The organism is Megasphaera paucivorans (assembly GCF_900103535.1).
GTDB classification, from domain to species: domain Bacteria; phylum Bacillota; class Negativicutes; order Veillonellales; family Megasphaeraceae; genus Megasphaera_A; species Megasphaera_A paucivorans.
Window position 1 is genome coordinate 1 of the sequence record NZ_FNHQ01000001.1, and the last position, 115343, is coordinate 115343.

Consider the following 115343-nt stretch of genomic DNA (forward strand, 5'->3'; position numbering starts at 1 on the left):
CCGTATTCAATTTGAATGAGCAACGCGCCTAATGCCATTCTGGCAGGCTTTGCTACCTGGCCTTTAAATCCTTTGAACAGTTTTTTATATTTCTTTTCTACCAGATTCCACGGGATGAATTCTGCTTTCTTGATCCAACGGTTGTTCGGATCCATTTGTAATCCCAAGGGTTGATTAAAATCTTCGAATGAAAGTTGTTTAGAAGGAGTTTTATACATTTTACGTCACCTGTGTGCAAGAGTTTTGAGCTGTTTTCCACCATACTCATGCACTTATTATACTACGAAACGCTGATGAATACTGCAGTGATGCATATTATTGGTTTGTGCAGTTTATATTACGTAAAAACAGCAGTCCTCTGATATAAAGGACTGCTGCAAAAAATCATATCACAAACGCATGTAAATAATCAGTATTTTTATTTACATTTATTTCTTTTCATTACAATCTTTATAGCAAATCCAATTAATAAAAGAACAAAAATGCCAATAACCATATATGCAACACCATTAGTTATATGGTGTAACGTGGTATTAATCACATCGCCATTTTCAGAGGTTAAAAAATGGCGTAATAAAAATAAAATCACAAAAAAGAAAAAAGTTGTCGATATAAGCTTTACAACGGGCCTATGCTTATCAATGAATGTCGGATGGTAATACACTCTGCTGCTAACCATAGAAAAGGTATTATTAAAATAAGCTGACACGCGATTCCCATATGTTAAAATATCCAACGTTCCATTACTAAGCGCACTATGTTCTTGAATATGCTTCATAAAAATATTTTTCAACGCATCAAAATAGGACATAATATTCGTCGGATCAGATGCCTTCGGAATTGCATCATATTCTTTAAATCGAATTTCATACACTTCTCTAAACACCGTTTTTACATGTTCGGGAATATTTTCATCTTGAACAAATCTCTTATCTAATTTTCCTAATACTGTTTCAAATATTTTCTTAAGTTCCTTGTCCGTATGGATGTACTTTTTTAAAAACACATAATAATCAGAATGAACAGGAGCTTTTTTGTTATTTATAAGCTCTGAATGGACAGATGTATATAATACCCAGTACTTATAAAAACTATATTCTATCAAATTAGTTAATATATAGTCTGCTGGTTCTCCTTGTAAGTCTTTAGCAATATATTCACAAATACCATCTGTTCTATCATAAACGATATCTGTCAAAACTGTTATAAATTCCGCATATGTAAGATCCTTCATTGTTGTAATCAATCCTTTTTTGTCAGATATAATACTAATAGTATATCACACAATAATAAACAATGGTAAAAATGCTTTTTATCTATAGTAATAACAAATACTATAAATTTTTATCTTATATAGTATGACGTATTAAAAATCTAACACCGCTGCAATTTCCTTAAAAAACGGATTTTTAGTATCCTTATCAGATAATATGGGATCATCTATCCCCCAATCCACACCAATATCCGGATCATTCCAGCGAATACCGCCATCTGCCTGCGGAGCATAATAATTGTCTGCTTTATACATAAATTCCACATCATCCGTTAACGTCACAAATCCATGTCCAAACCCGCGGGGAATAAGCAGCTGCTGTTTGTTTGTCTCGCTCAGTTCTACTCCTACCCATTGTGTGTATGTCGGACTGTTCTTGCGGAGATCTACCGCCACATCCAAAACAGCTCCCCGCGTGCAGCGCACTAGTTTCGCCTGACTCCATTCACCCTGTTGAAAATGAATTCCCCGCAGCGTTCCTTTTATGGTAGAAGAAGAATGATTATCCTGTACAAAATCATACTGCAGCCCTGCTTCCTCCATTTTTCGTTTAGACCAGCTTTCCATAAAAAAACCGCGATGGTCACCAAATACTTCCGGCGTAAGGATAACCACACCCGCCAATTTTGTTTCTGTCACTTTCATCTATCCTGTCCTCCTTAGGGATACTAAGTAGTAGTCAGCATTTGATAGTTACAACCGTCTTTGCCACAACCATCTTTATCTTTACTACAACTGCCTTTTAATCTATTCCCTCTTCTATCAAAAACCGTCGTACAGCATCCTGCCAATCCGGCAAGGCATGAAACCCATTCTCCACCAGTTTTTCTTTACTCATGCGACTGTTCAACGGCCGTTTGGCCGGAGTCGGATACGCACTGGTCGGGATAGGCTTTACCCGGCATGTAATTCCTGCCTGGCGGAAAATTTCCTCTGCAAATTCCGCAAACGAACAGATTCCTTCATTCGTCGCATGATATGTCCCATAGGCTTCACTCTTCACCATATCACATAAAAGCGGTGCCAGATCCGCCATATACGTAGGCGATCCGATCTGATCGTCTACCACGCTTACTTCCTCATGTTCCTTCCCCAACCGCAGCATCGTCTTAATAAAATTACTGCCATTCTTGCCAAAAGCCCAGGAAATGCGTACGATAAAATGCTTCGCTGCATATTTCCGCACTGCTTCTTCCCCTTCCCATTTTGTCTGCCCATAGAAATTCAATGGCGCTGCCGGATCCTCCGGCGTGTGAAACGTGGTTCCCATTCCGTCAAATACATAATCCGTACTGATATACACCATCTTGGCATTCATTTCTCTGCATACTTTAGCTATGTTTTCCGTACCCAGCACATTGACCTTATAGCATATATCCCGATTACTTTCTGCTTTATCTACTGCTGTATACGCACTGCAGTGGATTACCGCATCGGCACCGTACTCCGTAAGGAAACGATGGGCTGCCGCAAAATCCGTAATATCAAAGTCAGCCAGATCTGCCCCCACACAGTCGATTCCACGCCGCCTCAGTTCCCGTACCACTTCGTACCCCAGCTGCCCGCCTACTCCTGTCACTGCTACTTTCATCATAGTTCACCCTGCATCTTTCTATCATAATTTTTATATTCCCCGCTTAGGATATGTTCCCACCAAGGTTTATGATTCAAATACCACGCAATGGTTTTCTGAATTCCTTCTGTAAACCGGGTTGTCGGTTCCCAGCCAAGTTCTTTCCGTATTTTCGTCGGGTCAATCGCATAGCGCCGATCATGCCCGGGACGATCGGCTACAAACTGGATCAAGTCTTCACTCTTTCCCAATGCCTGTACAATCGTCTGGACAACACTCAGATTCGTCTGTTCATTATGCCCGCCAATATTGTATATTTCTCCCACTCTGCCGCTTCGGATAATCAAATCAATGGCGCTGCAATGATCCTCCACATACAGCCAATCCCGTACATTGGCCCCTTTTCCGTATACAGGCAGCGGTTTATCCTGCAGTGCACGGGTAATCATCAAGGGAATCAATTTCTCCGGAAAATGATAGGGTCCATAATTATTCGAACACCGGGAAATGGTAACCGGCAAGCCATATGTTCGATAATATGCCTGTACCAGCAAATCCGCCCCTGCCTTTGATGCCGAGTACGGGCTGGAGGTATGGAGCGGTGTTTCCTCCGTAAAGAACTGGTCCGGCTTATCCAGCGGCAAGTCACCATATACTTCATCCGTAGATACCTGATGATACCGGGTAATGCCGTATATCCGGCAGGCATCCAGCAATACCGACGTTCCCATGATATTAGTACGCAGAAATATTTCCGGATCGATAATGGAACGGTCCACATGGCTTTCTGCCGCAAAATTCACAAGGACATCCGGTTTTTCCACCTCAAATAGATGGTATACGAATGCCCTGTCAGCAATATCTCCCTTTATAAATGCAAAATGGGAGTTATCCATCACAGGCGCCAAGGTTTCCCTATTCCCGGCATAGGTCAGCGCATCCAGGCAAATAACCGTATCCTCGGTATGCTGCCGCAGTATCCTATGAACAAAATTTCCTCCAATAAATCCGGCTCCGCCGGTGATTAATAGTTTCATGTGTAGCTCCCACACCTTTCCATAAAATTTGTTGGATTGGGTTGTAATAAATTGGGTTATGATAGAATCAGTTGTAATAAAAGCGGTTGCAAGAAAAGCAGTTGTAGGAAAAGCAGTTGTAGGAAAAGCAGTTGTAGGAAAGGCAGTTGTAGGAAAAGCAGTTGTACGTTTTTTAAATGGACATTAATTGCAATTTTCTTTTAATGTTTTAATCAATGTGTTCAAAAGTTTACTCACATGGTGACATAATCCCATGGCCTTGTCTATTTCAGCGCTTGTAACATACTCCAAATGCATACAAATTTGAAGCTGCGTTTCTAGTTCTGCAATAGATCCTCGAGAAATATACAAAAATCTGATAAAATCCTTATTCGAATATCGTGCCTGTCCTTCTGCTATATTCGAAGGAATAGAAACAGCTGCTCGTCGCATTTGATCTGATAAACCATACAATTCTTCTTTTGGCAAATATTTAATTAGACTATATATCTCTTTCACCAATTCCATACTACGTTGCCAAACAACCAAATCCTGATAATATCGTAAAGCCAATTCACCAACTCCTATATACGACTCATACTATTTTATCATATTCTTTAAATCACAACTCACAACCGCATTTTTTTCTACAACCGTACAATCTTTTATCCACAACCGCTTGCAATTACTTTAAAATCTTCCCATCTACCACTTTTTGCAAATATTGTCCATAGGGAGACTTTCCATATTTTTCAGCACTCTTTGCCAATGTCTCTTTATCTATCCAGCCCTGTTCATAGGCTATTTCTTCTAATGCCGAAATTTGCACGCCAGCCCGTTGTTCCACAGCTTTTACAAACTCCGACGCTTCATTCAGACTATCTATCGTTCCCGTATCCAGCCAGGCATAGCCGCGGCCCAAGGTAATCACATCCAGCATGCCCGCATCCAGATACATTTTATTTAAATCCGTTATTTCCAATTCCCCGCGCGCAGACGGGCGTACTTGTTCCGCATACTCACATACTTTGCTGTCATAAAAATACAGCCCTGTAACCGCATAATTTGATTTCGGCACTTTGGGTTTTTCTTCAATAGAAACCGCTTTTCCGGCAGTGTCAAATTCGATAACCCCAAACCGCTCCGGATCCTCCACATAATATCCAAAAACAGTAGCTCCTTGTTTCTGGACTGCTGCCTCTTCCAGATGTCTTCGAAGTCCGGCACCATAAAAAATATTATCTCCCAGTATCATCGCACACGGCTCGCCACCAATAAAATCCGCTCCTAAAAGAAACGCCTGTGCCAAGCCTTCTGGCTTGGGCTGAACTTTATATGATAAATGCAAACCGTATCGTGATCCATCTTCCAATAATCGTTCAAAGTTCGGCAAATCTGCCGGTGTAGAAATAATTAAAACATCTCGAATTCCTGCCATCATCAATGTGGACAACGGATAATAAATCATCGGCTTATCATATACCGGCAATAACTGTTTCGATGTTACCATCGTCAGCGGATATAAACGTGTACCACTGCCTCCTGCTAATACTATTCCCTTCATATTATTCCCCTTATCTGTATTTATAAGTAAGTTCTATAAAATAGTATCATATATTTTTTATATAAACAAATTCACATAATCGTTTATGTAAATTATAAAACTCCTGTATAGTTACTATAGGCTAAAACATTTTACGCTGTCATCTACCCCTCAAATATCAGTTGGTCAAAACAAATACGAATCATATCTTTTAAAAATGAACCTATGCCTATATAATAAGAGAATACAATATAGAAAGCAAGTTTCCTCTATTATTTATGAAACATCAATATTTAGAAATATCTCTATAAATAGGTTTATCTTTCGTAAAATAATTTTTATATCCGGGAAGTGTTTTTATGAAAATCTCATTATATGATTTATACCACAATTATCAAAAACATAAATTACTTACAGCAAGCATTTTTTCCCTTGTTTTTATATCTGCAATTTTGTATTCTGTTTTTTTTATACCCAGATTTTATAAAGCGAGCATCGGAATTAAACTACCAGCAGGTATAAAAATCAATGAGGCAAATATGTCTGTCAATATTTTAAAAAATGCCGTTTTTGTTAACCCCATAAAAAATCCTGATAAAATTCAGTATGAAGTGATTTTAACACCTAGCGCTGACACCATACGAATTAGCTTTTATGGAAAGAACCCCCACACACTCGAATTGTTTAGAGATACATACATGAATAAAGCAGTTCATGCATTATCTACATATTTTTTTGATGTAGCGGGTGCGGAAAAATCACACCAACTTGCTATTATCAATATTGATCATATAGATTCAATGGAAATAAAAAAGATTAACACTATCAACATATGGGCGTCTCTCTTACTTGCTATAGTATCTACCTTATCATTCTTATTCGTACATATCATAGTATGGAGCAATACAAATGAATAAAATTTTTAACGTAAAAACTTCACTCTGTTCAGCAGGGGTTAATATTGTGTTTTTAACCAGTGTTTTTTATGACATAATTCGTTACATACTGCCCATCGAAAAATATATAAGTTTCGCCTTATTTACATGGGTACATCTTTTACTATTATTTATGATTTATCATGAAAGATCAAATTCCCTTTCTTCCTTTCGATATATTCTATTTTTTTTGTTTTCTTTTTCTTTAGGAATGACAACGCTTCAGCAAGAATACATTCTAATGCGTTCATGGTTATTTTTTATGCCTCTTATGATATTTATCTGGTTTGTCGCCTTACCTTCAGTAGTAATGGAATGGAAGGATATCCTTTATACATTAAAATGCATAACATTATTGGGAATATTATATTGTACCGCGAATTTAATTATCAATTATAATATCTTATTTCATTTTTGGACGACAACAAATTTTTATAATAATGACTGTCAAGGAGTATATTTCAATAAAAACTCCTGGGGACAATTATTAATACCAATTATTTTTGCTAATGTATTATTACTATGCAAAGAAAATAAATATATTTGGAAAATAACCTTGCTAATATTGATTTATAATTTAATCGCATCTTTATCTCGAGGTGCAATCCTTGGAATTGCTATATTCTTCATAACATATTTATGTATATTATCTATAAATAATGGCCTTATTAATAAAAAAAGTGCAATTTTTATTTTTGCACTAATTTCCATACTTTTCTTTATACCACAATTGCATAATGTATTATATAATTACTTTTTTAGACAACATGATATATTGACTTTTCGCGGAGAACTCTGGCGTATGTCTGAATACTATATAATTAAATTACCTTTTTGGGGATATGGATTTGGCAATCAATTAAGTTTAATAGAAAACATGGGAGTTCAAATCAGTAATTTTCATAATACGTATATTGATTGGCTTATACAAGGTGGATTTCCACATATATTAGTAAATTTATTAATTTTGGGAAGCACCGCTGTAACTAGCTTTAGAGTTTACAGAATAAACAATAAATTGGGTTCATATTTATTGGCAAGTTTATTGTCTTTCACACTTTACATTAATATTGAATATGTGGATTTATATACATTTACAACTCCTAATATACTATTTTGCTTCATGCTTTTTACAATTCCTTATTGGATTCTTGATGTTTTGCAATTTCATCGTAGTAATAATTTATAATATTTTATTTACCAGCGACAACACCTGTTCAATAACTTCATCCATATCATAGTATGTATATTCTGCCAGCCGTCCACCAAATAGGACGTTACGTTCTTTTTCAGCTAATGTTCTATATCTCGCATATAATTGAGAATTTTTCATGTCATTGACAGGATAATATGCTTCTTCTCCAGGAACCCATTCTGTAGAGTACTCTTTGGTCACATACGTAACTGGCTGTTTACCAAATTCAAAATGTTTATGTTCAATACTTCTCGTATATGGAACATCCCAAGCTGTATAATTCATAACCGCTACGCCTTGATGATTGACCTCTTCAAAGCGTTCTGTTTTAAACGCAAGACTTCTATATTCCAAATTTCCTAATTGATAATTATAATACGAATCAATAGGTCCTGTATATATAATCATTGGAGCCATATTTTTGTATTCATTGCGGTATATATTATAATCCACCCCAGTATGTACCTCAATTCCATCTAAAAGAGCATAAATTAATTTATTGTACCCTCCTACAGGGATTCCCTGATACCGATCATTAAAATAGTTATTGTCAAAAGTATACCGCACAGGCAGACGCTTAATAATAAATGCCGGCAGTTCTTTACAACTTCTTCCCCATTGTTTTTCTGTATATTCCTTAATTAATTTCATGTAAATATCTGTTCCCACAAGACTAATTGCCTGCTCTTCCAAATTTTTCGGTTCACCATGTATCACGGTGCGCTGTGCATTAATTTTTTTTTCTGCTTCTTTAGGTGTGACATTCCCCCATAATTTATAAAAAGTATTCATATTAAATGGCAAATTATATAGTTCTCCTTTATAGTTTGCTACTGGTGAATTAATATAATTATTAAATTCTACAAATTGATTAACATAATTCCAAACTATTTTATTAGATGTATGAAAAATATGGGCACCATATTTATGAATATGAATTCCTTCCTTTTCTTCACAATACAAATTTCCTCCCACATGATTGCGCCGTTCTATGATTAAACAAGATTTTCCATGCTTTTTTATTTCATGAGCAAGTACACAACCGAATAGACCACTGCCTACTATTAAATAATCATACATATCAATATCTCCTGATTAACTCATTAATAAATAAAAAAAACCAATCAATACTATTACATTTTCAGTCTCTTAACAAGATTTTCTTTTTCCATAAAATTCTTCCCATGATAACAGCAATAGCGGATTCCGTAACTACTGTAGTGATTGCTGTTCCCTCAGAATTAAACCATATGGTAAGAGGAAATATCAATAAGGTATTGATCAATGCCCCTAAACATAAACTAAAACTATATTCTTTTTCCATACCAAGGGGCAACATTGTTTCACCACCAAAAATAGTACTGACTGCTACAATACAAGGAACAAAAGCCATAATTTGAAAAATACGAATAGACGCCTCATACTGTTCACCTAATAAAGCAATCACAATCCATCTTGAACCAATGGTTAAGATAATTCCTACTATTCCGCCACAAATACTATAAATGTATAGTTGTTTTTTTAAAAAAAGCATTCCTTGTGTTCTAGATTTTTTTAATACTTGCGTAATATAAGGATAAATCGCTGTATTAACTGCATCTATTCCCCTCCTAACGCAATTAATCAACTTATCGGCTCCGCTATAATAACCAACTACAGTATTATTAGTTAAGATTCCTAAAATAACTACATTACTAGTGGTATATAAGTTAACGGCTATCATAGATACAAAAATTTTCCAACCTTCTCTATAAACAGTCACACAATTTTTTATAGAAGGTTTTACTACTAAATTCGGATAATTTCTACAAATGAGCATAATAGATAGTATACCTGCCAATAAAGGTACTATAGATTGCAATAGTCCGGCAAGTACATAATCCGCAGGCCCTGTAACAAATAAAAAAATACATATCATACTCAAAACTCTGCCAACAAAATTAAAAAAAGTAATATATCTCATCTGCTGTATGCCCTGGAAAAACCAAACAGGAAAAATCGCATTTCCAATCACAGAACAATAAAGAGCCATAAATAGATTTATATCCCAAGAAACACTAAAATACAATTTTGAAAATGTATAAATAACACAAATAATTAAACTAATGCCTATCCACAGAAATATTTTTCCCCAAAAGTATGAAGAAAAAACAATTCCCAAAGATTTTTTATCAGAGTTTACAATCGCCTTTGGCGCCGTTAATGTAAATCCATAATCAATGATTATATTAATGTAAGCTACTATTCCCTGCATAAATACAACTGCACCATATTGAGTCGGTCCCAATATTCTCAATAGGTAAGGCACTAAAATAAATGCCAGAATATATTCCATCCCTCTTAAAGTTAACATAGAAAATATATTCTCCATTAATCGATTTTTTTTCATTTTTAATATCCTCAACATGATTATTTATCTTTTAATATCCATGTTTTTTAGTAACCATATTGTTTTATATAAAAAGGGCATATATTTAAACATTACAAATTTAAATCGATCTTTTTTAGTTATTTTTAATCCATTTTGAATTAATATATTTGCCCGTTCCATACATATATTTAAAATAGCTGTATTTTTACTTTTTTCAATACTAGTAAGACAGCAAATCTCCTGCAAGACAAACAAGCAAGCATTAAACACTAACATATATCCCATATTCATAATATCTAATGTATCCAATTTATATCGCTGCAATTGTTTTATCTGTTCTTGTCTTGCCAACACCCAATCATAATGTACTTTATTGGACGTATTTAATATACTCCCATCTCTCTTCACGTAATTATAAAGACATAAATCTATAAATCTTACTTGCGTCGATTTATAAAATAATTCTATTATTACGTAAACATCTTCAAAAATTTTATTTTTAGGATACCGAACTCCTTTAAATAGCGAATAATGATATAACTTATTCCAGGCGTAGGATCCAATACAAATATCCGCTCCCCTGGTTCCTCTTATTTCATCTCGCAAATAGCAAGTAATTGCTTTTTCTCCCGTAACGCTGCAATTCGCATAATAAATGGGTATTTTTCGCAATTTCTTTACTACATAAAATCCACATACAGTTATCCCTTTAGATTGTTTATTATAATAAAGTTGCCTATACATATCTGCTTCGATAAAATCATCCCCATCAACAAAACCTATATATTCACCCTGCGCTATATCTAACCCTGCATTTCTTGCCTCAGAAATCCCTCCATTATTTTTATGTATAACTTGAATACGACTATCCTTTGCCTCCCATTGATCACAAATTTTTCCTGATGCATCAGTAGATCCATCATCTACAAGAATAATCTCTAATTTTTTATAGGATTGTTCTACAATAGATTCAATACATTGATTTATATAAGATTCTACATTGTATACAGCAACAATAATAGAGATTATAGATTTTCCCATTTTAAACTCCTAATGAATCTTGTCATATTACCTACTAGTTTTTAAATATAACTGCTCTATTTTTTTTACCTCATTCTCTATGTCATATCCAGCAGAAACAACCGCCGACTTCATATTTATTCTTTGAATAATTGTATATTTCAGAATAAGTTCAATCCACTTTTGAACATCAGATAAATTGCAAAAATGTACTAAATTGGTAATGGCAACTTCTTTTATTATATTTTCCGAAAAGAAACAAGGCAATCCCGCCGTTTGAGCTTCAATACCCACGATTGCAAATCCTTCAAAATATGATGGGAAAACAAAACAATCCATGGCTTGCATCAATTCATTTACATCATTTCTCATACCTAAAAAATATACATAATCATTTAATTCTAATTTATCAACCATTTTTTTGATGTTAAGAAAATAATAATCATTTTCTGCCGCTCCACCAACTAAAAGTAAACAAGCATTATTTTTCTTTTTTCGCAATTCATAAAACACACGAATCAAAAATTCGTGATTTTTTTGATAGCTAAACCGCCCTACATGCCCTATAACAAACTTATTATCTAACCCTAGTTCTCTCCTCTTTTTTTTTCGAATCGCTTCATTAAAAGCAAAGGAATCTGTACATATAGCATTATGTATAATTATGAATTCTTTATTTTTAAACATCCATTTTCCTGCGACTTTCGAACACGCCCAAAAATCAGTGGCTGAATAAAACATAATCTTTCTGTTAATCCATACTAAAAAATTACGCATTATTCCCATTGAAACTTCATCACCATTGTTGTGTGAATGAATAATTCTTCTGTGTATACCCATAATTTTACCTATAAACAAAGGAAAAACATAGTATAAATGACATACATTCAAAACAATTGCTGTATAATTTTTTCGTTCTTTTTTTAACAATTTCCACCATTGGTAATAATGTTTAAGTGGGTTTTTACTGCGACGGCATATATTAAATATAAAATTCCCATTATGCCTTATTTCTTTTTCAAAAACAATAGATTGATCTGCCGTTATATTAACAAAATCATATGTAATTTTTGAATGATCTAAATGCCGATATTGTTCCATCAAATATGTTTCCATTCCCCCTATGTTGTCAGTCATTCCTACTTGTAAAATTCTAATTTTGTCCATTTATTTTTTCACCTTTGAAAATAAAACACGAAATTTTTTTTTCACATAATTAATCGTCTTGCATTCCCATAATATTAAAAAAATGTATTCATGTTGTAATACATATGTCAATATTTTTACTTTAATAGATCTGTTAACAAATTTAATTTTTCTAAATTTACTAAATAATTCAGATTGAAAAATCTCTTTTAATTTACAGTTTGCTTCCTTAGACGATTCATAAAGTAATCTTTGACTAATTGCCGAATAAATATACCTTGTATATAGCCAATATATATCCTGTGAAATTTCACTGGTTAAAAGTTCCCATTCTTCATATTTTTTTAGCAGAGAGTTTATTTTAATAACATGTAAGTCATAATATTTTACATTTCTTTTTGTAGACAAACTATTTTCTACTCTCTTCGCATAATGATACCCACATACTGACAAACAAGTTAAAGAAGTTGCTTTATCAAATGCATCCAAATTAAACATAAAATCTTCATTTACTTTAAAATTTATGTCAAACAAAAATTTATATTTCCGCAATAACGTCATATTATAAAATGTATTCCAAAGATATCCAAATAATGGCAACTTTTCCATCTCAATAATATATTTCCTTATTTCAGCTTGATTCATAAATACATGATCAGGTATCCCAACTTTTTTAGAACCTATATATCTCTCCTTTCTGTCATAATATTCTTCTATACATCCATATTTTATTATATCAGTTTGACATTGCTGTATACTTTGATGCACCGTCTTAAAAATATTACAATCTATTACGTCATCCGCATCAACAAAAGTTAAATATTTTCCTTTAACCCACTTTAAGCCTTCATTACGAGCATTGGCAACACCTAAATTTTTATCAGTTTGTTTTAAAATAATTCTCGAATCTATTTTTTTATACTTTTCGCAAATTTTTTTACTTAAATCATCAGAACAATCATCTATAATAATTAACTCAAAATTTTCAAATTTTTGGTTTAAAATACTTTCAATTGCTTTTCCTATATACTTTTCAGTATTGTAAACAGGCATAATTACACTAAAAAACGGATAAATTAAACTCATTGTATTCACCTATTGCACACTATGAACTCTAAAAAGGTACTTAAAAAATTATCTACCTATATCAATTTGCTTTCCTATCCATTTTCTCAATAAAAAATCGCTGCCTTTCTTTAACCAATTCTGCTTTTCCATGAAAGATACATTTTGTTCTCTATAATCAATTTGATTTTTCTCTAACCAAACATCCAATAATAGTTCGCTTACGAATCCATAGACTCTAGCTTCATAAGAATTATAACTAGAAATATCTATTCTTTTTTCTAATTCAAATAAAATATTAAAAAGCCACTGGCAATATTTATCACATAAATCATGCCGCATTACAAACATATTAAACATGTGCGCCCATGTACGATTCATAACTTTTTTAAAAGCAGGTATATAATCCGGACATATTTCCGCAATCACTTGTTCCGTCATACTTAATCCCTCTTGACAGTGTGCATGATTATAATGAGAGCGATTAGTCTCAATATAGTATTTTCGTCTGTCCGCTACAATAACCGGGTAATTTTGTAATAACTTTTTCCAATCAGATGCTCTCATTATTTGCTTTTTCTTTTTTTCTATATTCCGTACTTCTTTCCGTGTAAAATATCTTCTATAATGAACCAGCCCTATATAATCTCCCCCCTCGTTTTTCCAAACCCAATATAACCCTGTCAATTCACAAAAATTAGGATTTTTCAAAGAGATACTATGTCCTGTATTATCTTTAATATATCCTAAGTTTTCCTTTCCTTCTGCGCCTACATGCAATGGAATGTATATTGAATCGTCAGGCATCCAATATTGTTTATGAGTCATTATAAAAATTTTTATATCCACATTAGTATGCCCCTTTTCCTCCAATTACGACTTTAATCGTCCGCCAAATTAATACTACGTCAAACCATACATTCCAATTTCGCACATACCATGTATCCATTTGAACGCGTTCATTATAGTCAATATCACTTCGTCCACTAGTCTGCCACATTCCTGTTATGCTTGGCCGAACCATATAATAATCCTCTATATATTTGCCATAGCGCAAAACCTCTTTTTGAACAATAGGTCTCGGTCCAACTAGGCTCATTTCTCCTTTTAGCACATTAAACAGTTGTGGCAGTTCATCTAAACTGGTTTTTCGGAGAAAAATACCTATTCGTGTAATTCGTGGATCATTCTTTAATTTAAAATTCCTTTCCCATTCAACACGAGCTGTGGGGTTATTTTTTAATACTTGCTGCAACTTTTCATCAGCATTTACACACATACTACGAAATTTATAACAAGAAAACAGCTTTCCATTTTTTCCTATTCTCTTATGCTTAAAAATCACAGGCCCCGGTGAATCTATATAAATAAAAAAGGCTATAAACATAAGAAGCGGTGATAAACAAATCATATTTACAATTGTACAAACAATATCAAAAATACGCTTAATCCAGCGATTATACCAATGAGCCAAATTGTTCCGCACGCTGAAAGCAACAATATGCCCATCAATAAAACTTTCCATATCTAATACAGCCAATGGCATATTCCCCATATCCGGCACAAAAGAAATAGATTTTACCAACGGCTGCAACCGATATACAATTTCCTGCACCGCATTCGTATTAAGCCCAGGGGCAATTACGATTACATGGCGCACACCGGTTTCTTTAATAACACGTTCTGCATCCTGAAATTTTCCCAACTGCGGCATCATGGACGCAACTTTAGGATTTGGCACGTGATCCTCCAGATACCCGATAAGATGATGTCCCATTCCCGTATCATGTTGAAAATATTCTAATATCAAGGCTGCCGTTTTCCCTGCTCCCATAACTAGTACCGGAATTTGCAATATACAAAACTTTTCTAGCATCTTTTTTACAATAAACCGAAATAATATAATAATAAAAAATGAAAATACCCATAAAAACAACAAGAACAATCGTGACGTAGTACCGGCTATTTGTGCCGCATACATTAAAACAATAATGGTTGCTGTCGCATATACATTAGCATTAAATATACAAGAAATCGTACGCCAAAATTGTATTCGCCGTACATATAATCCATTAGCCTGCATAAAAAAAACGTATATAACTGGGCATATGACATACCAACTCAACCAAGATATATGAAGGATTCCTCCGTTGGGTATAAAAAAATTCCGCAGGTAAAACGCTAATGATTCTGCACATACTATAGCACAGTAATCTCCTAGCATTAAAACAAGCGGTAATATAATTGTCGTATATTTGTTTTTTATAGAAATAGTATTTTCATTATGTAATTTATAGGCAGACATAAAAGGCCACACCTTCATTTGTGTTTTATTCTCAATAAAAATGAAATTTCACTTCTGTTATATTAATACTATAAAATTATATGCATAAATAAGAATTCATTAAATTCAGTGTTTTATATTTTTTAAATATTTAGGGTAGTAATGAATTATCGATGCTATCCGATATGATTTTATATACGTTTTATATTCCCAAAATTTTCCATAGGATACCGCTCCAGAGTCCAAATATTTATTTATTATTACGCCATATCGATTTATAATATGATAATATTCATCCTTTTCGCGATATTTAATCGTGTATCGAATAAGCGCAAATATTGCTTTAACATATTCTTCAAAAGCGTATTTTTGAAGAACTTCTTCTGATTTTTGAGAAAGAATCAGTTGATAGATTCGTTTACGAGCCCGAAAATTACCTTTCCATATGTCATAATTTCCATCCTGCCAAGATAAACTACTTGGATGCTGCATATAATGATACAAAATTTGAGGAAGTACAACCACAGTATTACATTGCATTAACACTTCTGTAATAAAAAGCTGATCTTCAGAATAAACGATAGTTTCATCAAAACGGACAGACTTTATCAAATTTTTACAAAAGACTTTATTCCATATACACCCGGTACCCACTTTTTCATTTAATAATAATTCTAATGGATGTCTGCAAATTATAGGAACTGTACTAAAATTATAAACAGAAGGCTTATATATAACTTCTGCAACGAATCCACACATAGCAATATCCGCATGACTTCGTTCCAATGCTTCTATTAAATTCTGATACATATCTGGTTCAATTAAATCATCTGCATCTACAAAAACAATATATTGTCCTATTGATTCTGTTAACCCACTATTTCTAGCAGAACTTACGCCGCCATTTTCTTTATGTAGTACTCTGATTCTAGCATCCTGTAACAAAAATTTGTTGCAAATTTTCAAACTGCTATCTGTAGAACCATCATCTACAAGAAGTAATTCAAAATCATAATAAGATTGTCTCAAAATAGACTTAATGGTATCTTCTAAATATTTTTCCGCATTATATATAGGAACAATTATACTAAGTTTTGTCATACGTATTTACCTGTTACCCTCTTTGAATAATAAAAACTGTTAGTCCCCAGTAAAACCAAAACAGATTCATTACATATCGACCAAAAAACGCATAATCAAAAAAGCCGTAAACAATTATGGCTGAAAAACAAAGCAGCATCCCACCAATCCAATTTAATCTCCGTAACGTATCCACCATAGATATTACGCCATATTTTAACATTGTATGCCATTGAAAAATCAATAAAAGCAAAAAACCGCTGAGTCCAATAAGGCCATTTTCATTAGCAGACTGAAGAAAAATATTATGAGGCGATTGGATATTTTTTTCTCTTCCAGGCAATTCAAATCGAGTATGATACACTTCTCCCCATTTTTTCGTACCAATGCCAAACACTGGGTGTTCTTTAAATATTTGTTCAGAAACTTGCATTAGATATACTCGTCCATCATTTTGTAATTGATTGTGCATACGCGTTTCCAACACATTTGACGAAAAGCAAGTTACACCAAACCCAACTATCAATAGTATGGGAATAACAAATTTCAATAATTTCCAATATTGCGCTTTAATGATTAGTATCAACATACCAAAAAATACAACTGCCATAACAATTACAGCACTGCGGGTACCTGTCATGGCAATAATATGACATCCTGCTACAAATACAATAAAAGAAATACAACAAAAAGAAAAATTTTCTTTCCCATACATGATAATTCCAAAAAGTAAAAATGGCAGCATCGTAATTAATACAGATGCCAGTCCCAATGGCCATGAAAAGGTTCCCATCAACCGTCCTTCAATATAATGAGGATGCATAAACGTATCAAAACATATGTAAATAACAGAAACAATTAACCCTATCCATACTATTTTTGGTATATTTATATCATCCTTCGCAATAATGCCAAATAACAAAAATGGTGCCATCCGTTCGACATAGTGACCAATTTCACTGATATCACCCTGATTAAAAAAATATGAAAAAATCATAGTACCAATAAAAACCATCATAAAAAGCCAAGATTTTCTATATAAAGAGCTAGTCCACATATTTCCTAATATAGGATAATCATATAGCCTGCATACTAAAATATGGCTTAAAAATGATAATATAAAAAACCATCCTTGGTTAATCCCACACCCTACTGTCAAAAGCAATACTGGTAATACCTGTATATATAGTTTATATTTTTCAGCACACTCTCTCAAATTATACACCTACTTATTTCACTGGTATTAGTTTCCATTTCTCATCATAGAGAGAATGTCCATCGTATCCCTCACGCCTCCATTTATCAGGCGCAACTACTATTTTTCCTTTATAGGTACTTAAATACTGTGCCCACCAGCTAAACGTACTATTAGAAATAACAAAGTGTTTACAGGCAGACATCAATTGCATTTTTTCCCACACAGGATCACTCCCATTTTCGTATAACGTTCCTTTCGGAAATTTCATATTTTCTTGTACCCATGAAATATCATCAGAAAACACAATAAGTTGTGGTTCACGTATTTTCTGATACATGTACTCAATTCCCGCATAAAAATATTCTTTTGTGCATAGATTGGCCGCTTTCGCAACACCCGCCTTGTAAATAAAATCCCCCCGCCGTATCGTAACACAAACAGACTCACTGCAGCAAATTTTATCATATAAAACTTTATTTTTATTCTGCACCGCATATTTTGGAGTAAATTCATTTCGTATCATAGTATCAAAGGCAGCAAAATATTTTGGACACTCAAAATAACCGTCAAGAATCAGGTCTCCCAGCGGAAGATCAGTATACTCATGAAACCCATTTGCTATGAGTATCCCGTAATTTGCCAATTTATCTATTATTTGTTCATTAAATCGTACTTCGTTATCCGATCCTTTATCAAACTGCCGATACATGCGAAAACCATGTTTCCGGAATAGAACTGCTAACCGTTGCATCTTAGTATACATTACTGATCCAATTACAGTATTCCTTGAAATATTATAGTGCTGCAAGGAGTTTTCCCATCCACCATGCGGATCAATAACAGATTCCTCCTCAATATTGCTAAAATCTATAGTTATCTGGTCTTGACGCTGTTCCGCCAACGTTCTGGCAAAAGCATATTGAAAAAATTGATTTCCCAGCCGCCCATGCATTTTAATGTATATCATCTTTTTTACCCCATTGATTATTTTAATATGTTATATAGAAAATTTTCAGTTCCAAAATCTCTATTTACTCTATCAAGGTTATTCTGATAAATGGGTATTTTTTTTTCGTACTGTTCTAAAAAATCGTGTATTTGTACAGACATATGATTCAAATCCTGTAAATCCACTTCAATACCTACATCATATGCAGAAAGAATTTCGGGATTTAAAAATTTAGTCACCAATACGGACTTATATAAACCAAGTGCATTAAAATATACCGCACTCCAGTTATATAAATATCGCTTATCACTATAAGGCAAAAACAACACATCCATACTCGATAATATACTATACCACTTTTGACCATAAAGTTTTCCTTTTATAAAAGTAATACCCGCCTTATTTTGGTATTTATTCATAATACGATCCAAATCTACTGCATCCTCTGGCATAGTAGGGGCTGCTTGTATAATAAGTTCGGCCTTATGTGTCATTCCACTTTTTACAAACGCATTGATGATACCTTCTATATCTTTCTCCCCTTTGCGATAATGTCCAAAAAAACCAATTCGAATAGGTTCTTTGTACATCAAGTGATTATTAACTTTAATTTCTGCCGGAACCAATACAGGCGGTTTTATTAATTCTACATTAGAAAGTGCTGATTCTTTAAAATCGTCTCGCAAAGTAGTAATTTTCAGTTTAATATTTCTATAACTCAAACACTTTTGTGCCTGTCTGATAAATTTAGGTTTTTCATGAGGATTAACTCCCAAAAATATAAAAATAATAGGAATTGGGCTATCTTTCAATTTACTTCTATGAAGAGACCGCAGATATCGATAAGTAGCTGTCGTTAATACTATGGCATCTATTTCCTTTTTACAAGCTTTTTTGTAAGCCGAATCAAACCACTTAACTCTTCTGTTTTCACGCTGTATGGACAACCATATTTTCTTTATTTTTCCAGCTCCTTCATAGTCAACAATTTCACCTCCACTCATATATTCAATGGGAATATCAAAATCAATAGAAAGTTTGCTATTTTCTGGTAAATATAATATAGGCGTATGGCCCTGTCGTTTTAATTCATTGATAATAAGACGATCAAATTCCTGCTCAAATCCACCATTAGTTTTTACTGTTTCCAGTATCGCTACACGCATTATAGATCACTCTTTCTTTGCAATTCATATAGTTTCAAATACTTTAGCATGGTATAAAAAAAATGGTTAAAACACATATACGTTCCCATCCAACCGTCTAAAAATCCAGCTCGAACAATAAACATCTTAAAAAATCCACCTAAGCTGTGAAGAAATATACCGGAAAGAGATGTACGTTTTCCTCTTTTAAAAGCTTCTTCAGCCCAAATTGTCGTATATTGACACAACTTTCCTTCCCAATGATGCCAGTTTTTATACGTATAATGTTCAATATGCCCCGGCAATGTTTCTGTTATTAACTTGCATTCAGGATGTTCATGTATTTTGTGAACCCAATGTACGGCAGTTCTCGGAAACATGCGAGACACATAATCGGGATACAAAACGCCATGTCCGAATTTTGTACCAAAAGCTACTGATTTCCGCTGTATACTGTATTGCTTAGTTGTATCATTCAGAGCCGCGGCTCTATGAACTGCATCAATAAGTTCAGAACTTAATCGTTCGTCGGCATCAAGATAAAAAACCCAATCCGCCGTTGTCTGTATCAATCCAAAATTACGCTGTGCCGCAAAATCATCATCCCATGCACGGTAACACACGGATGCCCCTTCTCTTTCAGCAAGCTTCACGGTATTATCCGTGCTTCCAGAATCAATTATAATAACTTCATCGGCACATTGAAACGCGTTTCGTATAACATCAACGATATTGTCCTGTTCATTTTTTGTTAAGATAAGTATGGATAATGTACTCACAATAAGACTCCTTATAACCTAATTTCATTGACATACAGGTCTGAATTATTTATTTAGATTATAGCATATGATACAGTAATTCTCTAGCAGTCCCCGCGTGTGTATATATATATCTTGTATAATATATATATAATATACAATATATATATAATCCACATTATTTTGCGAATATCAAAATGGTATTTGTTTTCCTTTAATAAGTACGTTACAATTATCATAGTTCGTAAATAGGAGTGTTTTCAATGAAAAAACATAAATTTTTAATTACATTTATTATGGCTGCTATAATTAGTTATATATTGATGTATGGGTTTTACTTGTCAATGAGTGTCGGACTCCCATACAAAACACTATTTCTGCAAATGCGGCGATATATTCCCAATGCAATGGTCATAGGCATTGTATTTTCACTATGGCAGCAATCAAAAATCCCTTGGAAAAAAATCAGTCCTCATATTGTTGTTTTTTTAGCATGGGCAGTAGTATATCCTCTGAGTTATTGGATTACCTTCCACCAAAACACAAATTTTATTGACAACCATTTTGATATTTCCTTTGCTTCTTACATATTTGTATTTACAACCACGCTGCGTTTGCTGCTGCATACTTTTTCTATTACCACCATACAGCGCAGAATGTCGACTCTAACTATTAGTATGTTACATACACTGCTTATGGTACTGCCTGTCCTGCAAATAATTTATTTTGTTAATTATCACAGTCCCATTACAGAAGCCGCTTGTATGGCTATGCTGCAAACAAATGCATTAGAAGCTCATGAATATATTCTGCAGAATGTTGGATACAGCGGTATACTTATGATAATAATCCTATTTATCATCTTGCTGTTTTTATTTATGTGGGGCAATTATGTAAAAATCCATACTGTAAAACCAATAAAAAAGACGATTCTCATTTCTGTTATTATATTACTGGCTTCGGGGATTTACAGTTGTCAAATTTTCAGAGAAACAGGTATTATGGATGTCCTTCACAATGCGCAAGATTATTTTGATAATGCCCAAAAATTCAACGCCTATCACAAAAACAATTTCAACACTCTCATCGTAACTCCCACAACACCGGAATTCTCACAACCAAGTACTATTATTATGGTCATTGGAGAATCTGCCTCCAAAGATTATTGCAGTGCCTACGGCTACAGCCGACATGATACAACACCTTGGTTACGTACCATGTCTTCTCAGCCTGGTTTTATCTTATTTAAGCATGCCTATACTAGTTGGGGGCAGACAGTACCTGCATTAGAACGTGCCTTGACGGAAAAAAACCAATATAATAATTTAGATTTCAATCAATGTATTACGATGCTGGATATTGCTAAAAAGGCTGGTTATACAACCTATTGGATTAGTAATCAAGGTACTATCAGCAATGCAGATACACCCATCACACTAGTAGCAAAGACAGCAGATCATTCCGCTTGGATTGAGGATGAATTAGCAAACAGCGATCATCAACGATACGATGGCGATTTACTTCCTTATCTGAAACGAATTGATCCTAAGGAAAATAATTTTGTCGTCATTCACATTATGGGCAGTCATGACAGTTACGATAACAGATATCCTAGAGATTTTACTAAATGGCCCTCCGAAACGGGACGTAATTCAGTCACAGAATACGATAATTCCATTGCCTATACCGATTGGTTCTTAGAACAAGTATACATGTATGGTAAAGATAATTTAAACCTGCAGGCGATGCTTTATTTTTCCGATCATGGTGCGGATCCCCAACATAGGCGTCATCCTGATTATGCGCCTTTTGAAGGATTACGGATTCCTATGTTTCTTTACTTATCACCAGAATACTGCAAACTGTATCCCATAACTTCATCTGTTTTACAAAATCATGCTGACACGTATTTTACCAATGATCTTATGTATGAGCTTATGTGCGGCGTATTTCATATTAAAAGTAATCATTATGATGAAACAAACAGTTTGTCCAGCACAAATTATAAATATACACGTGATATGTTAACGACAGAATTGGGAAAAATAAATTTAACGGAAGATATAAATAATTAAACGATTCATTTGCTCTATTGCCAAAGATACTGTAATATGTAATACGGAACAAATAACATGAATCAATTTTATTTTAAAAATTTTAACGACGCGGAGTGATCAAATGAATTGGCAATTATTAAGACAAATAGGCCATGATGTATATAAATGTGAAGATTGGCGCGATAATAAGCGGTATTATTCTTTTTTAGCACGTGCTTTTATAAATCGGCATGTCATGGAGCAACATCTAACTTTCTTTTTATCTGATCCAAAACGCACCCTTATTATGGAGCATTGTCCCTGGCTTGTCGATCAAGCTGTACGAAAAATATTTTATAAAAACTCCACCTGCATAGAACGGGCAAAAATCGTGCAGCAACATATTTTCTGGATGGAAAAATTATTTGAATCTGATTTGATGGAACGAATCTACGTACACGGTGAACGAGTTCCGTTATGGCGTGATGAAATAGATGAAAAACCATTTATATTATATTTAAATTTCACAGATGGCCAGCAAAAAGAAGGATGTTTATCCATCGAACTGGTATATGGCAGTGAAGATGAAAAACATACAGGCTGGAATGCCGGAACCAGAGTATATCAATTAATGTTTTTCTTCGGCGATACTGATTTGACTATTCATATTGGAGCATTGCAAGGTATGGTCGGCGGGTCTGATTTTATTAAAAAATTAACAAAAAAATATTTCGGTTATCGTCCCAAAAACCTTATTTTATGGTGCCTTCGCTGTCTGGCTGTCACAGTAGATGCAAAAAAAATAACCGCTGTTACAAATAAGGGCTATTATGCCATGAACCATATTCGGTTAGATCGCAAGCTCAAAGTTGACTTAGATTGTTTTTGGCAAGAGGCCGGAGGCACTGCTGATTGCAAAGACAGTCGCTTCTACGACATCCCGATATCAGAATATCGCAAGGAAATGAATGAAATGAAACCTTCAAAAAGAGCGAATCACCGCAGACGATATGAATTAATGGACCAAATTCAGGTAGAAATTTCTAAGACGCTTAAAAAATATATGAAAAATAAGATTACTGGTAAACAATAATTTCGTAACTACTCGAATAGGTTATATTTTTCCGTTTTTATCAGTACTTACAGTATTGCATAAAATATATTCAGGAGGCATAAAAATGAAAAAAGAATATGAATTAGCTGAACAATACCATACGCAGGGAAATAATTGCGTTGAATCGGTTATTAAAGCGTGTAACGACAGTATGAACCTGCGCTTGCCCGATGAGTCTATTCGTATGGCTTCGGTTATGGGCGGCGGCATAGGTCGTTCCGGCTGCGTTTGCGGAGCATTGAGCGGTGCCTGTCTGGTAATTGGGTCTTTAGTGGGACGTCTGGATCCTGCTGAAAAGCCACTGCCGGAAATGTATCAGTACACCCATGAATTTCATGATCGTTTCAAAAAGCATTTTGGAACCACCTGCTGCCGGGCATTAAACAAACTCAGTTTCGGGACACCGGAATATCGAAAGCAATGTATTAAAATCACAGCAACCGCAGCAGATATGGTTTCCGATTTTATTGAAGAAAAACATTTAAAAAAATAGACTCATCTTTGGAAATAGTATTCCAATACTATCATTGTTTATATATTAAAACGCCGATCTTATAAAAAATGTATAAGATCGGCGTTTTTCATATCTGGACATCATACGTTTATCCCAAAAAGCCACGATAGTTTTGAGCCTTTACAATCCTATTCAAAGCTATAATATAACATGCCAGTCGAGCGGGAACATGATATTTTCTCTTGATCTGCCATACTGTTTGAAATGTTTTTTTCATGTTGTCATGAAGTTTTTTATTATATTCTTCTTCCGACCAATACAGCCCGGTGCGATTTTGTACCCATTCATAATAGGATCCCACCACACCTCCGGCATTCGTCATAACATCAGGAAGGATTTCTATCCCCTTTTTATAGAAATAGGCATCAGCCTCTGTTGTTGTCGGTCCATTCGCACCTTCAAGAATAATGTTAGCCTTTACATCCTTCATCGTCTTATCATTTAGTTGATTTTCCATGGCCGCCATAAAAAGAACATCCACATCCAGATGCAATACAGCCTCCTTAGGAATGACTTTCATGCCTTCTTCTTGATACCCATTTAAAGTACGTCCGTGTGAATTAGCATACACATAGGCCTTTTCAATATCTATTCCATTGGGATTATAAAGAGAGCGCCCCACATCTCCGATTGCCACGATTTTAACGCCGGCCCGTTTCATAAGCAAACAGCCAACGCTTCCCACATTGCCGAACCCCTGTGCAGCCATAGTAATATCACAAGGGTTCTTACCTGCCGTTTCCAAATAACTCATCAAGGTATACATAATTCCTCGCCCGGTAGCTTCATTCCGTCCCAGAGACCCACCTATTTCAATTGGCTTGCCTGTGACCACACCGGGTGTATATTTTCCTGTGAGTTTACTATATTCATCCACTATCCATGCCATGATCTGCGCATTCGTGCCTACATCGGGAGCAGGAACATCTGTATCTTCTCCGATAATCGGGGATATTCTATATATATATTCACGAGTAAGCCGTTCCAACTCACGATTGCTTAGAAGCTGCGGATTTACTTGTATCCCACCTTTAGCCCCGCCATAAGGAATATCGGCAACAGCACATTTAATCGTCATCCATCCAGCAAGGGCCCGTGTTTCATTAACATTAGAACAGGGATGATACCGTATTCCCCCTTTAGCCGGACCGCGTACGGAACTATGTTGTACACGATATCCCTCGAAAACCTGAATATGTCCATCATCCATACGAATTGGCAGGCTCACTGTCATTTCCCGTTCAGGATACCGCACAAAAGCATATTCATCCTTATGCAGCTTAAGTACGGCCGCAGCCTCATCTAAAACATTAAGCATATTTTGATACGGATCATAGGTTGTCATCATTATCACCTCATATAAAATTTGAAATATACACCGCTTGTTTATTTTTCTATTTTTATCATACCACTTTTTAAACAAACTTAAAACTTTAAAGAATTTTATGTATAATTTAAAGTCATCATAGATGTATAGAAATGGCGAAAAAACAGCAATTTCAAAAAAACCTTACGATGTAGTATTACAAATTTGTATACAATGTACAGGGTGTAAATAAAAATGGTTTTACCGATTTAGTTCAAATATGCTTACTTCACGACTGCAAGCTATCCGCAAAGGCAGCCAATGTCCTGTTCCCCTGTTGACATATCCATAGCATGCATCACCTGACTGAAATAAACCTCGCAGATATTTAAATGCTATCATTTGGACTAATGGCCCAATAGGCGCAAATTGAGCACCATGCGTATGTCCGCAAAGAGTCAAATTTACATGATGCCGAAAAGCCTCATCAATAAAAGCCGAATGATGTGCCAACATAACAACAAAAGCATTTTCCGGAATACCTTGCAAAGACTTTTGTACATATTCTTCCCGCTGCTGTGCAAAATTCTCCGCTCCTTGAGCAAATGAATAATCTGTTCCAGCAATGTAAAAATTTTCAGCAGCTTTATAATTACTATTACGGAGAATTCGCACTCCCGTTTTTTGCAACATATCCGTGATACGTTCTATTCCACGATAATATTCGTGATTACCATAACAAAAGTCAATACCATCGGGAAATTTTCTGCAAGCGTCCCGTAAAATATTTTGACATTGAGGCAGCAACGTTAATTCGTCAATAAGATCCCCAGTTAAAACTACGCGGTCTACTTTTTCTTTCACTAAAACTTCTATAGCCTCCTGCAGCCGCTGTGGACTAAAAAAAAGCCCCATATGAGTGTCTGATATTTGTCCGATGCGATATCCGGCAAGATGATTCGGCAAACTAGGATACCTCAGTTTATGTATAGTCGTAGCAAGATTTTGTTCTCCATCAAAGATTCCTATTGTCGATGTCCCCAAAGCAAGAACAGGAATTGCAGCAGCTATTCCTTTAAGAAAAGTACGACGGCTCATGCCTTTAGAAACACGATTGGATGATCTACAAGGATGGGCATGAAACAAGCGATATATAAAACATCCTATAGCTCCTGCAAGCAACACAGGAAACGCCAGAAGAAACATAAAAAGCCAGCTTAAAGACGCCATTGCACCATAAAAGAAAAAGGGAAACCACGATGATGTCGAAATCGTAATATAATCTGCCCCATACAACCAAAGTTCTCCAATAGCAATCATACTAACAGCTGCTGCGCCAAATAACGCTCCCGCCTTATTGCTTTGCCGACGTATATATTGCCACAACAGAATAGAACAAACAGCTATACAGGACATACCTACCATGAATGTAATAAAAAATTGACCTTTCATCTATTGCCAAGCAGTAATTTTGCCATGCGGACCAGCCCACGGTATTTCCGTATAGCGGTTCTTCGGCAACCACTGCCATTCCTCCTCCGTCTTAAGATTTCCTGAAACAAGTCGTCCTTTCAAAACCGTCATGTGCCATATTTTATGAGAGAATACATGGCGCAATGTACCTTGCGGTGTGTCCTCAAAATTGATCTGATATCCGATGTCAGCTAATACCTCTTGAAGTTTACGGCGACCTTCTGCCCCTTCCCCCTCAACATTAGGAAATTCCCACATAGATGCCAATAACCCCGTATCTGGACGACGATGAAGCAGCCAGGAAGTATCCTGTTCAATGACAACTACCAGAATCTCCTCTATAGGAATGTTTTTTTTAACTGTTCGTATTGGAATCTGCGCTTCCTTTCCTGTCGCTTTTGCCAAACAAAAGGATATAAGCGGACAAACTTGACAGCGAGGATGCTTAGGAATACAAATAGATGCACCTAAGTCCATTAAAGCTTCATTAAAATCCCCCGGTGCGTCTTTGGGAAGCTGTTCTTGAACCAGCGCGGTTATTTTCTTTTTTACCGCTGCAGAAAGAATATTCTCCTCAATATTATATAAACGGGAAAAGATACGCAGCACATTGCCATCTACAGCCGCCTCCGGCTGTCCATATGCAATGCTTAGTATAGCTCCTGCCGTATATTCGCCAATTCCTTTAAGCTTCAAAATAGCATCCTTATTATCAGGAACAATCCCTTTATATTGAGATTGCACTTCACAAACAGCTTCATGCAGATTGCGGGCCCGGGAATAATATCCTAATCCCTGCCATTGACGCAAAACTTCATCTTGTGAAGCGTCTGCCAACGATTTTATATCAGGAAATCGTTCCATCCAGCTATCATAATAAGGACGTACCGCTTCTACTTTTGTCTGCTGCAGCATGATTTCCGATACCCACACCGTATAAGGCGTCCGATTTTCACGCCAAGGAAGTGCACGTCGATGTACAGAAAACCAATCGAGAAGAACCGGATACCATATTTTATTATCAAAATCTTTCTGTGTCATAATAAACCTTTCTTTTATCATAAAAATTATATCTTTATCATGGGTTATTTGTTTCCCTTGCTAAAAAAGCTTGTTGTTTTATTATGGTTTAACTTATTCAAAAAAAGCAAGGGGTATGCTACAATAGACAGTAAAGGAGCATTTGCTATGGATCATATTATTGAATACAATTTAGATTTAGGAAAAACGAAACCAGATAACGTGCATCACAGCATGGATTATTGTCCTTTTTGCGATGTAGAACATTTAACAAACGTTATGGACCGTCAGGGAACAATGATATGGCTGGAAAATAAATATCCAGTTTTAAAAAACACCTGGCAAACATTGATCATTGAAACAGATCAATGCCACGCAGATTTTTCCAATTACACCTTAGACTATGCAATAAAACTAATCCAATTCAGTCTGGAAAAATGGCAGTTAGTAAAGAACATGAGCCGGTTTAAATCAGTTGTATTTTATCGTAATCATGGATATATGTCAGGGGGTACCATCAGTCATCCTCACAGTCAAATCGTTGGATTTGAAAACTATAACTATCACGATGATATCAAGCCGTATCATGTTACGGGTTTGCCTGTTCTCACGGAAGACGGCATCGACATTACTGTTTCTTCCCATCCTATTATCGGTTTTTATGAAATCAATTTACACCTTCAGGATCCCGGCCATCTGCCGGATTTAGTGAATTATATGCAGCGGACGGCAATTTTTCTTATGCACTGCTTTTACAGTTATAATGACAGCTATAATATTTTCTTTTATGATTTTCCGCAAGACGATAGTATATATATAAAAATGGTTCCCCGTTTTCTTACAAACCCGCTATATGTAGGTTATATGATTTCGCAAGTACCCAATCAAGAACACCTGCAGCAATTTATACAGAAACTCTATCACGCTTTGAAACAAAGAAAGGATTGACATGCGTTTATTTGCAATTGGAGATTTACATTTATCAGGACATCCGCCAACAAAACCGATGAACATCTTCGGTCCTGCCTGGGAAAATCATTGGGACCGCATTTGTACAGATTGGCAGCATCGCGTTACCGAAGATGATGTAGTATTACTAGCTGGAGATATTTCCTGGGCTACTCATCTTTCTGACGCGATGTGTGATCTTGATGAAGTGCGTGCACTGCCGGGGAAAAAAATCATCATCCGCGGAAATCACGACTACTGGTGGGAAAGCGTCAGTAAATTAACAAGGCTTTCAGGTGATGGGAACATGACCTATATCCAAGATGATTGTATTGCTGTCGATAATGGTACTATCGCAGTTTGTGGTACACGAGGCTGGATTTGTCCCGGAGATCTCCATTATCGAGAGGAAAAGGATGCAAAACCATATCGCCGTGAGTTGCTGCGCGTTGAACGAATATTACAGAAAGCCGATACCTTAGGATGCCAAACAAAATTATTGCTTCTCCATTATCCGCCGGTATGTGATTTAGTAAACCCCAGCGGCTTTACAGACTTATTAGAAAAATACAAGGTGCCGCTCTGTATATTTGGACATTTACATGGCATGAAACCCCGCACAATGTTTCCACGCATGTATAAGGGAACATTGCTGCAATTGGTTTCAGCAGATTATCAAGAGTGCAAGCTTTTAGAAATACAGTTAAACGATAAGGGAGGTGCAGAATGAGTCAGATAGCTAAAAAACACCTTCTTGCCGGTATTATTTTCGGTGATCCTCATACAAAAGAATATATCTATATGCCTGGCGGCGAAGTAGGTACAGAATCTCCGCTGTGCGTTCTTGAACGCAATGGCAGCCGGCAGGACATTTCACTGGACGAAGCCGGGTATTTAGTAGAACATTTATCATTAAAAAAAACTATACACCCCACACTAGGAAAAAAATCATTTTAATTTAATTAAAGAAAAAAGCTCCTCTAGCCGAGAGGAGCTTTTTTATGACAGCTTGTCTCCTACCACTACTATATCAGTCTTGTTTTCGTTCTGTTTGCTCACTATTTTTTTCATGAAGCACTGCTGCTTTTGCTATGGTAAACCAAAAAACAACTCCGTCTGCCGCGTTATACATCCCATAATGCTGTTCGTGCAGTTTTACTAAGGCCGCAACAATGGACAAACCTAAGCCGTGCCCGCCGAATGTCCTCGTTCGTGCTGAATCGACCTTAAAAAATGCCTGCCAAAGTCGTCCTTGATCTTCCGGCGCGATTTGAATTCCTTGATTATAAACAGATATAGTATATGTATCTTGATTCTCTTCAGCGCTAATGCGGATAGTTTTTTCCGCCTCAGTATAATCTATTGCGTTTGAAACATAGTTATTAAGAATTTGATCCATACGTTCAGGATCTCCATTGACAAGCATTTCGTCTGGTAAATCCCATTGCATATGAATTTTCTTTTCAGCAATAGTACCCGAAAAACGCTCTTTTGTCTCTTCTGCTAGTGCAGCAAAATCAAAATCAGTTTTTTCAATACGAAATGAGCCGGTTTCCAACCGTGATAGATTCAGCAGATCCATAACTAGACGATCCATTTTTTCAGTTTCGCTCCGGATAACACGGCAATACCTATTTCTGGTCTCATCATCAAAAGCAAGATCATCCAACCCTTCCGCATATCCCTGAATAATGGCCAACGGTGTTTTAAGTTCATGGGACACGGCTGAAATAAATTGTTTTCGCATATGCTCAACTTCATTGGCTTTATCTAATTGCTTCTGCAATTCTTTATTCGTTTTTTTCAAATCGCTCAACGCTGTATCAAGTTGATATGATAATGCATTAAGACTATTACCGAGCTGCCCTATTTCATCATGGCTCTTGCCGTCCCATTTATGAGAAAAATCCAGGGCAGTCATACCCTGCGCGAGTTTCTTTAATTTTAAAAGAGGCCGCGTCAATTCCCGAGAAAAGAAAAAAGCTCCCAAAACAGCAACAACAAACCATAAAATACCGCAAATAACAACAAACTGTTTAGCAATTTCCACACTTTCTTCAATAGGTGCTATCGGCTGACTGACAATAAGATACGTATGATCTTGTATTCGGTATATCAAATCCAATAATTTAATATGATTCTGCGTTTCATAAAATTGCACCTCATTATTGCCCTTCAATTTCGGTTCATGTCCCTGAAGCATTTCCATCATTTCCCGAATATGACGAGGCGGCTGCATATGTATCTCTTTCTCCACCCTGCCATCCGGAGTTTCTACCATGTCTCTTTTTCCATGCATTGGCGGTGGCATCATAACACGTCGATCTGGACGGGATGAATATGCCAGCTTTCCGTGGTCAATAATAAATATATCCGCACCGATTTCTTGACTGATTTGATCAATGTCATCAAATCCATCACTGCCGCTTTTTTCATAGACAGTTTTTACATCTTGTCCTACTGCAATCATACTATTTTTTTTAAATTGGTAATAGAAGGGATTAAAACCAACAACAATAATAAGAGCCAGCGTAATCGCACAGAAAAAAGAAAAACCTACTAAAGCCAGACAAATTTTTTTACGGATAGATAGTCTCATAATTTTTGTTCGTAGCGATATCCGTAGCCACGGACGGTTTGAATAAGTTTTCCTTTGCTGCCGAGCTTGATGCGTAATCGGTTGATATGGGTATCAACCGTTCGCAGATCTCCATAGTAATCATAGTCCCATACCTTGTTCAATATCTGCCGCCTGCTCAAAGCCTTGCCTGCATTACTCATAAGATAGTTTAAAAGTTTATATTCCGTAGGGCTCAAATCCAAAACTTGTCCATCTAAAACAACTCGATGTGCTTCTTGGTCAATAGAAACACCTTCTGCTGCCTGATGCTGCTGTTCCTGCTGCCCGCGACGCAATACTGCCTTGATTTTCGCCATAAGAATTTTAGGACTGAAGGGTTTCGTAATATACTCATCAACGCCTAAATCATATGCAAACAACTGATCTATTTCTTCTCCTTTTGCCGTAATCATCATGATAGGAATAGAAGATTCACGGCGGATCTCTCTGCATACCGTCCAGCCATCATATCCCGGCATCATAACATCAAGAAGAACTAAATCGGGATGATGTTCATTATATAATTCCAATGCCTGTTTGCCATCAGACGCCTGAATAATTTCATAGCCTTCTGGTTTAAGGAAATCAACGACTAGCTGGCGCATCAACTGTTCATCATCGGCAACCAGTATTTTTTCCATTTATGTATCCTCCTATAGTTACATCGGTGCTAAAAATTTAATCGTGTCTATGTCATGAAGTACATGCATCCACTCTTCAATAGTTTGCCCTTTGACAATAAGTCCGGGGGCAATTTCATGTAAAGGGACAAGGACAAAAGCACGCTGTGTCATATAAGGATGCGGTAATTTAAGCAGGACCGTGTCCTTTTCAACAGTCGGACTGCAAAGTAAATCTACATCTATCGTACGAGCTCCCCATTTTTCATGACGTACTCGTCCCAAGGCAATTTCTACAGCCAAACAAGTTTGCAGCGTATCCTCCGGATCTAGTTCCGATTCAATTTTGAGCACTGCATTCAAGAATGATGCTTGATTTGTTTTCCCCCATGGAGGTGTCTCATATATGGAAGAAACCGCCTTTATCACAATTCCATCGCATTTCCGTAACGTTTCAACCGCCTTGCGAAGCATTTGTTCCCGATTGCCCATATTTGAACCTATTCCGATATAATACTCAGTCACAGTTTTTACTCCTTTCAATTACGACAGCAACGTCGTCAAAAGAACCACCGATAGGTGCATGAGGCTTATGTACGGTCACTTGAACTTGATTCGGCGAAAACACATCAAGTATGGTATCAGCAATGATACACGCTACTTTTTCAATAAGATTACATGGCTTTCCTTCTACTATTTTTTTTATACAATCATATACCGCGCCATAATCCACTGTATCACTTAATGCATCGGTATATCCTGCTTTAGTAAGATCCACCGTCATCATTATATCTATGGAAAAAGGCTGTCCGGTACGCTGTTCTTCAGGGAAACAACCATGATATCCGTAAAAGTGCATTCCTTTTAATATAATTTTATCCATTTCCATCTTTTTCCTTTTTTAAAACAATATATGTAATCATATATGTTAACGACAGACTCTTTTTCGATCCCTGTAAATTATCTGCTGCCATATGCACGAATCAACAATCTTTCAATACATCGGCCATTTTACACATACGGGCTATGGGTTTTACATCATGAACACGCATAATATCACATCCAGCTAACACCCCAGCTACACAAGTAGCTCCCGTACCTTCCATTCGTTCTGTCACAGGCAAATCAAGCACTTTACCGATAAATCCTTTGCGAGATGTTCCCAATAGCATAGGATACGGCAAGGTTGTTAATTGCCGTAGATGACGAAGAAGATATATATTCTGTTCTGCGGTCTTACCAAATCCGACTCCCGGATCCATAATAATATTTTCTTCCCTCATTCCTGCACGCTTAGCAATTTCCACAGAACGGGCAAAAAAAATCTTCATATCTTCTATCATATTATTATAATCTGTTCCGCTTTGATTATGCATAACTATAACAGGAATATCACAAGTAGCTGCAACGTGAGCCATTTCTCCTGGTTCCTGTTCATATTGGAGTCCCCATATATCATTTATTATGTGCGCTCCTGCACTCACCGCATATGCTGCAGTTTTCGCCTTATACGTATCGACAGATACAGGCACTGGACAGTGCGCCGTTATTTCAGGAAGTATCTGTGCCAATCTGCTTATTTCTTCTTCTGAAGAAATCGGTATAAAACCCGGTCGCGATGATTCAGCACCAACATCAATGATATCTGCCCCATCATCAACCATTTTCTCCATATGCTGCAGCGCTCGTTCTATATGGTTCCACTTTCCTCCATCAGAAAAAGAATCTGGAGTAATATTTAAAATTCCCATGATCAAGGTCTTTTTTCCCACTTCCAAAAACTTTCCATCCTGCCAATGATAGTTCCGTATTTGATTACTCATCTGAGTCCTTCCTTGTCAATAATTTCCAAGCTTCCATATATTGTTCTGTTCCTTCTTTAAGACGACCGCTGGAAACTGCTGTTATAATATCCGAATCCAAAGCAGTGCTATTGCGCATAGTTAAGCATAAGTGTGTAGCCTGAACAATAACCAAAACCCCTTCCGCATGTACTCCGGCATTAATAGAATCACAAATTTGAGATGTCAATCTTTCTTGAAGCTGAGGGCGGCGAGTCAGTACGCTGACAACATCCGCAAAATGACCAAACCCGGCAATTTGTCCATTATGAGGATAATACGCTATCTGTACCGTTCCAAAAAAAGGAAGCAGATGATGTTCACAAATAGAATAAAACCGCAGATTACGTACAGCCACTAAACCATTAGAAGATGTTTTTATCAGTTCTCCCCATTGTGTATCAGGACTCTCCTGTAATCCAGAAAAAAAGGCTGTATAAGCCTCAGCTACACGATACGGAGTCTTTTCCATGCCAAGTTTTTTTAAATCCACTCCCAATGCTTCCAAAAACGCTGTCATCGCCGCAATAGCCTTTGGATTTATCTTATGTTCTATCATAACTGCTCCTTTACAAAAATCGTATATTTCAAATTATTATCCAATTATACCACAGAGAAAAAACAGTAGCCAGTACCGCTGCCGGTCAGCAAATGGGCGCTTGCCTTCCGCTGCATACCCCCTTCATCAGCATCTAATTTTTACATCCATTTATAATATGCTACAATGAACAAAAGTCCGCCAATAATAATAAAAAAGGGAGATGCATATTGCCGGAATATGGATTGATTATGGTCTAAATAAATCTCTTCAGGCCGATTGGGATTATAGCGTATATCTACAATATCTCCTGCTTCAAAATTCCATTCCGAATCACCTATTTCATAACGTGAGCGATACGCAGTATCATTCACGTTATATGCTACGACCGGGAAATACATATCCCCGCTCTTAAGAGTTTTTACATCAAACCCCTTGATTGTCCCCTTAACAGGCTGACTGCAATGCCGAATCAAACAGCGCATCTTCCAGCCATTATACACGCCAACCCCAATAAACAGTATCCCCAAAACAGCCGGAATATAATATAAAATATTCATACATAGTACCTCCTACTATTACCATTTAAACACTTATATACGTTTAGAAATAATGTAAGCAGAAATCCCCCCCAAAACAGCCGTTATAATCTGAGGCCAGCTCATCACTAACAAAATCATATGGCGTACCATTTCAGGAAAAGCGACAAAGCTGAAAAGCAGATAAAAAGATGTATACATAGCAGCTGCTTTTATAAAAGCAGCTGCACATATACCCGGGATTTTCCAACGTTTCAATAACCAACAGGCTGCTATATACATGCCGTTGCCAAGAGCTACAGGAAAAATAAACGGTAAAAAAGGCAGCATTCCTTCCAAATAAGCAAATAAAGGTGTTATCAATGCGATCAGCAGTCCTGATTTCCAGCCAATCCGTAAAACAGCTAAAACAAAACATAAATTAACCAAAGATCCAATGAGGAACATGCTTGTCTGCGGTGGCAGTGGAAGAATAAGCCGCAAGCTCTGCAAAATAAGCGTACTCGCCAAAAGCAGTGCCGTTCTGGTAATAATTTGTATTTGATTATGTTCCATATTTCAAATCGCCTCTGCATAATTAGCTAAAATTTGTTATAATAGAAAAGTGTCCAGTTTATAAACCGGGACCGCTATCTATTATTGTATCCGCAGAGGTGTTATATGTCAAAACGATTTATCAATTCTATCAATTATATGCGTGGGATATGTATGTTGGGCGTTATCGGCATTCATGTTGGTTCGATTGCACTTACCAATCCTGCACCGAATTTAGGACTCGTTTCTATATTAGAAATCCTTACCCGTTTTTCTGTGCCGGCATTTTTCTTTTTATCAGCATTCGGCATGTTTTACAGTGAACCGCTGAGCAAACCGTTTTCTTACAGTACGTATCTACGGCGCCGCTTGAAAACAGTACTTATTCCATATGTAACATGGTCCTTTTTTTACATGCTGTACTCAGCCGCTTTAAGTCATAACGGCATGATATTTGAACCCGGAAATATAGTTAAGACCTTGTGGTATGGATTAGCTATGTATCATATATATTTCCTGGTCATCCTTCTTTGGTTTTATGTATTAATGCCTATATGGCGTCCTATGCTCCGCTTCATGGATCACAAGCCATGGTTTTGGTTTCCTTTATTATTTATCGTGAATGCCGTATTTAACTTTTATTCAAGTTATATTTGGGATTTCCATTTTTCTTCTTCTCTACTGCAAGATGCTTTTAATTTTCGATTAAATTATGTTATTTTTCACTATCTTTTCATTTTTATGTTTGGTGCTTATACAGCAGAACATTTTGATGACGTAAAAAACTGGCTGTCTCACCATGGAGTTTTTATTAATATATTGCAAATCCTTTCTACCGCAGGAATACTGATGAGTTTCTATGGCGTCATGAAGTATCTCCATTACGATGCATTATCTGCTGTATATACGGTTCATCAGCTGAGCCCTACAGGCATGCTTTATACGGTGTCAACTATGTTGTTTTTATTATATTGGTGGGAGTGCCGGCCCGTGCCACAAAAAGTACATTTCTTATTGAATATGCTGGGAAATTATTCTTATCCTATTTATTTGGTTCATCCCGTATTTTTATCTATGTTAACCGGAATAGCTGCCCATTTGCATATATATCTGCGTTCACTGCATATTATTATTATCTACTGCATTGTCACATTATGTGCGATCCTTTTTTCGGCACTATTGCCTAAACTTCATCTGCCAAAATGGATGTACGTCTGTATTAAAGGCAAATGATTTACTATTTTGTATCTGTATATTATTATAGTTTCATGCTATAATAATTATATATTATTAGAAAAGGCGGTGTATTACTAGTGAAAAAGTTAATGATTGCGTTAGGCCTGACTTTAGCATTATCTGCCCCTGCCTGGGCTGCCAACAATATATGGCAATATAATCAACATATCGCTATTGATATGGATTCAGCTAAAATCACTACAGAAAAAGGGATGACAATCCTCACCTTTAAGACAATAGAAAAGGCAGATGGTGTTACAGATAACTGTACTTATGTCTATAATGTAGATGATCAAACAATTCAACTTAAAGAAATGATTTCTAAAACAGCAAAACGTTCTTATAAAAGTAATTTCTATCCCGAATCGATTAAAACCGGAAACAATGTTATTAAAGGCCGTGCCCATATGGCAAATAACGTGTTAAAAAAAGTCCAAGAAGCCGACGCAATGAAAGGGTCTCACAAAAGATAATCCTATCAATACAAGCTGTCAAACAGTAAAAACCTCTCCAGCCGGAGAGGTTTTTACTGTTTGACAGCTTGTATTTTTATCGATTATCTACTTTTTCCGGATATACATCATGCTGCGTTAAGCGCTGCCATGCAACTTGTTCCCACGGAGTCCCTTTTTTCCCATAATTACAGTACGGATCAATAGATATACCGCCACGTGGCAAAAATTTCCCCCACACTTCAATATATTTCGGATCCATCAGCATAATCAAATCATCCATGATGATATTTACACAATCTTCATGAAAATCACCGTGATTACGAAAACTAAATAAATAGAGTTTCAAAGACTTGCTTTCAACCATTAGTTTTCCCGGAACATAAGAAATATAAATCGTGGCATAATCAGGCTGTCCCGTTTTAGGACAAAGACTGGTAAATTCAGGGCAATTAAATTTTACAAAATACTCTCTTTCCGTATGCTTATTGGCAAAAGTTTCCAACAAAGAAGGTTCATAGTCAAAATCATATTCGGTATGCTTGCTTCCCAATTGGGTCACACCTTGCAATTCTTTGGTATTTCTGCTCATAAACTCTGCCTCCCCGGCATATAGACCCGCTGCAGTGCATGTACCATCAATACACCGACAATAGCCGGCGGCAGCTGACCGACCATTAAACTTCCAGCCAGCACACTATACGGAATCTGCAGCAAATAAGATAACCATATACTGACGCACAAAGACGGCACAACCCAGATCGGCAACGCAACAAACCATATATTCAGATTACGAAAATTAATCTGTGTAATGATCCAAGTCGTTATTATTCCTACTGCACAGCCTCCCAGCATATCAATAATTCCCAATCCACCAAAAAAAAGTTGGACAAAAGATTCGCAATCCCCAGCGGAATAACTAAGAAAGGATAAATATAAGCCAAAGCATATAATGCAGTTGCAATACGTATCTGATAGGCACCAAAAGAAATACTCTGTGTCATGTAGAGTAAAACAACATATACAGTAATAACCATAGCAGAAATAGTCATACGTTTTGTATCAGAAATAAAATTATACATTGGCCAACACCTCCTTTTACCCGTATTCACACACAAAAAAAAGATGGGCACACATTCTATACCCATCATAAATCGTTATACTTTCCTAGTTTTATTTAACGACAGGATGGATTACGAACTGTCCTTATGCTATTGCCTATTTATTATAGCTTACAAACTACTGCATTGCAAGACCTTCTATAAAACAAAATACAGGTTACCAAATCACATGTCCCAATACATGGTCAACAGGAACGGGCCCAATAAAACGGCTGTCACTGCTATGATTGCGATTATCACCCATGCAGAACACATATCCCTCCGGAACAGTAATTTCTCCCTTCTGGGAATATTTCATAGGTTCATTGATATAGGATTCCTGCAGTTCTTCACCATTACGCCAAACATGGCCATCATGAAATGCCAATTTATCTCCCGGTCTGCCAATAACACGTTTAACCCAAATATTTTTAGTCTGAAGCTTAGAATTAAAAAATGCCATGTAATTATTCATAGGTTCCGCTACGTCATCTTTCCATGTGCGTGGATAATCAACACGACTGTCAATAATTACAATATCTCCGTAATCTGGCACTTCATTCATAATATGGCTAAATTTAGAAACAATAAGATATTCTCCGTTATGCAGCGTTGGCATCATAGATTCTCCTGAAACCCTTGTAGGCTGAAAAAAGAAAATATGAATAATTAAAGCAATGGCCAACGCTATAATAATGGAATAACACCATTCATATACTTCATGAAAAAATGAACTCAATATAAAACCCTCCCTTGCCGTACTGTTTTATTGTAACAAAGAGGAGAAACAAAATCAACTACTATCGTCGCTTCAAAAAATCATTATTTATTAACTCATAGCTATCAATTGCTCAATACGTATCATTTCCGATTCTCCGATAACTGCTATTCCCGCTTTCTTTAAATATTGTACTGCTATTCCATCCCCTTCCACCGTAATATGGCGGAAGCTTCCGTCGTAGATATTACCGCTTCCACATGTTGGGCTTTTTTCTTTAAGGATAGCATAGCTGCAATGGAACAATCGTGCCAGCTTTACCGCCTCCACAGCCCCTCTATGATAAGCCGCTGTTACATCAATTCCCGATTGCGTTATAACTCTTCCATTTTTGCATTCTGCCGGTTCCCGCGGTGTCGCTAATCCCCCAGATTGTTCCGGACAAATAGGAATTAAATGGATCTGTCTAGCTTGCAGCAGCGTCTGCATAGCTGCATATTCTTTTATATTGCCATCATAACGGCAATATTGTCCTAATAAACAAGAACTAATTAATACATTCATCAAATTGCCCCTCTCTATTTTTAGTACAATTATATGTTATGTTCTTATACAAAAGACATATCGTTTTCATATAGAGAATGATAATATTGTATCATGAAAACATTTTATATGATAATCTACCCCATATAATTGATAAAATACTATATTATATATATTTTTTCTATATTGCACTTTGTATTCAACAAATACTGGAACATTAAAAAATGATTAAATTCCGCATTATGAAATTGCTAATTTCTTTTTCATATTCTATGATAATATCAGTAGAAAGATTTATTCTTAATTATACCTGACCTCTACGAAAAAGGAGCTTATAAAATGACAGAAGCAAGGCAGCAACGAAATACAGCCGATTTATTGGTTGAATGTTTAGAAGAAGAAGAAGTACATTATATTTTTGGTATTCCCGGAGAAGAAAATCTTCCGGTTATGAATGCCATCGAAAAGTCTAAAATTGAATTTGTAACAGTGCGTCATGAACAAGGTGCTGCATTTATGGCTGATGTATATGGCCGTTTGACGGGAAAAGCGGGTGTATGTCTGGCAACGCTTGGTCCCGGAGCTACCAATCTTATTACAGGCGTTGCAGACGCCGATTGTGATGGGGCACCGCTCGTAGCTATTTCCGGGCAAGTAAGTACCGACAAAATGCATATTACAGCTCACCAATATCTTGATTTACGGGCTATGTTCGAACCTATTACCCGTCGGGCCTATACTGTGGTACGCCCCGACACAGTATCCGAAATCACTCGTCTCGCCTTTAAATATGCTGAACGGGAAAAACCCGGTGCAACCTTTATTGATTTGCCAATCAATATTAGTAAAATGCCCGTAGATGATGCAGAAAAGCCTCTTCTTCACAAAGTAATTACTCCGGAAACTGCAATAGATGAACAAATTGAAGCGGCTGCAAACATTATTTCCAACGCCAAAAACCCGGTAATTCTAGCAGGCAGCGGGGTCATTCGCAGCCATTCTGCTGAAATGCTAACCAAATTTTCCGAAAAACTCAAGCTCCCTGTTATTAATACTATGATGGCAAAAGGTGCCATTCCCTTTGATAATGCATATTCTTTATGGACCGTGGGAATTCCTATGTCCGATTATCAAACCAAGGTATTAGAGGACGCCAGCTTGGTTATTGCCGTTGGGTATGATATCATTGAATATAATCCTGCAAAATGGAATACTAAACGAGCCGATATCGTCCATATTGATATGATGCCAGCCGATATTAATAAACATTATCAGCCAAAAGTCGAGGTCGTTGGAGATATTCCCAACACCTTATTCCGCATCATGCAAAAATCTTCCCGTCTTCAAGAACCAACATCCGCATTGGCTATTCGCAAAAAGATGGTAGAAGAACACGAACAATATGCTGATGATATATCTTTTCCTGTCAAACCCCAAAAGGCTCTTATTGACGCCCGCAAAGTTATGGGCAAGGATGATATTGTCATATCCGACGTAGGGGCTCATAAAGTCTGGATTGCCCGTCATTATAATTGTTATAAGCCTAATACTTGTATCATTTCCAATGGATTTGCTACAATGGGCATCGCCGTTCCTGGTGCTATAGCAGCAAAACTCGTCCATCCTGACCGAAAAGTACTTGCAATTGCAGGTGACGCCGGGTTTCTGATGAACTGCCAAGAATTTGAAACAGCACATCGGTTAGGCGTCAATTTCGTAACTCTCATTTTCAATGATGCCAGTTATGGTCTTATTAAGTGGAAGCAGGATGATCAGTTCGGTCATCACTGCTATGTAGATTTTACAAATCCCGATTTTGTAAAATTAGCTGAAAGTATGGGTGCGATTGGTTACCGAATTACAAAAACAGAAGAATTACTTCCCACCTTAAAGCAAGCATTTGACCAAGATAAACCAGTTATTATAGACTGCCCCATTGATTATGATGAAAACATGAAACTCACTCATCATCTGGAAAGACTTATGAAAGAACTACAATAAAACGAAATTAAATTTCTATTTTCTTCAAAATAATGTTCAGAAAAAACGTTCAGAATACTATTCCGAACGTTTTTTTTGTTATATTTTCTTTATGTCAGTCAGCAACGCTTCTACATTTTCTTCCTGCGTTGCCCAAGACGTACAAAAACGACAAACAAAACTGCCATTATTCAAATCTGCAAAATAATCAAAAGAATATTTTTCTCCCAGCTTTTTCGCTTGTTCCTGCGTCAAAATAGGAAGCTGTTGGTTCGTTAGATGATCAACATAAAAGGAAAATCCCGAAGATGCAAACCCTTGATGCAGTTTAACAGCTAAATCAGCGGCATGCTTTGCCAATTTCATATACAATCCATCGGCGAACAATGTTTCAAACTGAACGCCCAAAAGCCATCCTTTTGCCAATAATCCGCCCCGTTGTTTAACGTGATATGAAAACTCCTGTTTCAATGTTTCGTCAAGTATGACAACAGCTTCCCCAAATAAAGCGCCTTGTTTTGTTCCTCCAATGGTAAAAACATCGCAAAGTTTCGGAAAATCGTTAAGTTTTAAATCACTTTCCGGGCTCTCTATGCCATATCCCAGCCGTGCTCCATCAATAAACAACAACACATGGTATTCCCGGCAAACCGTATAAATCTCTTCAATTTCACGGCGGCTGTACAAGGTACCGATTTCTGTAGTCTGTGAAATATACACCATTCCTGGCTGTACAATATGAAGCGCATGTGTATCATTCCAATATTGCCGGCAAACTTCCCGGATCTGTTCCCCTGTTAGTTTCCCCGTATCTGTCGGTATAGACAAAACCTTATGACCGGTTGCTTCAATAGCCCCTGTCTCATGATTATTGATATGAGCTGTCTGTGGTGCAATAACACCTTGATAACTTTTTAATGCAGATGCAATGACGGTCAAATTTGTCTGAGTTCCGCCAACCAAAAAAGCAACCTTCGCTTCGGGTGCATCACAAACATGACGAATTAATTCTTTAGCATGTTCACAATGAGTATCTTCACCATACCCGGCATTTTGTTCCATATTCGCTTTTGCAATTGCCTCTATCACCTGAACCGGTGCGCCTTCTAAATAATCACATTCAAATCTAATCATCTTATATATCTATCCTTTCTGTTTGTTTTACTACTTTAGCATTTTCCAGCATCACCATGACCGGACGTATTAAGCTTTCTTCGTCATCAGCGCTTCCCATAACAACAGTAATTTCTACCACTCCGCCGCGCTGCCATACAATAACGTGCATCATCTCCTGAAAAACTGCCGCATTAATAATCATAGACCGTTCAACAATTCCTTCATAAAAAGTATTTCCTGAAATTTTTACCGGCTGCATTGGCTGAATAAGATTAAAACCAGATGGCAGCGAGGTCCGTAAGCGATTGTTGATATGTGTCACGTACATGGATATATCTGCGGCTCCTTGATCTTGCAAATAATCGGGCCGATCAAATTTTACCGTTTTACCATTCACAAGCTGTTTGAAGTCCCAAGACCCCAATGTATATTGCAGCAAATACCCATAATGAAAAGAGGCTCCCTCTTTTTTAATTAATTGGTATGTTCTTGGTACAGCCGGATAAATAGCATCCAGCATTCTACCCATATCATTATTGTATTTCTGTGCTGTAATGACAGACTGTTTACCGGCATCCATATATATATTATCCGGAACCGTAATAATCCCCCATTCAGGAAGAACCATCTGATTTCCCCTATCTTTTTCCGCCATTACGGATGGCACCATTACCATCACTGTCACTGCAATAATCAGGCACATTCTTATTTTCAACTCCAACACTTCCTTTTTTTACATTCACCACATATAAAAACATTTTATAATATTTATTATAGCCTGTCAAAAGAGGAGATATATTATAAAAATCGAATTATATATAGGATAAGATGATTTTAATTCACTTGGGAGGTATACTATGGATTTTAATTTAAAGCCCCAATCTTCTGGGGAAAACAAAGAATTAGTAACAGAAAACAATACTGCCATAAAATATGCCAGCGGTACAGCTCCGGTATATGCCACTCCGGCACTAGTAGGACTCATGGAAAACGCTGCCGTATTGGCAATTGGAAATCAACTTCCTGAAGGTTTTGGAACTGTTGGTATTTCTATGAATGTACAGCATGTATCGGCAACTCCTATCGGAATGACCGTACGTGCCAAAGCTACTCTTACAGAACAGGACCGAAAAAAATTGACTTTTCAAATTGAAGCGTATGATGAAGCGGGTCTGGTTGGAAACAGTATCCATGAACGTTTTATCATTGAAACAGAACCATTTTTAGACAAGGCAGATAAAAAGAAAGCTGAATTTTGTAAATAATATATCTAAATAAAAAAAGAACAGGGTCCGTAAGAAATTTTTCTTATAAACCTTGTTCTTTTTTTATCATTATTTTACATCATCCGCCTCTGTCAGTTAACTTGCATACCCTTTTGCATCACAAGTCTGATTTTCACGGCGATGATACGTTCAATCACTTTTCAGCATCTTCCTGCCATTTAGCCAAATCAGCGAGTGTAATGCTATCCACTACCCCATCAATAGCTTCCGCAAGACGTTTCCATACTTCTTCAGTAGAACAATACGGTAAATTGCTTTGACTTTCAGAAACAGGGGCTAACCCGCCTTCCATAATGCGAAGTATTTCTCCTACCGTATAATCATCTGGATCACGTGACATCTTGTAACCGCCCTGTGGTCCTCTAGCACTGACGACTAAACCGGCACGTCCTAATTTAGTTACAATTTGTTCCAAATATTTTTCTGACAACTGCTGTCGTTCAGCTATGCTTTTGATAGTTACAAATTGGTGATCATTTTGATGAATTGCCAAATCCAACATTAAGCGCAACGCATAGCGACCGCGAGTTGAGATCTTCATACTATCCTCTCCTTATCTTTTTCTGATTTCTTATGAAATAACCGCCAATACATCGCCGGTTTTGACATTATCGCCTACTTTTACACGTACGTCAATAACAGTTCCATCAGAAGATGCCGTGATATCATTCTGCATCTTCATGGCTTCTAAAACAACCAGAACATCACCGCGATTTACACCTTGTCCGATAGCAGCTTTTACAAAAGAAATTTTACCCGGCATCGGTGCTTTCACAGTTACAGCATGTTCAGGGACAGGTCCCTTAGGCAGTGGGGTTGCCGTAGTATGAACTGCTGCCGCAGCAACTGGAGCCTGTTTTATCTCTACAGGCTTTTGGGGTTCCTTTACAGCCGCTGCCGGCGCCGGTGGTGTATTGACCGTCGGAACGGCAGGAACCGTTTCTGCTGGTGCACCTATTTCTTCAACTTCAACTTCATATGCTTGTCCATTTACAGTTACTTTAAACTTTTTCATGCTATATCCTCCTGAAAGAATTTGTCGTATATTATCTCATGCCAATCATACGTGCAGCCATAATCCAATTGCTGGTCCGCTGACGTTTCGGTTTTATAGAACGAATCGCCGACGGCGGATACCCGCATGCGGTAATAGCAGCGGTAATAGCGGCAACGATTTCGGGAGTCAAAGCCGCTGTTTCATCATGTACAGTAATCGGTTTTACGTTAAAAGCAGCGGGCTCTTGCTTTATACTTGAGTCTTCCGGTACTTTTACCGTTTCTTTTAAAACTTCTGGCTTTGCTTCTTCATTTTTTTCCATTTTTTTCAGACGAATCCGCAATGTTTCATTTTCCTGCTGGAGTACAGTTATATCAGTTGTAATCTTTTTTATATGCCGTACAACAACAATAACAAATGCTAAAATAACTATCGTCCAAACAATCAGAACCTTACTCAAAAATGCCAGTGACGTTAAAGACGTCAATTCTATCATATACGTCACTCCTCCTTATAACGGCATATTGCCATGTTTTTTAGCCGGCCGTTCTTCTCTTTTGCTGGCCAGCATCGCCAAGGCATCTATGATACGCGGACGTGTTGCCTTCGGTTCAATAACACAATCGACATAACCATGTTCAGCAGCTTTATAAGGTGTAGAAAATTCTTCGATATATTCCTGCTTCTTCTGCTCTTTTTCCGGATCATTTTTAAAAATGATATTTGCGGCTCCATCAGGCCCCATAACTGCGATTTCAGCAGTAGGCCATGCAAACACCATATCCGCCCCAAGTTCTCGGCAGCACATCGCAATGTAAGCTCCTCCATAGGCCTTACGAACGATAACCGTGACTTTTGGCACTGTCGCTTCACAATAAGCATACAACATTTTAGCTCCGTGGCGGATAATCCCTCCATATTCCTGCGTTGTACCTGGTAGAAATCCCGGAACATCAACATACGTCACGATAGGAATATTAAACGCATCACAGAATCGAATGAATCGTGCCGCTTTATCTGATGCATTGATATCAAGACATCCTGCCAAGTACTTAGGCTGATTAGCAATAATTCCCACAGATTGTCCATCAAAACGTGCAAAACAAGTAATCATATTCTGCGCATAATTTTCCAGAACCTGATATATTTCTCCGTTATCCACACTCGATTTGATAATATCCAACATATCATACGGCATGTTGCTGCTGTCAGGTATGATGGAATTAAGTGATTCATCTTGGCGTTGCGGATCATCTCCCGTTTCTACCAAAGGAGCTTCCTCCATATTATTACTGGGCAGGAACTCAAGAAGATATTTTATTTGATTAATGCAATCATCTTCATCTTCTGCAATAAAATGAGCTACTCCAGAAATAGAATTATGCGTCATCGCTCCGCCTAATTCTTCTGATGTTACTTCCTCGGCTGTTACGGATTTAATAACCGCCGGTCCGGTAATAAACATATTGCTAGTTTTCTTTACCATAAAAATAAAATCGGTCAAGGCCGGGCTATATACAGCACCACCCGCACAAGGTCCCATAATAACAGAAATTTGAGGAATAACACCGGATGCCGATGTGTTACTCATAAAAATACGGCCAAATCCAGACAACGCATCTACGCCTTCTTGAATACGTGCGCCACCTGAATCATTAATACCAATAATAGGTGCTCCCATTTTCATCGCCATCTGCTGTACCTGAACAATTTTATGGGCATGCATTTCACCTAATGATCCACCTTCCACGGTAAAATCTTCCGCGTAAGCAAAAACAAGCCGTCCCTTTACTGTGCCATACCCGGTTACTACTCCGTCTCCGGGTAAATTTTTATCCTGCATATTGAAATTCGTGCAGCGATGTTTAATAAATTGACTTATTTCAGTAAAACTCCCGTCATCAAATAACTTAAGGAGACGTTCGCGGGCCGTCATCTTACCTTTTTCATGTTGCTTATCAATACGTTTTTGTCCTCCGCCCATCTCGATTTTTGCAATTTTTTGATGGAGAAAGTCAATTTTTTCTTGAACAGTAGCCATAGTACACCTCCATTACGTCTTTCACACAATTACTTATTATATCATGAAATAATTTTTTTTTCATTATCCTTCATAATATATTATGATACGTCCATACTAATACTTGACGCTTGCATCACATAATACCCCTATATGTCAGACATGATTTTCAACACTTGCAAATTTATCTTGGCATATCTTATACTGCATCCCCCCCTCAATCTGCTGCATATACTACATCACAGTCATAAATATATTACATACTCTTTCATTCCAATAAAATGGCAAATTATTCAGAATCTGTATTCTCTCAATAATATTTTCAGTACATTATATTATATCACACACCTTATAGATAACAAAAACCTATATATAATAAATTTTTTCACAATACTGCCGGCTAACTTGCATTATATTCTACTATAACCTTTCAATATATGGAATTATTTTATTATTTTAAAATTATATATTATTATTCTTTGCTATGCCCCATATAAAAACAGCTTTCTTTATGATATGATAGACAATATATGCAAAGAGGAGGTCTATATGGAAACTAAAAATGTCGTAATCGTAAGCGCCTGCCGTACAGCAATTGGAAAATATCTGGGACAATTTAAAACGGTGACAGCTCGTGAACTAGCTACAACAGCAGCGAAAGAAGCTATCCGCCGTGCCGGACTGGATCCCAAAGAAGTAGATGAAATTGTTATGGGTGAAGTTTTTACTGCAATGCAAGGTTCTCTGCCAGCTCGACAAATTTCTATGCGCATCGGAATGGATGTACGCAGCAACGCCGTGAGCGTGAACCAAAACTGTGCTTCCGGAATGAGAGCACTGGAAATTGCCTGCAATGATATTCAACTCGGTAAAACAGATATCGGCCTCGTTGTAGGTGTAGAAAGCATGACTAACGCTCCATTTTTAATTCCGCAGGGGCGTATGGGTTACCGAATGGGGAGTGTTGCGGATGAAGGGGCCTCTAAAATCTATGACCATATGCTGCACGACGGTTTATATGATGAACTAAGTAAAGGACATATGGGCGTAACCGCAGATAACGTTGCTAAATTGTATAATATTACCCGTCGCGAATGTGATGAATTGGCAGTTATGAGTCATCAAAGAGCTTGCGCTGCTATTGATAAAGGAAAGTTTAAAGATGAAATTGTCCCGTACACGCTGCATGGGAAAAAGAGCGATATTCTCATCGATACCGATGAACATCCTATCCGAAATTGCTCGATAGAAACTCTTTCAAAAATGCCTCCTGTATTCACAAAAGACGGTGTAACAACTGCAGCTAATGCCTCTGGAATCAATGATGCTGCCGCTGCCATGATCATTATGTCCGAAGATAAAGCTGCCGAGCTCGGCCTCACTCCCATGGCCAAAATGATATATATGTGCGGCGAAGGTGTAGAACCAAAATACATGGGATTGGGTCCGGCTGCCGTTATTCCAAAATGTCTCAAAAAAAGTTCCTTGAATTTCTCTGATATTGATTACTGGGAAATTAATGAAGCTTTTTCCGCTCAATTTTTAGGAGTCGGTCGCAAACTCAAAGAAGAATACAGTTATGAAATAGATATGAACCGCACAAATGTAAATGGTTCCGGCATCGCGTTAGGACATCCTGTAGGATGTTCTGCTCTGCGTATCATTGTCACTATGCTATATGAAATGCAGCGCCAAGACTACAAGACGGGATGTGCTTCTCTATGTGTAGGCGGCGGACCCGCGATGGCATCTTTATGGACACGTGCTATCTAAATGCAGCTATAAAAAATTACACTATACAAAAAGCAGTCGAGATGAAATTTTTATCCCGGCTGTTTTTTTATTCAATATACACTGCATCCTAATCCATAAATTAGTATTCTTCATTACGGAGTACGAAGATAACGAGAATCGGGAATTCCTTCATATTTTGATATTTTTGTTTCACTATTACTATAATCCGTAATCTTATAGTATGCTCCATCTGTACTTCGAAAATAGGTGGACATTCCTCCATCGCTTTCATGTTCAACAGTATAATCATGGCCCCAATGAATACCTTGTAAATCCGAGGTATCATGTAATCCGTTCGTATCCCTATAGGGAAAATAAACTCGCTGTCCTTTATCATCTAAAAACCATGCAACTCTATATGTCCTATCTTTTCCCTGAACGGTTAATGTAGTAAAAGTAACTTTTTGTCCTGCTACAATCGTTGTTTCATCTGTATCATAATTTTCGTTGTTTCCGGTAATAGCTTGCAATTTAGATGACACCGCGGAGTAAATACCTGTTTCATTATTATTTATATAAAAGACAGCGAGAAAACCGGTTCCCACAATGAGAAGAAAAATAATTCCATATTCCGTAAGTCCTTGCCCTTTTTTATTAAGCATACTATTTTCTCCCTGATATATCTCTCCATTAAAAATAATTTCCATATATTATATTTTACTATATACATATGAAAAAATCCATGCATGTAAAACATGCATGGATTTTTAATGCAATATCGTATTTTATACAAGGTCTAATCTCCATAGTTCATACTCATATATGGTATGTTACACAATATCAGGAAGTACTTCATAGTCTTTCAATTCTGTACCATCAGCATACCGAATACAGTGAACGATAAGCCAAGCATAAATCTCTGCTCCCTGCACAGTAAACGCTCGTTCCTTAGGGAGAAACGGATTCAACTCCGATACAATATCTATGGTTTGCTGAGATTGTGCCGCAGTTACCAAATCAATCGAAAAAGGAAATTGCAATTGCTGTCCATCTGCGGTTCTGGCATACGCCTTTCCGGAAATAGAATGAACCGGCTTATTGCCGTGCAAAGTAAGAATCGCATGAATTTGCAGGGATTTCCGCCGTCCTGATACTCCATCAGATACCACGTTTGCCGTTATTTTTCCCCGATCCACTACTGCATCAATTTTTTGCCGAATTCCTGTATTCAAAACTTGAAGTTTTTCCTGTCGTGCCCTTTTAATAGCTTGAATATATTCTTTAAGATTAAGAATTTTTATAACTTTCCAAGAACCATCAAGATTTTTTTGCATCGCCAAATCTAAAACAAAAGACTTTTTCAATACAGAATCAGTGACAACAATACCAACAACAGGACTGCCATTATCACCTTGTTTTGTATAGGATACGTCTTTGTACCTAACGAAATTCAAGTCTGTGTCCCTTTTCATATCTTCCAAATTTAGGCGCTGCCGGATATCCATATCCTGAAAATTTGCTTCGTAATTTCCTGTTTCTACGTAATCATGCAGACAATCCTGCAGAGAATCAACCAGCCCTGGCTTCAATATCTGAAGAAAAGGTGCTGTTAAGTTCTTGGCCATATTGGCTGCTTCGGCATCGGATCTGCTTTCTTCTAATATATCATCAAAAGCAACTGATAAAACCTGATCTGTATCAACATGTTCTGCAAAAGTTTCCCAATCCTGCTGTTCTACAGCTTTTTGAATAATATATATCGAATACGCAGGAGTTTTTGTATAATAGAAAAAATAACTCAAAAGCAGAACAATTATAATAAAAATACTACCGACAATAGGAAATGTTCGTTTTTTTTGCCCTAATATATGCATGAGATCTCCTGTAATGATACCCTATCACACTTAACTTCGGCAGCTATCCCCATCTAAATTTTGTTCTGTTACCGATGTTCATAAAAGTTCAAAACTTCCTGCTCAATAACTTCTGCCCGTTTATCAAGTTCCAACATAGCCTGTTCCATCATTTCTATAAATTGCTGATCCGTAATGGAGGACAAATTGACTGTAACACTATAAAAAGCACTGCGCATAGCCGCTCTGGCTTGTAAAACAGAAATAGCGGCATCTGTAAGAGCCCATGAATTACCTTTACGGATAACAGTTTGGGATAGTTCAAGAATAATAAATATCTGCTTACTCAGTTCAAAAGGAACTTGAGCCGCTTCTTTAAAAGCCTTCTGGACTTTTTCTGTCCTTCCCGCCATGTCTTTGGATAAACGAAGCGCCGCAATAACAGAACGAAACGCCTCTGCATCTGCATCAATCGCAGTAAGGCAATATTCCCGGATCCGTTCACACTGAAGCTTGATATGCTGCATATCTTCCGCAGTATGTTCATATCCTTTTTTACCAATAGTAAGGTTGGCAACCATTTCCAACAATGCCGCTGCCGCTGCCGCAGTCATAGCCGCAATACCGCCGCCGCCGGGAGCCGGAGCACGGGAAGCCGTAGCTGCCAATAGTTCTCTTACTGTCATATCACATAACTTTTTATTTGCCACTTAGAACAACCCCGTAATAACACCATTCTCATCAATATCCATTCTATTAGCGGCTGGTACCTTCGGCAAACCAGGCATAGTCATAATATTACTAGTTTGACAAACAATAAATCCTGCACCAGAACAAATTCTGACATCCTTGATCGTTATTTTAAACCCTGCCGGACGTCCGAGAAGTTCTGGATCATCTGATAAAGAATATTGCGTTTTAGCAATACAAACAGGCATTTTATCAAGACCTAAGTGTTCCAATTCTTTGACTTGTTTCTGGGCGGCTGTTTCAAATATAACGCCATCCCCACCATATATTTCCTTGACAATAGCCGCAACCTTATTGGGAATAGTATCTTTTTCATCATAAATAGGCTTATATGGTGTTTTTTTCGTCTTCATAAGTTCCAGTACATGTTCTGCCATTTCAACGCCGCCTTCGCCGCCTTTTGCCCAGCAGTCATTTAACGCAACATCAACACCAAAGTCTTCACAAAGTTTCTTGAGAAGGCTAATTTCTGCTTTTGTATCTGTAATAAATTTATTGATGCTGACCAAAACAGGTACATCAAATTTACGCATATTTTCTACATGCTTAGCCAAATTAGCAAACCCGTTTTCTAATGCTTCCAGATTTTCTTCCGTCAACTCTGTTTTTTTAACACCGCCATGCATCTTCAAGGCCCGAATAGTTGCAACAATAACAACCGCATCTGGTTTTATACCGGCAAAACGGCATTTTATATCCAAAAATTTTTCTGCTCCCAAATCAGCACCGAAACCGGCTTCCGTGACGGTAATATCGCCCATTTTCATTGCCAATTTTGTAGCCACAACAGAATTGCAGCCATGTGCAATATTAGCAAAAGGGCCTCCATGGACCAACGCGGGCGTATTTTCCGTTGTTTGCACAAGGTTGGGCTTGATTGCATCTTTCATTAAGATTGCCATTGCCCCATCGACTTGAAGATCGCGGGCTGTAACCGGGTTACCATCTAAATTATAGGCTACAATAATATCTCCCATGCGTTTTTTTAAATCCATAAGATCATGTGCCAAGCAGAGAATCGCCATAATTTCGGATGCTACGGTTATCATAAAATGATCTTCTCTGGGAAATCCGCAAACTTTACCGCCGAGACCTACAACAATACCTCGCAGTGCACGGTCATTCATATCCATCACACGTTTCCAAATAATACGGCGTACGTCAATTTTAAGGGTATTTCCTTGATGAACATGGTTATCAATAGCAGCAGCCAATAAATTATTTGCTGCTGTAATTGCATGCATATCACCTGTAAAATGCAAATTAATATCTTCCATAGGAAGTACTTGGGAGTAGCCGCCACCGGCAGCGCCTCCTTTAATTCCAAATACAGGGCCAAGAGAAGGCTCCCGTAAAGCAATCATTGTTTTATGTCCTAATTTATTCAGTGCTTGACCGAGGCCAATAGTTGTCATAGACTTTCCTTCTCCTGCTGGAGTTGGATTGATAGCAGTCACCAAGACTAGTTTGCCATCTTCTTTTGCAGCTAATCGTTTAATAGCACCAAAAGAAATTTTGGCTTTATATTTTCCATATAATTCCAAATCATCTTCTTTAAGACCGCATTTTTCGGCAATTTTTACGATTGGTTCCAAATTAGCTTGCTGTGCAATTTCAATATCGCTTAATACCTTGCTCATGATATGCATCCACCCCTGTTCATAAAATTAGCAGCTTCTAGAGCTGCATGATATATTCTTGTTATTTTATTATTATAAAACAAAATAATAGGTCTGTATAGAAAGAATCAGCCATCCTGTATCATTCCCAATCAGCCGTAAAACAGACAGAAAAACCCCTTTTTATGTTCTGCCATAAAAGAATTATTTCCACCTGTTTTATACCGATGAGTTATATTTTTATAATTTTTTCTGTTTCCAATGTTACTTCTCCGCCAATCGTAATATACTGAAGTTCCCCTTTTGCAACAACCGCAGCCGCTGCTATTACCCCGCCAGGCTGCTGCAGCTTGACAGCAATATTTCTGTTCCCCATATAGGCTATCGCTGCCGCTGCTGCTGCAGATCCGGAGCCACAACTATGTTCCCAATATAGTGTATTGGTTTGTTTTACATAAACGGCAGGAATCATTTTCCATATTGTCGGATCAAGAAGAATAAGGCCATAAGCCGCATAGTTTTCACCGGATGCATACGTCTTGACAGCCTGCCAGAAAATGTTCCGATTGACTGCTGCTGCCCCTTTTCCCATAAAAACAAAATGAACAATACCGGGAAGTACTACTCGAAAAAATCGGCAAGGCGCTCCCCCTATGTCAATAATAACTGCATCTACAGACTGCGGCAAAGGCATTTCAATAGAAGCATCATAGACACCGGAAGCACGTTTTCGGACGTTTGCCTTTAAATTTGTCATACATCCAGAACAAGATATTATATATTCACTCGTTTCTAATCCTTCGACCATAGCTGCATATGCTGCTGCTGATCGAGACGCATTTCCGCAAAACTCACCGCCCATCATATCTATACGAAGTCCGGCTCCATTCGCCGTACCATTCATTGTAAGAAATCCCACTTGTTCTGCTTTAATACAATCAGAACGGAGAAGTCGAGCTGCCAAGCCCGCCCTTTCTCCATCTGCTACTGGATTTAGTACAAATACCGTTGTATTCCCACTCGGATTGGCTAATACATAATGTATATTTTTCATCATATATTCTCTCTTTTCAAGACGACTGCGCTGCCAGCGAAGACCCTTCCCTGTAATCGAAATAATTTCTGTATATTGCATAATGTCGTTAGCAGAAGTACCTATTTGATCAAATGAATAGGGTACTCCACAACTAGTATATTTTTAAAAAAAGGTACCGATTTCGGTACCTTTTTTTATTACAGTGCTTTTTTCCACTGACCCGTTTATTCCTAATTTTTAATTATCCGGAACCAATGACGCAATTATTTTTTAACTAAATTTTTATCTTCTGCATCAACGTGGATATGGAGTTCACGTAATTGTTTTACAGCTACTTCTCCCGGAGCTTCACTCATTTGATCAATAGCATTCTGCGTTTTCGGAAATGCAATAACATCACGAATAGATTTTCTCTTCAACATAAGCATAATCATACGATCAAGACCAAAAGCCAGACCGCCATGCGGCGGAGCTCCATATTCAAAGGCCCGGAGCAAGAAACCAAATTTTTCATTTGCATCTTCAGGTGTTAAGCCAATCGCCTTGAAAACACGCTGCTGAATGTCCTGCTGATAAATACGCAAACTACCGCCACCCAATTCAACTCCATTGAGAACAAGGTCATAGGCTTTAGCATACACATGTCCCGGATCCGTTTCCAATTTATCCAAATCTTCATCGCGTGGCGCTGTAAACGGATGATGCATGGCAACATATCGTTTTTCTTCTTCATTATATTCAAACATCGGGAAATCAAGTACCCATGTAAATGCGAATTTATTTTCATCTATAAGATGAGTACGCCGTGCCATTTCCTTGCGAAGTTCACCTAGTGCGGCAGCTACAACAGCTGGTTTATCGGCAATCATGAGAACCAAGTCTCCTGTTTCCGATCCGCAAGCGGTACCGATTGCCTGAATCGTATCTTCACCCAGGAACTTCATGACTTGTGATTTGATTCCATCAGGTGTAAAGCAAATCCATGCTAATCCTTTTGCTCCATAATGTCCAACATATTCAACCAGCCCGTCTAGTTCCCGGCGGGGAATTTGTGAATACCCTTTTACATTGATAGCCTTAACCTGCCCACCCTTTTCGATAACACTGCGAAATACCTTGAATTCTGTACCGCGGACAAGTTCTGTAATATCTGTAAATTTCATATCAAACCGTAAATCCGGTTTATCAGAGCCATAATATTTCATAGCATAATCCCATGTGATACGCTGAATGGGCAATTGAATATCATGTCCCAGTACTTCTTCAAAAATATAATGCATCAGTTGTTCTGTTAACTGAAGGATTTGTTCCTGACTCATAAAAGACATTTCCATGTCAAGCTGTGTAAATTCTGGCTGGCGGTCTGCACGCAGATCTTCATCACGGAAGCAGCGGGCAATTTGAAAATATCGATCCATGCCGGAAATCATCAGAAGTTGTTTAAATAACTGGGGAGATTGCGGCAGTGCATAAAATTTCCCTGGATTTACACGACTCGGTACAAGATAATCACGGGCTCCTTCCGGTGTACTCTTACAAAGTTCCGGTGTTTCGATTTCAAAGAAGCCGTTCTTATCTAAAAATTCACGCATCGCATGTTTTACACGATGACGCATAATGAGATTCTTCTGCATTTCTGGACGGCGAAGATCCAAATACCGGTATTTCAAACGAATGCTTTCATCTACATCTACATTATCTTCAATATAGAAGGGCGGCGTTTTAGAAGAATTTAAAATGCGCATTTCATCACAACGTACTTCAATCGTGCCAGTAGGCATCTTTTGATTAACAGTTGCTTCATCACGCATGCGAACTTCACCACGAATAGCAAGTACATATTCCGTTCGTACTTGTTCTGCTTTTTTGAATGATTGTTCTTCATAATCCGGTGATGCAACAACCTGAATAACACCCGTACGATCACGTAAGTCGATGAAAATTAATCCGCCATGATCACGACGGCGTTCTACCCAGCCGCATAATATAACTTCCTTGCCTTTTTCTGCTTCCGTAACTTCTCCGCAATAATGACTGCGGCTCAAACCTTCCATTGTATCCATCACTCTGTCATCCTTTCTTCTGTGCTTCCATATATGCTGCTACTCCATCTAATGGAACAGCGATTTGTTCTTTTGTTTCCATATTACGAACTTGGGCTTCTCCTTGCAGCAATTCATTGTCACCAATTATCACAGTATATGCGGCACTGATTTTATTAGCGTACTTCATTTGTCCTTTCATGCTGCGTCCCATAAGATCGATTTCCGTATAGAAATGCCGTCCTCTCAATTGCTGCTGCAAGTCAAACGCAGCGATACGCGCTGCCTCTCCCAGTGCTACAATATATATTGGACGTTTTCTTTCCGGCCGCTGCAAGAGATGCTGCTGCTGCAGGGTAAGGAGCAAGCGTTCCATTCCTACGGCAAAACCGATTCCCGGAGTAGAAGGGCCTCCCATCTCTTCAACAAGACCATCGTACCTGCCGCCGCCGCAGACCGTACTCTGTGCACCCAGCGGCGCATACATAATTTCAAAAGCTGTCTTTGTATAATAATCGAGCCCTCTGACAAGCCGAGTATCCAGTTCGAAAGGAATTCCAATCTTCGTGAGATAATTCTGAACTGTATCAAAATGCGCTTTGCATTCATCACAAAGATTATCGGTAATCTCAGGAACACCCACAGCAGCTTTTTTACACCCTTCTTCTTTACAATCCAAAACACGCAAAGGATTTTTATCAAGCCGTGCCAAACAATCTTCACAAAGCATATCTTTTTTATCAGAAAAGAAATCAAGAAGTTTTTGACGATAAATCGGACGACATGTTGGACACCCTACAGAATTCAGATGCAATACAAGATCATTCAAGCCTAATTCCCGAAAGAGCTGAAATGCCATAGCAATAATTTCTGCATCTACTGCCGGATCCTGTGAACCGATTTCTTCTACTCCAAATTGATGAAACTGCCGATATCTTCCGGCTTGAGGCCGATCATGCCGAAACATCGGTCCTATATAGAAAAACTTCTGAACCTGTTGTTCTGCATAAATCTTATGCTCCAAATAAGCTCGTACAACAGAGGCTGTGTTTTCCGGACGCAGCGTCATGGATCTCCCGCCGCGATCATCAAAAGTATACATCTCTTTAGTTACAACATCTGTCGTTTCCCCTATACCACGCAGAAATAGTTCTGTATTTTCAAAGATAGGAGTCCGAATTTCACCAAATCCATAATATGAACAAATCTGACGGATTTTTTGTTCCAGAAGCTGCCAATCTTCCATCTGTTCCGGCAAAAAATCCTGTGTGCCTCTTGGTGCCGTAATTGCCATTTTATCTATCCTCTCCTCCATATATATATGCACATAGTTTGCGGCGCATCTGCATTTTTTCTTCCAATGACGCCATGTATGTGTTGACTTCCTTGGGCATGTATAATTTTTCTAAGCGGTGGTTCGGCAAATTAATGAATTTTGTTGCCCCGCCGGGACCTGCGGCCAATACAGTTTGTCTTTCTTCCATCATTTGAATATTGTATTTTCCGATGGCATCAGAAAAAGCATAGCCGACATTAGCAAAACTAGCCGCCATGTATTTTTGACGATACATATAATAAGGTGTATATCCTTTTTCAACAAGTATGGCATCACAATATTCCAACATTCTCGTCACGTCCTCCTGAGAGGGTATCCTATCTCTCAACGGATGATGAAATAAAGGGGCTCTTTTTTTTAATGCTAACGTATGAATTGTAACATTTTCCGGCCATAGTTGGCAAACTATTTCCATATTTTCCTGCATATCTTTTATATTTTGAGTAGGCAGTCCCGCAATGAAATCCATATTAATAACCGAAAATCCCAAATCACGGCAGTTATCGAACATAGTATAAATATCTTCCACCCTGTGATGACGCCCCAGCGCATCTAATATTCGCTGCTGCATTGTTTGCGGATTAACACTGATGCGGTCCACACCATACTGCCGCAGTAATGCAAGCTTCTCTTTTGCTGCCGTATCCGGACGGCCAGCTTCTACAGTCCATTCCTGAACTGGGCTGAAATTAGCAGCCACAGATCGAACAATATCTTCTAAAATGCCAATCGGAAGACAAGTGGGCGTTCCGCCGCCTATATAAACAGTATCCACAGTGAAAGAATATTGCCTGCAAAGTCTGCTTAAATCCTGTAAGTCTCTTTCTAACGCCCTTGAAAACGATTGCAGAATGTCCTGCTCTTCCGTTCCAACCAACCGTGAGGGAAAGGAGCAATACAAACAATGGCTGGAACAATACGGAATACCTACATAGAGGGCCACATGATTTTGAGGTTCCATTACAAAGGGACGCTGCAGCCGTGACATATGTACAAGTCGTTCTGCCGTTTCCTTTTCTACCTGATACTGCTGCTGCAGTACTGCTATAGTCTCTTTATCCCCAAATTCTTTATCAAAAAAATGATGTACCAGTTTTGTCGGGCGCACTCCCATCAATGTTCCCCATGGCCCCGTTTTATTGCCAGTAAAGCGCTCATGCCAATGCATCAAACAATTTTTTATATCTTCACGGACATGTCCATACCGTATAATTGAAGCTCGGGATTCCCATTTTTTATCATCCCGCGTAAACACACAAGTCAAATCGATGATGCCGTTCTCATCGGAAAGGAAAATACGAGCACCTATATTCTCCGTTTCATAGCCCCCGACATAACCAAGACCAGCCATTACCTGACCAATAAGGGCATGATATTCCTCCGGTCCTTTGTAGCGGTATCCTTGTTCATCCATTATTCGCAGCTTTAGATTTTCGGGCTTCGTCTGCCCGCTTTTTTTGACAGTTTTCACAATAACCATAAACCTTCAGCTGGTGATCTACAGTTTGAAAATGAAGTTGCTTTTGCAAAATAGTTTCTAAGGTTTCCAGTAAATCATCACGGCATTCACGTACCTTACCACACCCCAGACAGATCAAATGATGATGAAAGTGTCCATCTTCTTCTCGGTCATTTAATTCATATCGGCTGCACCCTTCATCAAAATCAAGTTTTTTCAACAGATCCATTTCCGTAAACAAATCCAATGTTCTATATACGGTTGCCAATCCGATATCGGGAGCTGTTTTTTTCACACGTTCATATACGTCTTCTGCACTCAAATGATTTTCCGAGCTTTCCACAAATGCACGCAGGATAACCTGTCGCTGTGAAGTCATTTTATATTTCTTATCTTTAATTTTATCTTTCATTCGTTTCATCATTAAATTCATAATATCCGCTTTAGTTTTTTCCATAAAAATTCATCGCCTTTGTTTTATAAGTATTATAGAACCATAAATGCTTACAAATAATTTGTAAAACCGCCGTAATCGGTACCGTCAAAATCATCCCTTGAATACCAAACAAGGTTCCCCCCATGAGTAGAGCAATAACAATCGCAACAGGATGAAGACTAATAACTGCCCCCATCACCTGCGGCATGATGAGATGACTATCAATCTGCTGAATAACAATATAGAAAATCAAAACCTTTACAGCTAATGCCGGACTAACCAATGCTCCCAATAAAATTGCCGGAACCGCCCCAACAATAGGTCCAATAATCGGAATCCATTCAGTAATCGCCGCCAATAGAGCAATAACCATTGGATAAGGGACTCCCAGAATCCACATTCCTATAAAAGTTAATAAGGATATGATACAACTCATAATAAGCTGTCCTCGGATATAAGAACTTAATACCCGATCAACTTCATCAAATAATACATCCAGCTGCAGACGATATTCCTCAGGATAAAGATGTACAAAATGATCTACCATCCTCGATCCATCCTTCATGAAGTAAAAAGTTATAATAGGAACAACAAAAAACTCAATTACTGTTCCAGCAATCGCAAACACAGACTTAACAAGGTTACTTACTCCATCTACGCCATAATTGCCAATCTTGACTAAAGAATCATTAATAATACTTTTTACTTGATCCGGGATATACAGCTGCGTCTGAGAATTTTCGAAATTCATAACCAACGCGGCTGTTTTATCGACTAAATTTTGAAAATTAGCTGCTAATAAATTGACCTGTATCACCAACGGATGCAAAATACTGTTTGTAATACCGACGAGCACTAAAATAAGAACTACGAAAGAAATCAAAATAGCTGCATCAACAGGAATTCTCCGTCCAGTAAGGCGCTGCACCCCCTTTAATACAGCATCTCGAACGGGGATAAGAATAAAAGTAACAATAAGCGACACTACAACAGGCCAATACACAGCATGTACAGAAATAAAGATCCAGACAGCAAAAACGGCAACAACAATACGCAGCCAAAATTGCGATTCCCTGATCATATAACTCATCCCCTGCCTTCAAGATACGGATTTCCCTGCCGTTCATTACCAATTGTCGTACTAGGTCCATGCCCGGGAAGCACGATCGTATCATCAGGCAAGGGCATCAGTTTCGTTTCGATACTGGCAATAAGCTGCTTATACGAACCTCCATATAAATCTGTACGGCCAATAGAATACTGAAACAAAGTATCTCCGGAGAATACAACTCCGCCGCCATATAAACACACACCGCCAGGAGTATGCCCCGGTGTTTCATAGACTGTAAAGACTGTACTTCCAACACTAATTGTATCGCCATCGGAAACCATATATTCCGGTGATACGCATTCAATTTTTTTCCCCATGAACATAGAAAGATTATTCTTAGAATTCTGAATTAACCCACTATCTTCCCTGCTAACGTATACCGGAACATTTTTATGATTCCGCAATTCCTGCAGGGCCCCAATATGGTCTGCATGTCCATGTGTCAAAAATATTTTCTTAATAGTAAGATCATGATCTGTCAACGCTTTATCTATGCGTTCATAGTCCCATGCCGGATCAATGACCATGGCCTCCCTCGTATCTTCGTCATAAACAATGTAACAATTGGTTTCAATAGGCCCCAGCTGCATTGCTAGTATTTTCATCACATATGCCTCCTAAAATTTCTTTTTGCTATCTATCAATATCGTAACCGGTCCGTGATTGGCAAGAGTTACAACCATATCTGTGCGAAATACACCTGTACCTGCAGAAATACCGCGGCTGCGCACAGCAGCAACAAAATCATCGTATAAGGTTTCTGCCAGCATGGGCGGTGCTGCTTGATCAAAACCCGGCCGCCTTCCATGCCGTACATCCCCATACAGTGTAAATTGCGATATGACCAGCATATCGCCGCCAATATCCATAAGAGAACGATTCATTTTTCCCTGATCATCCTCAAAAATACGCAGATTTGTGATTTTATCTGCCATATACTGCACATCTTCCTTTCCGTCTTCCTTTCCTACCCCCAGAAGAACGGTAAGACCGAATCCGGCCCTGCCCGTTTCTATTCCTTCTGAAGTAACCTGAGAAGATAATGTGCGCTGTATAACAGCTCTCATATAGCACCTCCCGTATATCTCTGTACTGTATAAACATCCTTAAGACGGCGTATTTTTGTTGCAATAAATTCAAATTGAGCCAAATCCTTGATACTAATTCCCAAATGAACGGTGACTGTTTTTGTGTCGTTTACCTTTGCATTGACATTGAGTATGGAAATCTTCATTTCTGCCAATGTCGCCATAATATCTGCCATCACACCGGTTCTGTCATACGCTACAATTTCCATATTGACTTCAAACATTTCCTTGCCATCGTAATCCCATTCTACATCAATCAAACGGTCTACGTCCTCCTGATTGTTTGTAATGCTGGGACAATCGGCACGATGTACAGATACCCCTCGGCCCCGGGTAATAAATCCAATAATAGGATCTCCCGGCACAGGGCTGCAGCATTTCGCCAGTCGTACGAGCAATCCCGATTCTCCTTTGACAAGTATTCCTGTACCAGTTTTATGCAGCGGTTTTCTTGGACGAAGTTTTTCAACAACAGCAGTATGACTGTTCTTTTCTTCTTCTTTTTGTATATCTTTTTTATGTAAATCCAACAGCTTGATAAGTACCGTATTAACAGCAAATCCACCATATCCCACAGCTGCCAGCAAATCATCTTCCGAACCGGCATTCATTTGCTTTGCGACTCTGGCCAAGCGTCCGGCTTTATTCAATACTTTCCAATCATGATTCAGTCGCTTGCATTCTCGTTCCAAGGATTCTGCACCCTTAGTAATATTTTCTTCACGATTTTCTTTTTTAAACCAACTCCGTATTTTTGAACGGCTCTCCGAACTTCCCACAATATTAAGCCAGTCTAAACTAGGTTTTCCGTTTTTAGAAGTTATGATTTCAATAATATCACCATTCTTCAACGGTGTATTCAATGGTACAATTTTACTGTTAATTTTGGCTCCAACACAACGATGTCCTACATCCGTATGAATTCGATAGGCAAAGTCAATTGGAATAGCTCCCTGCGGCATATCGATTACATCACCACGCGGAGTAAATACAAACACTTCATCAGAAAACGCATCCAGCTTCAATGAATTCATAAATTCCTTAGGATTGCTTGTGTCCTGCCATTCCAATAAATTTCGCAGCCATCCCATTTTTTCATCAAATTCATTTTTTCCGGCATTTGCATGTCCTTCTTTATATCGCCAATGTGCCGCTACTCCATATTCAGCAACCCGGTGCATTTCCCATGTGCGGATTTGAATTTCTACGGGCTGTCCCCGTGTTCCAATAACAGTTGTGTGCAGCGATTGGTAATTATTGGGTTTAGGCATGGCAATGTAATCCTTAAAGCGATATGGCAGCGGTTTCCACAAACTATGAACGATTCCCAGCACTCCATAACAATCCTGCACAGTATCTACAATAATACGAACAGCATACAAGTCATACACCTGACTAAGATCGCGATTATCCTTTTTCATTTTTTTATATATACTGTAAAAATGTTTCGGTCTGCCGTTAATTTCAAATTTTATATTTGATTCTTCCAATGCTTTACGCATAACATTAATCGCTTCATTAACGATTTCTTCGCGGACATGCCGTTTTTGTTTCATCTGATCGACTAAATCATAATATTTATCAGGTTCAAGATAGCGAAAAGACAAATCCTCCAATTCCCATTTAATATTAAAAATTCCCAGCCGATGTGCTAAAGGAGCAAAAATTTCCAATGTTTCCTGAGCAATTCTTTTTTGCTTATCACTGCGCATATATTTCAACGTACGCATATTATGAAGCCGATCAGCCAATTTAATAACAACAACACGTACATCTTTAGCCATAGCTAAAAACATTTTGCGCATACTATTTAATTGTTGATCTTCTTTCGTACGATAATCAATACGGCTTAATTTAGTAACTCCATCAACCAGGAACGCTACCTGGGAACCAAACTCTTGGGTTAAGTCCTCCAATGTATAGGAAGTGTCCTCTACTACATCATGGAGCAAAGAGGCGGTAATCGTCGTTGTATCAATTTGCAATTCTGCCAGTATTTGTGCCACTGCCAGGGGATGTGTAATATATGGTTCGCCACTGACGCGCTGTTGTTGTTCATGCGCTTTATCTGCCAGCTCAAACGCTTTTTTTACATCAACACAGTCTGCATTAGGTTGATAGGTATGAATCGTCTTTATTAAATAATTAAGTGCTTCTTGTTTATCTTTAAATTCCATCCTGACGCCCCCTATCCCCGAGTATATTTGATAAAAGTCGGTGACTCTGCAAGACTCATTTTATGTTGAAGTTTCGGTAAATAGCAAACTTGTCCTTTAGCAGTATCTTCTGTGAGCAAAACTCCTATTTCAAAAAATACATGTAATGCAAGACAAACTATATGTCCATCCAAGACACCCTGAAAATCAGCTATCATTTTCTGACGCATTTGCCATACCGGCAAATGCCGTACTTCCAAATGCCGGCGCAACTCTACAAAAACATCTACCATTACGTTCCTATCTAAATATATATTATCATCAGATTCACTGCGCATATCCTGCAATATCATCTGCGGTGAACTTATTCCATTGAACGTATTTTTTTCCAATTGAAATACTATATCTACAGGATCTCCCACCAGCATTTCTTCACATAGAGATACCATAGACCATCCTACTCCGCTAAGGCGTTTAACTGCGATATCCGTATCATTTGGTGAAACAGAAAAGCGTATATGCTGCTGGTTTTTGCCAATGGGTCGGATTTCTGTCAACTTCTGATCCATAAGAGAAAAACAAGGCCGGCTGTTCCCCATCCCATATGGTTCTAAAAGACTCAGTTCATCGATAAGCTGCAACGATATAGACGCAGGAGACAGGGGCATATCAATAGCTATTGCTGGTACATAATCATCAGCCTTCATATGCATCGCCGCATATTCATTCAGTCGATCACGGAACGCATTTATATTTTCCTCCTTGATAGAAAACCCAGCCGCCATTGGATGTCCGCCAAATTGGATAAGTAAATCTGCTGCATACTGCAGTGATTCATACATATTAAATCCGGCAATACTACGGCAAGATCCCTTGCCAATACCATCGTTTAGGCTAATAACCAAAGCCGGTCTATAATATTGTTCCACGAGACGAGAAGCTGCTATTCCAATAACACCAACATGCCAATGATTACCGGCAGCCACCAACACGCCATCTATCCCATATCCGTTCTTTTCTATTTGTTCCAGCGCTTGCGCAGTTATATCTTGTTCAATTTCCTGACGCTGACTGTTCATCTCACTCAACTCATTAGCCGCTGCATAAGCTGCCGAACGATCCGTTTCCAGTAAAAGACGCACTCCTTTATCCGCGTGACTGATGCGTCCAGCGGCATTAAGCCGCGGTGCAATAGTAAATGCAATCCGCCCGGCATTTATTGTTTCTTTTTGCACTGATGCCGTATCCAATAAGGCCTGCAATCCAAGATTGCACCCTTTTTTCATGCATTTCAATCCTTGTTTTACAAGAATACGATTTTCTCCTATAAGGGGAACTAAATCAGCAACAGTTCCCAGCGCTGCAATCTCCACATATTTCTCCAGCTTTTCTTTATGCAAAATCTGCCACAAAGCCCGGCATAAGGTATAGGCTACACCAACTCCAGCAAGCTCTTTACAAGGATAGGTACATTCCCTCTGTTTAGGATTAAGCACAGCAAAAGCCGGCGGCACATCGTCCGGCGGTTCATGATGGTCTGTAATAATAATATCCATGTATCTTTGATATGCAGCTACATCCCGAAAAGAAGAAATTCCACAGTCTACAGTAATTAGCAAATCTGTGCACCCCGTCCGCAATTCCTCCAGCGCATGCACATTCAGTCCATACCCTTCACTTTGCCGAGCCGGAATATAATAGGCAGGACTTGCTCCCAAATCTCGAAGCACCATGCATAATAACGCGGTAGCTGTAATACCATCCACATCATAATCACCATAAACAACGATACGTTCTTTATCAGCAATGGCTTTGGAAATTCGTGCTACAGCTTTATCCATGCCTTTCATGAGAAAAGGATCAGCTAAATCGTTCATTGTATCAAAAAGAAAATGGCGGGCATCCTCAACCGTACCTATATTTCGGTTAGCAAGGACACGCGCCAAAACAGTTGAAATGTGTAATCTTTGAGTTAGTTCTCGTATAGAATTATTATCTTTTTCCAACACATGCCAACGTTTACGCATTATACCACCATTTTCTCACAAATAATCACTATCAATATCAATAACGTATTTCTATTCTACCACTTTTCATTCTCAATATCTAGTCAAAATACCATGGAAAACGCAAAATAAAAAATATATTCTACACATGAATTTGAGAATATATATGTAAAAACTCAAATGTTTTTTATAAAACATTCCACGCAGCAGCGACCCTATATTTATATAAACATAAAAGGAATGAGTTCGATAAAATGACGAACTCATTCCTTCTTAGTAATTCAGTTTATTCACTTACAGATGCCGTGAATACACTTTTATTTTTGCAAAATAAACCTATTATGCAATTGTCTTAATATATAGCTTAGGCTTCCATAGATTTCTGGAAACGAACATAGGATTCACGGCGAGTCTTGGCATCAGCTTCAGTTTTAGCATACATTTCCTGTGCTGCATCAGGGAAGGATTTAGCCAAAGAAGCGTACCGAACTTCACCTTGTAAGAATTCCTGGAATTTACTGTAGTCCGGTTCTTTGGAATCAAGGCTGAACGGATTCTTGCCTGCTTCTTTAAGGGTCGGATTATAACGGTAAAGATCCCAATAACCACATGCAACTGCAATTTTTTCTTCATCCTGGCTCTTGCTCATGCCTTTGCGAATACCATGGTTAATGCAAGGTGCATAGCAGATAACCAAAGACGGACCATTATAAGCTTCCGCTTCAGTCAGTGCTTTGATAAGCTGATTTTGATCAGCACCCATAGCAACTTGTGCTACATATACATAACCATAAGAAATTGCCATCATGCCAAGATCCTTTTTCTTTGTCTTCTTACCAGATGCAGCAAACTGCGCAATAGCGGAAGATGGTGTAGCTTTAGAGGACTGTCCGCCTGTATTCGAATAAACTTCTGTATCAAGTACAAGAATATTTACATCCTGGTTTTGTGCGAGTACGTGGTCAACACCGCCGTAACCGATATCATAGGACCAGCCATCACCACCAATAATCCAGTGGGAACGTTTAACGAGATATTTTTTCTTATCGAGGAATTCCTGAAGTGTTGCATTGCCGGCAGCTTCTTTTTCAAGAAGGGCAACTACTTTATCAGCACGTTCACGAGAACCTTCTCCTTCATACATGTTGGCAGCCCAATCACCAAGGGCAGCTTGAAGATCAGCCGAAGCTTCCGCTTTGGCTGCATCAACTTTAGCAGCCATATCTTTACGAATCTTGTCAACGCCCATGAACATGCCGAGACCAAATTCAGCAGCATCTTCAAACAAGCTGTTTGCCCAAGACGGTCCATGACCAGCTGCATTTGTTGTATACGGAGCAATCGGAGCAGAAGCACCCCAAATAGAGGAACAACCTGTAGCATTCGCGATCATCATACGATCACCAAAAAGTTGGGTAACAAGTTTTACATACGGTGTTTCACCACAACCTGCGCATGCACCGGAGAATTCAAGCAGCGGAGTTTCCAATTGGCTGCCGATAACCGACTTCTTATTCTGCGGATTGGGTTTTGGAGCGACTTTATCCATCGCATAGTACCACTGATCCATCTTAGCAATTTGAGCATCGTCATTTTGAACCATAGTGAGAGCCTTAACCGGGCAAACATTTGCACAGCTGCCGCATTCGAGGCAATCGAGCTGGGATACGACGATAGTTACACCATATTCTTTGCCGGATTTAGCTTTTGGAGCTACTTTAAAGCCTGCCGGAGCAGCTGCAGCTTCTTCAGCCGTAGTCAATACCGGACGAATCGCAGCATGAGGACATACGAAAGAGCACTTGAAACAGCCAATACATTTTTCAAAATCCCAAGAAGGAACATGCATAGCCGGACCCGGTTTTTCAAATTTCGTAGTACCATTCGGCATTGTGCCATCTTCGCGTCCAACGAATGCCGCTACTGTCAAATCATCACCAACCTGATTCAACATCGGTGTAGCAACCTTCTGGAAGTATTCCGGTGCATTTGTTTCCGGAGCTGCTTCATCAACTGCATCTGCCCATGAAGCCGGATAAGCTACCTGATGGAATTCCGTAATGCCGGCATCAACAGCCCCATTATTCATATCAACAACTTTCTGGCCTTTTTTGCCATAGCTCTTGACAATGGAATCTTTCAAATATTTAACTGCATCTTCAACAGGAATAACCTTTGTAAGTGCAAAGAAAGCAGCCTGCATAACCATATTGATACGAGTGCCAAGGCCCAGTTTCTGACCAATAGCATCACCATTCAACGTATAGAATTTAACATGATGTTTTGCAATAGCACGTTTGATGAGAGCAGGCAATTCTTTATCAAGTTCTTCATCGGTCCATGTACAGTTCAACATGAACGTACCGCCATTTTTAATGCCTCGGAGCAAGTCAAAGCGTTTTACATACGACTGGCGATGGCAGGCAATGTAATCAGCAGCATCAATCAAATACGGCATTTCAATAGGTTTCGTCCCAAAACGAAGATGAGAAATTGTTACACCACCGGATTTTTTGGAGTCATAAGCAAAATATGCCTGCGCATACATATCGGTATGGTCACCAATAATCTTGATAGCAGATTTATTAGCACCAACAGTACCGTCAGAACCAAAGCCCCAGAATTTGCAAGCGGTAAGACCGGTTGTATCAAGCGGCATTTTTTCAGCACGCGACAGAGAAAGATTAGTAAGATCATCAACGATTCCCAGTGTAAATTCATTTTTAGGAGCTGCTGACTGCAAGTTATCGAATACAGCCATAATATCTTCAGGAAGAACATCCTTGGAACCCAGCCCAGCACGACCGCCAATTACGTCAATAGCAAGATTTTGTTCTTTTACGAAACCATTGATATCAAGGTACAAAGGTTCGCCAAGGGAGCCCGGTTCTTTTGTACGGTCAATAACAGCAATTTTCTTGACAGTCTTAGGAAGTACTGCGGACAAGTATTTTGCCGAGAACGGACGGAAAAGATGGACATTGATAGCGCCAACTTTTTCACCCTTGCCTGCCAAATATTCCACACAGCTCTTCACTGCTTCAAACATGGAACCCATAGCAACAACTACATATTCAGCATCAGCAGCACCTACATATGTAAAAGGCTTATATGTACGGCCGGTGATTTCAGAAATCTTATCCATATATCCTGCAACAATATCAGGCATAGCATCATAAAGTTTATTATTAGCTTCACAATGTTGGAAATATACGTCCGGATTTTCTGCTGTGCCGCGAGTTTCCGGAGCATCCGGATTCAAGCCGCGGGCACGGAAAGCCGCAACGGCATCCCAATCGATTAATTTACGGAAATTTTCAAAATCCATTACTTCAACTTTTTGGATTTCATGAGAAGTACGGAAACCATCAAAGAAGTTAATGAACGGCAAGGAGCCTTTCAAAGCAGCCAGATGAGCAACACCACCCAGATCCATTACTTCCTGAACACTGGATTCAGCCAACATACAGCAACCAGTAGCACGAGCAGACATAACGTCCTGATGATCGCCAAAAATGCTCAATGCATGGTTAGCCAAAGCACGAGCAGCTACATGAAATACACCCGGAAGAAGTTCGCCGGCAACTTTATACATATTCGGAATCATGAGCAGGAAACCCTGGGATGCCGTATATGTAGTAGTTAAAGCACCTGCCTGCAGCGAACCGTGGAAAGCACCGGCAGCACCGGCTTCAGATTCCATTTCAACAACGTTGACAGTGTTACCAAAGAGGTTCTTCATCCCTTGGGAAGCCCATTCATCAACATGTTCAGCCATAGGCGAAGACGGAGTGATCGGGTAAATTGCGGCAACTTCAGTAAATGCATAGGAGACCCATGCAGCAGCTTCGTTACCATCCATGGTTTTGAATTTGGTCATAGATAAAACACGCTCCTTAGTTAAAATATATTAACAATAATAGGTTTAATACCTAACTTGTTGTTAGACAAAGTTAAAAAGTTAACGAATACCGACAATATACAATATATTCATAAATTCACAAAAAGCCGCACGCTATCCGCTTCCACCCTGATTGGAAGCGGTACATAATGAGTTCTATGCATATTGTATACGTTCCAAAATCTGCAACTATCCAGCTGAAAAGCCGTGAAACATATAAAAAAAGTATTGCCATTATTCCAAATCTGTAATAATATAATAGTAATATTACTGATTTGCACAGGTAATATTTATACGTTCTTCCGACCACGGCAACCGAATGACTTTGTAACTTTTTTCTACAATTAAATTATATTCCTTCGGCATTTTAAATTCAATAGCACTTTTATGCTAGTTTTAACATTTGTATGTGAATATTTGTAAACATATACTTTTTGAGTGTCGTTTTACCCTAGGGAGGTGGCCATATGGATTTTCATCATCTTAAGTATTTTGTAGAAGTTGCCGATAAGAAGTCATTCAGTAAAGCCGCAAGAACACTGCACATTTCGCAGTCTGCCATCAGTCGGACCATTAAGGCTCTGGAAGAAGAATTAAGTGTCGTACTCTTCATGCGTAACGCCAAAGCGGTCGAATTAACAGACGCGGGAACTATTTTCCTTACCCACGCTAAACGTGTGGTATTCATGTTCGAGCATTTGAAAACAGACTTCGAAAATGAGTTCAAATTGGAACAAGGTACGGTTCTCATTGGCTTGCCACCAATTACAGATGCTCCTATTTTCGCAAATCTTCTCGGAGCCTTCAAACAAGAATACCCTCAAATTGAGCTTGATCTCTATGAACATGGTTCAAAAAAAGTTGAAATCAGTGTTCAGGAAGGGTTAATTGATTTGGGGATCATCTGCACACAGCCTAAGGAAAAAGATTTTGAATCATTTTTCCTGACACAAGATCCAATGAATGTTATCATTCACCGTGACAATCTTTTGAGCAAAGAAAAAACTATATCCCTCAAAAAATTGGCTAATGAATCCCTTGTTTTATATCGTGATGATTTTAATTTGCATGATGAAATCATTCAAGATTGTAAAAAAATCGGATTCCAGCCTAAGATTGTTTTTGAAACAAGCCAGCGGGATCTCATGATCCAGACAGTAGTTGCTAATCTAGGTGTCGCACTTCTTCCCAGTCGTTTGTGCCCGACAAAAGATGCAAATCCCCGCACAGCAGAATCCGTCGTCGTCCGTCCGCTCGTAGAACCAGAAATCATGCATACCCTTTACGTTATCTGGAAGCGCGGACATTATTTATCACATGCGGCGCAGCTATGGCTCGATTTTGTACGCAATCGAATTCGAATCATTAATAATCTGTAATATGTAAGGGAAAGGTAGTGCCAACTTTGCAATTCGGTAATAATGTAAAAAGAATCATGCAATGTGCCGCAGACAAAAAGCGATATATCAATAAAACTTGGTTTGCATGGACAAAAAAATGGTCCTACCACATAATGAGGATAAAACAATATTGGCACTCCTTACAGGGGACAGAAAAAATATTGGCAAATATTCTGCTTTCCATGACAATTTTGATTGTAGTGCAGTTTGTTTGGATTCTAGCCTTGCAATATCAAATTAATCAACTGACGGCGGCTGCAGAAATCAGAGAAATCCGTATTACTAATTTAGAACAGTCAGAAAAAAAGCAAAACAGTATACTATACTCTACCTACTCTACTATTTGGGATTTACAAAAACAATGGAATGATTTAAATTTCCGTGTATTAGAAAATTCTTGGAAATTAGGCAATTAACAAGTATATGTTACAACCAGTAAAAGCAGAGGCTGCAGTGAAATGGAGAATTTCTTCATTTCACTGCAGCCTCTGCTTTTACTATATCCGAAAGACGGATGTCAGCTGTTGAATTTTTTAAGCATTTCTTCTGGACACGGCAAATGTTCTACCAGCCACCATGGCGTATGCTGTTTTAATTGTGCTGCTGTGTAATGGCCTGTACTGACTGCTACAGTTTTGGCATAAATGGCTTTGCCACATTGGATATCATACGGAGTATCACCAATGACAAATATATTTTCTATAGCATCCCCCCATGCTTGCTGCACCAGTTTGTACGCATGGCGTGCCATATCATCACGATAATAAAAATCGCAAGCAAAACCAGAGTGTGCAAAATCAAAATACGAGGATAATTCGTAGGCATCAAGCTTCAAACGAGCACCGTACTCACTGTTCCCGGTTAATAATACTTGTTTGAAATCTGAACGTTCTGCAAAAAACGGCAGTATCTCACGAACTAGCGGAAATACCTGTCCATCTGTTTTAGAAATCCATTTCAGAAGCAGTTTTTCATAACGACGGCAAAAAGCAGATACATCTGCATGAGCAGGCATTTTCCCCGTCGCCTTGAACAAAAGCTGCTGGCAAATATAATTATCCGTCCGTCCTCCAGCAGCAATTGGCGGTACTGTAACTTTTTTTCCCTGCAGTTCGGAAAAAGCCTCTTCTATAGCATATAATCCTGCTCTTCCCGTGTTAAGTAGTGTTCCATCTATATCCCAGAATAAAATATTCAATGTGGTTCCTCCAAGATTCAGCGGGCAAAACGATAGTTTATCCGCATTCTTAATATAGGACACCCGCTGAATAAGCAGGTGTCCTATATTAAACAAATAAATTATTCAGCTACAATTTCTTTTGTATCGCGGGCAATCATAATTTCTTCATTGGTCGGAATAACATACATCTTAACAGTAGAATCATCCGTACTGATAAGAGCATCTTTGCCGCGGACATTATTACGTTCCGGACAAAGTTTTGCACCTAAATATTCAAGTCCGTCACAAATAGCTGCGCGGTCTTCAATACCGTTTTCGCCAACACCGGCAGTGAAGGTAATGACATCTACGCCGCCCATGGCAGCCGCAAAGGCTCCAATGAATTTACGTACTTGATAATGGAACATATCAAGCGCCAGCTGAGCACGTTCATTGCCTTCGGCCGCAGCAGCACCTAAATCACGAAAATCACTAGATACTCCGGAAATACCAAGTACGCCGGATTTCTTATTCATAAGTGTGTCCATTTCAGAAGTGCTTAACCCTTTTTTATCCATAACATTCAATACAATAGCCGGATCCAGGTCACCGCAGCGAGTCCCCATCAGCACACCTGCAAGAGGTGTAAAACCCATCGTTGTATCAACGCATTTGCCATTTTTAATAGCAGCCAGCGAAGATCCATTTCCTAAATGACAATTGATGATGCGCAATTCTTCCACAGGTTTTCCCATAACTTTTGCAACTTGACCTGCCACATAGCGATGGCTGGTCCCGTGGAAACCATATCGGCGAATACCATTTTCTTTATATAATTCATAAGGAAGGCCGTACATATAAGCCTTAGCCGGCATGGTCTGATGGAAAGCCGTATCAAATACAGCTACCTGAGGAACATTCGGCATAATAGCTTTGCAAGCATTGATCCCGATGATATTCGGCGGGTTATGAAGTGGAGCCATATCAGAACATCTTTCCAACGCTTTCATCACTTCATCTGTAATCAATGTGGAAGCAGCAAATTCTTCACCACCGTGTACAACACGATGTCCAATAGCATCAATAGCATCCATAGAAGCTATAACACCGCATTCTTTATCGGTCAGTGCATTCAGAAGCAATTGTACAGCTACTTTATGGTCAGGAATAGATTGTGTAACTTCCTTTTTCTGTCCATTCCATTTATGCGTGAATACAGCATCTTCCATTCCTATACGTTCCACTAAGCCCTTTGCCATTACTTCTTCATTGTCCATGTTCACCAATTGGTATTTCAAGGACGAACTGCCGCAATTTAAAACCAATACGATCATGCAATTTACCTTCTTTCATAGTCTAGTAAGATTTGATTTTGCCAAAAATGTAATCCGTCACTTCTTTCCCCATGGCGTCACCGTCACGGTACATATACATGACATGCCAAATTTGGCCGTTATCTTCAAAGAAGAGACTCCGTACGTCCAGTTTGGTATTTTTACCATGCAGCGGTTCTTCATATGTGTACTCCGTTTCCACAGCAGGTTTACCATTGACAGTCGTCTCGTTGACCTTCGTTTGTAGATTCGATATATCCGGTGTTTGTTCCAACATAGTACGTGAAGTCTCCGCCAGTTTTTGTACTGTAATTTCTTTTGCTGGTTCGGAAATAGCCATCAAATTAATATGAGTATCATTTCCTACATACATCACGCCATCACCATTTTGCCTGTTAGCTTTACCAAGCTGGAACGGGGTCATAAGAAATACTTCAGAATGTTCCGACTTCAATTGCGTGTAGCCGAAACTGTATTCTTCAAGCATAGTTGTATTGCCGCAACCGGACAGCAATCCCCCCATTACAATTATAAGGCACATAGCCCACACTCTAAAAAATTTCATACTATCACCTATCATACTTTCTAACAGATATTATCTATTATATCATGTTTTTTCTTATAGAAAAGCAAATAAACTAACTTTTTATAAATTTACCTGCAGAAATTATAAAAACGTATTAATAATTTACACTGAAGATTTTTCAGAACTTGAAAACTTAATTTTTTTTACAGAAAGGTACATCATTATGCCTCTGCAATTTACTTGTTTACGCAAATGCTATAATATAGTATATATAAGAATATATGCCTATGCCATTACAAGCTAGCTATATGATAGGAGGTCCTGCAATTGGATAGCATTGCTATCATCGCCGAATACAATCCATTTCATAAGGGTCACAAAAAAATGATCGATATACTGCGAAAAACATATGGCACCCATACAATCATTATTGTACTGATGAGTGGTTCTTTCGTTCAGCGGGGAGAACCGGCTTTATTCGATAAATGGAAACGCGCCGCTTGGGCCGTATCCTGCGGTGCTGATTGTGTATTCGAACTTCCTTGTGCTTTTGTTCTTAATGGCGCAGAAGCGTTTGCTGCCGGCGGGATCCGTCTTGCTGCTCAATTAGGTTGTACGGCTATATCCTGCGGCATGGAACATGGTTCTGCTTCAGATATAACCGCGCTGGCAGAAGCAGCTTTATCACTTGATGTAAAACCATATTTAGCCGCAGGCCGACTGCAAGGTACTAGTTATGGCACGGCTTTGACACAAGCATTAACGGATGCCCTACCACAAAAATCAAGTCTGCTGCAATATCCCAATACATTACTTGCTTTGGAATATGTTAAAGCCATAAAACGTTATGCAAAAAATCTTCAGTTCCTTCCTGTAAAACGAACAGGGACACACAACGCGCAAGATCTTACAACCTACGCAAGTGCATCCCTATTACGGCAAGCGGTCATCACTGCACGTTCCGAAACCGACTATATGCAGTATATTCCCGAAAAAAATCGCAAGAGCTTTCAAAAAATTCTGGCTAACCAAGCATACTGTAATTACTTCCGCTATCAAGATTTGATTTTATATGAAAGCCGCCGCCGCTCTCCTGAAGAATTAGGCCTGCTGCCAGCTTTTCAAGACGGCATTGAAAACCGTTGGAAAAATATAATGGGACAATCGGTTACATGGCAATCGGGAATAGAACAACTAAAAACACGCCGCTACCCTTTCTCCCGGCTTTGCCGTATGGGAGCCTATACAGTATTAGGAATCACCAAAAATTCAATGCTGCAATGGCAGAAACAAGGCCCTCAATACGCCCGTCTTTTGGCTTTAAGTTCGCAAGGGCGTCAATTTATTCATGAAACAAAAAAGAATGCTACTCTCCCTATTGTCAATAAAATAACGCAATCTGCCGACATGTTAACATCATGCGGCCGCACTATGCTCGCCTTAGATATATTGGCATCAGATATACAACAGTATTGTTTTACTAACCCAGCTTTACGTTTTTCTCATACGGACTACCATTATTCTCCAGCTGTACTGCCTGTTTTATAACACGTTTTTCATATATTAAAAATTAACTTTTTGACTTATTGACTTTTTGACCTTTGCGTGTATAATAATACTTGAAATCACAGTAGACAAATTATATTGCCTATAATGAAGGAGGTCTTATTATGGGAACTGAAAAATATACACAAAAAGTTATTGAAGCATTGCAAGCTGCACAACAAATCGCCGCCTTAAATTATCATCAGGAAATCACTTCAACACATATGCTTATGGGTCTTGTAAAAGAACCGGAGGGCCTTTTATCCACCATCTTCACAGAATGCAAAACAGATCTGCCGATGCTGCAGGCACGATTAGACCAATTACTGAAAAAAATCCCGTCGGTTAAAGGACAAAGTCAATTGACAATGTCCACCGAAATGGTTCGCGTTATTGGCAAAGCGCAGCAATTAGCCGCTTCCATGCATGATGAATATATCAGCACAGAACATCTCCTGCTGGGAATTGTTGAAGAAAGTGATGATAATGTAAAATCATTATGCCGAGAATTCGGATTGCATAAAGACAAAATCATGTCCACGATTAAATCAAATCGCAAGCAACATGTTAATAGCGACAATCCGGAAGACAATTACAAAGCCTTGGAAAAATATGGCCGTGACCTTACAGAAGCAGCACGTAAAGGAAAACTTGATCCAGTTATCGGCCGTGACGACGAAATCCGCCGTACCATCGAAATTTTGTCACGCCGCACAAAAAATAATCCTGTACTTATTGGTGAACCAGGCGTAGGCAAAACAGCTATTGTAGAAGGTTTAGCCCGCCGCATTATTGCCGGTGATGTACCTGAATCATTAAAAAACAAAACTCTTTATTCTCTTGATATGGGTTCTCTTATAGCCGGCGCTAAATACCGTGGAGAGTTTGAAGAACGATTGAAGTCAGTATTGAACGAAATCTCAAAATCAGATGGCCAAATTCTTCTTTTTATTGATGAAATCCATACTGTCGTGGGTGCCGGTGCATCAGAAGGTTCTATGGATGCCGGCAATATTTTAAAACCCATGCTGGCCCGAGGCGAATTGCGTTGTATCGGTGCTACCACGCTGAATGAATATCAAAAATATATTGAAAAAGATGCTGCTTTAGAACGTCGCTTTCAACCTGTCATGGTTGGGCAACCTTCGGTAGAGGATACCATCACGATTCTCCGTGGCCTAAAAGAACGTTATGAAGTACATCACGGCGTACGGATCCGGGATAAAGCCTTAGTAGCAGCCGCCGTTTTGTCAGATCGATATATTTCCGATCGCTTTTTACCAGACAAAGCCATTGATTTAGTCGATGAAGCTGCCGCCAAATTACGTACAGAAATAGAATCTATGCCACAACCCATTGACGAAATCAGCCATAAAATTATGCAGTTGGAAATAGAAGAACAGTCCTTGAACAAAGAAACCGATGAGGCTTCCAAAGAACGTTTAGAAAAAATCATAGAAAAAAAATCAGAATTGAAAACAGAAGAAAGTAAGCTTAAATCCAAATGGGAAGAAGAAAAACAATCCATATTGCGTACACAGGCCATAAAAAAAGAAATAGATTCCGTAAAGAGTCAAATGGAAAAAGCAGAACGAGAATATGACCTAGCCAGAGCGTCCGAATTAAAATACGGTAAACTCCCTGAATTAGAAAAACAAATGGCAGAACAAGAAAATTTACTCACTACACATCAAGATTCCCAGCTTTTAAAAGAAGAAGTCGGTGAAGAAGACATTGCACAAGTCGTCAGCCGGTGGACAGGAATTCCTGTCACAAAAATGATGACGGGAGAACGGGAAAAGCTTCTCCATTTAGAAGATATCCTGCACACACGTGTCGTAGGTCAGGACGAAGCTGTCCGCGTCGTCAGTGAAGCTATTATTCGTGCACGAGCCGGCATTAAAGATCCTAACCGCCCAATTGGTTCATTTATATTCCTTGGTCCTACAGGCGTAGGAAAAACGGAATTGGCAAAAACACTGGCTGAATGTCTTTTCGATGATGAACGTAATATCATCCGCATTGATATGAGTGAATATATGGAAAAACATACTGTATCACGTCTTATCGGTGCTCCTCCGGGATATGTCGGCTATGATGAAGGAGGGCAGCTTACGGAAGCTGTACGCCGTCACCCTTACAGCGTTATTCTCCTTGACGAAATAGAAAAAGCGCATCCGGATATCTTTAACGTGCTCCTGCAAATTCTGGACGATGGTCGTTTAACAGATGGGAAGGGCCGTGTCGTTAACTTTAAAAATACAGTCATTATCATGACCAGCAATCTAGGCTCTCATGAAATACTGGAAAAACAAGATTTCACCGAAGCAGAAACAGCCGTACGTGAATTATTAAAAACCTATTTCCGCCCAGAATTTTTAAACCGCATTGACGACATTATCGTCTTCAAAGCACTCCAAAAAGATCAAGTCCGCAACATCGCTGCTATTTTGCTTAAACGCTTAAGCGAACGCTTAGAACGGCAAGTGAAAATAGAATTAACTTGGACGAAAGATGCACTGCAGGCACTTGCTGATCAGGGATTTGATCCTCAGTTCGGTGCCCGTCCTTTACGCCGTCTTATTGTCCATACTGTAGAAACAGCATTGAGCAAAGATATTATCAGCGGTACTATTCGTGAAGGAGATACGGTTTCCATTGATTTTGCCGAAAGTCATTTCAAATTTACACCGTCTCATACGCATGAAGAAGAAGAGCAGTGAACAAGATTTTAATTTCCTATGCATAAACAAACTATCTGCATGTTATGGCTCAAGAGTTCCAGAATAATTTTCTGGAACTCTTTTGGCAAATAATCATCGTATTCCTCTTGACTTATAGTGCACTTTAAATGGTACACTATAAAAGTATCAATTAATTACAAGGAGGGAAAAAAATGGAAAAATCCAAAGTATATTTTACAGATTTCCGTGTCGGCTTAGGTACCAATCTTTTAAAGAAATTACAAAATATCTGTATCAAAGCTGATTTCAAAACAATTGACATGGATGGCAAATTCGTTGCTATTAAAATGCATTTCGGTGAATTGGGAAATTTATCTTATCTTCGTCCCAATTATGCAAAAGCTGTCGTCGATTTAGTCAAAGACCAAGGTGGTATTCCTTTCCTTACAGATTGCAATACTCTTTATCCAGGCAGTCGCAAACATGCATTGGAACATCTGGATTGCGCCAATTTAAATGGCTTTAATCCAATAACAACAGGCTGTCAAATTATCATTGGTGATGGATTGCGCGGTACCGATGATATTGACGTACCTGTCAAAAACGGGGAATATATAAAAGAAGCCCATATCGGCCGCGCTATTATGGATGCTGATATATTTATCAGCCTGACTCACTTCAAAGGTCATGAAATGACCGGTTTTGGCGGTGCTATAAAAAACATCGGCATGGGATGTGGCAGCCGGGCAGGTAAAATGGACCAACATTCCTCAGGAAAACCCACGGTAAAAGAAAAACGATGCCGCGGATGCAAGCGCTGCGCTAAAGAATGTGGTTCTAATGCTATAACATATGAAAACAACAAGGCCTATATACATGAAGATTTGTGCAAAGGCTGTGGACGCTGCATCGGCGCCTGCTCCTTTGATGCTATTACGGTAATCCAGCGAGATGCTTCTGATCAACTAGATCGTAAAATGGCTGAATATGCTATGGCTGTTTGTCAAGATCGTCCCACATTCCATATCAGTCTAGCCATGGATATTTCACCAAATTGTGACTGTCATGCTGAAAATGATGCACCTATCCTGCCGAATATCGGAATGTTTGCTTCTTTTGATCCTGTCGCAATTGATCAAGCGTGTGTAGATGCCTGTCAAAAACAACCGCCTTTATCCAACAGCCAATTGGGAGACCATCTTGCTGATCCTAACTGGCATCATCATCATGACCATTTTCTCGACAGCAATCCCAACGTTCATTGGAAAGAAACACTGGAGCATGCTGAAAAAATCGGCTTAGGTACACGCGATTATGAATTAATTACTATAAAATAGTTTTTCCCTTCTGTTCAAACTTTTATATTTTACAAACCGGCGAAGCTTTAAAAATGCTCGCCGGTGTTTTATTTTTTAACAGAAATATCTTAAAGTTATGAATTTTTTACATATAAAAAATTTACTTTTATTCTCAAAAACATCATTTTTCCACATTCCTTCTGTATTTTTAAATAATAGCAAAATTTTGCTTATTTACATTTGTCAATTTACGTTTACAAGGCGCAGAAAAAATTATATAATAAGTCGTAACTAAACGTTAGGTGGGGAAACATGAAAAATACATTAGGAACACATTTAATAATTGATTTTTACAATTGCAAGACAACATTTCAAGAACCGGAAGAGCTCGAGCCTTTAGTAGAACGGGCTTTTGAATTAGCTGAGGCGCCGCTGGATGGTATTAATTTTTATCATGTTGATGATGAGCTCACCTGTATAGCCGTATCAGAAAATTCACATATCTGCATCCATTTTTATCCACAGCTTTTATACGCTGCCGTGGATATATACAGTTTCAACATTAATCTTAAGGCAAGTTCCATTATGAGTGCCTTAAAGGTCAATCTCCATTCAGATCGTATCAAAGCTACCAGTGTACGCCGTGGTGATTTCGGTTCTATCCGCGATATGCGGCCAAAACATAAATCGAAAATTACAACTATTCGCCGGGTAAAAAACACAGGTGCAAAAATAAAGCGAACAAGCAGTAAGATGTTTACTATTATTCGTCATCCCAAGCAGTCTACGCGGGCACGCCGTATAAAAAGCTCCCAAAAAGACACTATCCAATAAGCCATTATAATATTGAAAGGTTTGTTTCTATGTTTATGCTATCATTAATGCAGTCTGCCGAAGTCGGATCTAAAGAACGGGAATCTCTTGATACCGTTACCGCACAATTTCTTCGCCTGCTGCAATACAAAAATCAACGACTTTATCTCCATTCGCTGCAGGTTGCTAACTATAGCGTCAGTATTGCCGCCAAACTGGGACTGCCCAACAATGAAATAGAAACAATTCAGCACGCCGCACTGCTTCATGATATTGGCTTATTATCTATATCCAATACCTTGCTGGCCAAGCTTCCCTATCTAAATACCAGAGAAAGAGCACAATATAAGCGCCATTCTGCAGCTGGCAGCAATATGTTAGAAAACATCCCCTTCTGCCAGGATATTATCCCTTATATCCATTATCATCATGAACGCTGGGATGGTTCAGGATATCCAAAACATCTGCGGGCATCAAACATTCCTTTTGGAGCACGCATTATTGCCGTTGCTGATTATTATGATATTATCATAAATCCGTCTACTGAATTCTGGGCTAAAACAAAGCAGCAAGCCGTTCGGGAATTATTTAGCGCATCGGGAATCCTTTTCGATCCTGAAATCGTAAAAGCATTTATTGAAACACTGGGCTGACTACACAGCGCCGCTGGAAATGACCAAACCGGTCACCGATGCGGCGCCTTTTTGTTTTAATATATATGCACATTCTTGAAGAGTAGCTCCCGTTGTATAAATATCATCAACTAACAGTAAGTGTGTCCCGATAACACAAAAAGAGTCTTTGCGTATTTCAAAGGCTCTTTTTAAATTCTCTTCTCTCTGCTGCTTATTAAGATGCCATTGTGCCTCTGTAGAACGAACCCGCGCAAGCAGGTCTTCCCAACATCCATACCGTTCCACCCAGGGACGAAAAATAACTTCGGTTTGATTATATCCTCTTTTATGCATACGCCGTGCCGATAAAGGTACCGGAACGACAGCATCTATTGTGGCTAATCTATCCTGCCAGGGAAATGCCTCCAATATATACTGACACCCCTTTTCATACTTCAAAGCACGATTATATTTCAAAGTACGCAATATTTTTTTCATATCCCCGCTATACGAGGTCAACGCATAGCATCCATCCAATTTTCCCGCTTTGTGACTGCCGCTGATCATACGCGGTTGCCAGATTTTGGCAAAACAAGGGCGACACCATTTTCCGTGCACATCAACAGAACCGCCACATCCAGGACACCGAGGTGGATACACTAAATCAAGAAGAATACATCCCATACGTTTTAACATAACTCTTCCTCTCGTAAACGCTGTGCCAGCAAAGTGAACCTACGACTTGTCCGTACATTTTCTACAGCCAGCCGCAAGGCCTTTTTAGTACCAACAAGAATAACCTTGCGCTTAGCCCGCGTTACGGCCGTATAGAATAAATTACGCTGCAGCATGATAGCATGACTATTTACCAATGCCATTATAACCGTATGATATTCGCTGCCTTGACTTTTATGGACCGTCACCGCATAGGCCAATGTAATTTCCTCTACTTCCCGCCCTTCGTATTTTACATCCTGTTCGGGATAACGCACATGGATCATGTCTTGCTGAATAGCGTATATTTCCCCTATATCGCCATTAAAGACTCCTTTATCATAATCATTTTTTTTCTGCATTACTTTATCTCCTACACGAAAAAAAATGATGCCGTTTTTATATTCCTGTTTTTCCGGAGCTGCTCCGTTCGTTTGTTCTTGAATCAATTGGTTTAAATGATCGACTCCGCACTCCTGCCGGTACATAGGAGACAAAACCTGCACGGAAAACTTATCTCCCGTTTGCTTGATTTCTTGTGCATAAAGCTTGCTAATCAAAACGGCTCCCGATTCTTCATCTGTAATTTCCAAAAACTGAAATTCTCCACCTATATCTACCACAGGCAACCGTCCACGATTAATTAAATGAGCATTCGTCACAATACGACCACCATCTTTTTGACGAAAAACCGTCTGTAATCGCACAACAGGAACAACCTCAGATCGTATAATATCATGCAGTACAGCTCCCGCTCCAACTGAAGGCAGCTGATCCGCATCCCCAACAAGTATACAGCGGCATTCAGGGCGCAAGGCATTCATCAAATGATACATCAGTTCCAAATCAAGCATGGACACCTCATCAACAATAACTAAATCTGCCGGAAGGGGATTCGCCTCATTATGATCAAATATCTGCTTCGTTCCAACATATCCACCAGGCCCCAGCAAACGATGAATGGTCAAAGCTTCCCGATTCGTCGTCTCTGTAAGCCGCTTAGCCGCTCTTCCCGTAGGTGCGCATAACATAATCCGCAATCCTTCCTGTTCAGCCAATCGAATGATAGTCTGTATGATAGTTGTTTTCCCGGTTCCCGGGCCACCTGTAATGACCATAATTCCTGTTTCTAACGATTGCTCGACTGCTTGTATTTGTTCATCTGCCAGCTTAAATTTGCAATCCTGCTGCCAACGCTCTAAAAATAATGCCACATGGGATGTTGTCTGTAATGGCGTCATCTCCGTCATCTCTATGATATGACGGGCTGCTTCTACTTCTTCTGTATAAGCTTCCTCTGTATAGACATACGTAACGCCACCATAATAGGCCGTAATAAGTTGTCCCGTTTGGATTGAATTATTAAGTATTTCCCGCAGTACTACTTCCTCAGCCCTCAAAATCGCAGCGGATCGATGGACCAGCTCATTATCCGGCACGCATACGTGTCCACTCTGTGTCATATCATATAAAACATAAATGAGGCCTGCTGCCAGCCGCTCCTCCGATAATGGATTTATCCCGAAAGCCAAGGCGATCTGATCTGCCGTTTTAAATCCAATACCCTCCACTTCACGAACCATGCGATATGGCTCATGAATCAGAACATAATTCGCCTCTTCACCATATACTTGCAATAACCGCCCGGCAAAACGGCCGGACACACCGTGTGTTTCCAAGGCAAGAGCCAGCTCATTTACTTTCTTTTCCTCATAAAAAGATTCTGTAAGCATTGCTAATTTTTTATTGCCGATTCCTTCTATTTGAAGTAATTTCTGTGGTTCTTGCTCAATGATGCGAATCGTCTCTTTGCCAAAAACGTCAACAATGCGCTGGGCCAATGCCGGCCCTATTCCATTTACAGTGCGCGAAGACAAAAAACGTATAATGCCTTCTTCTGTATCAGGTAAAATGCGCTGCCAAAAAGATGCCGAAAATTGACGGCCATATCTTTTATGCATCACATAGCAGCCTTTGACTTCCAAGCGCTCTCCAACCAGCGGTTTAAGTCCTTTTCCCATAATAGTCAGATTGGAATCATTTTCATCTATGCGTATCCGAAAAATAAGAAAATCAGAATCCGGTGCCTGAAATATAATGGATTCCACACTTCCTCTTATTATTTCCTCATTCTCCATCATATCACCGTTCCATTCGCTTCCGTTCATACTTTTTACTTTCATCCATAATACAGGTATATATCTGCTTAATATGGGGTATCAACTTTTCATTTTTTGTAAGTATTGCAATTTTATCCAACACGGCAATTTCCCGTTTAGGATCATATACATCCATATGGTGCATTTCTTTATATTCCGCCACACGTGCTACTATCGCCATACGCTGCTCCAATAACTGCGTCATTTTTTTATCGATGACGTCGATTTGTTCACGACATTCCTCCAATTCCATAACAATCCTCCTGAATTACACTAATTTACCCGCCTGAGGCGGCTGTACAGCAATATTATTATATATAAACCAAACTAATGCAGCAATAAGCAAAACCGTTCCCAATATACGCGTATATGAAGAACGAGAAACATAATCATACCACGTTCTATTCTTTTTTTCAGTTATTCGATATTGAATTTCCATCCCTTTATTAAGAAAGCGGAAATGCTCTTCTAATCTATTTCTAAAAAAAATACCATTGAAATTAATTGTCACAACCGTTTTAGGATCAGAGGTCAATATACTGGCAGTTTGGATCAGCCATTCCTGCAGATGATCTAAAAATGCTTCATCTGACAATGCACTGCCAAATGCAAAAAAATTAATTTCTGCTTCATTGATTCCATTTTTAATTTTCACTTTCAAAAATGGATATTGTTTCTGCAGTGTATCTATCATTTTCTCCACATCCCGGCGTTGTTCACCAACAAGTTCATACAAAACCGCCGGATTTACCGATGCAATCGATATATCGCCAGATACAGTCAATCGATATTTACCATAATATTCATATATTCTTCTGCTTATATTCAATACAGACTGCCTCCTCTTAACTTAAAAGCTGATGACAATACGGACAATTTACCGCATCAGAACGAACGTCGTTATGACAATACGGACATTCAACCATATCGATTTTTGGCAGTTTCGTCCCACAGTTAGGACAATACGATGCAGAAATATCTATTTTAGCCCCACATTGCCGACAATATATCCAACCATTTGCGCTATGGAGCAATGTTTTTTCTTCCCCAGGATTCAGTATTGCAGTTCCGCCATCTAATCGATCCATACGATGTTCCATGTGATCCATACGGGCATTCATAGCCGTCTCAGATACAGCAATACGTTCTTTTATGCGATCCTTTTCCATACTGTTGCGTCGTATGGCCTGATCCACCGTCAAATCACGCATTATCGCTAAAATAATAGCAGAAATAATAGGACTGATAAGCAACGCAATAATAAACCAAGCAACAGCACTGCGTCCGCGACGACTGGCATAATATCCTACTAATATACAAAGTCCCAAATATAACAATGCAGACATAATTTTCACCTCATTACTATAAACATAATCTCATTATACGGCACTTCTATGCATTTTTCAATTTAAGACACTTGTATTTAATACGGCACAAGATAAATACATTATTATTCATTGTAATCATTTCATAATTTCGTTATAATATACAAGTAAGACTATCGTGTTCTTAACATTAACAAAAGGTTGTGGTTTGATATGAACGAAGAAAAGCAAGGATTACGCCGTAGTCTCAAAGCGCGTCACATGAATATGATTGCCATCGGCGGCGCTATTGGGACCGGACTTTTTGTTGCCGGTGGGGAAACCGTCAGTAAAGCGGGACCTGGTGGTGCGTTGGTAGCCTATATTTTTATCGGTGTCATGGTATATTTTCTTATGACCAGCTTAGGCGAAATGGCCTCCTATTTACCCGTCAGCGGCTCTTTTGAAACCTATGCGAATCGCTATGTAGATAAGTCCCTGGGATTTGCTTTAGGATGGAATTACTGGTTTAACTGGGCTATCACAGTAGCAGCCGAGCTAGTAGCCGGTGCACTTATCATGAAATACTGGTTCCCTGATGTGCCAGCTGCCGTTTGGAGCGGAATGTTTTTGGCTATTTTATTTATTCTGAATTATTTATCTACCCGCTCATACGGTGAAAGTGAATTTATCTTCGCTGGTATAAAGGTACTTACAGTTCTTGTCTTTCTTGCTGTCGGAACGTTACTTATTTTAGGATTCGGTCCTACTCCGTCACCTGGTTTTACAAACTGGACTATCGATGATGCCCCATTTGTCGGTGGTTTTACTTCCATGTTAGGAATTTTTATGGTTGCCGGTTTTTCCTTTCAAGGAACAGAAATGATTGGTATTGCCGCCGGAGAAAGTGAAGACCCTGAAAAAAACGTTCCTCGTGCCGTTCATTCTATATTTTGGCGTATTCTTATTTTTTATTTAGGTGCTTTTATCGTTATAGGTTTTCTTATTCCTTATACAGATCCCAATCTACTGAATACAGAAATAGAAAACATATCCATCAGCCCTTTCACCCTTGTTTTCCAACGATTTGGGTTTGCTGCCGCAGCTTCTATCATGAATGCAGTTATATTAACCGCTGTCCTTTCTGCCGGCAACTCCGGTCTATATGTATCTACCCGTATGCTTTATGCTATGGCCGAAACAGGACAAGCGCCCAAATGCTTTCTTACACTGAATAAACGAGGGGTACCCACAAATGCGCTTTTTGCTACAGTCATCTTTGGATTTGCTGCCTTTCTTACCTCTCTGATCGGCGAAGGCACTGCTTACAACTGGTTGGTCAATATCAGCGGCATGGCTGGTTTTATTACTTGGATCGGCATTGCTATTTGCCATTATCGCTTCCGCAGGGCATTTAAAGCACAAGGAAAAGACTTAAGCGTATTGCCTTATAAAGCTTCCCTTTTCCCGTTTGGTCCTATTCTAGCTCTTATCTTGTGCATCATTGTTACTGCCGGCCAAAACTATTCCGCCTTCACAGGTTCTTCTATCGATTGGTACGGTGCCAGTGTAGCTTACATTGGAATTCCTGTATTTCTAGCTGTTTTTATCTGGCATAAGTTAAAACATCATACCCAATTAATTCCTTTAAAAGAAGTTGATTTATCAAAACATACCGACTAAACTCATAAGAACAGCAGAAACATTCGCTCATTTAAATAGGAAAATACAAAACCAGTACTAAAAATGATTTTATTTCATTTTTGGCACTGGTTTTATCTTATTACATTTTCTTACTACCCTGATATGAACTACAGTGTTTCTAACAGCTTATGCAAGAGGTTGCGAAGCTTTTGTATTTCATCCTGCGAAAGTTTGACACAAGTACCCATTTTTCCCGGAATATCTCTCGCCTCCCGACGCAAATCATTTCCGGCTTGTGTCAAGGTTACCATAACATTTCGCTCATCCTCTGGAAGACGAGATCGTTTTAAATATCCCTTTGATTCTAATTTTTTAAGCAGCGGTGTCAAGGTTCCCGAATCCAAATACAAGGAATCTCCTAATTCTTTAATATTGATTTCTTGCTTTTCCCATAAAACCATCATTGTAATATACTGGGTATATGTCAAGTCTAATTTTTTCAGATAGGGTCTATAGTGTTTAACAACTTCCTTAGATGCCGCATATAAGGGGAAACAAAGTTGATTGCAAAGTCTCAATTGCTCATATGTCTGTGGAGTTTGCTGTTTTTCATGCTGTGTCACATGCGTTACCTTCAATCCAATTTTTCCTTGATAAATTGGATAAGCTGTTCTTTAGGAGCAAATCCAACCTGCATCCCAACGGATTTTCCTTCTTTAAAAACAAACAACGCCGGTACACTTTGAATTTCTAACTGTGCTGCTAAGGCAGGTGCTTCATCTACATCCACATTGAAAAAGCTTACGTTTCCCTTCATATCTTCGGCAACCTCTTCTAATACAGGAGCCAGCCGCTTGCAATGTCCACACCAAGTCGCTGAAAAATCGACTACAGCCGCTTTGCTATTCAGTACTTCATTAAATTCATTTTGAGAAATTTTTTTAATCATCATAATTCCCTCCTAAAATAATTATCTATTTATGTCGATTTCGATCTAGATAAGATACCGCCGAAAGAGCCGCTACATTTCCCTCCCCAGCCGCTTTACTATATTGATAAGGGCGTCCCGTAATATCACCGCAAGCAAAACAGCCTTTCATAACTGTCTCCATTTGACGGTTCACAGCGACATACCCGCCCTCCGTTGTTAATCCTGGAACCAATTGATCAGGTGCAACACTTTCCCGTAAAATAAAGATTCCATCGACATCATACGTAGTATTCTCAGTTTGAAGCTGAGAAACCTTAGGTGTCCCAATAATACCCACAGGCTTTTCATGAACAACTATAACGGAAGAGGATACATGAATATTTCCCTGATATAAAGGAAAATAATATACTTTGGCAGCTATTTCAGCCATAAAATCAACTTCACTTTCTTCAGCCGCATTATCCGCAATAATTGCAACCACTTTTCCTTTGTATAATGGAGCATCACAAGTAGCACAATAGCTTACTCCCCGCCCCAAAAACTGTTTTTCTCCTGCAAAAAAATGTGTTACCGTCATACCTGCAGCCAATATAATGCTTGTCGTTTCATACATAGCATTCGCCGCCGTTTGTATTTCAAAATAGTCTCCCATATTGTATATAGCGGTCGCCTTATCTTCTGTAATCACAATATTCATTATGTTCAACTGCTGCTGAAAAACCTTCACCATCTCAGCCCCGCTGTAATTAGGCAGACCTAAGTAATTCTGGACAGTATGTGCTTTTTCCACCTTTTCACTTAAATTCTTTCTTCCTAAAAGCAGTATGTTTTTATTGCGTATCTTAGCAGTGAGTGCCGCCGAAAGTCCTGCCGGACCGGTTCCAATAATGCCTATGTCGTAACGTTCCATATATCATCCTCCTTCCATTAATAATGACATTGTTAAAAACTAATGCAAAATTAAATTGTGTGCAACTTAATTTCATATTCATTGTACACAATTTAATTCTCTTTGTCAACATAATACACCTCCGAACGTCACAAAAATATGCAGCGTTGGGAGGTGTATTATGTCATATAAAGAAATTTTTTCATTCTTCACCAATCAAATTTTCCCGTAATTAAATATACAAGAAGTCCTTTTTCAGCATGCCTGCGGTTTTCTGCTTCATCAAGAATAGTATCTAAATGCAAGTCTATAATTTCCTGAGAAATCTCATATCCCGGATGCATCGGCATATCGTGCATGACCATAGCTGAACTGTCTTCCATTAATTCTTTATCGATTTGATAGGGTTCCATCAAATCAACAATCGCATTTTTCTTTTCTGTATAGTCTGGATTTGTAAAAAATTCCATATCCACCCATGTATCTGTATATACCGCATCCATACCTGCTATAACTTGCTTCAATTCATTTTTATTAATATTAGCTGGAAGTTCATGATAATGACCTGTCCTTTTTAAAGATGCATAAAATTCATCGTCTACATCCATATCTTGACTGAACGGGGTCAAACCATACATGTTCCCCCCCCATTTTCACAACAATTTCACAAAGAGAATTATAGCTGTTATTTTTAGCTCCGATATAGAGAACATTCACATCAAAATGACCTGTTTTTTCATAAAGAGTCAGCATATCCGCCAATGCCTGCGTCGGATGAAAGGTATTATCACAGCCATTAATAACAGGTACTGTAGAATAGCGCATAAAACAATGCGTCATTTCCGCTTTCTTAAAACGTCCCATAATGCAGTCTACATTGCGGCCTACATATTTAATTTCACTCATAAGATCTCCAATTGTAAAATTACTGTCTTTCCACAATTGATTATACGCTTTGCCACCCAATTCTTCCATGCCGATTACAAACGATAAATATGTACGATTCGATGTTTTTTCGAATAATGTATATAATTTTTTCCCATCAAGTATATGTGCATAAGCATCCTGATTTTTCTTGATTTTCTCAGCTAGCAATAAAATCCCCTTAAGTTCATCTACCGTGTAATCTGCAAAGCTATTCAAGTGTTTCATAATTCCCTCCATATATTAAATACATACGTCAAATGAAAATCACTCTTGTATCATATCATATATCTGCATTATTTTCAAGTTTTTATGCACATTTTTTGTAAGTATTTACATATATGTTGAATATTTATCACAAATTACACTTTTAAAGTAGACAATGTAATTAAAGAAAAACCGGCAATCTAAGATTGCCGGTTAAAAGGTCAATATTGATCAACCCAAACAACTTACGCTTTTGTTACGTTAGCTGCCTGCGGTCCACGAGCGCCATCAACGATGTCAAAGTCAACTTCCTGACCTTCTGCCAAGGATTTGAAGCCATCTTCCTGAATAGCGGAAAAATGTACAAATACGTCGCCGCCGTCTTCTCTTTCAATGAAACCATAACCTTTTTCTGCGCTAAACCATTTTACTTTACCGTGCATTACAAATTCCTCCTAAAAAAAAACAAATCCAGCTATCGAGTAGCTATAGGCTTATATTATCATATTAACTAAGTAATGTCAACCAAATTCAATATTTATAAATTACTTGTCATTTCATTTAAATTGTACATTTCTCTTCTCACATAACGTGCAAAACGATATGCATATTTATTATGTTCATCTGCCGCAAACTCCTGTAATTCTGCAATATACCAATCTTTTCTTAAAAATTTCGGAAAAAAAGTATCTGCCGTAAATACCGCATCTATCTCTGTAATATACTGGCTGTATGCAAACGGCATAAAAGACTCATACATAGATGCTCCGCCAATAACAAAATAATCTTTGTTCGGCAGTAATGCCGCCACCACATCTTCTACTGAATGATATACGGTAATATGAGAATCATTCCTTTTATACTGTTTCTGTCTTGTCACGATAATATGATGACGCTGAGGCAAAATACCAGGTAAACTTTCAAAAGTTTTACGTCCCATAATAATAGTATGCCCGCTGGTAAGCGCCTTAAATCGTTTCAAATCCTCCGAAATATGGCAAAGAAGATGTCCATTAATTCCTATCCCCTGATTTTTATCTACTGCGGCAATAAGATGAATCATTATACAGCTACCTCCATGGATAATTTTCCTAAGTGCTGATAATTATCGAGTCTAATATCATCTATTGTAAACTTGTAAAAATCGTGAATGTTAGGATCAATAAGAAGTTTCGGCGCCTGCAATGCTTTATCACGGCGCTTTAACTGCTGTTTGAGTATGTCTATATGATTTTCATACACATGGGCATTATTAATAACATGTGTAAACAATCCTGGTTTCAATCCTACCGATTGGGCAACTAAATGAACAAGCACGGCATATTGTGCCATATTAAACGGAACACCTAATCCCATGTCACCGCTGCGCTGAATAAGCATACAATTCAATCGATCATCGGTAACATCCCATAATGTCTGAAAAGCACACGGCTGCAAGCTCATATCGGGAAGATCTTCTATATTCCATAAAGATACAATCATACGTCGATTTTGATTATCGGATTTCAACATATCTAATAGGCGGTCTACTTGCTTAAATTTACGAATTTGATATCCGTACGCTTTGCCAATCGTACCATCAGGACGCATCCACTCATCCCAAACGTGGCATCCCATTTTTTGTAACTCCCTGACATCATTACTTTGAAGTTGCCATATCCAAAGAAGCTCCTTAACGGCAGTTTTAAAAGCAACAAATTTTGTTGTCAAAATAGGAAATTCTTGATTTAAATCAAATTGCATAATTTGGTGAGGCAGTTTGTAGGTAGGAATACCCGTTCGGTTGTTAGAATAATACCCTTCTTTAATTATTTTTTCAACAATATCCAAATACTTCTCATCTGCTTTACTCAAGAAAATCACCTCTATATATTTTTAAGTTCTTCTATCGTCATCAAAAACGGTTTGCCATATTTATGCAATTTAAAAGTTCCAACTCCTTTTATGCGTTCCATTTCTTCCAGCGTAACCGGCAAGGTGCGCGCCATTTCCCATAAAGTAGCATCTGTAAAAATAACAAAAGGTGGAATATGTTCTTCTTTTGCAAGATTATATCGCAAATTGCGAAGTTGTTCAAATACAGGCCGCAATTTTTCTTCATCTATCGATATACTTTCTTCACTATGTTTATCCTTCTTTTTCGTTTCTAATATTTCCGAAGAAGAAGGAATCGCGATTTTTTGCAATACTTTAGCAGTACCCGCCAACACATTCTGCCCGGCAGCAGTAAGAGAAATAATAGGATATTGCCCTTCAGTTTGCTCTAAATACTGATCTTCAATACATTGTCGCACAAAATCACGTATTTCATTAAGAGAAAATCGACTTAACATGCCATATGCCACGGCATGATCAAATCCATATCGCTTGACCTTTGCGTTGGCACTTCCTTTCAAAATATCGCATATCATTGTCATTCCAAAGCGTCCTTTAAGTTCGTCGACACATATGAATACACTTTTCGCCGGAAGTGTCATATCTTCCTCTACTACTTTTCTATCGCAATTGCCGCAATGACCACATTGCTCCCATTGGGAATGTTCGCCGAAATATTCCAAAATATATCGGCGCAGACAAGTATGGCATTCACAGTAATCAATCATACGCCGCAGCATATGTTCTTCCTTCAGTTTTTGCTGCATATCATGGCAGGACATTTTTATCAAATACCGCTGTACCATAATATCCTGCCGGCTAAACAATAAAATGCATTCGCCGGGAGCACCGTCCCGACCAGCTCTTCCGGCTTCTTGATAATAACTTTCCAAATTTTTAGGCATCTGATAGTGAATGACAAAACGGACGTTGCTCTTATCAATTCCCATTCCAAATGCATTCGTTGCTACCATCACTTGTATTTCATCATAAGAAAATCTTTCTTGCATAGTACGCCGTGTTTCATCACTCATCCCAGCATGGTACCGGCCAGCCTTGATGTGATATTTATGAAGCTCTGTATATAAACGATCGACTTCTTTGCGTGTTGCCGCATAAATAATGCCGCTATCGTTTTTATGTTTAGTCAAATAGTTCAAAATAAAAGGTGTTTTATCAATACCCTTCACAACGCTGAAATACAAATTAGGTCGATCAAAGCCACCAATAAATATTTTTTCTTCCTGCAGCCCCAGCAAACTCATCATATCCGTTTTCACTTTTTCCGTCGCCGTCGCCGTGAAAGCACCGACAACAGGCCGAGGCTGCAAAGATTGCAGCCAATCTTTAATATGGCAATAACTCGTACGAAAATCATGTCCCCATTGGGAAACGCAATGAGCTTCGTCAATCACAACCAATGATATGTGCATATTGCTCATAAACGACATAAAAAATTCATTTTCCAATCGTTCCGGAGACACATATACTAATTTTATTTTGCCGCTGCGGATCAATGAAAATTTCTCTTTCATTTCCGGAAAAGTACATTGGCTGTTAATATAGGCCGCAGGTATTTGTTGATTAACTAAAGAGTCTACCTGGTCCTTCATAAGTGAAATAAGCGGAGAAATAACTATCGTTATTCCATCTAATATAAGGCCCGGTATTTGAAAACAAATTGATTTTCCCGCTCCTGTCGGCATAATCGCCAAACAATCGCGACCAGAAAGCAGTGCATTGATAATCTCCTCTTGCCCCGGTCGAAAGGTTGTATAACCAAAATATTTTTTTAATATAGTAATAGGCTGCAACGATGTTCCTCCCTTTCACAAAGAAAGGACATGCCCATAAGCATGTCCTTTTTTCCAGCATCAACGTAATTATCTCAATTCTTCCTTTAATACTTCTCCTAAACGCTGGATACCTTCGACAATACGATCTTCCGGCATATTGGAATAGTTCAAACGAAAATGGTTCGCATTGCCGCCATTCGGATAAAAAATACCGCCGGGTACATACGCAACTTGCTTTGCAATTACCTTAGGCATCATTTCTTTAGCATCCATATATGCTGGCAAGGTTACCCACGTGAATAAACCGCCTTCAGGATAAGTAAAAGTAATTCCTTCCGGAAAGTATTTTTGCATGGATTCATACATCAAAGTACGGCGTTTTGCATAAAGGGCTTTAATTTTCGTAACATGTGCATCTAAATCAAACATATTAATAAAATAAGCAGCTTGACGCTGACCAAACGTGGAAGTTCCTAAATCAACAGCTTGCTTAAATTTAACAAATTTATCGATGATTTCCGGGTTTGCAACAGTCCAGCCTAACCGCAGGCCTGGCATAAATATTTTGGAAAAGGAGCCAAGAAATACAACCTTCCCCTGTGTATCCATCGATTTTAATGACGGTAATTTTTCTCCGTCATACCGCAATTCACCATATGGATCATCTTCTACAACAACTACATCGTATTTATTGATGATATCCATAAAGGCTTTTCTGCGTTCCATCGGCCAGGTAATACCCGTTGGATTCTGAAAATCAGGAATAACATAAATCATTTTTACCTTTGCGTCAGATGCAAGAATTTTTTCCAATTCTTCTGGAATCATTCCCTTATCATCGGTAGGTACTTCTGTGTATTTCGGACAAACCGGATCAAATGCCATGATAGCCCCCATATAAGAAGGACTTTCCATTAAAACAGTATCATCTTTGTTGACCAAAATCTGAGATAAGATAAACAATGCCTGCTGAGAACCTGTCGTTACAACAATATTTTCAGCTTTGCAGTCTACGAAAAAGGCTTGTTTCATTCTTTTAGCGATTTCTTCGCGTAAGGGAACATAACCTTCAGTAGTGCCATACTGTACGGCCTGACGACCTTCTTTTTCCAGTATTGCTACATCGACCTTTTTCATTTCTTCAATAGGAAACAATTCCGGGGCAGGGAGCCCGCCAGCAAAAGAAATTACTTCCGGCTGTTCCGTTAATTTTAATAAGGCTGCGATGTCTGACGACTGTAACGTCTGCGCAAAATCTGAAAACTTTACCATTCTTACCACTCCTTCTAAGCACTACGTGCAGATAAGTAAATCCTTCCCAGTGGAACAATTATAACACACATAATCAGGCTTTGCAATTTTCCATTTTTGAAAAGTAAGATAGCGTCTGGCTTCTGTCCAATTCCATTTGATGAATCAAATCTTCCGCATTGGTAAACTTCACTTCTTTTCGAAGTCGTTTATAAAAACGGACACATACCTTCTCTCCGTATAATTTCCCCTGCCAATCTAAAATATGTGTTTCTATCCGTCTATATTGATTAGTAAAAGTTGGATTAGCTCCAATATTGGTCATAGCCGGAAGCCAATACTCCCCAGCCTTCATTTCTGTAACATATACGCCATCCGGTGGTATAGCCATTTGCAGCGGAATCAACATATTGGCCGTGGGGAATCCGATAGTATGTCCTCTCTTATCACCTTCCACAACCATGCCTTCTAATTCATATGTTCTTCCCAGCAATGCTGCCGCCATCTCCATATGTCCCAGCTGAACAGCCTTGCGTATGACGGTACTGCTGATGGGAGCTGTTCGTCCGGGAGTTTCCAACAGAGGAAGTACGTAAACAGGTATATCCTGCTGCATTAAAGCCGCCTTAAGAGTCGCTGTATTCCCAGCAGCTTTCGCTCCATATGTAAAGTTATCTCCTACCACAACACCACGCGGTTTTAAGTATTTTAATAACTGATTTGTAAAGTCAACATGCGTTTCGCTAATCAATGTGCGATTCATTGGTAATAGTACCAGTGCATCTATACCTAAATCGGAAATATATCGAATCTTTTGTTCTGCTGTCGCCAGTCGTACTGGTTCTCTCTGCGGACAAAGCACGGAAAACGGATGGGCTGAAAAAGTAACAACAACCGCCGTCCCATTGATACTCTTTGCCTTCTTCATAGCTTCCTGCATAACTTTTTGATGTCCCAGATGTATTCCGTCAAAAGTACCTAACGCAATAACTGCATTGGGACACCCTGCGACTTCTTCAAATGAATGAAACACTTGCATGTACAGTTACCTCACAATACCCCCGTAAACATTTTATGGGGTCGTATAATATGATGCTCTTTATTAAAACAGCCAATTCCCACTAATATCTCCCCAGGGCCATATATGCGCAAAGGAACACCCTCTTCAAAATTTCGTCCGGCAAAAGGCACTGCCCGCCCTTGCAGAAGAAATTGACATTCTTCCAATGGCAAGTTAATCCGTGTCATGTGTTGTATTCCCATATCACTAGGTAATATATATCGTAAAGGATCTTTCTCCAGCGTTTCCAAGGTTATCGCATCGTCAATATCAAACAATCCGGCCTTGACCCTGACTAAATAGGACATGACCGCACACGTTCCCAGCGATTCGCCTATATCGCGAACCAACGAACGCATATACGTACCTTTAGAGCAAGTAACAGCTATACATCCGCGGCCACGATGGTATTGCAAAAGACGGATCTCAAAAATAGTGACCCGCCTGCTTGGCAATGTGAATTCCTGATGCTGTCTGGCCAGTTTATACGCCTTAACTCCGTTAATATTAACTGCAGAGTACTGCGACGGCCTTTGCTCCATATCCCCGACAAACCGTTCCTGTAGCCATGTCATCAACATAGGTGCATCCATATTGGGAATTTTTCCCTGAGCAACAACAGTTCCTGTAATATCTTCCGTATCTGTTGCCAAACCAAATAAAAACTCAACATGATATGTTTTTATTTCATTGCCGCCATATTCAATAAGCCGCGTTGCTTGACCTAAATACACAGGCAAAACACCTGCTGCCAGCGGATCAAGCGTTCCCGCATGCCCTACTTTTTTCATAGAATAAATACGACGGATTTGACCGATAATATCATGACTGGACATTCCTGTAGGTTTTAATACATTCAAAATTCCATTTTTCATAGAGCTTTTAAAATTTCCTTTACAAGATGTTTTTTCGCATCCAATAAATTCATATTAATTGTACAGCCGGCAGCTCGTATATGTCCACCGCCGCCAAATACTGCGGCAATGGAATTTACATCCACACTTTTCGAACGCAGGCTGACCCGGGATTCTTTATCTTTAATATATTTAATCGTAAAAGCTACTTCTGATCCCTTAACTGAGCGGGCATAATCAATGTATCCTCCCGTGTGTTCCCCTGTAAACTTTAACAATTCCGTATCGAAAGTAATCCCGGAAATACGATTATTCGCAAATAATTCAATATGCTTCAACACTTCAGAAATTGCCCGCAATTTAACTAACGAACGTTCTTCTAACTGTTCCGAAATATGATTAGGTTTTGCTCCGGCATCCAGAAGGTCAGCTGCCATCCGTAGTGTATGTCCCGTTGTATTGCTGAATTTAAAGAAGCCACAATCCGTAGCAATTGCTAAATATAGAGCATTAGCCATAGAAGACGTAATCAAAATATCCCAGCGTTGAAACAAATCTGTCAATATTTCCCCTGTTGCAGCAAAATCAGCACGAATATATTCATAATCAGCAAAATGCTCATTGGAAATATGATGATCGATATTCAATACTTTTCCCTTGATGCATTGCACAGCAGAACCCGTTCTTTCCGCTGCAGTAGCATCAAGAATAACGGTCAGCCATGAATCGTCGGTTACAACGGTTTCCGGTCTAACGATTTGATCCACACCCTGCAAAAAGAGAAATTTATCTTCTATAGTATCATCAATGGCAATAATGACTTTTTTTCCTAAAAGTGCCAGCCATTCACGCAAAGCAACCAACGATCCAATAGCATCGCCATCAGGATTGACGTGTGCCGTTAACATGATATTATCATAGTGCTCCAGAAGAGATTTAATTTCTTCAGATGAAATTTCCATATAATATGTCAATCCTTCTTTTCTATATCTTTCAAGATTTTATCGATTTTCATGCCATAATCCAAAGATTGATCTTCTTTAAATTGAATTTCCGGCGAATAACGGATTTTTAACCGCTTTCCTACTTCGGAACGAATATATCCATTAGCACTTTTCAATGCCGTTAACGTATCTTTTTTCTTCTTTTCATCACCAAACAAACTTACATAAACTGTAGCTTCCCGTAAATCCCCTGTGATTTTGGCATCTGTAACAGTAACAAACCCAATTCGAGGATCCTTTAATTCCTTAAGGAGTATATTAGAGACTTCTTGTTTGATGAATTCTTGGATTTTTCGTACTCGCATTTCTCCCATAATTGCTTTTCCTCACTTTATTCAGTCTCGACTTCAACCATAATATACGCTTCCATTTCATCGCCTTCTTTAACATCGCGATATCCTTCGAGCGTTATACCACATTCATAGCCTTCCTGAACTTCTTTAACATCGTCCTTAAAACGGCGAAGAGAATCTACTTCCCCTTCATGTACTACAATTCCATTACGAATCAAACGTATTTTCGCACTGCTGGACATCTTACCTTCTGTTACGTAAGAACCAGCAACAATAACTTTAGGTGTGGTAATAACCTTTCTTACTTGGGCACGTCCCAGCACCTTTTCTTCCATCTTCTTTTCGAGCATCCCTTTCATAGCTGCTTCTACATCATTAATAGCATCATAGATAACTCGATAAGTACGCAAATCTACATGTTCATGTTCAGCCATCTTACGTGCTGCTGCATCCGGTCGAACATTAAATCCTATAATGAGTGCATTAGAAGCCGAAGCCAGCATAACATCCGATTCAGTAACCGCTCCTACACCGGCATGAACAATCGCAATCCGTACTTCTTCACTCTTAATGCTTTCCAGCGATTGGCTTAATGCTTCCACCGATCCTTGCACGTCCCCTTTAACAATAAGGGAAAGTTCTTTTAATTCCCCTTGCTGTATTTGATTAAATAAATCATCCAGCGTAACTTTCTGATTCTGATGCAGTTCAGACGTACGTTTCTTTTCCATACGTTTTTCTGCTACAGAACGGGCTGTTTTTTCATCAACTACGTTTAAGATATCCCCTGCTTCAGGAACATCATTAAGGCCCAGAATTTCAACGGGTATAGAGGGTTCTGCTTTCTTCATGCGTTCTCCCCGTTCATTGGTCATGGCACGGACATTCCCGTAACATGTACCAACGATAACCGTATCTCCAACATGAAGTGTTCCTTTTTGAATCAGGACAGATGCTACAGAACCGCGGCCTTTATCCAATTTGGCTTCAATAACAACACCCCGTGCCGGTCGATCTGGATTTGCCTTTAAATCGGATACTTCAGCAAGAACAAGAATATTTTCCAGCAGTTCATCAAGTCCTATTTTTTTATGTGCAGAAACGGGTACCATGATGGTATCCCCGCCCCAATCTTCTCCCACCAGACCATATTCAGTCAATTGCTGCATAACCTGTGAAGGATTAGCACCTTCCTTATCAATTTTGTTGATAGCTACAATAACAGGAACACCCGCCGACTTGGCATGATTAATAGATTCAATCGTCTGCGGCATAACGCCATCATCCGCTGCAACAACGAGAACAGCTATATCTGTGACCTGCGCCCCACGGGCACGCATGGCGGTAAACGCTTCATGCCCCGGCGTATCCATAAATACAATCTTCTTACCGTTATAGCGGACCTGATATGCACCGATATGCTGTGTAATGCCGCCAGCTTCATGACTGGTTACATTGGTTTGGCGGATGGCGTCGAGAAGACTGGTCTTGCCGTGATCGACATGTCCCATAATAGTAACAACAGGAGGCCGAAACTTCAATGATTCAGGCGGATCAATAATTTCTTCGATTTCCGTAGGATCTTCAGGTGGTGCCGCTTTCGTTACGGAAACATTAAATTCATCGGCAATAAGGCTGGCCGTATCATAATCAATTTCTTGATTAATTGTCGCCATAATGCCGCCCAGCAACAGTCTTTTAATAACTTCACCGACTTCACGATCTAGCTTTTCCGCAAAATCTTTAACAGTAATACTGTCACCTATTTCAATAGCTGTTGGATATTTCTTTTTTCTCATTGCTTCTGCGTTCATAGTAAACCCTTCGCGCTGGCCATGCTGCATGCTTCTATGGCCTTTATTCTTATTTTTGTTTTTATTTAAAACGTTGGATAACAATGTATGGGGTCTATTGACGTTTTTAGAGTTTGGTGTATTTTTTTTATTGTCATGGCCTGCAGTCGGCGTGTGTTTATTGTTTTTATCGTGGTGATTATTATGTGCATCGCTATTTTGCTGAGGGCGGGCAAAATATTTTGTGCGCTTATTATTTCCCTGCTTAGCGGCCTGACCATTGCCTTGCGGTCTGGACGGTTGACCATTGCCTTGCGGTCTGGACGGTTGACCATTGCCTTGCGGTCTGGACGGTTGACCATTACCTTGCGGTCTGGACGGTTGACCATTACCTTGCGGTCTGGACGCTTGGCCACTGCCTTGCGGTCTGGACGGTTGACCACTGCCTTGCGGTCTGGAATGCTGATTGCTGCCTTGCGGTCTGGAATACGAGTTGCTGCCTTCCCGACGCTGGCTGTTTTGACTGTTCGTAGTCTGCCCGGTACGAGTATCGGAGTGCTGATTTCCTCTATTATCATTTTTTTGAGTGCTCTGGCCATTTTGGCGCTGGCCACCCGAATTCGCAAATTTTCCATCACGGTGCTGCAGATTTTGTGCATTGGAAAATTTCTTTTTATTATCCCGGTTGTCATGATCCCGTGTCGGCCCGGCAGATGTTCTGGACTGTTTCTGCTGCGTACCGGTTTTAGCGGTTGTGTCTAAATACGGAGAATGGCTGGAATGCTGCCGTTCACCTTGACCGTTTCCTTCCTGGCGCGGCCCGTTTCCTTTATTCGCAGTCTGTTGGGCCGTATTATTATATGTGCCTTTAGCCCGTTTGGGAACTACCGCCCGTACCGGTTCCCTTTGTTCCTGCTTTTTAGGCGCAAAAATCCTATTCAATATAGATTTTGCATGATCATCCACACCACTGAAATTACCAACCTTAATATTATTATCCTGCAGTGTTTTGATGACGGTTTTGGTTTCTACACCTAATTCCCGTGCTACTTCAAATACTCGTTTCGTCATCTAGTTACCCCCTTATGTTACTCCATCGTTTTTAACACTTTATCTATGGTCTCGGCAAATCCCGCATCAGTTAAAAGGATAACTACATGCCGTTCCTTTCCTATCGATCTGCCCAATTGTTCCTTCGTAAATATATCAACAACAGTTATTTTCTTTTGTTCCGACAAATACCGGTACTTTTTAACATTATCTGAACCCCCGTCTGATGCCAAAAACAAAAGAGGAACTGTATGATGCTTTAAATGCTTTTGTGCAGCAAAATCTCCGCAAACCAATTTACGGGATCGATATGCCAACCCTAAAAGACTTAAAATCTGTTCTTCCTTCGTCATAATAATTCCTGTTTCAAAGTCTCATAAATCTCATCAGAAACCTTTGTCTTGAGAGAACGTTCCAAGCGATGTTCCTTATACGCTTTTTCCAAACACTCATTTGTTGCGCAGATATATGCACCACGGCCAGATTTTTTTCCTGTTTTGTCAATTTCCACATTGCCCTCCGGTGTAAGAACAATACGGATCATTTCCTTTTTATTTTTAGGTTCCTGACAGCCCACACAAATACGCAAAGGTACCTTTTTTTTCTTCATGGCTCTTCTCCTATGATTTCATATTTTCTTCAGCCAATTCTGCTGAAACCACAGCGTCTCCCATTATATCCAAATCATCAATTACATCCTTGGTGCCTGTTTCATTATTTGCAGATGCCGCCTGTGTCTCACTTTTGATATCTATTTTCCAATTAGTCAGCTTTGCTGCCAGACGGGCATTCTGTCCCGCCTTCCCGATAGCAAGGGATAGTTGATAATCTGGAACAACAACACTGGAAGATTTATCATTTTCATCCACTGTCACAGAAATAACCTGTGCCGGACTCAGCGCATTCGCAATATAAACAGCGGGATCTTCATCCCATTTAACAATATCTATTTTTTCATTTTGCAATTCCGTTACAATGTTTTGTACGCGCATCCCTTTTTGGCCTACGCAAGCACCTACCGAATCAACGTTTTCATCACGGGAATACACAGCGATTTTCGACCGGCGTCCCGGTTCACGGGCAACCGATTTCAATTCCACGACCCCATCATATATTTCAGGTACTTCTAATTCAAACAGCCGTTTTAAAAGTCCAGGATGAGTACGGGACAAAAGGATTTGTGCTCCCTTAGTCGTTTTGCGTACTTCTACAACATAGCATTTAATCCGTTGTCCTACCGTATACGTCTCTGTCGGAATTTGTTCAGAAACAGGAAGCACGGCTTCTGCCTTTCCCAAATCAATATAGATGTTTTTCTGTTCAATCCGTTGAATGATACCGGTTATGATATCATCCGTACGATTGGAAAATTCGTCATACACAATACTGCGTTCTGCTTCACGCAAGCGCTGGATCATAACCTGTTTAGCTGCTTGTGCAGCGATTCGACCAAAATTTTTCGGTGTTACATCGACATTGACAACATCATCTATGTCATATCCATTATCAATATTACGGGCTAATTGCAATGAAATCTGGGTTTCCTTATCTTCTACAGTTTCCACGACTGTCTTAGGTGCCATGATACGATAATCACCGGTATTGCGATTTAATGCAACAACAGCATTGCTGTTAGCTCCGGGTTCCTTTTTATAAGCTGTAATTAAGACAGCTTCCAGCGAATCATAAATAACATCCGGAGATACATTTTTTTCTTTTGACAAATATTCAATGGCACTTAGTAACTCTTTATTCACGTTTATAACCTCCAACTAAAAATCAATATGCAGCCGTATTTGAGATATCTCTTTACTATTCAATATTTCTTCCATTCCGTCCACACGTACTATAAGGGTTCCATCATCCTGCTTTTTACCAAGTTCCGCAACAAGAAGCTTAGTATTCTTATGCGCCTTAAAAAAATGAATGTCTACCATGCGTCCTTCATAACGAATAAAATCCGAATCTTTTTTAAGGATGCGATCCAATCCCGGAGAAGATACTTCCAACAGATAATTGTCAATGATAGGATCTTTTATATCAAGTATTTTACTAAGTTTTTCGCTGACAGACTGGCAGTCTTCCAAATCAATTCCGCCTTTTTTATCCAAAAACACCCGCAAATACCAGTTTTTCTCACGCACATACTCAACATCAACCAGTTCCAATGGCGTGCCTGCAATAATCGTTTCTACTTCTTCCGTTATAATTCTTTCGATTTCTTCCCGTTTCATTTTATCACCCTGTACTTTCTAAATAGTGTGGGTAAAAGTTGAGAGTGGGTTCACACCCACTCTCAAAAAAACAACTTAATTACATTTAGTATATCACTATCATACCCATCTGACAACAGTGAAACACCCTTAAGTCAGCTCAGTTCTGCTAATATGCCGTCTAAAACAGCCATGAGATGTTGCCCCAAAGAAACTTCCAATTTTTTTAAATCATGCCCATCAAAATCATGAACCAGATTAGGAAAATTATGAATTCGCCGTTCCGCAAAGAAATCATCTCGCAAAACGTTATACATAACAGATAATCCACTGCGTGTTTCTTTTTGATAGTACGAAATAATCATGTACGAACCATTAATAATCCGTACTGCCTGTGAAGGTTCTATTAATCGTTTAAAGCCTTTATATTCTTTCGGAAGGATTCCTTCCCAATTAACTTCAGCTATTCCCTTATTTTTAAAAATAACGGTAAAATTAGCCGGTCGATCCACATAATAACATTGAATTAACCGGGGAAGACGTTTTTCCACCATATATGTAAATACGTCAAAATCTCCCGTAATAAATTCAATAAGAGCAAATTCCAACATGCAAATATCAGTGCGCACTGCATATTCCTCCGAAACCGGATTGAAAGTTGCACGCACAGACCATCCATTGCAGGAATCTTGATAAGAAAAAATAACAAATTCCTTATCGTGGCCATCTTCCGTTATCATTTTAAATTCTTCTGTCAATTTAAAAGCTCCCACATGAAGTGGGAGAACGGAAGTTATATTCCATTGTCGTATACGTTCAGTCAAGGCATTATCCATAGTAAAATAGTGGTGCGGTTGGTGGGACTTGAACCCACACGATCGAAAGATCACTGCCACCTGAAGACAGCGCGTCTGCCATTCCGCCACAACCGCATAGTGAACTAAAAATCATATAATTTCTTATACTGCTCTTCGTTTTGCAATACCACTTTAACATATTCTCTAGTTTCTGAAAAGGGTATTTTTTCAATTTCTGAAAAATCTTTTTTCCAGCCATATTTGCTTATCCAGCTGTCGACATGACCTCGCCCAGCATTATACGCTGCCAATGCTAATACTTGATTACCGTCAAATTCCTTAAGTAAATAAGCCAGATACCATGTACCCATTTTAACATTAGTCCGTACATCTCTGAGTTTATCCGGGGTAAAATCTTTCATCCCCATCTGTTCTGCAATCCATGTACCGGTTTCGGGCATAATCTGCATCAAACCGTTAGCTCCTCGCTTAGAAGAAGCATCTTCTCTGAACTTGCTTTCTGCCAGAATAACTGCTGCCACTAAAGCAGGATGTACATGGTTTTCATAGGAATAATACCGAACCATATAATCATATTGCAAAGGATATGCTATTTCTCTCATCAACGCATCTTTCCATGTGTAAAAGTATCCGCAGGAGAAACAAACCAACAGTATCGCTATGACAATTGTTCGTTTATTATTCCGTTTCTGCCTCAACATTCCCTCCCCCAAGGTTGCCCTTGGATAACAGTAAATTCCATTGTATCCGCACTTGTTCCTCTGTATATTCCAGTGAACCCGTGTTGTCGATGATAACTTGCGCCAATGACTTTTTTTCGTCTATAGGAAGTTGAGCATGGATGCGCGCTGATGCTTCATCTGCAGTATAATTATTCCGGTTCATCAAGCGTTGCAACTGTGTTGCCGGATCTACATATACCAGCCAGGTCTCATCAACGTACAGATAGTATTTTAACTCAAAAAGAAGTGGCATGTCAAGGAAAACTATCTTGGCTTTTTTATTTTTTTGCAATCTTTTTATTTCTATATCGATTTTTTCATGAATTAACGGGTGCAAAATAGATTCCAATTTTTTTTTCTGTTCTACATCATTAAAAACTATATTTCCTATATATGCCCGATTCATCGTACCATCAGACAAAACGGATTGCGGGCCAAAAGCTGATATCACCGCTCGCAGTCCGGAAGAATTAGGAGTTACAACAGCTTTAGCCAATTCGTCGCAATCAATAATATACGCACCATAACTTTTTAATATATTAATAACTGTGCTTTTCCCTGAAGCAATACCACCAGATACACCTATAATATACATTTCTTCTCCTATTTTTGACAATGCGGACAATAATGAGTTCCCCTGCCGGCTAATTTTATATACACAATTTTCGTTCCACAAACAGGACACGGACGTCCCTCTCTGCCATAAACACAGAGATTCTGCTGATTTTGTCCTTCCTTTCCGCTTCCGTTAATAAAATCGCGAATCGTCGTACCCCCATGCACAATGCCTTCTTCTAAAACGCGAACAACAGCATCATGTAATCGTACAGCTGTTTCTTTGCCAATGCGGTTACAACGGCGCAGTGGAGTTATCCGCGCTGCAAACAAGGCTTCATCAACATAAATATTCCCCAATCCGGCAACATTTGTTTGATCGAGCAAAAAACTTTTGATAGTCCGCGTTGTGTCTTTCAGTTTCTGCCTTAAATACGCTGCAGTAAAATCGGGGCTCGTTCCGTCTGGTCCCAATGTGTCATAGCCTTTGACACCTGTCAATCCGACAGAAGGAATCAGCCACAAACAGCCTAACGTCCGTACATCGCCATATAGCATTCGTCCTTGTGTCAATTGAAATACAATACGGTTGAAACGCGGCAGTACAGAAAAAGGTTCCTCTTCATATACAAGACGACCGGTCATGCGAAGATGAATCAGCAAAGATTGCGGTCCATCTATATGCAGAAAAAGATATTTTCCCCGCCGTTCTACCTTTTTTATTTTTTTGTTTTTAAGTGCTGCCGCAAATTGCTGCGACGTCGCATTCTTAATAAGCCTCGGTAAAAAAATTTCTATTTGCTGTATTGATTTTCCTGGCAAATGGTTTTGCAAATATCGTCGTACCGTTTCTACTTCCGGCAGTTCCGGCATTTCATCCTCCTACTTTGCTTCTTCCCAATTTATTCCATAATTGATGTCTACCGTCAGTGGTACAGAAAGCGCCACGACATGTTCCATGTTATCTTTTAATATTTTCGCTACTTCTTCCCGTTCTTCTTCAGGTACTTCCAACACCAATTCATCATGAACTTGTACTAACAGACAGGATTTCAGCTTACGCTGTTCCAGCTCTTTCTGAACCGCATTCATGGCCATTTTTATAATATCGGCAGCACTGCCTTGAATTGGAGTGTTCATAGCAGTCCGTTCGGCAAAAGATCTCCTATTAAAATTTTTGCTGTTAATTTCCGGGAGCATGCGTATGCGTCCAAACATGGTCTTAGCCATACCGGTCTCACGGGCATTTTCAATCAGACTATCCATATATCCGCGCACGTGATCATACCGATTAAAATATGCCTGTATATATTCTTTAGCCTGGCTACGCAAAATATTGATATTGCGTGCCAATCCAAAATCACTGATCCCATAAATAATGCCAAAATTAACGGCTTTGGCATGAGATCTCTGTTCCGCAGTAACTTGTTCAAGAGGTATACCAAATACTTCTGAAGCTGTGCGCCGATGAATATCCTGTTTTTTAAGAAAGCCGTCTATCATCGTAGGATCTTGAGAGAGGTGTGCTAAAAGCCGCAATTCTATTTGCGAATAATCCGCCGACATAATATATGTATACCCTTTTCCCGGTATAAAAAGCGAACGGATATGACGTCCTTGTTCTGTACGAATAGGGATATTCTGTAAATTGGGATCCGAGCTGCTAAGACGTCCCGTTGCCGTCACCATTTGATTAAAAGAAGTATAAATCCGGCCTGTAGATGGTAAAATAAGGGGTTCCAACCCTTCCAGATACGTAGAAATCAGTTTTTTCAAAGCCCGAAATTGCAGGATTTTAGGGATAACAACATGCCTGTCCTTTAATTCTTCTAAAACTTCAGAATCTGTAGAATACCCTGTTTTGGTTTTCTTGACTACAGGCAAACCCATTTTTTCAAACAAAACAACCCCCAGTTGTTTTGTGGAATTAATATTAAACACTTCACCTACATCATCATAAATTGCTTCTTCCAAACGATCCGCCGCCAATGATAACTCCTGTTCCATCGTACCCAGTTTTTGTACATCCACGGTAAATCCATTCATTTCCATGATTGCCAGAGTATGAATCAACGGAATTTCTATCGTATCATATAGGGAAACAAGGCCAATGTTTTTCAAAGATTCCTGTACCTGCGGCCAGACTTGCAGTGCAAATTGCGCAGCACTGGCAGCCTTATGTGCATCATCCGTCATATCTTCATCAAACGGCACGCCAAATCGTTCCGACAAATAAGATAATCCATAAGTCGTGCGTGTCGGATCGAGCAAATACGCGGCCAGCGTTAAATCTGCAAGAGGAAATTGTTCCACTTTTACATTGGCACTGCTGTAGTCAAACAAAGAGCCTTTCTCGGTTATTGCATAAGCAGCCGTAACTTTAGTCAGCATTTTACCATCAGAAGTGACCACCAGCAAAGCGTTTGGCAGCATCTTCAAATAGGCTTCTTCTTTATCGTGGGGAACCATAAGCACCCCTTCCGCCACAGCCACAGCTAAAGTCGTTACGTGTGGTACAGGCAGATTGTTCGTATACAAGGCTTCAACAGCCACTATCTGATTTGCCATTTTTTCGGGCGGCAATTCCTGTACTGTCAATAGTTGCAATTCTGGTTTATTCAATGATGTATTTACTGCAGCAAAACGATCAAACGCAGAAAAACGGTTCAGCAAATTTTTAAATCCCAAGCTGCGAAATAACGCAGTCACTTCCTCCATCCGCGGCTGCGGCAAAAACATATCAAGCGTATATTCAATAGGTACATTGCACCGTATTGTTGCAAGTTCTTTAGATAAAAAAGCTTTATCTCTGCCGTCAAAAAGTTTTTCTTTTAATTTTTTTCCGGATATTTCTTCTAAATGGTCATACACTCCTTCCAGCGTTCCATATGCCGTAATAAGCTTCAGTGCAGTCTTCTCGCCGACTCCGGGAACTCCCGGTATGTTATCGGCCGAATCGCCCATAAGTGCCTTCATATCAATAACCTGCAACGCCGTAAAACCATATTCAGTTTTCATTACTTCCGGAGTTACGGCCAGCATAGTCGTAATTCCTTTTTTCGTCAAATGAACCGTAATATCCTGATCCACCAATTGCAATGCATCACGGTCTCCTGTAACAACAGCCACTTCTACATGTTGCTTTTCCATATTCTTGGCCACAGTACCAATGATATCATCGCCCTCATACCCTTGCAATTCCAGTACAGAGATTCCCAAACAGGATAAAACTTCCCTGATAAGGGAAAATTGCGGACTTAACTCATCAGGGGCCGGCTTGCGTGTAGCTTTATAGTCATCATAGATATCATTTCGAAACGTATGTTTATCTTTGTCAAAAGCTACAGCTACATATTGCGGATTTAATTCTTCATATAACTTTAACAGCATATTTAAAAAACCATATACGGCATTCGTATATCGTCCCTGGCTGTCCGTCAATAACGGCATAGCATAAAATGCCCGATACAACAGGCTGCTGCCGTCAATAATTGCTAGTTTTTCTTTCATATAAACATCCCCGTCTATCATCGATTTTTACTACAGTTAATGCATTAAAGATTTGATAATGCTGTAACCAAAATAAATAACAGCACAGCCAATAATAAAAGGAGCCGCATATACGAGCAAACTCAACGCAGCAAAAATCACAGCTACAATACATAATAAAATAAAACCAATAGCAAACTTTATACGTAAAGGAAGTCTATTTGTTGCATAGATATGCACATGTGGATTTTGACTGTCTTCTTGTTTTCCATGTGATCGAAAAACAGTATCAAAAATAGTTTGCTTATCCTCAGCCGAATCATGCACTGAACCATCTGCATCAATAGTTTTACCACGAAAATTGTTTTTCTCTTCTCTTGAAAGAACTTGGACCCGTTCATTTTCTACAGCCGCTCGATGGCAGCTTTCACATAAACCGTCATCATATACGGCGTCTCTATCACAGTTTTTACACTTCATGATTATCCTCCCTATCATAAAAATCACAAGCGTTATCATTTTATTCACACTATCTTTTATTATAACGTAAAATTCGTTATACAAAAAGAGCAAAAAAAGAAAAAGCCACACGTATTAGGTGTGGCCTTCTTACGGTAAAATAAAATATTTCTATCTTACAATAAATTAGGCAAAAAGTTTGTAAAAACGTGACTAATAAAATAGTATGCAGCAGCCCCCATAAGAGCTGTGCAGGGAATTGTCAAAACCCATGCAAACACCATTTGTCTGGCAACATTCCAGTGTACCGCTTTTACTCGTTCTGCCGCGCCAACCCCCATAATCGAACCTGATACAACATGTGTAGTCGATACAGGAAGATGCAGCAAGGTAGCCGTCAGAATAACAAATGCCGAATTCAAGTCTGCCGCAAAACCATGAATCGGATACATTTTAAAAATTTTACCGCCTACTGTCCGAATAATTTTCCAGCCGCCCACACTGGTACCTGCCGCCATAGCTGCTGCACAAAGAAGTTTGACTACCATGGGGACTTCTAATGTACCGATAAAGCCTCCAGATAACAACGCTAATGTAATAATCCCCATAGATTTTTGCGCATCGTTGGAACCATGAGAAAATGCCATAAGTGCTGCAGACATTACCTGCAGGCGATTAGCAGATAGATTCACTTTGGCAGGCTTAAATCCCTTGCATACATGGAACACGATATGCATGATCAGATAGCCGACAATAATTGCAACTACAGGAGAAAGAACTAATGATAAAATAATTTTAAGTATTCCCAGCCCGTTTAACGCCGATATACCAACGGAAAAACAAACGGCCCCAATAAGACCGCCAATTAATGCATGGGATGAACTGGAAGGCATGCCAAACCACCATGTAACGAGATTCCAAATAATAGCACCTATCAGTCCGGCAATAATAATAACCTCGTTAATCAAATTAGCCGATATAACAATATCTCCGCCAATAGTTTTAGCAACTCCCGTAGATATCATGGCACCAACAAAATTCAATACAGCCGTACCCAGAATAGCAATTCCCGGGCGGATAGCCCGTGTTGATACACATGTTGCAATGGCATTGGCCGTATCATGAAATCCATTAATAAAATCAAAAAACAAAGCTAAGACAACAACGGCAATCATCAGATATGTATCAAGCATAGTTGTATCCACCTCTTTTTACTGCCATCTTGCATTTTTTCATAAAAACCACCATTCCCTCGATACTATTTCAATATCTCTCTTCTGGTAATACCAACGATAGAGATATTCATAACCATTTTATATTTTTTCTCATAAATAAACAGCCTATTCAATTTTTCCTATCATTCGTATATTGGCTCATACTATAGCATTCCCGCCATATGTATATATTATATTAAATATTTCTAAAAAACGGCACATACAGATACAACTTCCCTGCAATACTACTCCCCAAAAAATAACTGCCGAAAACTGTTCTCCATGTGCCGCCACAAACAGATTGTGTCATACTTGTCTCTATAGTATTTCTTTATTCTTCCTTATCGCATTTTTCTTTGTTTTTACATAGTACGAGAAACTTTTCTCCATTGATTTTTGAAAAATATTTGCGGGCCTGCATATATTTCGCCAATACATCTTTACAAACGTTTTCAACTTCAGTCATACTGTCTGCCTTTTCCACTGCCAGGTAAGATAATCGTTCTATCTCCTTGTCTGTCAATTTAATTTTACTCATAAATGACTCCCTCCTTCGATCTGATAAAATATACAAAGTTTACCATTACATCATACGAGGTACCTACCAGGAATTCAACATAAAAGCTTCATATAACCGCATAATTTACACGTTTTTTACATACCGCGCAAACTAACGCAGCATCAGTAATTCCGTTCCTTCAGTTTACGTTCAATGTCGCGTTTAGCTTCTTTCTCTGCCAAGGCTTGCCGTTTATCATACAGTTTTTTTCCCGTTGCCAGCCCTACCGTCACTTTAACTTTTCCCTTCTTAAAATAAAGGTTAAGCGGAATAAGAGTATATCCTTTTTCCTTTGTTATTCCCAATAGTTTCATAATTTCATATTTATGAAGAAGGAGCTTACGTGTCCGCAGCGGTTCATGATTAAAGCGGTTTCCCTGCTCGTATGGACTGATATGCATGCCAACAAGCAATACTTCCCCATTTTCAATACGACAAAAACTATCTTTTAAATTTACCTTTCCTTGACGCAGTGATTTTACTTCTGTTCCCGTCAATGCAATCCCTGCTTCATATGTATCATGAATAAAATAATCGTGACGAGCCTTTCGATTATCAGTTATATATTTTTGTCCTATGGTTTTCGCCACAATAGTCACCTTACCTTACCTTTTCTTTTTACTATCTTTCTTATTCTTTATTTTTTTGATTTTTTTATTCTTTTTTATTTTCTTCTTTTTCATTATATTCTTGCCTTTACGGTTTTTCTTTGCGTCCGTCATCCAATTCCGTTTGTTATCCGTATGACTGCCGCTGCGCTTTTGTCGACTCTTCGTACGATTCATCATCATTTGCTGTAAATCTGCCAACGATTCAATCGTACCCGGGACAAAATCGATTTCACATTTTTCCACATTGACTTGTGCCAATGTCACCCGAATAGGATCCCCTAAATGATATATTTTCCCACCCTGCTGCCCTACCATCGTATACGTGGCTTCATTAAATTCGTACGTATCGTCGGTAAGAAATGAAATGTGAATTAACCCCTCAATTCCGTTTTCCAAACTGACAAACAATCCAAACGGAGTAATACCGCTTACATGAGCATCGAACGGTTCACCAATAAACGGCACCATATATTCTGCTTTTTTCAAATCATCTGTTTCTCGTTCCGCTTCTACTGCCACTCGTTCTCTCGTACTGGCCTGGTTTGCCGCCATGGTATGATAGGACAGAGATTGTTCCGCTTCTTTTTGTATTAATCTTCCCCGTTCCTGGAATTTCCGAATCAATCGATGTACCATTAAATCGGGATAGCGGCGGATTGGTGAAGTGAAATGAGTATAACATTCCGATGCCAAGCCAAAATGTCCGCAATTGGCCGTGGAATAGCAAGCTTGCTGCATAGACCGCAAGGTAATCGTTTGTACCACCAATTCTGCGTCTGTCCCCTTTGCCGCATCAAGTAATTTCTGAAAATCGCGGGGAACGATATCATCTGTTTGCGGTATGGGCAAATCAAAACTGGTAAGGACCGTCCGTAAAGTTTCTATCCGTTCCTGCTCGGGAACTGCATGAATTCTATAGACAGAAGGATTTTCACTATTTCTCAAATATGCCGCTACTGTCTCATTGGCAATGAGCATACTTTCTTCTACCATTTGTTCTGCGATAGATCGTTCTCGTTTTTCCAAACGCAGCGGGTTTCCTTCTGTATCTAATATAATTTTGTATTCCGGAAAATCAAAATCAATGGCTCCGCGGCGAATCCGCATATCTTTAAGTATTTGTGATAAATCCCGCAAATCCCGAAGCATTGGCATAAACGAACATAAATCATCGGGAACAATCCCTTCTGTCAATGCTTTCCGCACTTCCGTATAATTGCAGCGGCGTTTTACCTGAATAACAGCCGGTCCTATATCAGCATGAATAACTTTTCCGTTTTTATCTATTTCCATGACACACGTCATAGAATACCTATCTTTGCCTGCATTAAGACTGCAAATACCATTCGAGAGAACGGCGGGCAGCATAGGAATGACACGATCTACAAGATAGACACTCGTACCACGGGCATAAGCTTCTTCATCAATAGCCGTTCCCGGCTTTACATAGTGGCTGACATCGGCAATATATACACCCAGTCTGAAATTCCCATTAGCCAATCGAACAACATCAATGGCATCATCTAAATCTTTTGCATCTTCCCCATCTATGGTAATGAGCTGCCGATCTCTATAATCAAATCGTCCCGCTTCCATAGCAACTAACTGATCAATATGTTCCACTTCTTCCCGAACTTCTTTAGGGAAATCAAAAGGCAGACCATGTTTAGCCATAATAACCTTGACATCCAGATCCTTATCGCCTGTATATCCTAATATTTCTGTAATTTCGCCTTCCGCTTTTCTGTTCTTGTCCGGCCATGATGTTATCGTTACAAGGACACGAGCTCCGCTGCGGGCATCTTTGGTTTTGTCAAGAGGTATAAATACATCTTCTCGGATTCGTTCATCATCAGGAGTGACAAACCCAAAGCTTTTTTGTCTATCATATGTGCCCACGATATTCTTATTAGCCCGTTCTACAACAGTTACAATCTCTCCTTCTTGCTTATGCCTGCCATTGCCATTCTGAATAACGCGAACGATGACCTTGTCATTGTTCATTGCAGTGTAACGATTCTGTTCCGCCACATACACATCATCCTGTAAATCTTCACTAATAACAAAACCAAACGAACTTGTATAGCCTTTATAAATACCCGTAACTTGAGTTTGCCCTTTATTGGGTAAATAACGACCTTCTTCAACTCTCATGAGCACTCCACTCCTTATCATTTGATCAAAGGTCTCAAATAAAACAGAAAGCTCTGAACCGGTCACATGTAATATTTCCGCACAATCTTCCACTGTTGCACCTAAAGGTGACTTATCTATACATACTTGTATTATATCATGAATACGGTTTAAATTCATATATACCTCATACTCAACAAAAAAAACAATCCGCAGGCAGCTTGCTGCCTGTTTATAAAAAAAACCTGCGGCAATTGCCGCAGGCTGTTAGCCATCAATATGTATTCATCAATCTGCCCAAAATCAATGTTAAGACAGCAAATAAAATCGATAATATGATGGTCAATTTTGATAAAAAAGCATCCATACCACGTGCTCTGCTTCCGAACAAATCTTCCGCTCCGCCGCCGAATCCTGCTCCCATTCCCTGAGTTTTACTCTTTTGAGCAACGACGACTCCAATCAGAACCAATGATAAGATGACTACTAAAATTTCCAATACGGTAATCACGCTAATCCTCCTCACACACAATCACACTTAACGATATTATTGTACACTCATTTTTCGTTTCTATCAATAGGCTGTCCCGTTTTATTTTCATCATTGCGAGATTCCAAATATCGCTCCAATTTACGCTTGACCCGCTGCAGTGCATTATCAATAGATTTAACATGGCGGTGCAAATCACGGGACATTTCATTATACGACTTACCATCTAAATATGCATTAAGAACCTGCCATTCCAAATCACTGAGGATTTCATTCATTTTCAGCTCAATATCAGCAAATTCTTCTTTGCTGATGACCAGTTCCTCCGGATCAGTTATTTTGATTCCGGCAATAACATCCATCAGCGTACGATCTGATTCCTCCGCATAAATAGGTTTATTAAGAGATACATACGAGTTAAGCGGAATATGTTTTTGCCGCGTTGCCGTTTTAATAGCTGTAATAATCTGCCGTGTCACACATAATTCAGCAAACGCCCGGAATGAAGATAACTTATCGCCGCGGAAATCACGAGTAGCCTTATATAGCCCAATCATGCCTTCCTGTATAATATCCTCTTTATCAGCTCCTATGAGAAAATAGGTCCGAGCTTTAGCTTTAACAAAATTACGATATTTATTAACAATATAATCCACAGCTTCCGTATCTTGTTTTTGCTGTGCGCAGCAAACAATTTCTTCATCTGTCATATCACTGAATCTGTTGCGTATATTTTGCTGTTCTGTATTTGCATTTATATGCATTGCCTCATCACTCTCCATATATCTGGTATATGACAGATATTATTTTTTTCGGCGAATCCGCTCTAACTTTTCAAGAACATCTTCTTTTACATGACCTCGCATTTCATTGCGTACTCCGGTTAATACATTATGACTATCGTAATGATAATGCTCTTTTTTTACCAGTGCCACATCTTCTTCCAATTCTCGTGCCGGTATTCTAAAGGCACCGGCTCCCAATATCTGATTTTGTTCCGGTCCATCAGACGTTGCCACATAAATAATTCTCCGTTCACTGCGATGCTCATAAACCATTTTTTCGATACAGCTATCGGCCGTTTCTTCTTTATCCGTAAACAAAACGAGACAATCAGTACCAACCGTCTGGCTTTTAACGCTTTCTTCCGTATACATGGCATCAAATACCAGCACCACTTTAAATCCCTTAGTCTTGCCGTAATCGGCTGCAATATCGATCAAACGTTCACGGGCATGTTCCAAGGATTTTTCAGCAAGTCCTTTCAGGAATTTCCATGAAAATATGACATTATATCCATCTATAATCAGTAACGGTTGCATTATTTCAT

General features: G+C 38.9%; 118 protein-coding genes, 1 tRNA gene and 1 pseudogene (1 of these 120 running past the window's edge). 22 read left to right on the forward strand and 98 right to left on the reverse strand.

Features of this window, described 5'->3' with window-relative positions; translation table 11 throughout:
• From BLR11_RS00005 to rfbB, 5 genes and pseudogenes are all read right to left on the reverse strand, one after another.
• Positions 1-218 (reverse strand): annotated as a pseudogene (locus tag BLR11_RS00005) (IS5/IS1182 family transposase); the annotation flags it as partial.
• A 200-nt stretch (positions 219-418) separates the two neighbouring features.
• Complete coding sequence (locus tag BLR11_RS00010; protein ID WP_091647078.1) at positions 419-1234, reverse strand: hypothetical protein; 816 nt, start codon at positions 1232-1234, stop codon at positions 419-421.
• A gap of 132 nt (positions 1235-1366) precedes the next feature.
• Complete coding sequence (gene rfbC / locus BLR11_RS00015) at positions 1367-1918, reverse strand: dTDP-4-dehydrorhamnose 3,5-epimerase (protein ID WP_091647080.1); 552 nt, start codon at positions 1916-1918, stop codon at positions 1367-1369.
• 97 nt (positions 1919-2015) lie between these two features.
• Positions 2016-2867, reverse strand: coding sequence for a dTDP-4-dehydrorhamnose reductase (rfbD, locus tag BLR11_RS00020; protein ID WP_245675035.1), 852 nt, complete (start codon positions 2865-2867; stop codon positions 2016-2018).
• Positions 2864-3883 (reverse strand): dTDP-glucose 4,6-dehydratase, encoded by a 1020-nt coding sequence (gene rfbB, locus BLR11_RS00025; protein ID WP_091647084.1) that lies wholly within the window; start codon positions 3881-3883, stop codon positions 2864-2866. Before rfbB ends, rfbD begins: the two co-directional genes overlap by 4 nt.
• 58 nt (positions 3884-3941) lie before the next feature.
• Here rfbB and BLR11_RS14555 point away from each other — a divergent pair, with 58 nt between their 5' ends.
• Positions 3942-4070: a hypothetical protein gene (locus BLR11_RS14555; protein WP_281240836.1), complete on the forward strand. Its 129-nt coding sequence runs from the start codon at positions 3942-3944 to the stop codon at positions 4068-4070.
• Here the strand turns inward: BLR11_RS14555 and BLR11_RS00030 are convergent.
• Both BLR11_RS00030 and rfbA read right to left on the reverse strand, forming a co-directional pair.
• Entirely contained in the window at positions 4067-4435 is a 369-nt protein-coding gene (locus BLR11_RS00030) for a four helix bundle protein (RefSeq protein ID WP_091647085.1), read from the reverse strand. The genes BLR11_RS14555 and BLR11_RS00030 overlap by 4 nt on opposite strands.
• A gap of 112 nt (positions 4436-4547) precedes the next feature.
• Complete coding sequence (rfbA, locus tag BLR11_RS00035) at positions 4548-5426, reverse strand: glucose-1-phosphate thymidylyltransferase RfbA (protein ID WP_091647087.1); 879 nt, start codon at positions 5424-5426, stop codon at positions 4548-4550.
• A gap of 338 nt (positions 5427-5764) precedes the next feature.
• Here rfbA and BLR11_RS00040 point away from each other — a divergent pair, with 338 nt between their 5' ends.
• On the forward strand, positions 5765-6322 hold the full coding sequence (locus tag BLR11_RS00040; RefSeq protein WP_091647088.1) for a hypothetical protein: 558 nt from the start codon (positions 5765-5767) through the stop codon (positions 6320-6322).
• Positions 6315-7529: an O-antigen ligase family protein gene (locus BLR11_RS00045; RefSeq protein ID WP_091647090.1), complete on the forward strand. Its 1215-nt coding sequence runs from the start codon at positions 6315-6317 to the stop codon at positions 7527-7529. The genes BLR11_RS00040 and BLR11_RS00045 overlap by 8 nt, the downstream gene beginning before the upstream one ends.
• On the opposite strand, the gene glf is transcribed toward BLR11_RS00045, so the two are convergent.
• From glf to BLR11_RS00105, 12 genes are all read right to left on the reverse strand, one after another.
• Positions 7524-8615 carry a UDP-galactopyranose mutase gene (glf, locus tag BLR11_RS00050; protein WP_091647092.1) on the reverse strand — a complete coding sequence of 364 codons (1092 nt, stop codon included), beginning with the start codon at positions 8613-8615 and terminating at the stop codon, positions 7524-7526. The genes BLR11_RS00045 and glf overlap by 6 nt on opposite strands.
• A gap of 61 nt (positions 8616-8676) precedes the next feature.
• On the reverse strand, positions 8677-9924 hold the full coding sequence (locus BLR11_RS00055) for a flippase (protein ID WP_176762807.1): 1248 nt from the start codon (positions 9922-9924) through the stop codon (positions 8677-8679).
• Positions 9925-9948: 24 nt separating this feature from the next.
• Positions 9949-10947 (reverse strand): glycosyltransferase family 2 protein, encoded by a 999-nt coding sequence (locus BLR11_RS00060; RefSeq protein ID WP_091647095.1) that lies wholly within the window; start codon positions 10945-10947, stop codon positions 9949-9951.
• 27 nt (positions 10948-10974) lie between these two features.
• Positions 10975-12093: a glycosyltransferase gene (locus BLR11_RS00065; protein WP_091647097.1), complete on the reverse strand. Its 1119-nt coding sequence runs from the start codon at positions 12091-12093 to the stop codon at positions 10975-10977.
• Complete coding sequence (locus BLR11_RS00070) at positions 12094-13158, reverse strand: glycosyltransferase family 2 protein (protein WP_091647099.1); 1065 nt, start codon at positions 13156-13158, stop codon at positions 12094-12096.
• 48 nt (positions 13159-13206) lie between these two features.
• Positions 13207-13986, reverse strand: a complete 780-nt coding sequence (locus tag BLR11_RS00075; RefSeq protein ID WP_091647100.1) for a DUF4422 domain-containing protein — start codon at positions 13984-13986, stop codon at positions 13207-13209.
• A gap of 1 nt (position 13987) precedes the next feature.
• Positions 13988-15460 (reverse strand): undecaprenyl-phosphate galactose phosphotransferase WbaP, encoded by a 1473-nt coding sequence (gene wbaP, locus BLR11_RS00080; RefSeq protein ID WP_342707164.1) that lies wholly within the window; start codon positions 15458-15460, stop codon positions 13988-13990.
• Positions 15461-15547: 87 nt separating this feature from the next.
• On the reverse strand, positions 15548-16522 hold the full coding sequence (locus BLR11_RS00085) for a glycosyltransferase family 2 protein (RefSeq protein ID WP_091647104.1): 975 nt from the start codon (positions 16520-16522) through the stop codon (positions 15548-15550).
• 13 nt (positions 16523-16535) lie between these two features.
• The gene (locus BLR11_RS00090) at positions 16536-17519 is read right to left on the reverse strand and encodes an O-antigen ligase family protein (protein WP_176762808.1); all 984 of its coding nucleotides are present in this window, start codon (positions 17517-17519) and stop codon (positions 16536-16538) included.
• Positions 17520-17730: 211 nt separating this feature from the next.
• A complete protein-coding gene (locus BLR11_RS00095; protein ID WP_091647106.1) occupies positions 17731-18666 on the reverse strand; it encodes an alpha-1,2-fucosyltransferase in 936 nt (311 codons plus the stop codon).
• A gap of 17 nt (positions 18667-18683) precedes the next feature.
• Positions 18684-19814 (reverse strand): hypothetical protein, encoded by a 1131-nt coding sequence (locus BLR11_RS00100; protein ID WP_091647108.1) that lies wholly within the window; start codon positions 19812-19814, stop codon positions 18684-18686.
• Positions 19814-20572 carry a glycosyltransferase family 2 protein gene (locus tag BLR11_RS00105; RefSeq protein WP_091647110.1) on the reverse strand — a complete coding sequence of 253 codons (759 nt, stop codon included), beginning with the start codon at positions 20570-20572 and terminating at the stop codon, positions 19814-19816. The genes BLR11_RS00100 and BLR11_RS00105 overlap by 1 nt, the downstream gene beginning before the upstream one ends.
• A gap of 242 nt (positions 20573-20814) precedes the next feature.
• Here BLR11_RS00105 and BLR11_RS00110 point away from each other — a divergent pair, with 242 nt between their 5' ends.
• From BLR11_RS00110 to BLR11_RS00120, 3 genes are all read left to right on the forward strand, one after another.
• Positions 20815-22626 (forward strand): phosphoethanolamine transferase, encoded by a 1812-nt coding sequence (locus BLR11_RS00110; RefSeq protein WP_091647111.1) that lies wholly within the window; start codon positions 20815-20817, stop codon positions 22624-22626.
• Between the two features lie 103 nt (positions 22627-22729).
• Complete coding sequence (locus BLR11_RS00115; RefSeq protein WP_091647113.1) at positions 22730-23680, forward strand: DUF535 family protein; 951 nt, start codon at positions 22730-22732, stop codon at positions 23678-23680.
• An 85-nt stretch (positions 23681-23765) separates the two neighbouring features.
• The gene (locus tag BLR11_RS00120) at positions 23766-24194 is read left to right on the forward strand and encodes a C-GCAxxG-C-C family protein (protein WP_091647115.1); all 429 of its coding nucleotides are present in this window, start codon (positions 23766-23768) and stop codon (positions 24192-24194) included.
• 109 nt (positions 24195-24303) lie between these two features.
• Here the strand turns inward: BLR11_RS00120 and BLR11_RS00125 are convergent, their stop codons facing one another.
• The 3 genes from BLR11_RS00125 to mutY all read right to left on the reverse strand — a co-directional run bounded on the left by BLR11_RS00125 (position 24304) and on the right by mutY (position 28035).
• The gene (locus BLR11_RS00125) at positions 24304-25560 is read right to left on the reverse strand and encodes a Glu/Leu/Phe/Val dehydrogenase dimerization domain-containing protein (protein WP_091647116.1); all 1257 of its coding nucleotides are present in this window, start codon (positions 25558-25560) and stop codon (positions 24304-24306) included.
• A 222-nt stretch (positions 25561-25782) separates the two neighbouring features.
• Positions 25783-26973: a metallophosphoesterase gene (locus BLR11_RS00130; protein ID WP_091647118.1), complete on the reverse strand. Its 1191-nt coding sequence runs from the start codon at positions 26971-26973 to the stop codon at positions 25783-25785.
• Entirely contained in the window at positions 26974-28035 is a 1062-nt protein-coding gene (mutY, locus tag BLR11_RS00135) for an A/G-specific adenine glycosylase (protein WP_091647120.1), read from the reverse strand.
• Between the two features lie 147 nt (positions 28036-28182).
• Between mutY and BLR11_RS00140 the strand changes: the two genes are divergently transcribed.
• From BLR11_RS00140 to BLR11_RS00150, 3 genes are read left to right on the forward strand one after another with little or no spacing between them, the layout of a single operon-like run.
• Positions 28183-28962, forward strand: coding sequence for a DUF4931 domain-containing protein (locus BLR11_RS00140; protein WP_091647121.1), 780 nt, complete (start codon positions 28183-28185; stop codon positions 28960-28962).
• Between the two features lies 1 nt (position 28963).
• The gene (locus BLR11_RS00145) at positions 28964-29692 is read left to right on the forward strand and encodes a metallophosphoesterase (RefSeq protein ID WP_091647123.1); all 729 of its coding nucleotides are present in this window, start codon (positions 28964-28966) and stop codon (positions 29690-29692) included.
• Positions 29689-29919 carry a hypothetical protein gene (locus BLR11_RS00150; protein WP_091647125.1) on the forward strand — a complete coding sequence of 77 codons (231 nt, stop codon included), beginning with the start codon at positions 29689-29691 and terminating at the stop codon, positions 29917-29919. Before BLR11_RS00145 ends, BLR11_RS00150 begins: the two co-directional genes overlap by 4 nt.
• Positions 29920-29992: 73 nt before the next feature.
• On the opposite strand, the gene BLR11_RS00155 is transcribed toward BLR11_RS00150, so the two are convergent.
• From BLR11_RS00155 to BLR11_RS00190, 8 genes are all read right to left on the reverse strand, one after another.
• Positions 29993-31561 (reverse strand): sensor histidine kinase, encoded by a 1569-nt coding sequence (locus tag BLR11_RS00155; protein WP_091647127.1) that lies wholly within the window; start codon positions 31559-31561, stop codon positions 29993-29995.
• Positions 31558-32223 (reverse strand): response regulator transcription factor, encoded by a 666-nt coding sequence (locus BLR11_RS00160; protein ID WP_091647128.1) that lies wholly within the window; start codon positions 32221-32223, stop codon positions 31558-31560. The genes BLR11_RS00155 and BLR11_RS00160 overlap by 4 nt, the downstream gene beginning before the upstream one ends.
• A gap of 18 nt (positions 32224-32241) precedes the next feature.
• On the reverse strand, positions 32242-32727 hold the full coding sequence (gene folK / locus BLR11_RS00165) for a 2-amino-4-hydroxy-6-hydroxymethyldihydropteridine diphosphokinase (RefSeq protein ID WP_091647130.1): 486 nt from the start codon (positions 32725-32727) through the stop codon (positions 32242-32244).
• On the reverse strand, positions 32720-33085 hold the full coding sequence (gene folB / locus BLR11_RS00170; RefSeq protein WP_091647131.1) for a dihydroneopterin aldolase: 366 nt from the start codon (positions 33083-33085) through the stop codon (positions 32720-32722). Before folB ends, folK begins: the two co-directional genes overlap by 8 nt.
• 100 nt (positions 33086-33185) lie before the next feature.
• Complete coding sequence (folP, locus tag BLR11_RS00175; protein WP_091647133.1) at positions 33186-34025, reverse strand: dihydropteroate synthase; 840 nt, start codon at positions 34023-34025, stop codon at positions 33186-33188.
• Positions 34018-34602 carry a GTP cyclohydrolase I gene (gene folE, locus BLR11_RS00180; protein ID WP_091647134.1) on the reverse strand — a complete coding sequence of 195 codons (585 nt, stop codon included), beginning with the start codon at positions 34600-34602 and terminating at the stop codon, positions 34018-34020. The genes folP and folE overlap by 8 nt, the downstream gene beginning before the upstream one ends.
• 140 nt (positions 34603-34742) lie before the next feature.
• A complete protein-coding gene (locus tag BLR11_RS00185; protein WP_091647136.1) occupies positions 34743-35141 on the reverse strand; it encodes a DUF3592 domain-containing protein in 399 nt (132 codons plus the stop codon).
• 33 nt (positions 35142-35174) lie between these two features.
• Complete coding sequence (locus BLR11_RS00190; protein ID WP_091647138.1) at positions 35175-35675, reverse strand: ECF transporter S component; 501 nt, start codon at positions 35673-35675, stop codon at positions 35175-35177.
• 105 nt (positions 35676-35780) lie between these two features.
• Here BLR11_RS00190 and BLR11_RS00195 point away from each other — a divergent pair, with 105 nt between their 5' ends.
• Together BLR11_RS00195 and BLR11_RS00200 are read left to right on the forward strand one after the other, a co-directional pair.
• Positions 35781-36887 (forward strand): acyltransferase, encoded by a 1107-nt coding sequence (locus BLR11_RS00195; RefSeq protein ID WP_091647140.1) that lies wholly within the window; start codon positions 35781-35783, stop codon positions 36885-36887.
• Positions 36888-36967: 80 nt separating this feature from the next.
• A complete protein-coding gene (locus BLR11_RS00200) occupies positions 36968-37363 on the forward strand; it encodes a hypothetical protein (RefSeq protein ID WP_245675037.1) in 396 nt (131 codons plus the stop codon).
• A 76-nt stretch (positions 37364-37439) separates the two neighbouring features.
• On the opposite strand, the gene queF is transcribed toward BLR11_RS00200, so the two are convergent.
• The 5 genes from queF to BLR11_RS00220 form a co-directional block, all read right to left on the reverse strand.
• Positions 37440-37934, reverse strand: coding sequence for a preQ(1) synthase (queF, locus tag BLR11_RS00205; protein ID WP_091647142.1), 495 nt, complete (start codon positions 37932-37934; stop codon positions 37440-37442).
• Positions 37931-38197: a hypothetical protein gene (locus BLR11_RS14435; RefSeq protein ID WP_245675038.1), complete on the reverse strand. Its 267-nt coding sequence runs from the start codon at positions 38195-38197 to the stop codon at positions 37931-37933. The genes queF and BLR11_RS14435 overlap by 4 nt, the downstream gene beginning before the upstream one ends.
• Complete coding sequence (locus BLR11_RS14440) at positions 38176-38424, reverse strand: QueT transporter family protein (protein WP_245675039.1); 249 nt, start codon at positions 38422-38424, stop codon at positions 38176-38178. The genes BLR11_RS14435 and BLR11_RS14440 overlap by 22 nt, the downstream gene beginning before the upstream one ends.
• A 196-nt stretch (positions 38425-38620) precedes the next feature.
• A complete protein-coding gene (gene lepB, locus BLR11_RS00215) occupies positions 38621-39181 on the reverse strand; it encodes a signal peptidase I (protein ID WP_091647144.1) in 561 nt (186 codons plus the stop codon).
• 90 nt (positions 39182-39271) lie between these two features.
• Positions 39272-39724 carry a 2-thiouracil desulfurase family protein gene (locus tag BLR11_RS00220; protein ID WP_091647146.1) on the reverse strand — a complete coding sequence of 151 codons (453 nt, stop codon included), beginning with the start codon at positions 39722-39724 and terminating at the stop codon, positions 39272-39274.
• Positions 39725-40042: 318 nt separating this feature from the next.
• On the opposite strand from BLR11_RS00220, the gene BLR11_RS00225 reads away from it, so the two are divergent.
• Positions 40043-41704, forward strand: a complete 1662-nt coding sequence (locus tag BLR11_RS00225; protein ID WP_091647147.1) for an acetolactate synthase large subunit — start codon at positions 40043-40045, stop codon at positions 41702-41704.
• A gap of 78 nt (positions 41705-41782) precedes the next feature.
• On the opposite strand, the gene BLR11_RS00230 is transcribed toward BLR11_RS00225, so the two are convergent.
• Positions 41783-42817, reverse strand: a complete 1035-nt coding sequence (locus BLR11_RS00230; protein WP_091647149.1) for a threonine aldolase family protein — start codon at positions 42815-42817, stop codon at positions 41783-41785.
• Between the two features lies 1 nt (position 42818).
• Positions 42819-43514, reverse strand: coding sequence for a hypothetical protein (locus BLR11_RS00235; protein ID WP_143006375.1), 696 nt, complete (start codon positions 43512-43514; stop codon positions 42819-42821).
• Positions 43515-43656: 142 nt separating this feature from the next.
• Here BLR11_RS00235 and BLR11_RS00240 point away from each other — a divergent pair, with 142 nt between their 5' ends.
• On the forward strand, positions 43657-44064 hold the full coding sequence (locus BLR11_RS00240; RefSeq protein WP_091647152.1) for a thioesterase family protein: 408 nt from the start codon (positions 43657-43659) through the stop codon (positions 44062-44064).
• 154 nt (positions 44065-44218) lie between these two features.
• On the opposite strand, the gene BLR11_RS00245 is transcribed toward BLR11_RS00240, so the two are convergent.
• From BLR11_RS00245 to mmdA, 4 genes are read right to left on the reverse strand one after another with little or no spacing between them, the layout of a single operon-like run.
• Positions 44219-44626: an RrF2 family transcriptional regulator gene (locus BLR11_RS00245; RefSeq protein WP_091647154.1), complete on the reverse strand. Its 408-nt coding sequence runs from the start codon at positions 44624-44626 to the stop codon at positions 44219-44221.
• 30 nt (positions 44627-44656) lie between these two features.
• A complete protein-coding gene (locus BLR11_RS00250; RefSeq protein ID WP_091647156.1) occupies positions 44657-45100 on the reverse strand; it encodes a biotin/lipoyl-containing protein in 444 nt (147 codons plus the stop codon).
• Between the two features lie 31 nt (positions 45101-45131).
• Positions 45132-45578 (reverse strand): hypothetical protein, encoded by a 447-nt coding sequence (locus BLR11_RS00255; RefSeq protein ID WP_091647158.1) that lies wholly within the window; start codon positions 45576-45578, stop codon positions 45132-45134.
• Between the two features lie 15 nt (positions 45579-45593).
• Positions 45594-47123, reverse strand: coding sequence for a methylmalonyl-CoA decarboxylase subunit alpha (mmdA, locus tag BLR11_RS00260; protein WP_091647159.1), 1530 nt, complete (start codon positions 47121-47123; stop codon positions 45594-45596).
• A 528-nt stretch (positions 47124-47651) separates the two neighbouring features.
• Here mmdA and BLR11_RS00265 point away from each other — a divergent pair.
• Positions 47652-48875: a thiolase family protein gene (locus BLR11_RS00265; RefSeq protein ID WP_091647161.1), complete on the forward strand. Its 1224-nt coding sequence runs from the start codon at positions 47652-47654 to the stop codon at positions 48873-48875.
• A gap of 113 nt (positions 48876-48988) precedes the next feature.
• Here the strand turns inward: BLR11_RS00265 and BLR11_RS00270 are convergent, their stop codons facing one another.
• The 15 genes from BLR11_RS00270 to nifJ all read right to left on the reverse strand — a co-directional run bounded on the left by BLR11_RS00270 (position 48989) and on the right by nifJ (position 69608).
• Entirely contained in the window at positions 48989-49498 is a 510-nt protein-coding gene (locus BLR11_RS00270) for a hypothetical protein (protein ID WP_091647162.1), read from the reverse strand.
• Between the two features lie 168 nt (positions 49499-49666).
• On the reverse strand, positions 49667-50710 hold the full coding sequence (locus BLR11_RS00275) for a DUF2939 domain-containing protein (RefSeq protein ID WP_091647164.1): 1044 nt from the start codon (positions 50708-50710) through the stop codon (positions 49667-49669).
• A gap of 68 nt (positions 50711-50778) precedes the next feature.
• Positions 50779-51399, reverse strand: coding sequence for a cyclodeaminase/cyclohydrolase family protein (locus tag BLR11_RS00280; protein WP_245675040.1), 621 nt, complete (start codon positions 51397-51399; stop codon positions 50779-50781).
• Positions 51400-53079: a formate--tetrahydrofolate ligase gene (locus BLR11_RS00285; RefSeq protein ID WP_091647166.1), complete on the reverse strand. Its 1680-nt coding sequence runs from the start codon at positions 53077-53079 to the stop codon at positions 51400-51402.
• Between the two features lie 211 nt (positions 53080-53290).
• Complete coding sequence (locus BLR11_RS00290) at positions 53291-54115, reverse strand: histidine racemase CntK family protein (protein ID WP_091647167.1); 825 nt, start codon at positions 54113-54115, stop codon at positions 53291-53293.
• A 242-nt stretch (positions 54116-54357) separates the two neighbouring features.
• A complete protein-coding gene (gene aspS, locus BLR11_RS00295) occupies positions 54358-56157 on the reverse strand; it encodes an aspartate--tRNA ligase (protein WP_091647169.1) in 1800 nt (599 codons plus the stop codon).
• 7 nt (positions 56158-56164) lie between these two features.
• On the reverse strand, positions 56165-57430 hold the full coding sequence (gene hisS / locus BLR11_RS00300; RefSeq protein WP_091647171.1) for a histidine--tRNA ligase: 1266 nt from the start codon (positions 57428-57430) through the stop codon (positions 56165-56167).
• A gap of 1 nt (position 57431) precedes the next feature.
• Positions 57432-58943, reverse strand: a complete 1512-nt coding sequence (gene hemZ, locus BLR11_RS00305; protein ID WP_245675041.1) for a coproporphyrinogen dehydrogenase HemZ — start codon at positions 58941-58943, stop codon at positions 57432-57434.
• Complete coding sequence (locus BLR11_RS00310; RefSeq protein WP_091647174.1) at positions 58879-59388, reverse strand: Fur family transcriptional regulator; 510 nt, start codon at positions 59386-59388, stop codon at positions 58879-58881. Before BLR11_RS00310 ends, hemZ begins: the two co-directional genes overlap by 65 nt.
• On the reverse strand, positions 59375-60448 hold the full coding sequence (locus tag BLR11_RS00315) for an AI-2E family transporter (RefSeq protein WP_091647175.1): 1074 nt from the start codon (positions 60446-60448) through the stop codon (positions 59375-59377). Before BLR11_RS00315 ends, BLR11_RS00310 begins: the two co-directional genes overlap by 14 nt.
• A 5-nt stretch (positions 60449-60453) precedes the next feature.
• Positions 60454-61083 carry an MBL fold metallo-hydrolase gene (locus BLR11_RS00320; RefSeq protein WP_091647177.1) on the reverse strand — a complete coding sequence of 210 codons (630 nt, stop codon included), beginning with the start codon at positions 61081-61083 and terminating at the stop codon, positions 60454-60456.
• A 12-nt stretch (positions 61084-61095) separates the two neighbouring features.
• Positions 61096-61545 (reverse strand): D-aminoacyl-tRNA deacylase, encoded by a 450-nt coding sequence (dtd, locus tag BLR11_RS00325; protein ID WP_091647178.1) that lies wholly within the window; start codon positions 61543-61545, stop codon positions 61096-61098.
• Complete coding sequence (locus BLR11_RS00330) at positions 61542-63743, reverse strand: RelA/SpoT family protein (protein ID WP_091647180.1); 2202 nt, start codon at positions 63741-63743, stop codon at positions 61542-61544. The genes dtd and BLR11_RS00330 overlap by 4 nt, the downstream gene beginning before the upstream one ends.
• An 11-nt stretch (positions 63744-63754) precedes the next feature.
• Positions 63755-65749, reverse strand: coding sequence for a single-stranded-DNA-specific exonuclease RecJ (gene recJ / locus BLR11_RS00335; RefSeq protein ID WP_091647182.1), 1995 nt, complete (start codon positions 65747-65749; stop codon positions 63755-63757).
• A 343-nt stretch (positions 65750-66092) separates the two neighbouring features.
• Positions 66093-69608 carry a pyruvate:ferredoxin (flavodoxin) oxidoreductase gene (gene nifJ / locus BLR11_RS00340; RefSeq protein WP_091647183.1) on the reverse strand — a complete coding sequence of 1172 codons (3516 nt, stop codon included), beginning with the start codon at positions 69606-69608 and terminating at the stop codon, positions 66093-66095.
• A 488-nt stretch (positions 69609-70096) separates the two neighbouring features.
• Between nifJ and BLR11_RS00345 the strand changes: the two genes are divergently transcribed.
• The gene (locus tag BLR11_RS00345) at positions 70097-71008 is read left to right on the forward strand and encodes a LysR family transcriptional regulator (RefSeq protein ID WP_091647185.1); all 912 of its coding nucleotides are present in this window, start codon (positions 70097-70099) and stop codon (positions 71006-71008) included.
• A 182-nt stretch (positions 71009-71190) separates the two neighbouring features.
• Entirely contained in the window at positions 71191-71445 is a 255-nt protein-coding gene (locus BLR11_RS13895) for a hypothetical protein (RefSeq protein WP_143006376.1), read from the forward strand.
• Positions 71446-71546: 101 nt separating this feature from the next.
• Here BLR11_RS13895 and BLR11_RS00355 read toward each other — a convergent pair whose 3' ends face one another.
• The 3 genes from BLR11_RS00355 to BLR11_RS00365 all read right to left on the reverse strand — a co-directional run bounded on the left by BLR11_RS00355 (position 71547) and on the right by BLR11_RS00365 (position 74087).
• Entirely contained in the window at positions 71547-72227 is a 681-nt protein-coding gene (locus BLR11_RS00355; protein ID WP_091647189.1) for an HAD family hydrolase, read from the reverse strand.
• A 101-nt stretch (positions 72228-72328) separates the two neighbouring features.
• Positions 72329-73522 (reverse strand): acetate/propionate family kinase, encoded by a 1194-nt coding sequence (locus BLR11_RS00360; protein WP_091647190.1) that lies wholly within the window; start codon positions 73520-73522, stop codon positions 72329-72331.
• A 22-nt stretch (positions 73523-73544) separates the two neighbouring features.
• Positions 73545-74087, reverse strand: coding sequence for a hypothetical protein (locus BLR11_RS00365; protein ID WP_091647192.1), 543 nt, complete (start codon positions 74085-74087; stop codon positions 73545-73547).
• A 288-nt stretch (positions 74088-74375) separates the two neighbouring features.
• On the opposite strand from BLR11_RS00365, the gene BLR11_RS00370 reads away from it, so the two are divergent.
• The 5 genes from BLR11_RS00370 to BLR11_RS00390 all read left to right on the forward strand — a co-directional run bounded on the left by BLR11_RS00370 (position 74376) and on the right by BLR11_RS00390 (position 81041).
• Complete coding sequence (locus BLR11_RS00370) at positions 74376-75596, forward strand: tRNA(Met) cytidine acetate ligase (RefSeq protein WP_176762809.1); 1221 nt, start codon at positions 74376-74378, stop codon at positions 75594-75596.
• 122 nt (positions 75597-75718) lie between these two features.
• Positions 75719-78316 carry an ATP-dependent chaperone ClpB gene (gene clpB / locus BLR11_RS00375; RefSeq protein WP_091647195.1) on the forward strand — a complete coding sequence of 866 codons (2598 nt, stop codon included), beginning with the start codon at positions 75719-75721 and terminating at the stop codon, positions 78314-78316.
• A gap of 173 nt (positions 78317-78489) precedes the next feature.
• Positions 78490-79614: a DUF362 domain-containing protein gene (locus tag BLR11_RS00380; protein WP_091647197.1), complete on the forward strand. Its 1125-nt coding sequence runs from the start codon at positions 78490-78492 to the stop codon at positions 79612-79614.
• 273 nt (positions 79615-79887) lie between these two features.
• A complete protein-coding gene (locus BLR11_RS00385; protein WP_091647199.1) occupies positions 79888-80409 on the forward strand; it encodes an S-adenosylmethionine decarboxylase family protein in 522 nt (173 codons plus the stop codon).
• Between the two features lie 29 nt (positions 80410-80438).
• Entirely contained in the window at positions 80439-81041 is a 603-nt protein-coding gene (locus BLR11_RS00390; protein WP_091647201.1) for an HD-GYP domain-containing protein, read from the forward strand.
• Here BLR11_RS00390 and BLR11_RS00395 read toward each other — a convergent pair whose 3' ends face one another.
• From BLR11_RS00395 to BLR11_RS00415, 5 genes are read right to left on the reverse strand one after another with little or no spacing between them, the layout of a single operon-like run.
• Complete coding sequence (locus BLR11_RS00395) at positions 81042-81698, reverse strand: ComF family protein (RefSeq protein WP_091647203.1); 657 nt, start codon at positions 81696-81698, stop codon at positions 81042-81044.
• Positions 81692-83884, reverse strand: coding sequence for an SF1B family DNA helicase RecD2 (gene recD2 / locus BLR11_RS00400; RefSeq protein ID WP_245675042.1), 2193 nt, complete (start codon positions 83882-83884; stop codon positions 81692-81694). The genes BLR11_RS00395 and recD2 overlap by 7 nt, the downstream gene beginning before the upstream one ends.
• The gene (locus BLR11_RS00405; protein ID WP_091647207.1) at positions 83859-84128 is read right to left on the reverse strand and encodes a chorismate mutase; all 270 of its coding nucleotides are present in this window, start codon (positions 84126-84128) and stop codon (positions 83859-83861) included. Before BLR11_RS00405 ends, recD2 begins: the two co-directional genes overlap by 26 nt.
• Before the next feature lie 15 nt (positions 84129-84143).
• A complete protein-coding gene (locus tag BLR11_RS00410) occupies positions 84144-84704 on the reverse strand; it encodes a hypothetical protein (protein WP_091647209.1) in 561 nt (186 codons plus the stop codon).
• A gap of 16 nt (positions 84705-84720) precedes the next feature.
• Positions 84721-85221: a zinc ribbon domain-containing protein gene (locus BLR11_RS00415; RefSeq protein WP_091647210.1), complete on the reverse strand. Its 501-nt coding sequence runs from the start codon at positions 85219-85221 to the stop codon at positions 84721-84723.
• A 192-nt stretch (positions 85222-85413) separates the two neighbouring features.
• Here BLR11_RS00415 and BLR11_RS00420 point away from each other — a divergent pair, with 192 nt between their 5' ends.
• Entirely contained in the window at positions 85414-86862 is a 1449-nt protein-coding gene (locus tag BLR11_RS00420; protein ID WP_091647212.1) for an amino acid permease, read from the forward strand.
• Positions 86863-86990: 128 nt separating this feature from the next.
• Here BLR11_RS00420 and BLR11_RS00425 read toward each other — a convergent pair whose 3' ends face one another.
• From BLR11_RS00425 to rlmB, 34 genes are all read right to left on the reverse strand, one after another.
• The gene (locus tag BLR11_RS00425) at positions 86991-87461 is read right to left on the reverse strand and encodes a MarR family winged helix-turn-helix transcriptional regulator (RefSeq protein WP_218118677.1); all 471 of its coding nucleotides are present in this window, start codon (positions 87459-87461) and stop codon (positions 86991-86993) included.
• Positions 87458-87775 (reverse strand): thioredoxin, encoded by a 318-nt coding sequence (trxA, locus tag BLR11_RS00430; protein ID WP_218118678.1) that lies wholly within the window; start codon positions 87773-87775, stop codon positions 87458-87460. The genes BLR11_RS00425 and trxA overlap by 4 nt, the downstream gene beginning before the upstream one ends.
• A 22-nt stretch (positions 87776-87797) precedes the next feature.
• On the reverse strand, positions 87798-88664 hold the full coding sequence (locus BLR11_RS00435) for an NAD(P)/FAD-dependent oxidoreductase (protein ID WP_091647215.1): 867 nt from the start codon (positions 88662-88664) through the stop codon (positions 87798-87800).
• Positions 88665-88852: 188 nt separating this feature from the next.
• Positions 88853-89281 (reverse strand): Rossmann-fold NAD(P)-binding domain-containing protein, encoded by a 429-nt coding sequence (locus BLR11_RS14445; RefSeq protein WP_245675043.1) that lies wholly within the window; start codon positions 89279-89281, stop codon positions 88853-88855.
• The gene (locus tag BLR11_RS14450) at positions 89235-89795 is read right to left on the reverse strand and encodes an ornithine carbamoyltransferase (RefSeq protein WP_245675044.1); all 561 of its coding nucleotides are present in this window, start codon (positions 89793-89795) and stop codon (positions 89235-89237) included. Before BLR11_RS14450 ends, BLR11_RS14445 begins: the two co-directional genes overlap by 47 nt.
• A gap of 224 nt (positions 89796-90019) precedes the next feature.
• On the reverse strand, positions 90020-90217 hold the full coding sequence (locus BLR11_RS00445; protein WP_091647217.1) for a cold shock domain-containing protein: 198 nt from the start codon (positions 90215-90217) through the stop codon (positions 90020-90022).
• Between the two features lie 95 nt (positions 90218-90312).
• Positions 90313-90837: a dihydrofolate reductase gene (locus tag BLR11_RS00450; RefSeq protein WP_091647219.1), complete on the reverse strand. Its 525-nt coding sequence runs from the start codon at positions 90835-90837 to the stop codon at positions 90313-90315.
• Positions 90837-91628: a thymidylate synthase gene (locus BLR11_RS00455; RefSeq protein WP_091647221.1), complete on the reverse strand. Its 792-nt coding sequence runs from the start codon at positions 91626-91628 to the stop codon at positions 90837-90839. The genes BLR11_RS00450 and BLR11_RS00455 overlap by 1 nt, the downstream gene beginning before the upstream one ends.
• A gap of 11 nt (positions 91629-91639) precedes the next feature.
• Positions 91640-93463: a DNA helicase RecQ gene (gene recQ, locus BLR11_RS00460; protein WP_091647222.1), complete on the reverse strand. Its 1824-nt coding sequence runs from the start codon at positions 93461-93463 to the stop codon at positions 91640-91642.
• Between the two features lie 69 nt (positions 93464-93532).
• Positions 93533-94717, reverse strand: a complete 1185-nt coding sequence (locus tag BLR11_RS00465; protein WP_091647224.1) for an aminotransferase-like domain-containing protein — start codon at positions 94715-94717, stop codon at positions 93533-93535.
• Positions 94718-94790: 73 nt separating this feature from the next.
• On the reverse strand, positions 94791-95735 hold the full coding sequence (locus BLR11_RS00470) for a bifunctional riboflavin kinase/FAD synthetase (RefSeq protein ID WP_091647225.1): 945 nt from the start codon (positions 95733-95735) through the stop codon (positions 94791-94793).
• Positions 95736-95746: 11 nt separating this feature from the next.
• Entirely contained in the window at positions 95747-96631 is an 885-nt protein-coding gene (truB, locus tag BLR11_RS00475) for a tRNA pseudouridine(55) synthase TruB (protein WP_091647227.1), read from the reverse strand.
• Positions 96628-97572, reverse strand: a complete 945-nt coding sequence (locus BLR11_RS00480) for a DHH family phosphoesterase (RefSeq protein WP_091647228.1) — start codon at positions 97570-97572, stop codon at positions 96628-96630. The genes truB and BLR11_RS00480 overlap by 4 nt, the downstream gene beginning before the upstream one ends.
• Positions 97573-97580: 8 nt before the next feature.
• Positions 97581-97928, reverse strand: coding sequence for a 30S ribosome-binding factor RbfA (rbfA, locus tag BLR11_RS00485; RefSeq protein ID WP_091647230.1), 348 nt, complete (start codon positions 97926-97928; stop codon positions 97581-97583).
• A 17-nt stretch (positions 97929-97945) separates the two neighbouring features.
• Entirely contained in the window at positions 97946-100771 is a 2826-nt protein-coding gene (gene infB / locus BLR11_RS00490; protein ID WP_091647232.1) for a translation initiation factor IF-2, read from the reverse strand.
• A 17-nt stretch (positions 100772-100788) separates the two neighbouring features.
• Positions 100789-101103: a L7Ae/L30e/S12e/Gadd45 family ribosomal protein gene (locus BLR11_RS00495; RefSeq protein WP_091647233.1), complete on the reverse strand. Its 315-nt coding sequence runs from the start codon at positions 101101-101103 to the stop codon at positions 100789-100791.
• The gene (gene rnpM, locus BLR11_RS00500) at positions 101100-101360 is read right to left on the reverse strand and encodes an RNase P modulator RnpM (RefSeq protein WP_091647235.1); all 261 of its coding nucleotides are present in this window, start codon (positions 101358-101360) and stop codon (positions 101100-101102) included. Before rnpM ends, BLR11_RS00495 begins: the two co-directional genes overlap by 4 nt.
• 10 nt (positions 101361-101370) lie before the next feature.
• Positions 101371-102507, reverse strand: a complete 1137-nt coding sequence (gene nusA, locus BLR11_RS00505) for a transcription termination factor NusA (RefSeq protein WP_091647237.1) — start codon at positions 102505-102507, stop codon at positions 101371-101373.
• A 15-nt stretch (positions 102508-102522) separates the two neighbouring features.
• The gene (locus BLR11_RS00510) at positions 102523-102984 is read right to left on the reverse strand and encodes a ribosome maturation factor RimP (protein ID WP_091647238.1); all 462 of its coding nucleotides are present in this window, start codon (positions 102982-102984) and stop codon (positions 102523-102525) included.
• Between the two features lie 134 nt (positions 102985-103118).
• Entirely contained in the window at positions 103119-103721 is a 603-nt protein-coding gene (locus BLR11_RS00515; RefSeq protein ID WP_245675045.1) for a hypothetical protein, read from the reverse strand.
• A gap of 88 nt (positions 103722-103809) precedes the next feature.
• A tRNA-Leu gene (locus BLR11_RS00520) sits at positions 103810-103895 on the reverse strand.
• Between the two features lie 8 nt (positions 103896-103903).
• Positions 103904-104482, reverse strand: a complete 579-nt coding sequence (locus tag BLR11_RS00525; protein WP_091647240.1) for a lytic transglycosylase domain-containing protein — start codon at positions 104480-104482, stop codon at positions 103904-103906.
• Entirely contained in the window at positions 104460-105098 is a 639-nt protein-coding gene (gene coaE, locus BLR11_RS00530) for a dephospho-CoA kinase (RefSeq protein ID WP_091647472.1), read from the reverse strand. Before coaE ends, BLR11_RS00525 begins: the two co-directional genes overlap by 23 nt.
• 8 nt (positions 105099-105106) lie before the next feature.
• Positions 105107-105931, reverse strand: coding sequence for a DNA-formamidopyrimidine glycosylase (gene mutM, locus BLR11_RS00535; RefSeq protein ID WP_091647241.1), 825 nt, complete (start codon positions 105929-105931; stop codon positions 105107-105109).
• A gap of 9 nt (positions 105932-105940) precedes the next feature.
• Complete coding sequence (gene polA, locus BLR11_RS00540; protein WP_091647243.1) at positions 105941-108568, reverse strand: DNA polymerase I; 2628 nt, start codon at positions 108566-108568, stop codon at positions 105941-105943.
• 36 nt (positions 108569-108604) lie between these two features.
• Positions 108605-109027 (reverse strand): hypothetical protein, encoded by a 423-nt coding sequence (locus tag BLR11_RS00545; RefSeq protein WP_091647244.1) that lies wholly within the window; start codon positions 109025-109027, stop codon positions 108605-108607.
• 155 nt (positions 109028-109182) lie between these two features.
• Positions 109183-110199, reverse strand: a complete 1017-nt coding sequence (locus BLR11_RS00550; RefSeq protein WP_091647246.1) for an inorganic phosphate transporter — start codon at positions 110197-110199, stop codon at positions 109183-109185.
• 352 nt (positions 110200-110551) lie between these two features.
• Positions 110552-110758, reverse strand: coding sequence for a hypothetical protein (locus BLR11_RS00555; RefSeq protein WP_091647248.1), 207 nt, complete (start codon positions 110756-110758; stop codon positions 110552-110554).
• 143 nt (positions 110759-110901) lie between these two features.
• Entirely contained in the window at positions 110902-111369 is a 468-nt protein-coding gene (smpB, locus tag BLR11_RS00560; protein WP_091647250.1) for an SsrA-binding protein SmpB, read from the reverse strand.
• Between the two features lie 15 nt (positions 111370-111384).
• Positions 111385-113703, reverse strand: a complete 2319-nt coding sequence (gene rnr / locus BLR11_RS00565; RefSeq protein ID WP_091647251.1) for a ribonuclease R — start codon at positions 113701-113703, stop codon at positions 111385-111387.
• Between the two features lie 94 nt (positions 113704-113797).
• Entirely contained in the window at positions 113798-114034 is a 237-nt protein-coding gene (secG, locus tag BLR11_RS00570; RefSeq protein WP_091647253.1) for a preprotein translocase subunit SecG, read from the reverse strand.
• A gap of 47 nt (positions 114035-114081) precedes the next feature.
• A complete protein-coding gene (sigH, locus tag BLR11_RS00575; RefSeq protein ID WP_091647254.1) occupies positions 114082-114777 on the reverse strand; it encodes an RNA polymerase sporulation sigma factor SigH in 696 nt (231 codons plus the stop codon).
• Between the two features lie 39 nt (positions 114778-114816).
• Positions 114817-115335 carry an NYN domain-containing protein gene (locus BLR11_RS00580; protein ID WP_176762811.1) on the reverse strand — a complete coding sequence of 173 codons (519 nt, stop codon included), beginning with the start codon at positions 115333-115335 and terminating at the stop codon, positions 114817-114819.
• Positions 115335-115343, reverse strand: partial view of a 23S rRNA (guanosine(2251)-2'-O)-methyltransferase RlmB gene (rlmB, locus tag BLR11_RS00585; RefSeq protein WP_176762826.1) — the 3' portion only. It continues 723 nt past the right edge of the window; only the last 9 of its 732 coding nucleotides appear in the window; its start codon lies beyond the right edge, outside the window; its stop codon occupies positions 115335-115337. The genes BLR11_RS00580 and rlmB overlap by 1 nt, the downstream gene beginning before the upstream one ends.

Coding starts and splice junctions, on each gene's coding strand:
- BLR11_RS00495 (WP_091647233.1), bottom strand. CDS start 101,103: ATGACGAAGGAAGAACAGATTTTAAGTCTTTTAGGGTTGGCATATCGA.
- BLR11_RS00390 (WP_091647201.1), top strand. CDS start 80,439: ATGTTTATGCTATCATTAATGCAGTCTGCCGAAGTCGGATCTAAAGAA.
- sigH (WP_091647254.1), bottom strand. CDS start 114,777: ATGCATATAAATGCAAATACAGAACAGCAAAATATACGCAACAGATTC.
- BLR11_RS00320 (WP_091647177.1), bottom strand. CDS start 61,083: ATGAAAATACTAGCAATGCAGCTGGGGCCTATTGAAACCAATTGTTAC.
- BLR11_RS00010 (WP_091647078.1), bottom strand. CDS start 1,234: ATGAAGGATCTTACATATGCGGAATTTATAACAGTTTTGACAGATATC.
- BLR11_RS00330 (WP_091647180.1), bottom strand. CDS start 63,743: ATGGAATTTAAAGATAAACAAGAAGCACTTAATTATTTAATAAAGACG.
- glf (WP_091647092.1), bottom strand. CDS start 8,615: ATGTATGATTATTTAATAGTAGGCAGTGGTCTATTCGGTTGTGTACTT.
- BLR11_RS00130 (WP_091647118.1), bottom strand. CDS start 26,973: ATGAAAGGTCAATTTTTTATTACATTCATGGTAGGTATGTCCTGTATA.
- BLR11_RS00190 (WP_091647138.1), bottom strand. CDS start 35,675: ATGGAACATAATCAAATACAAATTATTACCAGAACGGCACTGCTTTTG.
- queF (WP_091647142.1), bottom strand. CDS start 37,934: ATGAGCAGAAATACCAAAGAATTGCAAGGTGTGACCCAATTGGGAAGC.
- BLR11_RS00195 (WP_091647140.1), top strand. CDS start 35,781: ATGTCAAAACGATTTATCAATTCTATCAATTATATGCGTGGGATATGT.
- polA (WP_091647243.1), bottom strand. CDS start 108,568: ATGAAAGAAAAACTAGCAATTATTGACGGCAGCAGCCTGTTGTATCGG.
- BLR11_RS00100 (WP_091647108.1), bottom strand. CDS start 19,814: ATGCGTGTAGCGATACTGGAAACAGTAAAAACTAATGGTGGATTTGAG.
- BLR11_RS00055 (WP_176762807.1), bottom strand. CDS start 9,924: ATGAAAAAAAATCGATTAATGGAGAATATATTTTCTATGTTAACTTTA.
- BLR11_RS00435 (WP_091647215.1), bottom strand. CDS start 88,664: ATGGAACGTTACGACATAGGCATTATTGGAACCGGTCCGGCAGGACTT.
- BLR11_RS00155 (WP_091647127.1), bottom strand. CDS start 31,561: ATGAGACTATCTATCCGTAAAAAAATTTGTCTGGCTTTAGTAGGTTTT.
- BLR11_RS00220 (WP_091647146.1), bottom strand. CDS start 39,724: ATGAATGTATTAATTAGTTCTTGTTTATTAGGACAATATTGCCGTTAT.
- BLR11_RS00120 (WP_091647115.1), top strand. CDS start 23,766: ATGAAAAAAGAATATGAATTAGCTGAACAATACCATACGCAGGGAAAT.
- nifJ (WP_091647183.1), bottom strand. CDS start 69,608: ATGACCAAATTCAAAACCATGGATGGTAACGAAGCTGCTGCATGGGTC.
- BLR11_RS00510 (WP_091647238.1), bottom strand. CDS start 102,984: ATGAAACGGGAAGAAATCGAAAGAATTATAACGGAAGAAGTAGAAACG.
- BLR11_RS00415 (WP_091647210.1), bottom strand. CDS start 85,221: ATGTCTGCATTGTTATATTTGGGACTTTGTATATTAGTAGGATATTAT.
- BLR11_RS00580 (WP_176762811.1), bottom strand. CDS start 115,335: ATGCAACCGTTACTGATTATAGATGGATATAATGTCATATTTTCATGG.
- BLR11_RS00230 (WP_091647149.1), bottom strand. CDS start 42,817: ATGATTAGATTTGAATGTGATTATTTAGAAGGCGCACCGGTTCAGGTG.
- BLR11_RS00245 (WP_091647154.1), bottom strand. CDS start 44,626: ATGAAGATCTCAACTCGCGGTCGCTATGCGTTGCGCTTAATGTTGGAT.
- coaE (WP_091647472.1), bottom strand. CDS start 105,098: ATGTATATTATAGGTGTATCTGGTGGTATTGCTTCAGGGAAAAGCACA.
- BLR11_RS00275 (WP_091647164.1), bottom strand. CDS start 50,710: ATGCATATATTAGGGCAAAAAAAACGAACATTTCCTATTGTCGGTAGT.
- mmdA (WP_091647159.1), bottom strand. CDS start 47,123: ATGGCTACTGTTCAAGAAAAAATTGACTTTCTCCATCAAAAAATTGCA.
- hisS (WP_091647171.1), bottom strand. CDS start 57,430: ATGGCAATTACGGCACCAAGAGGCACACAGGATTTTTTGCCGGAACAG.
- BLR11_RS00070 (WP_091647099.1), bottom strand. CDS start 13,158: ATGAGTTTAATTTATCCGTTTTTTAGTGTAATTATGCCTGTTTACAAT.
- BLR11_RS00095 (WP_091647106.1), bottom strand. CDS start 18,666: ATGATATACATTAAAATGCATGGGCGGCTGGGAAATCAATTTTTTCAA.
- BLR11_RS00380 (WP_091647197.1), top strand. CDS start 78,490: ATGGAAAAATCCAAAGTATATTTTACAGATTTCCGTGTCGGCTTAGGT.
- BLR11_RS00040 (WP_091647088.1), top strand. CDS start 5,765: ATGAAAATCTCATTATATGATTTATACCACAATTATCAAAAACATAAA.
- rfbA (WP_091647087.1), bottom strand. CDS start 5,426: ATGAAGGGAATAGTATTAGCAGGAGGCAGTGGTACACGTTTATATCCG.
- BLR11_RS14435 (WP_245675038.1), bottom strand. CDS start 38,197: ATGCTGGGAGGCTGTGCAGTAGGAATAATAACGACTTGGATCATTACA.
- BLR11_RS00555 (WP_091647248.1), bottom strand. CDS start 110,758: ATGAGTAAAATTAAATTGACAGACAAGGAGATAGAACGATTATCTTAC.
- BLR11_RS14555 (WP_281240836.1), top strand. CDS start 3,942: ATGATAGAATCAGTTGTAATAAAAGCGGTTGCAAGAAAAGCAGTTGTA.
- BLR11_RS00465 (WP_091647224.1), bottom strand. CDS start 94,717: ATGGTAAAGTTTTCAGATTTTGCGCAGACGTTACAGTCGTCAGACATC.
- BLR11_RS00140 (WP_091647121.1), top strand. CDS start 28,183: ATGGATCATATTATTGAATACAATTTAGATTTAGGAAAAACGAAACCA.
- rnpM (WP_091647235.1), bottom strand. CDS start 101,360: ATGAAGAAAAAAAAGGTACCTTTGCGTATTTGTGTGGGCTGTCAGGAA.
- rnr (WP_091647251.1), bottom strand. CDS start 113,703: ATGAATTTAAACCGTATTCATGATATAATACAAGTATGTATAGATAAG.
- BLR11_RS00225 (WP_091647147.1), top strand. CDS start 40,043: ATGACAGAAGCAAGGCAGCAACGAAATACAGCCGATTTATTGGTTGAA.
- folB (WP_091647131.1), bottom strand. CDS start 33,085: ATGGATAAAATTATATTAAAAGGAATGCACTTTTACGGATATCATGGT.
- truB (WP_091647227.1), bottom strand. CDS start 96,631: ATGAAAAATGGAATTTTGAATGTATTAAAACCTACAGGAATGTCCAGT.
- folP (WP_091647133.1), bottom strand. CDS start 34,025: ATGAGTAATCAAATACGGAACTATCATTGGCAGGATGGAAAGTTTTTG.
- BLR11_RS00420 (WP_091647212.1), top strand. CDS start 85,414: ATGAACGAAGAAAAGCAAGGATTACGCCGTAGTCTCAAAGCGCGTCAC.
- BLR11_RS00470 (WP_091647225.1), bottom strand. CDS start 95,735: ATGCAAGTGTTTCATTCATTTGAAGAAGTCGCAGGGTGTCCCAATGCA.
- BLR11_RS00385 (WP_091647199.1), top strand. CDS start 79,888: ATGAAAAATACATTAGGAACACATTTAATAATTGATTTTTACAATTGC.
- BLR11_RS00525 (WP_091647240.1), bottom strand. CDS start 104,482: ATGTTGAGGCAGAAACGGAATAATAAACGAACAATTGTCATAGCGATA.
- BLR11_RS00250 (WP_091647156.1), bottom strand. CDS start 45,100: ATGAAAAAGTTTAAAGTAACTGTAAATGGACAAGCATATGAAGTTGAA.
- BLR11_RS00395 (WP_091647203.1), bottom strand. CDS start 81,698: ATGTTAAAACGTATGGGATGTATTCTTCTTGATTTAGTGTATCCACCT.
- BLR11_RS00085 (WP_091647104.1), bottom strand. CDS start 16,522: ATGACAAAACTTAGTATAATTGTTCCTATATATAATGCGGAAAAATAT.
- BLR11_RS00090 (WP_176762808.1), bottom strand. CDS start 17,519: ATGATGGTTTTTATTGGTACTATGATTTTTTCATATTTTTTTAATCAG.
- BLR11_RS00265 (WP_091647161.1), top strand. CDS start 47,652: ATGGAAACTAAAAATGTCGTAATCGTAAGCGCCTGCCGTACAGCAATT.
- BLR11_RS00045 (WP_091647090.1), top strand. CDS start 6,315: ATGAATAAAATTTTTAACGTAAAAACTTCACTCTGTTCAGCAGGGGTT.
- rfbB (WP_091647084.1), bottom strand. CDS start 3,883: ATGAAACTATTAATCACCGGCGGAGCCGGATTTATTGGAGGAAATTTT.
- BLR11_RS14450 (WP_245675044.1), bottom strand. CDS start 89,795: ATGAAACACTTGAATAGCTTTGCAGATTACACGGTAGATGAACTTAAG.
- trxA (WP_218118678.1), bottom strand. CDS start 87,775: ATGATGATTAAAAAAATTTCTCAAAATGAATTTAATGAAGTACTGAAT.
- BLR11_RS00315 (WP_091647175.1), bottom strand. CDS start 60,448: ATGATCAGGGAATCGCAATTTTGGCTGCGTATTGTTGTTGCCGTTTTT.
- BLR11_RS00270 (WP_091647162.1), bottom strand. CDS start 49,498: ATGCTTAATAAAAAAGGGCAAGGACTTACGGAATATGGAATTATTTTT.
- BLR11_RS00405 (WP_091647207.1), bottom strand. CDS start 84,128: ATGGAATTGGAGGAATGTCGTGAACAAATCGACGTCATCGATAAAAAA.
- mutM (WP_091647241.1), bottom strand. CDS start 105,931: ATGCCGGAACTGCCGGAAGTAGAAACGGTACGACGATATTTGCAAAAC.
- recJ (WP_091647182.1), bottom strand. CDS start 65,749: ATGCGTAAACGTTGGCATGTGTTGGAAAAAGATAATAATTCTATACGA.
- BLR11_RS00450 (WP_091647219.1), bottom strand. CDS start 90,837: ATGATTCATCTTATTGCCGCAGTAGATAAAAATCAGGGGATAGGAATT.
- BLR11_RS00110 (WP_091647111.1), top strand. CDS start 20,815: ATGAAAAAACATAAATTTTTAATTACATTTATTATGGCTGCTATAATT.
- aspS (WP_091647169.1), bottom strand. CDS start 56,157: ATGGATACAATGGAAGGTTTGAGCCGCAGTCATTATTGCGGAGAAGTT.
- BLR11_RS00345 (WP_091647185.1), top strand. CDS start 70,097: ATGGATTTTCATCATCTTAAGTATTTTGTAGAAGTTGCCGATAAGAAG.
- BLR11_RS00480 (WP_091647228.1), bottom strand. CDS start 97,572: ATGGAAATTTCATCTGAAGAAATTAAATCTCTTCTGGAGCACTATGAT.
- dtd (WP_091647178.1), bottom strand. CDS start 61,545: ATGAGAGCTGTTATACAGCGCACATTATCTTCTCAGGTTACTTCAGAA.
- BLR11_RS00115 (WP_091647113.1), top strand. CDS start 22,730: ATGAATTGGCAATTATTAAGACAAATAGGCCATGATGTATATAAATGT.
- BLR11_RS00065 (WP_091647097.1), bottom strand. CDS start 12,093: ATGGACAAAATTAGAATTTTACAAGTAGGAATGACTGACAACATAGGG.
- BLR11_RS00310 (WP_091647174.1), bottom strand. CDS start 59,388: ATGGAAAAAACTAAAGCGGATATTATGAATTTAATGATGAAACGAATG.
- BLR11_RS00145 (WP_091647123.1), top strand. CDS start 28,964: ATGCGTTTATTTGCAATTGGAGATTTACATTTATCAGGACATCCGCCA.
- BLR11_RS00060 (WP_091647095.1), bottom strand. CDS start 10,947: ATGGGAAAATCTATAATCTCTATTATTGTTGCTGTATACAATGTAGAA.
- BLR11_RS00545 (WP_091647244.1), bottom strand. CDS start 109,027: ATGAAGTGTAAAAACTGTGATAGAGACGCCGTATATGATGACGGTTTA.
- BLR11_RS00290 (WP_091647167.1), bottom strand. CDS start 54,115: ATGATGAAAAATATACATTATGTATTAGCCAATCCGAGTGGGAATACA.
- BLR11_RS14440 (WP_245675039.1), bottom strand. CDS start 38,424: ATGTATAATTTTATTTCTGATACAAAACGTATGACTATTTCTGCTATG.
- BLR11_RS00185 (WP_091647136.1), bottom strand. CDS start 35,141: ATGAATATTTTATATTATATTCCGGCTGTTTTGGGGATACTGTTTATT.
- BLR11_RS00255 (WP_091647158.1), bottom strand. CDS start 45,578: ATGATAGAATTGACGTCTTTAACGTCACTGGCATTTTTGAGTAAGGTT.
- clpB (WP_091647195.1), top strand. CDS start 75,719: ATGGGAACTGAAAAATATACACAAAAAGTTATTGAAGCATTGCAAGCT.
- BLR11_RS00365 (WP_091647192.1), bottom strand. CDS start 74,087: ATGAAATTTTTTAGAGTGTGGGCTATGTGCCTTATAATTGTAATGGGG.
- rfbC (WP_091647080.1), bottom strand. CDS start 1,918: ATGAAAGTGACAGAAACAAAATTGGCGGGTGTGGTTATCCTTACGCCG.
- BLR11_RS00360 (WP_091647190.1), bottom strand. CDS start 73,522: ATGATCGTATTGGTTTTAAATTGCGGCAGTTCGTCCTTGAAATACCAA.
- BLR11_RS00160 (WP_091647128.1), bottom strand. CDS start 32,223: ATGGAAAAAATACTGGTTGCCGATGATGAACAGTTGATGCGCCAGCTA.
- rfbD (WP_245675035.1), bottom strand. CDS start 2,867: ATGATGAAAGTAGCAGTGACAGGAGTAGGCGGGCAGCTGGGGTACGAA.
- BLR11_RS00445 (WP_091647217.1), bottom strand. CDS start 90,217: ATGCACGGTAAAGTAAAATGGTTTAGCGCAGAAAAAGGTTATGGTTTC.
- BLR11_RS00240 (WP_091647152.1), top strand. CDS start 43,657: ATGGATTTTAATTTAAAGCCCCAATCTTCTGGGGAAAACAAAGAATTA.
- BLR11_RS00150 (WP_091647125.1), top strand. CDS start 29,689: ATGAGTCAGATAGCTAAAAAACACCTTCTTGCCGGTATTATTTTCGGT.
- infB (WP_091647232.1), bottom strand. CDS start 100,771: ATGACGAAACGAGTATTTGAAGTAGCACGGGAATTAGGTGTAGAAACC.
- rbfA (WP_091647230.1), bottom strand. CDS start 97,928: ATGGGAGAAATGCGAGTACGAAAAATCCAAGAATTCATCAAACAAGAA.
- BLR11_RS00125 (WP_091647116.1), bottom strand. CDS start 25,560: ATGACAACCTATGATCCGTATCAAAATATGCTTAATGTTTTAGATGAG.
- wbaP (WP_342707164.1), bottom strand. CDS start 15,460: ATGAAGGTGTGGCCTTTTATGTCTGCCTATAAATTACATAATGAAAAT.
- BLR11_RS14445 (WP_245675043.1), bottom strand. CDS start 89,281: ATGTATGGTTTGACCCCGTTCAGTCAAGATATGGATGTAGACGATGAA.
- mutY (WP_091647120.1), bottom strand. CDS start 28,035: ATGACACAGAAAGATTTTGATAATAAAATATGGTATCCGGTTCTTCTC.
- BLR11_RS00550 (WP_091647246.1), bottom strand. CDS start 110,199: ATGCTTGATACATATCTGATGATTGCCGTTGTTGTCTTAGCTTTGTTT.
- folE (WP_091647134.1), bottom strand. CDS start 34,602: ATGATAGAACATAAGATAAATCCAAAGGCTATTGCGGCGATGACAGCG.
- recD2 (WP_245675042.1), bottom strand. CDS start 83,884: ATGAACGGAAGCGAATGGAACGGTGATATGATGGAGAATGAGGAAATA.
- BLR11_RS00285 (WP_091647166.1), bottom strand. CDS start 53,079: ATGAGCAAGGTATTAAGCGATATTGAAATTGCACAGCAAGCTAATTTG.